The sequence below is a fragment of the Pseudoalteromonas sp. SANK 73390 genome (assembly GCF_054966645.1).
This window is the reverse complement of the sequence record NZ_ARPN01000188.1, coordinates 1-98,829: the sequence shown is the minus strand read 5'-3', so window position 1 is coordinate 98,829 and position 98,829 is coordinate 1. Positions and strand designations below refer to the sequence as shown.

Annotated in this window: 93 protein-coding genes and 2 tRNA genes; 53 read left to right on the top strand and 42 right to left on the bottom strand. The window is 42.3% G+C overall.

The window, feature by feature from the left end:
• Window positions 1-144: 144 nt before the first annotated feature.
• Window positions 145-726, top strand: a complete 582-nt coding sequence (locus SANK73390_RS20970) for a hypothetical protein (RefSeq protein WP_462768261.1) — start codon at window positions 145-147, stop codon at window positions 724-726.
• Here SANK73390_RS20970 and SANK73390_RS20965 read toward each other — a convergent pair.
• From SANK73390_RS20965 to SANK73390_RS20820, 30 genes are all read right to left on the bottom strand, one after another.
• Window positions 723-947, bottom strand: coding sequence for a hypothetical protein (locus SANK73390_RS20965; protein WP_462768260.1), 225 nt, complete (start codon window positions 945-947; stop codon window positions 723-725). The genes SANK73390_RS20970 and SANK73390_RS20965 overlap by 4 nt on opposite strands.
• Window positions 940-2,571, bottom strand: a complete 1,632-nt coding sequence (locus SANK73390_RS20960; protein ID WP_462768259.1) for a hypothetical protein — start codon at window positions 2,569-2,571, stop codon at window positions 940-942. The genes SANK73390_RS20965 and SANK73390_RS20960 overlap by 8 nt, the downstream gene beginning before the upstream one ends.
• The gene (locus tag SANK73390_RS20955) at window positions 2,568-2,861 is read right to left on the bottom strand and encodes a hypothetical protein (RefSeq protein WP_462768258.1); all 294 of its coding nucleotides are present in this window, start codon (window positions 2,859-2,861) and stop codon (window positions 2,568-2,570) included. The genes SANK73390_RS20960 and SANK73390_RS20955 overlap by 4 nt, the downstream gene beginning before the upstream one ends.
• 2 nt (window positions 2,862-2,863) lie before the next feature.
• A complete protein-coding gene (locus SANK73390_RS20950) occupies window positions 2,864-3,853 on the bottom strand; it encodes a hypothetical protein (RefSeq protein WP_462768257.1) in 990 nt (329 codons plus the stop codon).
• Complete coding sequence (locus tag SANK73390_RS20945) at window positions 3,853-5,916, bottom strand: hypothetical protein (protein WP_462768256.1); 2,064 nt, start codon at window positions 5,914-5,916, stop codon at window positions 3,853-3,855. Before SANK73390_RS20945 ends, SANK73390_RS20950 begins: the two co-directional genes overlap by 1 nt.
• Window positions 5,917-5,918: 2 nt before the next feature.
• Window positions 5,919-6,278 carry a hypothetical protein gene (locus SANK73390_RS20940; RefSeq protein WP_462768255.1) on the bottom strand — a complete coding sequence of 120 codons (360 nt, stop codon included), beginning with the start codon at window positions 6,276-6,278 and terminating at the stop codon, window positions 5,919-5,921.
• On the bottom strand, window positions 6,275-9,871 hold the full coding sequence (locus tag SANK73390_RS20935; RefSeq protein WP_462768254.1) for a tape measure protein: 3,597 nt from the start codon (window positions 9,869-9,871) through the stop codon (window positions 6,275-6,277). Before SANK73390_RS20935 ends, SANK73390_RS20940 begins: the two co-directional genes overlap by 4 nt.
• 65 nt (window positions 9,872-9,936) lie before the next feature.
• Entirely contained in the window at window positions 9,937-10,683 is a 747-nt protein-coding gene (locus SANK73390_RS20930; protein ID WP_462768253.1) for a phage tail tube protein, read from the bottom strand.
• Entirely contained in the window at window positions 10,683-11,099 is a 417-nt protein-coding gene (locus SANK73390_RS20925) for a phage tail terminator protein (protein WP_462768252.1), read from the bottom strand. Before SANK73390_RS20925 ends, SANK73390_RS20930 begins: the two co-directional genes overlap by 1 nt.
• A complete protein-coding gene (locus SANK73390_RS20920; RefSeq protein ID WP_462768251.1) occupies window positions 11,099-11,527 on the bottom strand; it encodes a gp436 family protein in 429 nt (142 codons plus the stop codon). The genes SANK73390_RS20925 and SANK73390_RS20920 overlap by 1 nt, the downstream gene beginning before the upstream one ends.
• A 2-nt stretch (window positions 11,528-11,529) precedes the next feature.
• Entirely contained in the window at window positions 11,530-11,958 is a 429-nt protein-coding gene (locus SANK73390_RS20915; protein ID WP_462768250.1) for an HI1506-related protein, read from the bottom strand.
• 47 nt (window positions 11,959-12,005) lie between these two features.
• Entirely contained in the window at window positions 12,006-12,920 is a 915-nt protein-coding gene (locus SANK73390_RS20910; RefSeq protein WP_462768249.1) for a Mu-like prophage major head subunit gpT family protein, read from the bottom strand.
• The gene (locus SANK73390_RS20905; protein WP_462768248.1) at window positions 12,920-14,029 is read right to left on the bottom strand and encodes a phage protease; all 1,110 of its coding nucleotides are present in this window, start codon (window positions 14,027-14,029) and stop codon (window positions 12,920-12,922) included. Before SANK73390_RS20905 ends, SANK73390_RS20910 begins: the two co-directional genes overlap by 1 nt.
• 84 nt (window positions 14,030-14,113) lie before the next feature.
• A complete protein-coding gene (locus SANK73390_RS20900) occupies window positions 14,114-15,049 on the bottom strand; it encodes a hypothetical protein (RefSeq protein ID WP_462768247.1) in 936 nt (311 codons plus the stop codon).
• Window positions 15,050-15,095: 46 nt separating this feature from the next.
• Window positions 15,096-15,551 carry a hypothetical protein gene (locus SANK73390_RS20895; RefSeq protein ID WP_462768246.1) on the bottom strand — a complete coding sequence of 152 codons (456 nt, stop codon included), beginning with the start codon at window positions 15,549-15,551 and terminating at the stop codon, window positions 15,096-15,098.
• Window positions 15,548-15,787: a hypothetical protein gene (locus SANK73390_RS20890; RefSeq protein ID WP_462768245.1), complete on the bottom strand. Its 240-nt coding sequence runs from the start codon at window positions 15,785-15,787 to the stop codon at window positions 15,548-15,550. Before SANK73390_RS20890 ends, SANK73390_RS20895 begins: the two co-directional genes overlap by 4 nt.
• A gap of 48 nt (window positions 15,788-15,835) precedes the next feature.
• Window positions 15,836-16,669, bottom strand: a complete 834-nt coding sequence (locus tag SANK73390_RS20885) for a hypothetical protein (protein WP_462768244.1) — start codon at window positions 16,667-16,669, stop codon at window positions 15,836-15,838.
• A 380-nt stretch (window positions 16,670-17,049) separates the two neighbouring features.
• Window positions 17,050-17,508, bottom strand: a complete 459-nt coding sequence (locus tag SANK73390_RS20880) for a phage virion morphogenesis protein (protein ID WP_462768243.1) — start codon at window positions 17,506-17,508, stop codon at window positions 17,050-17,052.
• A gap of 104 nt (window positions 17,509-17,612) precedes the next feature.
• Window positions 17,613-18,959, bottom strand: coding sequence for a phage head morphogenesis protein (locus SANK73390_RS20875; RefSeq protein WP_462768242.1), 1,347 nt, complete (start codon window positions 18,957-18,959; stop codon window positions 17,613-17,615).
• Window positions 18,952-20,505, bottom strand: a complete 1,554-nt coding sequence (locus tag SANK73390_RS20870) for a DUF935 domain-containing protein (RefSeq protein ID WP_462768241.1) — start codon at window positions 20,503-20,505, stop codon at window positions 18,952-18,954. The genes SANK73390_RS20875 and SANK73390_RS20870 overlap by 8 nt, the downstream gene beginning before the upstream one ends.
• A complete protein-coding gene (locus SANK73390_RS20865) occupies window positions 20,499-20,654 on the bottom strand; it encodes a hypothetical protein (protein ID WP_462768240.1) in 156 nt (51 codons plus the stop codon). Before SANK73390_RS20865 ends, SANK73390_RS20870 begins: the two co-directional genes overlap by 7 nt.
• A complete protein-coding gene (locus tag SANK73390_RS20860; RefSeq protein WP_462768239.1) occupies window positions 20,654-22,321 on the bottom strand; it encodes a terminase large subunit domain-containing protein in 1,668 nt (555 codons plus the stop codon). Before SANK73390_RS20860 ends, SANK73390_RS20865 begins: the two co-directional genes overlap by 1 nt.
• Window positions 22,321-22,902: a DUF3486 family protein gene (locus SANK73390_RS20855; protein ID WP_462768238.1), complete on the bottom strand. Its 582-nt coding sequence runs from the start codon at window positions 22,900-22,902 to the stop codon at window positions 22,321-22,323. Before SANK73390_RS20855 ends, SANK73390_RS20860 begins: the two co-directional genes overlap by 1 nt.
• The gene (locus SANK73390_RS20850) at window positions 22,902-23,204 is read right to left on the bottom strand and encodes a VpaChn25_0724 family phage protein (RefSeq protein WP_462768237.1); all 303 of its coding nucleotides are present in this window, start codon (window positions 23,202-23,204) and stop codon (window positions 22,902-22,904) included. Before SANK73390_RS20850 ends, SANK73390_RS20855 begins: the two co-directional genes overlap by 1 nt.
• Window positions 23,191-23,505 carry a DUF2730 family protein gene (locus tag SANK73390_RS20845; protein WP_462768236.1) on the bottom strand — a complete coding sequence of 105 codons (315 nt, stop codon included), beginning with the start codon at window positions 23,503-23,505 and terminating at the stop codon, window positions 23,191-23,193. The genes SANK73390_RS20850 and SANK73390_RS20845 overlap by 14 nt, the downstream gene beginning before the upstream one ends.
• The gene (locus SANK73390_RS20840) at window positions 23,505-23,729 is read right to left on the bottom strand and encodes a TraR/DksA C4-type zinc finger protein (protein WP_462768235.1); all 225 of its coding nucleotides are present in this window, start codon (window positions 23,727-23,729) and stop codon (window positions 23,505-23,507) included. Before SANK73390_RS20840 ends, SANK73390_RS20845 begins: the two co-directional genes overlap by 1 nt.
• Window positions 23,716-24,138, bottom strand: coding sequence for a 3TM-type holin (locus SANK73390_RS20835; RefSeq protein WP_462768234.1), 423 nt, complete (start codon window positions 24,136-24,138; stop codon window positions 23,716-23,718). The genes SANK73390_RS20840 and SANK73390_RS20835 overlap by 14 nt, the downstream gene beginning before the upstream one ends.
• Complete coding sequence (locus tag SANK73390_RS20830) at window positions 24,128-24,391, bottom strand: hypothetical protein (RefSeq protein WP_190367137.1); 264 nt, start codon at window positions 24,389-24,391, stop codon at window positions 24,128-24,130. The genes SANK73390_RS20835 and SANK73390_RS20830 overlap by 11 nt, the downstream gene beginning before the upstream one ends.
• Entirely contained in the window at window positions 24,384-24,971 is a 588-nt protein-coding gene (locus SANK73390_RS20825; protein WP_462768233.1) for a glycosyl hydrolase 108 family protein, read from the bottom strand. The genes SANK73390_RS20830 and SANK73390_RS20825 overlap by 8 nt, the downstream gene beginning before the upstream one ends.
• Window positions 24,972-25,055: 84 nt before the next feature.
• On the bottom strand, window positions 25,056-25,472 hold the full coding sequence (locus SANK73390_RS20820; RefSeq protein ID WP_462768232.1) for a DUF4124 domain-containing protein: 417 nt from the start codon (window positions 25,470-25,472) through the stop codon (window positions 25,056-25,058).
• Between the two features lie 323 nt (window positions 25,473-25,795).
• Here SANK73390_RS20820 and SANK73390_RS20815 point away from each other — a divergent pair, with 323 nt between their 5' ends.
• The 3 genes from SANK73390_RS20815 (at window position 25,796) to SANK73390_RS20805 (ending at window position 27,158) form a co-directional block, all read left to right on the top strand.
• Window positions 25,796-26,011, top strand: a complete 216-nt coding sequence (locus tag SANK73390_RS20815; RefSeq protein ID WP_462768231.1) for a hypothetical protein — start codon at window positions 25,796-25,798, stop codon at window positions 26,009-26,011.
• Between the two features lie 69 nt (window positions 26,012-26,080).
• The gene (locus tag SANK73390_RS20810) at window positions 26,081-26,248 is read left to right on the top strand and encodes a hypothetical protein (RefSeq protein WP_462768230.1); all 168 of its coding nucleotides are present in this window, start codon (window positions 26,081-26,083) and stop codon (window positions 26,246-26,248) included.
• 544 nt (window positions 26,249-26,792) lie between these two features.
• Window positions 26,793-27,158, top strand: a complete 366-nt coding sequence (locus tag SANK73390_RS20805) for a hypothetical protein (protein WP_462768229.1) — start codon at window positions 26,793-26,795, stop codon at window positions 27,156-27,158.
• Here SANK73390_RS20805 and SANK73390_RS20800 read toward each other — a convergent pair.
• Complete coding sequence (locus SANK73390_RS20800) at window positions 27,155-27,601, bottom strand: helix-turn-helix transcriptional regulator (RefSeq protein WP_462768228.1); 447 nt, start codon at window positions 27,599-27,601, stop codon at window positions 27,155-27,157. The genes SANK73390_RS20805 and SANK73390_RS20800 overlap by 4 nt on opposite strands.
• A 128-nt stretch (window positions 27,602-27,729) precedes the next feature.
• Here SANK73390_RS20800 and SANK73390_RS20795 point away from each other — a divergent pair, with 128 nt between their 5' ends.
• From SANK73390_RS20795 to SANK73390_RS20710, 18 genes are all read left to right on the top strand, one after another.
• Window positions 27,730-28,002: a helix-turn-helix domain-containing protein gene (locus SANK73390_RS20795; RefSeq protein WP_462768227.1), complete on the top strand. Its 273-nt coding sequence runs from the start codon at window positions 27,730-27,732 to the stop codon at window positions 28,000-28,002.
• Between the two features lie 56 nt (window positions 28,003-28,058).
• Window positions 28,059-28,436, top strand: coding sequence for a hypothetical protein (locus SANK73390_RS20790; RefSeq protein WP_462768226.1), 378 nt, complete (start codon window positions 28,059-28,061; stop codon window positions 28,434-28,436).
• Complete coding sequence (locus SANK73390_RS20785; protein ID WP_462768225.1) at window positions 28,429-28,905, top strand: hypothetical protein; 477 nt, start codon at window positions 28,429-28,431, stop codon at window positions 28,903-28,905. Before SANK73390_RS20790 ends, SANK73390_RS20785 begins: the two co-directional genes overlap by 8 nt.
• A gap of 11 nt (window positions 28,906-28,916) precedes the next feature.
• Window positions 28,917-29,054 (top strand): hypothetical protein, encoded by a 138-nt coding sequence (locus SANK73390_RS20780; RefSeq protein WP_462768224.1) that lies wholly within the window; start codon window positions 28,917-28,919, stop codon window positions 29,052-29,054.
• A complete protein-coding gene (locus tag SANK73390_RS20775) occupies window positions 29,051-29,320 on the top strand; it encodes a hypothetical protein (RefSeq protein ID WP_462768223.1) in 270 nt (89 codons plus the stop codon). The genes SANK73390_RS20780 and SANK73390_RS20775 overlap by 4 nt, the downstream gene beginning before the upstream one ends.
• On the top strand, window positions 29,317-29,547 hold the full coding sequence (locus tag SANK73390_RS20770) for a hypothetical protein (protein WP_462768222.1): 231 nt from the start codon (window positions 29,317-29,319) through the stop codon (window positions 29,545-29,547). The genes SANK73390_RS20775 and SANK73390_RS20770 overlap by 4 nt, the downstream gene beginning before the upstream one ends.
• A complete protein-coding gene (locus tag SANK73390_RS20765) occupies window positions 29,544-29,852 on the top strand; it encodes a MarR family transcriptional regulator (RefSeq protein ID WP_462768221.1) in 309 nt (102 codons plus the stop codon). The genes SANK73390_RS20770 and SANK73390_RS20765 overlap by 4 nt, the downstream gene beginning before the upstream one ends.
• A 2-nt stretch (window positions 29,853-29,854) precedes the next feature.
• Window positions 29,855-30,775, top strand: coding sequence for a hypothetical protein (locus SANK73390_RS20760; RefSeq protein WP_462768220.1), 921 nt, complete (start codon window positions 29,855-29,857; stop codon window positions 30,773-30,775).
• Window positions 30,772-32,553, top strand: coding sequence for an IS21 family transposase (locus SANK73390_RS20755; RefSeq protein WP_462768219.1), 1,782 nt, complete (start codon window positions 30,772-30,774; stop codon window positions 32,551-32,553). Before SANK73390_RS20760 ends, SANK73390_RS20755 begins: the two co-directional genes overlap by 4 nt.
• 4 nt (window positions 32,554-32,557) lie before the next feature.
• Window positions 32,558-33,703: an ExeA family protein gene (locus SANK73390_RS20750; RefSeq protein WP_462768218.1), complete on the top strand. Its 1,146-nt coding sequence runs from the start codon at window positions 32,558-32,560 to the stop codon at window positions 33,701-33,703.
• Window positions 33,704-33,706: 3 nt separating this feature from the next.
• Entirely contained in the window at window positions 33,707-34,024 is a 318-nt protein-coding gene (locus SANK73390_RS20745; protein WP_462768217.1) for a hypothetical protein, read from the top strand.
• A complete protein-coding gene (locus tag SANK73390_RS20740) occupies window positions 34,017-34,691 on the top strand; it encodes a DUF7168 domain-containing protein (RefSeq protein ID WP_190367086.1) in 675 nt (224 codons plus the stop codon). The genes SANK73390_RS20745 and SANK73390_RS20740 overlap by 8 nt, the downstream gene beginning before the upstream one ends.
• A gap of 9 nt (window positions 34,692-34,700) precedes the next feature.
• Entirely contained in the window at window positions 34,701-35,318 is a 618-nt protein-coding gene (locus SANK73390_RS20735) for a DUF3164 family protein (protein WP_190367085.1), read from the top strand.
• A gap of 9 nt (window positions 35,319-35,327) precedes the next feature.
• The gene (locus SANK73390_RS20730) at window positions 35,328-35,969 is read left to right on the top strand and encodes a gp16 family protein (RefSeq protein ID WP_462768216.1); all 642 of its coding nucleotides are present in this window, start codon (window positions 35,328-35,330) and stop codon (window positions 35,967-35,969) included.
• Complete coding sequence (locus SANK73390_RS20725) at window positions 35,962-36,357, top strand: Mor transcription activator family protein (protein WP_462768215.1); 396 nt, start codon at window positions 35,962-35,964, stop codon at window positions 36,355-36,357. Before SANK73390_RS20730 ends, SANK73390_RS20725 begins: the two co-directional genes overlap by 8 nt.
• A complete protein-coding gene (locus tag SANK73390_RS20720) occupies window positions 36,351-36,533 on the top strand; it encodes a hypothetical protein (RefSeq protein ID WP_462768214.1) in 183 nt (60 codons plus the stop codon). Before SANK73390_RS20725 ends, SANK73390_RS20720 begins: the two co-directional genes overlap by 7 nt.
• A 591-nt stretch (window positions 36,534-37,124) precedes the next feature.
• Window positions 37,125-38,411 (top strand): HD-GYP domain-containing protein, encoded by a 1,287-nt coding sequence (locus tag SANK73390_RS20715; RefSeq protein ID WP_462768263.1) that lies wholly within the window; start codon window positions 37,125-37,127, stop codon window positions 38,409-38,411.
• Between the two features lie 524 nt (window positions 38,412-38,935).
• Window positions 38,936-40,201, top strand: a complete 1,266-nt coding sequence (locus tag SANK73390_RS20710; protein WP_462768213.1) for an outer membrane protein transport protein — start codon at window positions 38,936-38,938, stop codon at window positions 40,199-40,201.
• Window positions 40,202-40,261: 60 nt separating this feature from the next.
• On the opposite strand, the gene SANK73390_RS20705 is transcribed toward SANK73390_RS20710, so the two are convergent.
• From SANK73390_RS20705 to pepA, 3 genes are all read right to left on the bottom strand, one after another.
• A complete protein-coding gene (locus SANK73390_RS20705) occupies window positions 40,262-43,108 on the bottom strand; it encodes a valine--tRNA ligase (protein WP_462768212.1) in 2,847 nt (948 codons plus the stop codon).
• A 23-nt stretch (window positions 43,109-43,131) separates the two neighbouring features.
• Window positions 43,132-43,578 (bottom strand): DNA polymerase III subunit chi, encoded by a 447-nt coding sequence (locus SANK73390_RS20700; RefSeq protein ID WP_261592657.1) that lies wholly within the window; start codon window positions 43,576-43,578, stop codon window positions 43,132-43,134.
• A 114-nt stretch (window positions 43,579-43,692) separates the two neighbouring features.
• On the bottom strand, window positions 43,693-45,201 hold the full coding sequence (gene pepA / locus SANK73390_RS20695) for a leucyl aminopeptidase (protein WP_462768211.1): 1,509 nt from the start codon (window positions 45,199-45,201) through the stop codon (window positions 43,693-43,695).
• A 196-nt stretch (window positions 45,202-45,397) separates the two neighbouring features.
• On the opposite strand from pepA, the gene lptF reads away from it, so the two are divergent.
• Together lptF and lptG are read left to right on the top strand one after the other, a co-directional pair.
• Window positions 45,398-46,510, top strand: coding sequence for an LPS export ABC transporter permease LptF (gene lptF / locus SANK73390_RS20690; protein ID WP_462768210.1), 1,113 nt, complete (start codon window positions 45,398-45,400; stop codon window positions 46,508-46,510).
• Window positions 46,507-47,574, top strand: a complete 1,068-nt coding sequence (gene lptG, locus SANK73390_RS20685) for an LPS export ABC transporter permease LptG (RefSeq protein WP_462768209.1) — start codon at window positions 46,507-46,509, stop codon at window positions 47,572-47,574. The genes lptF and lptG overlap by 4 nt, the downstream gene beginning before the upstream one ends.
• A gap of 38 nt (window positions 47,575-47,612) precedes the next feature.
• Here the strand turns inward: lptG and SANK73390_RS20680 are convergent, their stop codons facing one another.
• A complete protein-coding gene (locus tag SANK73390_RS20680; RefSeq protein WP_462768208.1) occupies window positions 47,613-48,110 on the bottom strand; it encodes an RDD family protein in 498 nt (165 codons plus the stop codon).
• A gap of 268 nt (window positions 48,111-48,378) precedes the next feature.
• Between SANK73390_RS20680 and SANK73390_RS20675 the strand changes: the two genes are divergently transcribed.
• The 3 genes from SANK73390_RS20675 to SANK73390_RS20665 all read left to right on the top strand — a co-directional run bounded on the left by SANK73390_RS20675 (window position 48,379) and on the right by SANK73390_RS20665 (window position 58,985).
• Window positions 48,379-48,463: transfer RNA gene (locus SANK73390_RS20675), tRNA-Leu, on the top strand.
• Window positions 48,464-49,560: 1,097 nt separating this feature from the next.
• The gene (locus SANK73390_RS20670; RefSeq protein WP_462768207.1) at window positions 49,561-57,960 is read left to right on the top strand and encodes an Ig-like domain-containing protein; all 8,400 of its coding nucleotides are present in this window, start codon (window positions 49,561-49,563) and stop codon (window positions 57,958-57,960) included.
• Window positions 57,961-58,424: 464 nt separating this feature from the next.
• Window positions 58,425-58,985, top strand: a complete 561-nt coding sequence (locus SANK73390_RS20665) for a phosphoribosyltransferase (protein WP_462768206.1) — start codon at window positions 58,425-58,427, stop codon at window positions 58,983-58,985.
• Between the two features lie 41 nt (window positions 58,986-59,026).
• Here SANK73390_RS20665 and SANK73390_RS20660 read toward each other — a convergent pair whose 3' ends face one another.
• Window positions 59,027-59,683 (bottom strand): Crp/Fnr family transcriptional regulator, encoded by a 657-nt coding sequence (locus SANK73390_RS20660; RefSeq protein ID WP_261592649.1) that lies wholly within the window; start codon window positions 59,681-59,683, stop codon window positions 59,027-59,029.
• Window positions 59,684-59,923: 240 nt separating this feature from the next.
• Between SANK73390_RS20660 and SANK73390_RS20655 the strand changes: the two genes are divergently transcribed.
• A complete protein-coding gene (locus SANK73390_RS20655; RefSeq protein WP_462768205.1) occupies window positions 59,924-60,139 on the top strand; it encodes a YgjV family protein in 216 nt (71 codons plus the stop codon).
• Window positions 60,140-60,159: 20 nt separating this feature from the next.
• Here the strand turns inward: SANK73390_RS20655 and SANK73390_RS20650 are convergent, their stop codons facing one another.
• The gene (locus SANK73390_RS20650; RefSeq protein ID WP_462768204.1) at window positions 60,160-61,800 is read right to left on the bottom strand and encodes an amidohydrolase; all 1,641 of its coding nucleotides are present in this window, start codon (window positions 61,798-61,800) and stop codon (window positions 60,160-60,162) included.
• A gap of 109 nt (window positions 61,801-61,909) precedes the next feature.
• Between SANK73390_RS20650 and SANK73390_RS20645 the strand changes: the two genes are divergently transcribed.
• Window positions 61,910-62,410, top strand: a complete 501-nt coding sequence (locus SANK73390_RS20645; protein ID WP_261626799.1) for a DUF1543 domain-containing protein — start codon at window positions 61,910-61,912, stop codon at window positions 62,408-62,410.
• A gap of 5 nt (window positions 62,411-62,415) precedes the next feature.
• Here the strand turns inward: SANK73390_RS20645 and SANK73390_RS20640 are convergent, their stop codons facing one another.
• Window positions 62,416-62,634 (bottom strand): hypothetical protein, encoded by a 219-nt coding sequence (locus SANK73390_RS20640; protein WP_462768203.1) that lies wholly within the window; start codon window positions 62,632-62,634, stop codon window positions 62,416-62,418.
• A gap of 240 nt (window positions 62,635-62,874) precedes the next feature.
• Between SANK73390_RS20640 and proB the strand changes: the two genes are divergently transcribed.
• The 7 genes from proB (at window position 62,875) to SANK73390_RS20605 (ending at window position 69,948) form a co-directional block, all read left to right on the top strand.
• Window positions 62,875-63,975: a glutamate 5-kinase gene (gene proB / locus SANK73390_RS20635; RefSeq protein WP_462768202.1), complete on the top strand. Its 1,101-nt coding sequence runs from the start codon at window positions 62,875-62,877 to the stop codon at window positions 63,973-63,975.
• An 84-nt stretch (window positions 63,976-64,059) separates the two neighbouring features.
• The gene (locus tag SANK73390_RS20630; protein WP_462768201.1) at window positions 64,060-65,064 is read left to right on the top strand and encodes a GGDEF domain-containing protein; all 1,005 of its coding nucleotides are present in this window, start codon (window positions 64,060-64,062) and stop codon (window positions 65,062-65,064) included.
• Window positions 65,065-65,109: 45 nt separating this feature from the next.
• Window positions 65,110-65,475, top strand: a complete 366-nt coding sequence (locus SANK73390_RS20625; RefSeq protein WP_462768200.1) for a glutaredoxin family protein — start codon at window positions 65,110-65,112, stop codon at window positions 65,473-65,475.
• A gap of 99 nt (window positions 65,476-65,574) precedes the next feature.
• On the top strand, window positions 65,575-67,059 hold the full coding sequence (gene gltX, locus SANK73390_RS20620) for a glutamate--tRNA ligase (RefSeq protein ID WP_462768199.1): 1,485 nt from the start codon (window positions 65,575-65,577) through the stop codon (window positions 67,057-67,059).
• Window positions 67,060-67,202: 143 nt separating this feature from the next.
• On the top strand, window positions 67,203-67,895 hold the full coding sequence (locus SANK73390_RS20615) for a DUF3581 family protein (protein ID WP_462768198.1): 693 nt from the start codon (window positions 67,203-67,205) through the stop codon (window positions 67,893-67,895).
• A gap of 82 nt (window positions 67,896-67,977) precedes the next feature.
• On the top strand, window positions 67,978-69,207 hold the full coding sequence (locus tag SANK73390_RS20610; protein WP_462768197.1) for a DEAD/DEAH box helicase: 1,230 nt from the start codon (window positions 67,978-67,980) through the stop codon (window positions 69,205-69,207).
• Window positions 69,208-69,684: 477 nt separating this feature from the next.
• Complete coding sequence (locus SANK73390_RS20605; RefSeq protein ID WP_462768196.1) at window positions 69,685-69,948, top strand: hypothetical protein; 264 nt, start codon at window positions 69,685-69,687, stop codon at window positions 69,946-69,948.
• 64 nt (window positions 69,949-70,012) lie between these two features.
• Here SANK73390_RS20605 and SANK73390_RS20600 read toward each other — a convergent pair whose 3' ends face one another.
• Window positions 70,013-70,969 carry a methylenetetrahydrofolate reductase gene (locus SANK73390_RS20600; RefSeq protein WP_462768195.1) on the bottom strand — a complete coding sequence of 319 codons (957 nt, stop codon included), beginning with the start codon at window positions 70,967-70,969 and terminating at the stop codon, window positions 70,013-70,015.
• A gap of 267 nt (window positions 70,970-71,236) precedes the next feature.
• On the opposite strand from SANK73390_RS20600, the gene SANK73390_RS20595 reads away from it, so the two are divergent.
• The 3 genes from SANK73390_RS20595 to SANK73390_RS20585 all read left to right on the top strand — a co-directional run bounded on the left by SANK73390_RS20595 (window position 71,237) and on the right by SANK73390_RS20585 (window position 75,780).
• The gene (locus SANK73390_RS20595) at window positions 71,237-74,104 is read left to right on the top strand and encodes a M16 family metallopeptidase (RefSeq protein WP_462768194.1); all 2,868 of its coding nucleotides are present in this window, start codon (window positions 71,237-71,239) and stop codon (window positions 74,102-74,104) included.
• 191 nt (window positions 74,105-74,295) lie between these two features.
• The gene (gene cysE / locus SANK73390_RS20590; RefSeq protein ID WP_462768193.1) at window positions 74,296-75,111 is read left to right on the top strand and encodes a serine O-acetyltransferase; all 816 of its coding nucleotides are present in this window, start codon (window positions 74,296-74,298) and stop codon (window positions 75,109-75,111) included.
• A gap of 9 nt (window positions 75,112-75,120) precedes the next feature.
• A complete protein-coding gene (locus SANK73390_RS20585; RefSeq protein WP_462768192.1) occupies window positions 75,121-75,780 on the top strand; it encodes a hypothetical protein in 660 nt (219 codons plus the stop codon).
• Here SANK73390_RS20585 and xseA read toward each other — a convergent pair.
• On the bottom strand, window positions 75,774-77,129 hold the full coding sequence (xseA, locus tag SANK73390_RS20580; RefSeq protein ID WP_462768191.1) for an exodeoxyribonuclease VII large subunit: 1,356 nt from the start codon (window positions 77,127-77,129) through the stop codon (window positions 75,774-75,776). The genes SANK73390_RS20585 and xseA overlap by 7 nt on opposite strands.
• A 132-nt stretch (window positions 77,130-77,261) precedes the next feature.
• Between xseA and guaB the strand changes: the two genes are divergently transcribed.
• The 5 genes from guaB to rimI all read left to right on the top strand — a co-directional run bounded on the left by guaB (window position 77,262) and on the right by rimI (window position 81,488).
• Entirely contained in the window at window positions 77,262-78,731 is a 1,470-nt protein-coding gene (gene guaB, locus SANK73390_RS20575; protein ID WP_261592632.1) for an IMP dehydrogenase, read from the top strand.
• Window positions 78,732-78,850: 119 nt separating this feature from the next.
• Window positions 78,851-80,425 carry a glutamine-hydrolyzing GMP synthase gene (gene guaA, locus SANK73390_RS20570; RefSeq protein ID WP_462768190.1) on the top strand — a complete coding sequence of 525 codons (1,575 nt, stop codon included), beginning with the start codon at window positions 78,851-78,853 and terminating at the stop codon, window positions 80,423-80,425.
• A gap of 142 nt (window positions 80,426-80,567) precedes the next feature.
• Window positions 80,568-80,644 (top strand) — tRNA-Trp (locus SANK73390_RS20565).
• A 75-nt stretch (window positions 80,645-80,719) separates the two neighbouring features.
• Window positions 80,720-81,016 (top strand): hypothetical protein, encoded by a 297-nt coding sequence (locus tag SANK73390_RS20560; protein WP_462768189.1) that lies wholly within the window; start codon window positions 80,720-80,722, stop codon window positions 81,014-81,016.
• 46 nt (window positions 81,017-81,062) lie between these two features.
• A complete protein-coding gene (gene rimI, locus SANK73390_RS20555; protein ID WP_462768262.1) occupies window positions 81,063-81,488 on the top strand; it encodes a ribosomal protein S18-alanine N-acetyltransferase in 426 nt (141 codons plus the stop codon).
• On the opposite strand, the gene SANK73390_RS20550 is transcribed toward rimI, so the two are convergent.
• Entirely contained in the window at window positions 81,454-84,135 is a 2,682-nt protein-coding gene (locus SANK73390_RS20550; protein ID WP_462768188.1) for an ATP-binding protein, read from the bottom strand. The genes rimI and SANK73390_RS20550 overlap by 35 nt on opposite strands.
• A gap of 375 nt (window positions 84,136-84,510) precedes the next feature.
• On the opposite strand from SANK73390_RS20550, the gene prfC reads away from it, so the two are divergent.
• The 4 genes from prfC (at window position 84,511) to SANK73390_RS20530 (ending at window position 89,457) form a co-directional block, all read left to right on the top strand.
• Complete coding sequence (gene prfC, locus SANK73390_RS20545; RefSeq protein WP_462768187.1) at window positions 84,511-86,094, top strand: peptide chain release factor 3; 1,584 nt, start codon at window positions 84,511-84,513, stop codon at window positions 86,092-86,094.
• 21 nt (window positions 86,095-86,115) lie between these two features.
• On the top strand, window positions 86,116-87,858 hold the full coding sequence (argS, locus tag SANK73390_RS20540) for an arginine--tRNA ligase (protein WP_462768186.1): 1,743 nt from the start codon (window positions 86,116-86,118) through the stop codon (window positions 87,856-87,858).
• Window positions 87,859-87,949: 91 nt separating this feature from the next.
• Window positions 87,950-88,591, top strand: a complete 642-nt coding sequence (gene pdxH / locus SANK73390_RS20535; RefSeq protein WP_261592669.1) for a pyridoxamine 5'-phosphate oxidase — start codon at window positions 87,950-87,952, stop codon at window positions 88,589-88,591.
• Between the two features lie 101 nt (window positions 88,592-88,692).
• Entirely contained in the window at window positions 88,693-89,457 is a 765-nt protein-coding gene (locus SANK73390_RS20530) for a TatD family hydrolase (protein WP_462768185.1), read from the top strand.
• On the opposite strand, the gene SANK73390_RS20525 is transcribed toward SANK73390_RS20530, so the two are convergent.
• A complete protein-coding gene (locus SANK73390_RS20525) occupies window positions 89,424-90,041 on the bottom strand; it encodes an AhpA/YtjB family protein (protein WP_462768184.1) in 618 nt (205 codons plus the stop codon). The genes SANK73390_RS20530 and SANK73390_RS20525 overlap by 34 nt on opposite strands.
• Before the next feature lie 75 nt (window positions 90,042-90,116).
• Between SANK73390_RS20525 and serB the strand changes: the two genes are divergently transcribed.
• The 5 genes from serB to lpdA all read left to right on the top strand — a co-directional run bounded on the left by serB (window position 90,117) and on the right by lpdA (window position 98,745).
• A complete protein-coding gene (gene serB, locus SANK73390_RS20520; RefSeq protein ID WP_462768183.1) occupies window positions 90,117-91,139 on the top strand; it encodes a phosphoserine phosphatase SerB in 1,023 nt (340 codons plus the stop codon).
• 613 nt (window positions 91,140-91,752) lie between these two features.
• Window positions 91,753-92,502, top strand: coding sequence for a pyruvate dehydrogenase complex transcriptional repressor PdhR (pdhR, locus tag SANK73390_RS20515; protein ID WP_261592623.1), 750 nt, complete (start codon window positions 91,753-91,755; stop codon window positions 92,500-92,502).
• 61 nt (window positions 92,503-92,563) lie between these two features.
• Window positions 92,564-95,230, top strand: a complete 2,667-nt coding sequence (gene aceE, locus SANK73390_RS20510; RefSeq protein ID WP_261592622.1) for a pyruvate dehydrogenase (acetyl-transferring), homodimeric type — start codon at window positions 92,564-92,566, stop codon at window positions 95,228-95,230.
• A 12-nt stretch (window positions 95,231-95,242) separates the two neighbouring features.
• Entirely contained in the window at window positions 95,243-97,147 is a 1,905-nt protein-coding gene (gene aceF, locus SANK73390_RS20505; RefSeq protein WP_261626791.1) for a pyruvate dehydrogenase complex dihydrolipoyllysine-residue acetyltransferase, read from the top strand.
• A gap of 173 nt (window positions 97,148-97,320) precedes the next feature.
• Complete coding sequence (gene lpdA / locus SANK73390_RS20500) at window positions 97,321-98,745, top strand: dihydrolipoyl dehydrogenase (RefSeq protein WP_261592620.1); 1,425 nt, start codon at window positions 97,321-97,323, stop codon at window positions 98,743-98,745.
• Window positions 98,746-98,829: the final 84 nt, after the last annotated feature.

Below are 98,829 nucleotides of genomic sequence, written 5' to 3'. Positions count from 1 at the left end.
CATGATGCCGCGCGCGAAAACTTAGCGCCAATTGTGCGAAAACTGCGAAAAATGAAAGTTTCACTATGTTAAACAGCTTTCCAAATTATTAAACCTCAACTATGCTGCAAACTTATTCAAAGGAAGTATACGAAGGAGCAAGTAATGTTGGCTGAGGCAAGCGCGTTTGCAACAATTGTGGGTTTGATATGTAATTTTAAATCCGAGTCGAGATCTTCATCACAAGATGACTATCAAGAGTTTACCGAGTGGCTCGGTACAAAACGACATGAAAAGGTTCTTGAAGAGCTTGAAGAAAATCAATTGTTGGCAGTCAGTATTAAAAACCTTTTAAGGCAAAATAATGAAGTTGTGCTCAATAAACTATCAAACCTCAATAGCATTCTATTAGACATATCATCTCAACTAGATAACTTTAAAGATATAGCCTCAGCGACTTCAAAAAGAGAAGGCCTTTCAGATCAAGCTGTTTCAATATTACGTCAACTTTATGAATCAGGAGGTAGTTCATTCCTTGAAAGTAAACACGGAAACGAAGTGAATCTTAATATATTGGATGTGCCTAATCCAAACTCATATATAAAGATTGAAGACTTTCGCTTTGTACATAGCGATCTAAATCAACTATCTTCTCTTGGCCTTTTGAGCCTAGATTACAATCCTCATGGGAAACGAAAATTTATAATTACAAGAGCTGCCGCTAAGCTTCTTGAGAATATTAACTAAACCTCAATCTCTGTATACGGTAGGTCTGGTGCTGGGCCTACTATGCGATCATTCTCTATATATGCACTGCCACTTTCTACGCTATCACCCAACACCGTGCTTTGTGTTTCGTCTGAATGTTGTACCAAGGTTGTACCGTTTTGATTCACCGTGATCACTTTCACAATGCTGCGCTGAGTTGTAGCCAGTACAGTGCCGAGTCGATTTAACGTATTAGACATTGCTGATCACCTTAATTGTTTGGTTTACAGTGATTGCACCTTGGCTGCTAATTGATGTGCTTAATGTAGTACTGTCACAGGTGGCTTTATAGAGTGCGTCTGAATACCTGATCCCAACAAGCATGCTTGGTCTGATTGGTGGCAAGGTTGAGAGTAGCTTAGTTCTAATTGTGGACTCTTGTTTGTTACCACTTCTTGCCAGTTCACATGTGCCACGTTGGCGAGCTGCTTGGTTGTCTGTGATTAGGCTGTCAACAATATCTCGGGCATACATATCGCCAGCGGTGCCACTGCGCTTGATTTTACACGCTACGCCTTGTTGCTCGCCGCGCACAAACACGGCATTGTATTCGGGTTGTGTTGTATCGCGGGTGTTATGTTCAAGTATTAATGACTCGTTGAGTATGACATCAGGGCTTGCTTGCTCGGTACTCCAAGGGTTGACGGGCCATTCAGGCACAACCGACACTGTTTTGTTTATATCGTCTATATCGAGTATCGCTCCTATGCTGCTGGCGATTTTTAATAGTGCGGCGGCGGGTGTTAACCCTCTATAGCTAAACGCGCCTTTTGGCACTGGGTAGTCAATCATTTGGTTGTCGAGCGTCCAGCCTGAGTTTTCTAATATATCATTCATGATACCAGCGGCAGTTTTATCAATGCTGTTGGTGTAGTTAGTTGCTCTTGCATATGGTGCTGAGAGTAACGCAAAGCGGCTGCGTATATTGGCTGAGTATGAGTTGTGTGCGAACTTACTACTTATAGATGCTTGCTCGCATATCACTATAAACTCATAGCCATTGACGGTGAGTTTTAGTTCTTTGCCTATTGCACGTTCCATATCGATGCGAGAGCAAAACTTAATATTGCCCGTTGCACTGAACTGACCGCGCGTTGACGTGTAACTAAATTGGCTGATTAATATTTGTTGAGCGTTATCAACTCGCTCACAGGTAATAGTCGGTTGCATGATATAAGCTCGTTGTAATTGTGGCTCTATTGGAATTTTTCTATCAATGGGTGGTATGTCGTCGTCAGATCGAATGAGTCCACCGGGTAAGCCCCAGTAACACACTTTATTTGGTACATTGAGGCTCAATTTGACTGGGTTAGTGTGAGTTACAGCGCGTTTATTAAATCTAATAATCACTTTCCCCGGGGATGGGTGTGCAACTCGATAACATATATACGCCCTATCTGTAGGGCCATAATGAACGGTAAAAGTGCGTGCTACTTTTATTGTCTGTTGCCAATTTTGAATAGTTTCAAACACGGAAAGTGGGTGTGTTTGCCAATTAACCATTGATTCGCTGAGTTCAATATCACTTCGCTGCCAACCTATCGTCGTTGCACTCTTCACACTTTGACTGTTTGACCAAGCATTAACTATGAGTGCGTTAATGTTGTTTTGGACCGCAAACGCTAAAGCGGTTTGTTGTGCCAATGATGCGCGAAGCGCATGGGCTAAGACGCGCACCACAGTTCTTAATTGCTCTGTGTTGTGTATCAGGGTGCTTTCAACCCCAACCAATTCAGGCTCATTAGGTGTTGGCGATTGACCAAACCGAATAACGATAGGCGATTTATATACTGCATAGGGTTTGCTAAACCTTATTTTTATCACTCAGCACTTCCCTGATCTTGAGACGGCAGTTTTGCTTGTACTCTATCTACCGTTTCAGCATTAAACTCACCGGTATCATCAAATATCGTAACCATTAAATTTGGCTCAACACCGTACTCTTCAGGAGTAACAATGCTTACTTGGCCACTTTCTGGAACGGGGCCATGCCAAATTGAATTAAGAGTTCTTCTATTCTGGACAACGACACGGGTTCCGTTGGTGTCAATATTTAACTGCAACTGAGCACGGGGGTTATTCACTTTATTTGGAGATATTTTAAGCTTGAACATAATTACCAACTCTCGATATTTATCCAGATCGAACTTTTATCAGACCCAGCGAAACGCAGACTCCAGTATTGCTGACCATCAATGGCTTTAATTGTCGGCCAGTAATGGCTACTACCTATCCCCATAATTGTTTGGATCATCCCCGGCATATACCCCCGCAAATTAGGTTTTTCTGGGGCTTCAGGATATTTAATTTGAGACATGAAAGTGCTCAGCAACGGGATAGGTGCATAGCCGAGTATGTCATCATCAATATCAGTCATCTCATGGGACGAACTAGAAATTGCTTTTCTCGGTGCATACGTTCTATACCCATCTGAATTATCAGCGTTATATATCTTTGGGTAACTAGTGCTAGTTCCAGAGTTTACAGATTCAATCATGTAATCCAAAGAGTCTTGCCAAGACGTTGATGTAGTGTCTCCTTTTCTTACCCCACAACACGCCATAAATTTACCAGCATCAACCTCTAGTCGTGAATGAATGTCACCACAAAACATAGAGAAGTTATACCAAGTGCCAGATTCGATTGTATACTGTTTACTCGACTTGCTTCTTGTTGTGTCAACGTGACCTAATATTAAATAAAACGCATAGCCAGTACCAATAATTGCCCATGCATTTTGCTCAGATCCTGCACTGACCGGGTGCTTAAATGCTTGTGTATAACCAGCGTGATAAGGGGTCTCAGTATCAATAAATGTTTTCGCCCCTTGAAACAACATAGGGTTTGAATTGAGTGACTGCTCCCAATCTAATCCTTTTGGCCAAAAGCGCACCATGCCGCCTGAGCCAATCTCAGTGTTGTTTTGATATACCACACCGTTAATGTTGTCGTGCACCTTGGACCAACCTAATGGTTGTTTTGTACCATAACCATCAACCAAACATGCATTTAGCACGGCTCTTATTTCACTGCCAGTGCCATATGCTTGGTTAATTTGTGGCGCACCTTCATCATCCCATCTATACACTGTTACTGGTGTTGTCATTAGTCTTTGTTTCCTCTGAATGCCAATGTTGAAGAATCGTATTTAATCTCTGAATGCCCGGGCGATACGGAGCGAGTTAGTGCGATAGGTTTGCTGGCTGTGGTGGTTTCAAATAAAAAGCACTCGCCGGGGTTTAATCCTGCGCCAAACGCTTCTTTGCGTATAAGCAAGTAAGGCGCGCCAGCAAACGGGTTTACTGGGGCGCAATCGGCACTTGTTGAGCCGTGATAAATTGTGCCCACATGCTCACCAATTAATTTATAATCAGTGGTGCTGGTAAACACGATGGCCCAGCGCTGAGCAATTGCGCCTATGTTGCTTAGTTCAATTGGGTATTGCGTGGTATTAATGGCACTAGAAGCGGGTGAACCTGTTGCACCAAAGTTGTTTTGCCAAGCGCTGAGCGTACGCTCGTCTTTGGTGGTAGCTTGTAAGTCACCCATTACATAGGCGCTTGATATTGTAGCCCCTGCGGGGTAAGTGCGTTTAAGTGGGGTTAAAATACGTAGCGTGCTACCTTGAATGTTGTCTACAGTCACAAGCTCTGACAATACCGCTGTTATGATGAACGGGCCAGTAAACGCGCTAATGCCCGCGTTAATAATTACACGGCCTAGGTCTTTGTCATAACTGTAATTATCATCGTTTGCGCTATACAAACTTAGCCCGTCATTATCGACAATATCCACCCAGTTCGCGCCCATTGTTACGCTAATACTCTGGCCATTACTTAAGCTCGTATGTACGGCTCTGCGTCTGTCTTGTACGCATATGATGTTGAATTCGTGAAATATCGGGACGTGTCCGCCCTCGGGTAATTTATTACGGTCGATGCCACCCGGAGGGCTGGGCACATTTATTTCAGTCACTTCATCGTAGTCATAGGTAATGCTGCTTGATTGCATTTCTATCGCAAAATTGAGCGTTACAACGCCTTCGTTAGTGACATTGCCCGATATATTTGTGCCAGAGATTGCACCTGTGCTGTTACTGGATGCACTAAAAAGTGAGCCGCTTAAACTTCTCGCTTTTATGTACACGCTATCACGCGCAAATTGCGACGGTATAACAAATTCTATATCTGTTACTGTATGAGGTTTGATTTTGATAAGTGCGCCAAGGTTTTCGGTCACTGTGCCTTCATAATTAACGGGTTCAACCTCGGTTATCACCCCTGTATTGTAATCAATGCTTGCAAATACATAGCCATTGGCAATAAAACGGCCTTGTCCATCGTCTTGATAGACGGTATTACTACCCACTTTTTTAAGGCGTGTATGATATGGTTCAACGGATTCACCCGCATTTAAATTTAATTGGCCATTGGCAAATACATGGTATCTAAAATCATTTTTAGATAAGTAGTACACAAAAAGAGTGCGCCCAGATACTAGCGGAGAAGAGAGCTTGCCAGAGACGGTTGTACCATTGATAAATGGCCCTTCGGCTAAGTAGTCGATTATGTATCTACTAGAGCGGTACTCTGTTTTAATGTTTGGATATTCAATTAGTAAATCAGGTATATCAAGACTGAACTCCCATATATTGCCGTAGCTGGTTATTGTTGCTGAACGAAACATCTCAGAAACTGGCGGCTTTAACCCCACTTTTGACGTGCGTCTTTGTACAGTTGGAGCAAGCGAGCGCGTTACTTGGTCAACTTGCAGTTCTAGTGTGTTTTGCGTTGTTGCTGTCGTTAAATATGTTGTGCCGTGAAATTTTGTATTGCTATATGTCATCATATCGAGCATATCTGGCAGCAAACTGTCATCACGCAGTAGCTGAGACTCAACAAGTAGCGTGCTCACCAACGGGTCTTCCGGTTGGTCGCTGATAAACACATGCGCATCTTGCAGTTTACTTGCGTCATTCGTTGATACGGCTGGGTAGAGTTTCACTAAATCAAATGCACTTCGTGCGTGGTCAACATCGCTGATAGAGCTAAAAACATCATTAAGCTTGCCACTTACAACTGCTTTGTTGGTGCGGTGCCCACCTGCGTTTGGTGCGCTGCCCAAGCGCTCAGGTTTGAATATTTTTAAGTGACTGCGGATAATACTCATCGTTATACAGTCCTAAGTTTTAATGTAATATTTTCAAAATGCGTCGGAGCTGAGTCACTGAAATATTGTAACGCTGAGCCAGTAACTGGCATTTGGCTGTGGTCCCACACAACTGTATATGTCGTGCCACGTATTGCGATGTCAAATGCCGCTAACTCAGTTTGACTGTGTTCAAATAGCGGGATGTAAAGCGCTGCTTGCTCCAGTACGCTTTCAATCGTAATGGGACGGCCCACAATCACCGTTTTTTCAATGTGCTGTGCGCCGTTGAGGGCATGTTCAGATTGCTCAGCAATTGCTTGATAGCTGTGTTCATCTGTCCAGATTGCATTGTCTAATTGAATGCTATTTATCTCTATCATTGCGCGCTACTCAGTTGCTCTAGTTCGTTTAATAACTCGTCTCGGATGTGGGCATATATTTCTTCCGTTTTTCCGTTTGGTAGGCTTAATTGCAATGTTATTGCTTTACCAGAATGTTGTCGCGAGAGTGTATCAATTAGTCTATTTACAGCGTCAATTAATGCGCTGTTAGTGGTGCTAACAACTGCACGGTTGCTTGATGGGGTTACATTTGTAGGCCAGCTTATTGCTGTGCTTGAGCTTTTAGGTGCTTTGCTAGATTGGGTTTTAAGCGCGGCTCTTTGTTTTTTAATCGCGTCAGCTAGCTCACTTCTCTTGTCCAAGCTTTGGTAGTTGAGTAGTTTAAATATTTTTTTATGTATCGCATCGAGTGCAGCTTTTGTTGTTGCGTTATTTATATCACGCTCAAACCGCTTGAATTGAGTCTCAGCCAGTTTTACGTGTGCGCGTCGCGCTCTTTCATTAAATATCTCAGTACTAGTAAATGAGTATGAAAAATCTTTTTCGTACTTCTCTTGATAATCAACAATTGTTTTAACTGACGGCCGCAGTCGTTTAGCTGAATTGTTAACTCTGGCTTGCGCTTGATCTACACGCTCCAGCTCATCTTTTTGCTGGCGCAAACTGACATAGTTGTCTTCAGCAGCCTTCGTTGCTTCCTTTGTCGCTTCAGTACCACGTTTTGTCGCGTCAGTCGCGTCATCTTGTGCGTTTTTAAAATCGCCCAATAGGTTGTTAACAACAGCTAATATTTGACTGATGCGCGCTTGTTTCTTCTGGTACTCATCAGCAGTGAGCGCCCCCGTTTTGTATTGTTGAGCTGCGTTAGCCAATTCTTGCTGCAACTTTTTTTGTTCGATTGATAGGTCTTTTAGGCTTTTTGTTTCAATCTCGCGCACTCTGGCTAAATCGGTTTCTTGCTCAATGACTAGCCCAGTCTGGTGATTGAGGGCTTTTTGTGCTTTGCTTTTTTGCTCTGCGGATGCGGTTGAACTTTCCAGTATTTTTTTATTGTCTTCCATCGCCACTTTTGTTTTAGCTAACGATTCTGCAAATTTGCGAGTGGCATCACTGTTTATGTCGGTGGCGGGCTTGAGTTTATTGGCTTTTTCAATGAGCTTATCTAGCTCTTCGGTTAACCCCAGTGCTGCGGCGGCCGCTTGCACTGACGCGGGCACCGTTTGGTCTGTAGCATCCGCAGCTTTCACGGCTGCATTGGCCCATTTTAAAAATGCCTGTTGTTGCATGGCAATCGGTTCGTTTTGCTGCTGAATTAGCTCAAACGCGCCTTGTAGTTTGGTGGCCGTTTCTTGCAGCGCCGCGCTACTGGTTAACCCTAACTCTTTATATGCTGCGCTCACATCACCTGCTAAGTAAGCTTGGCGCGCCAATGATTCATTATGCGCTTCAAACTTGGCTTTGAGTGAATCAAGCAGCACAACTTGTTGGCTGTACTCAGCGCCAGAGTTCACAAGGGCGGTGCGTGCTGAGTTTAGAGATTGTATAAAGCCGTCAACGCCTACGCGTACACCATTCAGGTTTTGTGCTTGTTGCTGTAGTGACTCAGTAACTTTGAGTGCGTCGGTCAGTGTTAGGGTTAAAAACGCTTGGCGCTCACGCTCGGCTTGCTCAGCACGTTTGGTTGCTTCTGCTAACTCTTGCTGTTTTTTGGCAACACCTTCAAAAGCGTATGCCCGCTCGTTCCACACAATCGTGCCTTGCTCAACGGCGGCGTCTAACTCATCAGTACTAGTGATTAATACGCCCGTATTTTCACTAACAATTTTGAGTTCTTCAGCAAGTTTGGCTGACGACACTTTTGCGTCACGTTGGCTTTGAGCTACTTGGTTCTCAAGGGTTATTAGCTTGTTGTACTCAACACCGACATTAAACACTTCGTTGATAAGTACTGTGTACAAACCGCCGCGCGCTATAAATCCTATGGCATTTTTCCACTTATTGGTAGCCAACGTAGCTGCATTTGTTGCAACGGTTGCTGACGTTATTGCGGTTTTATATGTGGTAAATGCACGGGTTGCGGCAACGGCACCGCTCACAACGCTACTAAAATACCCGCCAATCTTGAGCGCTAGCCATGCTTTTGCTACAAAGCCTATTTCTTCTCTGTACTCATATAATGTAGAAACCGCATCTTTAATAACTGTGCCTGTGTTTACAATGGTATCGCTGATTGCTTGCGCCCACTCCTGCAAACGGCCATCAGCGGCCATGGCTGCAAACTCGGTGTTGAGGGTGGTGAGCTGGTTCTTCAGCCAATCCATTGCGCCAGATTTTGCGATTAAATTATAAAACTGCTCTAGGTTGTCTTTGGCGTTAGACACTTGGCCACTGAATAGGGCCATTTGCGCCGCTGCTGAGCCTGTGCTTGTTCGGCCCATTTCATCAATCAACTGCTTAATTACATCACGACCCAGTTTGCCGGCAGTTGATAATTTTTGCAGCTCTTGAACATTTTTGCCCGTGGCATTTTCGAGTAGCTCCCACACAGGAATGCCACGCTCAACAAGCTGTAGAATTTCTTCGCCTTGGAGTTTTTGTTTTGCCCATGCTTGGCCAAGAGCCAGTGATACCCCTTGTACTTCTTCAAAGCCACCGCCCAACTTTAGTGCTTGGTCGGTGATCGCTTGTAATGTGCCATCCATCGGGTCAAGGCCAAACGCTTTGAGTTTTACAAACGCTTGGCTAACTTCGCCCAGTTGCAGCGGGGTGTTTTTAGTAAATTGCGTGACCCACTCAGTGGCCTTTGCACCACCTGCAATGCCGCCCATCAGCGCTTGCATTTGCACACCCAACTTTTCAAATTTATCGCCCGTTTCAAATACCGACTTAACAGCGCTGGCTACTCTGTCTAAACCAAAATAAGCTGCGGCCAGTGCGGCGACTTGGCCCGCAACTTTTTTTAAGCTGGTTGCATGGGCTTGCTGTGCTGCATTGCCTTGTTTTAAGTCATTGGTGAATTTATCAACGGACTTGCCTGCCTTATCAAACTGTGCGCCTAAATTGCGTTTTGATGCGCGTAAATTATTGGTATCAACGCCAGAGCGTTTAAGTTGCGCTTGCAGTGCAGCGTGTTTATTGGTGTTTTGCGTGAGTTCGTCACGCATTTGTTTTAAGTCGCGCTCTGCTCGCTCAGTTCCTTGCGCAAGCGCTGATAGTTGTTGATTGCTATCGTTCGCTTGGCGCTGTAATTCATCTAATGCATGGGTTGCGGCGGCCGTGGCTATCTCTTGTTGTTCTAGTTTTTGTTTTGATTGCTCAAAGCTACGGATAAGTTGTTGTTGGTTGCCCAAGCTATCTAGTTCGTTTGCAAGTTTGCCTGCTGTTTGAGCTGTATTTTTTGCGGTTTGTGTGGTGTCGTTTAGCACCGTGTTTAACTGCTCGGTTTTAGGCTCAGCGCTATTAGCACTTGTTGCTACACCATCAATTTGTTCACTGAGTTTTTGTGTCGCGGGGTTTGCAGCATCAGCGCTTTGCTCAACGTTGCGAAGCTCTGTAACGAGTTGCTCAATGTTTTGCTTACCTGTGGCTTCAGCCACAACTCTCAATGCTAATTCTAACGTTTTGTTTGCCATCGGAACTACTCAGTATTAAACAAGGTATAAAATCGTGAAAAAGGGGCCGAAGCCCCAACAGGGAATTAATCGTCTAACTCGGTGTAGATAAAGGGTGCAGGCTTACCATCCACAAGCTTTGCCGTGCCAGTTAAGCCACCGCTCACAAATTCGCTAGCGGCAAAGTCTATGCCTTTATCTGGCATTAATGATGCGCTGAATACTTCAAGCTCAATGGCTTTGCCATTAGCTAAGTTAGTACCTTCGCCAAATATGCGGGCACGTACTTGTGACTCCATGCCACCTTGAATACGCTTACCACTGCGCGCATTGTGCTGATAACTCGTAGTAATGCTGCCACCTGCATCTACTGCACCGCCTTTAACTGCGCGAAGTAAACCAAGGGCATAATTAATTTCGTAGTCAACACCAAGTGTTAATTCAGTGGATGCTTGTTTAATGCTCAAACCTGCTTCAGCAAGGTTTTTATGGCCCAACTCTAACCAGCCTTGGTTAGCGGGTAGTGTTTTAGCTACATCGGTTACGGTGCCGCTAGCATCATTTATTTCAACCACCTTACCCATCAGCGCAAGTGCCAAGAGGTCGGCGGGTTGGTCGTCAAATTCACAGGATATTTCTGTGGGTTTGGCAATTTTTACATCATCCAAAGCTTGGCCATAAGAAGCTTTTTTATTGGATGTGCGGGTTTTTGTGTCGGCATCAGTTTTTATCTCCAACTTGGTCATGTTGATAGGACCAAAAATGCCGATGCTTTGGTTTTGGTCGTTTAATCGGTCAATAAAGAAATTGCCCGCTACTAATAAGCCACTCATTACAGTGCTCCTTTAAACTTCATTTGACAGGTAAAGGCCAGCGGGTAAAACGCGTGGCCGCTTGTATATCTAGGTTTGATTGGGGTGTTAATGCGCTGCCAAGGGCCTGCATCGCCTGTTTTTTTGCCAGCTACTGCACGAATGGTTTTAGCAATGTTCAGGCCTGCATGTTTGCTGTTTTTACGCTCAGCAAGAATGACAAGCCACGTTTGCTTAATTTGCACATTGGCACCTGCTTGGGTGGGGCCATTTAGCTGCTCGCCGTAATATAAATAAAACAAACAAGGGGTGTGGTTGGTTTTATCTATTTCCGCTAAATCATCTAGTGCTTTAACGTGTCGAATGCCTGAAATATCGTTCAAAGCCTTTTCAAGTAACGGGCCAGCGGCTAAGTAGTCGTCTTTTATTTCAAACATCAAATAAACCCCTTAGACTTAGCGCGGGCAAATACGCTACCTGCGGACTCCATATAGGCCGTGTCGTTGGTTGCGGCTTTATCGCCTTGGCTATCGATACCTAGCGCCACCTTGCCTTGGTTGACCGCTTGTAAAAATTTCAGTGCATCCGTATAGCGGGTGTGTATGTGCTCTGGGGCGTTGTCGCTACTTAAAAAATAACGGGCAATGTCACAACAAATACGCACTAATGCAGTGGGTACGGTGCTTAATGGCAAGGTGTAACGGCCCGCTAAGTAGCCGTTAATTTCTGCTGTTGCATCAATGAGTGATTGCTCAAGCACAGGGATATTTATTTCACTGGGTGTGCTGCCTTCGCGCTCAGTGAGCAAAATTAAATCTTGCTCATTAAAGCGGGTTTGCATATCCGCTGTGCTGGCGTAACTCATGGTTATTGCTCCGCGTTAACAACGTTGCTCTGATACCAAGTCCAAGCATCGTCTCGTTGCGTGGCCGTTGGTTTTTGCTCACCTTCAACGCCATCCACTTCAAAAGCTAACTCATCCACAGTGGGCTTTTTGCTTGGCTTTAGCTCGTGCATTGCTGCAATGATGTGTGCAAGCTCTTCTGGTGCGTTACTTAGATCCAAAACTACATCGTTGCCCACACCTCGTGGCTCCATGTTTTGCGCCGTACTAGCAACTTCACTCGCTTTAAGCACTTGCACTTTAATGCGTGTGTCTTTTTTAAGTGCTTCAAGCTGCTGCTCAGACACTGGCACGTTATCGTTTTGCCCGTAATTAAGGGTAAGGCCCGCGCGGCGGTAGCCATTGGGTTGCTGACTGAAAATACATACTGTATGAGCTGTTTGATTAGCCATTTCATTGTCCATCCTATTTTTTGGCCCCAAATGATGGGGGCATTGGGTTAAGCGTCTAGGTAGTCAGCCACGCACAGCTTTAAGCGGCCTTTGAGTTCATTAGAGCTATTGTTTTCAATTTCGCGCTCAAGTAGCTTGGTTGCGACATCTTCAAGCTCTGGCGGTACAACTAATTTTCTAGGGCGAATACCTAATTTGCGGCCACCATCAGCCGTGAAGGTGCGCATTGATTTAATGCTGTGCCAAAGGTTGTCGGCATTGAGGGCGCGTTTATTGGCAAAGGCCAGTTGCCAAAAGCTAAAACCCGCTGCATCACGGCAATCCACGCCGTAGCGGAATAGTTTTTTAGTGAATACCGCTTCATCATCGACTTTGGTCATGCTGATAAAAACGGGCTTCTTACGCTCTTGAAAAATGATGGGTTTTAGTACTTTTGAGTCATCAATCACATACCAGATAGGTCCTGTGTAGGCACCGTCTTCAGCCATATTGGCTACGCTTTCAACTGCACCCGTGCCATCTGCTTTTTCATACACAAGATGGTCAGTATCAAAGTAGTTTTGGCCGTCATAGCAAAGAGTAGTAAAGCCTGCGCGCAGCAATGGCCAACATACTTCATCTGGGTGAATGCCTGCACTGCGGCCCAGCTCTTTCATAAGGGGGGCGTAGACGCCAATTTGGTCATCTTCTATATCATTACGCTCTACACTGACAGTGCCTTCAAAATCTTCATTCACAATGGTGTAGCCGTGGGCTTTCATTGACTCAAGCTGGCGTTCACCGACCCATTTTTTAAGTGAAGGGAATTTGCCAAGCCAGCCGTAAGTGTTGCTCTTGGTATTGGACTGGATCACCGTAGCAATTTCTGTGTATTGTGGTTCTGCTTCGCTTAAACCGTCTTGAAAGTTCTTTTTAAAGCCCGTTTGCAGGCTGGTTAATAATGCTGGGGTAACAATGGCCATTATTGGTTGTCCTCTTTAAGTAACGCGGCATAGTCGGTGTAACTAATACCTAATTGGTCGGCGGCGTATTTATGCTCTGTTGACAGCGCTGCGACACCTGTTTTCTGGCTGTCAGGTTTTGGTATATCCGGGGCTTGTTGAGCGGTTAAAGCCGCAATAGGACTGCGGCTATCAAGCACAGAGTTAAGTGCCGCTAAGCCGTTTTGCTTGCCCAGTTGTGTTAAATAGTCCACCTCAGAGGCGACCACTCGGCCATCTTGCTTGGCTTTATCTATGGTGCTTTCAATGGTCATGCCTTGGTGCTGGGTGTTCAATGCAGCGAGTTGGCCATAAAGCGCGTTGTAGGCTTCAACGGGTACAAATTTGCTGAGGTCTACTTGCTTGGAACCTTGCTCAACTTGTGCGGTGAGCACGGCAATTTGTGTGTCTTTGCTCTCGGTGGCTTTTACTTTTTGGTTAAGGTCGGCAATAGCGGCTTCACCTTGGCTAATATGCTCAGCGGTGACATCACCCGTTACGGTAATGCCAAGCGCCGCTAGTAGCTTTTGGGCTTCGTTCATGGGGCTTGTTCCTGTGGTTTGGGTAAAAAATTGGGCGTTTAGTACGGCGATTTCATCAAGGCCCGTTAATGCTGGGTCGTTGGTTAATGCAACGTGCAGTAATACAAGGGGGCGGCCTGTGTTCTTGTCGTATAAAAATACGGGGCTGACGTAGCGGTATTCTTTAGCAAGCAAGGCTTTGTGTGCGGCATCAGTCCATGCCACGTTTTTGGCATACACACCTTCACCGGGTACATACTCCAATGCATCGGGTTTAAACCAGCCAGAAGCGGGCGCAGGCTGGCCGTTTTTTTCTTTGTGTAGTGTTTGGTGCTCGTAATCAAACAAGAAGTCGTTTTTGCGGGTCGCTGCGCTGAGCTGCAAATTAGCAAAAGCTATGTCATCCATTAGCCATTTACGGCTAGGCACATCAAAAGGGCGGCCATCACGGCTGGCAAATTCACCATCGGGGATAATTAAAACGCGCTCACTAGTGCCGTGCTCGTTAGGTAGAGCTGTGACATTGCATATGGCTAAACCTAGACTTTGGGCAGTTGTGGTGTTTGGCATGTTCTGGCACTAAAATGTTTGTCTTGGTGCCAGTATGTGGATTTGGAGTGGAAGTGTATTTTAAACTGGGTTAATAAATACAGCTTATTCAAAAGGCGCTAAATGCTCTTTTTTCAGTCTGTTTAGTAACGTTGAGAGTTGCTGTTGTTCTGAACTATTAGGTTCAAGTTTGTCTATTATGATTTTGATGATGTCTGTTGCTTCATAAAATGCTTGGCTTTTTACAAAGAAGCCGTGCTCATCATACCCATTTTGTAATTTAGATAGATAAAGTAATGTTGTTATTCTTCCAAGATAGTCAAGATTGTGATTAGTTAAGATTTGCTCTATGACGTTAAGCTGTAAAAGGAGGCTCTGTTCAATTTCATAAAAAGCGGAATAAACTTCACCATGGCCCATTGCTTTTCTGGTAACTTTAAAAGTTCGGGCGCGAAGTCTAAGTTCTTTATTAGGAAATGGCTTGTTTAGAAGGCTTTGTATCTTTCCTTCCTCATTATGCAAGATTTCAACTAAGTAATTGACTCTTTCATATGAGGCGTTTTCTCTTTGTACGGATATTTGCTGCTCTATTATATTTGTTTGTGCTCGTGTAGCTTCAACAAGTTGTACATTTATGTTGGTTTGGTTTGACGCTTCAAGACTCATTGCCTCCTGTGATTCCCGTGTTCTTTTCAACTCTAATCGGCTAGCTTTAAGCTCCTTCATTTGTAGAAGCAAAGAGAATATAAGCATTAAGATGGTACAGAAGGTAAGTAAGGGGTTTAGCATCCCACCAAAGAAGTCACCAAGCGCACCAAATTGACCACGCAATGATTCCCAATTTTTGGCGTCATAGCGTACAGGAAATAGTTGTTCGAACCCTTGATAGTAGATAAGAACAAAGAACGAGGAAAAAATGAATGCGATTGAGGGAATCACCCACATTGCGTGTCTAACTACTTTAGAAAAGCTTTCGAGAGAGCTTTCTTCATTCTGCTCTTGCTGATTTGATATATGTAATTCTTTATGGGGCGTTGCCATTTTAGAATATTCCTATTAAAGGTGTGGTTATATTCGTGAGGGGCGGCTAGGTGTCTTCTTTTCTTACTTCAGGCTGTTTTAAATCAGGGTTGTCTTTGTAATCAGTACTCAATTGAGTTTTGAATGCTTCCCTAGCTGAAGATGTCATATCAGCAAAGTCTTGTGTGTCATCAGCACGGATCTTTATTTTCATATCTAATGCTTGTTCGTACATAGCTTGATATTCATTTTTTTTCTCATCGCTAACGAGAGGGTCGTTTAGTACTTCTCTAAAAAGTTCTAGTTGTTTGCTGTTTGATTTGTTGAACAAAAACTTGAATCCATTTAGAGTTCCTAAGTTACCAATCAATTTTAAACAGTGTGCTACGAATAGCGTGAAGGCGGGAATGAAGGTAATAACCACTTGCTGCACACTTTCATTAGGAATGTCTTGGGCTGCGTACAGTGCAACGCCACCAATGAGAGAAGCGCTTGTATTTGCGATAGATGACACTTTTTTCATCGACACTCTCTATCTTGCTTTTCAATTTTTTTATGTAGAGCAAGCAAATCCTCATACGGCGTTTTTTCGCTAACTCTGACTTTTCGTGTCTTTTCCACACCATTGACGTTTTCTTTGAATGTGACTACTACACCAAAGAATTTACATAGTAGTGTGTATACTATGATTTTCGCTCCCCAATAAATGAAAGGAGCTAATGCTACTACAAGCACTAATAGAGCTATTTTATCATGCATTTAACTCCCTCCTTTAATGTTCATGTTTCAGTTCTCTCATTAAGTAATTTACAAGTACACTTCTTCAATAAACCAGTTTTTCTCAGTGGTACTGTTTCGCTTGTATTGGGCAACAAGCTTGACTCTGTATGCATCGTCAAAAACGGCTTCGCCCATCCCGCCCTGAACATGTCTAATAAAGCTGGCATCTTGCATCGTGACAGTTAAATCTTGATCATCATAGTTAATACGCCAGTTTTTCTGTTTATCTTTATGCACTGATAAAAAGGTAACACGTACGTTGTCATGTATTTCGTCTTCCATCGTTTGCTCTTTTACAGGGTAGCGCTGTGCTCTAAAACTTGCAGAATCCTCTTTTTCTATATCGACGATTACTTCACGCGATTCAGAATCTCCACGAATGACCTCTAGGACCTGTATACCTTCTTTGTTAAGAGGTTTTTGAACAAACTTGTTGAATGCTGTTCTTATTGTAGGAGATGCTATTGCATTTCGTAAAAAACCATCGACCTGCAATGTTGAACCATCTTCTTTAGCTATGATGCAGTGGCCATCAGTGTGATGTGCAAGCCGATCAATAGTTTCACCTTGTAGCCACTTCAAAGCTCCAACAATACCTCCTGCAAGAGCAGGAGCGCCAAATCCGATAGCTGATAGTGTGCTAATATCAGTTGATTCTATGACGTTTAAAATAAATTCAAATGACCCTTCCTCAAACCCACCTTGGACTTGAATTTGTAAGTCATCATTTGAACCGTTTAGTGATTCGTGCACTTCTTTAATCAGTGCGTCTAATCCTGCTAATGATTCAGCTAAAACACCTAAATCCATTGAATGTTCTTCAAGTGCTTCACCGTCAAATCGTAATACAACTTTTTCCATATTGATTATCTTATTTTTTATATGTGAGCTTAAATTTTTGCATTGAGGTAGGCACAAACATTGAAGTTTAAAACGTACCGTCCTTAATACATTTTGCGCACACTTTATCGGAATATATGATAAAAGTCTCTAGCCCAAATTAGACATAGGCATAGGTTTTGGTTTAGTAAAAAGCTTGAGCGACCAAATTGTCTATTCAATTCATATGAATAGATTCATATTTAAATATTAAAAAAAATAATAAATTTCTTTGAGTAAATGCCCTTTTCATCATTTTAGAAACGTTTCTAAACGCCTTTAATGCTCATATCACCTACAACAACACCCATCGCTAGCACTTATACATCAGTAAACGCCTCAGAGGGCTTCTGAGGCGTTTTTTAGTTTTCGGTAAAATAGTTGCTGAGAGTGTCCAAAATATTAGTTTCCTCATCGGGGCTTACTCCCAGATATTGCCGCTGGTCTATCGCAGCAGGCCCAGGAGCCATTTCTGGCAAACCGCCAAAATTATGAATAGCGGCGTAAGGCTTATTGCTGCTTATCTGTGCCCATAACGCGCCGCTATCGGCAGCTATGCTGGCTGCTAAGCCGCCAGCGCTTAGCTGTAGCATTTGCCCGCCAACACGTTTGGGGTTTTGTTTTAGGTAGTTTTCGCTAAGTGCTGGCCATGCTTCGCCTGTAACAGGGCTGCGCTCTTGGGCAAAGGCGTCTTCTGTTGCGCCCTCTAAAATTGCGGCTATTTCGTTCATTGGCTCGCTGAGGTCGTTAAACTTTGCAGCTATCTCGTTGAGTACTTGGGTTGCATCGCCGTGCGTGAGTATGGCTATTTTGCTGGTCATATTGTAATCACTAGTTAGTTGAGTAATAATTGTTGGTGGTGGTAGTGTTTCCAACGGGTAACGGTTATATGCAACACATATATGATGTGAGTTCGAGTCTCACCCTATCGCCACCTTTCATACAAGCCCCCAATTTCACCTTGCTCAATTGCTGAGCTTTCAACTTTAAATACATTGATAACCGTATCTAACTGCGCGCCTTTATCTTCAAACCTTACAACCACTTTTATGGATTGTACGCCTTGATTGACGATGTATAGCACCTCGTTGCGTGCAGGCTCCCAAAGCACTTGTGCAGCGCTGGTGTTTATCCATGCACTTAAGCTGGCGTACTCGTTAATAGCAAGTGCTTGGCCGCTGGCTTGGTGTTTTTCACTGTGTGCATGGGCGAGTGCGCGCTCAGATAAAATAAGCGTTCGAACTGCATCAATGCCTTTATCTACAAGCTTTTGGTTTATCTCGTCATCAAGAAAGCTCACCACGGTTTTATGCTGTGGCCGTGGGCCAAATTCCCTAAGCCCTTGTTTGTCTTTAGCAAACTTTGCGGCTTGATAGCGCTCGATACGCTCAATGCTTTTACGGGTCCATAATTCAAAGGCTTTGGCTCGTTCATCGCTGTTGTTGAGTGCTTGAATAGTCTCAGCACGTAGCTGTACATCTTCAACTTTGCCGAGCTTTTGGGCCACGGCCATGTCTGTACCAAACGCTGATTGCCCCGGTGAATAAGCCCAGCCAATGTCTGGGGACATTACATCGCCACTGGGCAATTTTAATCGTGCATGGGGCACGGTTTTAACCTCGCCAGACTCACGGCTAACAATTTCAGCATCGAATTGTTGTACATAGTTTTCACCGTTTTCAACCGTTATGCCACGGGCTTTTACTTGTGCCGCTGTGAGCGCGCGAACGCGGCAACGACAGCCCCAGCCATTGGGTGGGAATATAGTTAGCCAAACAGGGTCGTCAAACCGAAATACCTTGCCATTTAATAGTCTGTGCTCTGGCCTTGTTTGCCCATCATCTATGGCAATGTACTGCCAGTAAGGGTGGGTTTTAGCGCGAGCGAGTAAGCGGCGGTAGCGCCCAGCCATATAAGCCGTTTGCATATTAGTACGGTAAATGGTGTTTAAGCGATACGGGCTGCCCAGTTGAATGGTATCGCCTTGCTCGTTTTTAACCTTGCCCCACCAACCGTGCTTTTGCAGCTCTGGGGTTAGGCCGTCATTAAACTGCTTTGCTGTTAAGCCCTCGGATAGGGCTTTGTCGGTGTATTTGCGTATGGTTTCGAGTACGTCCATGCGTTGCACTCGCGCAACGGTAAACGCCTTGCTGTGGGCAACGGTTAGCATATCGTGCCATTCATTGCTAATGGCGTAACCCTTAGCTCTAAAATAGGAGACTGCATCAACAGGGGCGCGCTCAAAAGCGGCACTAATATGGGCGCTATTCATTGATTGTGCCCCATAGTTCACTGACAAAGAACAAGCGGGTAAGCAGCTCGGTTAAAGCATCTTGGTCAAGCGTTGGGTAAAGCTCGGCAAGCTCAATTGCAGCTAAATCGCTGCTTTGGTTGAGCTTGTTTAGCAGCGGTTGCAGCGTGGCTTTATATTCGTCGCGCATGTCACCATTTGTAATGGCGTTTAATGCTTCATCTAGCGCGTTTTGATTATCACGGTTTTTGTATTCGGTGTTAAGCGCGGCAATGGCGGTATTAAGCGCGGCTGGGTTCTGTTGCTCATCATTGGTGAGCGAAAGTATTGCTTCGCCATCTTTGGCTTCAGGAATATTTAAGCGCTCATGTACCCAGCTCTGTGGCACTTTTAATCCAGTAGTTACTAAGTCTTTAAGTGGTGGTGCAAAGTCACGCATTTCATCACTGGTAGAGGTGTCAAACTCAAAACGGGGTAAGCGGCGGTTGCCGTTGTAACTTTTACCGTTGAGTGCGTACAGGGGTAAAATCAGGTCACGACTTATGGTTTGTTCAAGTTGGTGTAAGTCGCTTAGCGTAATGTCTTCTTTCACCTCTTGATGTACGTTACCAAGGGCATTGGTGCTGGTTTTGCCATCAGCTTGGCTAGTGAGTGTGCCGCCTAAGATCACTTTTGATTGCGTAAGCTCACACCAACGGATCATACTCTCGAATGGGTCGGCCTGACCATTCGCTGCACTTTGAAAATCAATCTCCATGCCTCTGGGAATAATCCCCCCGGCATTATGGCCAATGGCCATCACAGCTCTAAGTAACGTGGCCTTTTCTTCATCGCTGGCACCGCTTGGGTATTTACCCACGCGAACGGGCAAGCCGTAAATTTCTAAAAATTCGGCAAGGTCGCGCACACTGTAGTTTTTAAACAAAAACGGCCATGCCAAGACAGACAGTAAGCCCGTTCTATGCACATAACCCGACTTTGATTTATGAATATGTAACGCCCAGCCAAAGGGGTTTAAAGCTTCACCCTCATGGCTTTGGTCATTTAAAACAATGCGATTAAAGTTATCTGGATGGGTTTTAAATATGTTTTGGTCACGATAGGTATAGCCCGTAACTATTTGCTGTTTTTCAACATAGTCCCATTTCAGTTCGTTGGCACTAAACCCCTTGAGCATTGCATCGGTTAGATCAAACAAAAAGTCATAAAACCATGTGGCATCGTCTAACAGGTCGGCCAACATATCCGCATCACGTTGTTCATCTTTAGAGGCGTTACGCGGTGGCTTTATATTCCATTCAAAACCTAATATGGCGCGGCGGCGCTTGCCGAGTTCACAACTAATATGGCCGTCCTTGTCTTCAACATCCTTTGCTAAATCAGCCATGGCAGCCAAGCTGCCCTCTTCAGCCTCACGCAGTAGGCTTGCTAATTTAGCAGGCGTAAGCCCTTGTGTCGGGTGCTCAGCGAACTGCTTAAGTAGCATAGCTACTTGGCTGTTTTCTTCGGTCTGTGTTTGGTTTAGCTTTTCAGCGCGTAGTGGGTTGCCGTATATGTCTACTAGCATGGTTTTACTCTTAAAATGGGTTTAATGGATACAACGTACACATCAAGTGTCATTGCATACGCTTCAGCGGCTTTGCGGTTTTTGGCTTCGATATCTACATATTCGTCATATGCGGTAAAAATGTATTGGTAGTGAATACGAAAGCGCATTACCAACACCCCCCGCCTTGATAGGCCCCTAAATCGCTGTAGTTAAAATCAGAGTTGTTTTTAGCATCGTGTTTATTGGGAAGTGGGGTAAATTCAATGGCGCTGCCATCCATCCAAGCGGCGCGTACAGCCATTGCTAAGCCTACGGCAAAGTCGCCGTGACGTTGGCGACCATCAGAGCCTTTATCAGAGCCCTTATCTATTTTTGGGGTGCCATTGCGGACAGAGATCTTTTGTAAGTCACCTAAAATATCTTGGTGTTTAGGTACTTGAATGTTTTGGTCTTCAAACTCAGCCTTAAGCTTGGGCATCCACTCCCTATACCACGGATCGTTTAGCATGACTTGCTCGACCATTTCGGTGCCAAAGTGTAAAGCTGCGGCTTCTGCTAAGTACCCACCGTTACCCGTGGCATCAAAGGCCATACCTTGCAAACGGGGTAAGCGTGTGGCGATATGCAACATAATATGACGCTGCATATCATAGGTGAGGTTAGTTAGCTCAACCACAAAGGGCACACGCTTTGATAAGTCTTTGCCTATCTCTAGCGGCACAAATACGGTTAAATCGCCACGGCGGGCAAAGTCTTCCCCAAGGCTATGATTTAGCGTTGGGTTTAATTGCTTAAGCAGTGGATCGATATACTCTTTTAACCATGCGTCAATCTCGGTTTTGCGGTATTCATCGGTCCAGCTCATAAAGTCGCTGGGCGCTTCATACTGAACAATGGGGATGCCTTTGGTCATAGCCGCTTCAATTAATACGCGGGGTATATACGCGCCGCCGCCTTTTTTAGGTTCGCAAAAGTATTCTTCGCGAGCATCTTCTTCGCTTGCAGTGTCGTTTATAAGGTCATCAATCCATTTGCTCTGGGCTTCAACGGTCCATTGTTTACGTTGCCTTTGGCATATACGCTGGTACAAGCCCTCACGGCAAGCATCTTCTATAGTGATGGTGTGAACCGAATAGCGTTTTCTGCCTGCGCGGCTGTCTTGAATAAGCTCATTAAACTGATTGTCGATACCATTGTGCGTACTAATAAGCCTCACTTTTGCGCCCCACATAGTCAGTGCTAAGGCGGCTTTGAGTACTTCGGCTAAGCGCTCATGAAATGCCGCCTCATCAATGGTTACATTGCCTTGCATACCGCGCAGATTAGCGGGGTTAGAACTCAACGCTTGAATTTTAAAGCCGCTGGCAAAGTGAATAACAAACGTTAAAATCTCTTTGCCTTCTTGCCCATCATCAATGAATATTTCTTCATGAATATCACCCGCCGCTTTATTAAACGCCTTGGCCCACATGGCAGCGGCTTCAATAAATTCGCGGGCCATCTCTTTGTTCGAGCCTACGTAAAAGTGATTGGTGCCAAACGCATCTTTGTTTTTGCTGGCCTCTAATACCGCGTCAGCCGCTTCGGCCCATGTAATGCCTGTTCGGCGGCTTTTTTCTGCAACCTTTAGAGGCGATTGGTCAGCAATCCAACGTTTTTGATAGCCTAGTAGTAGTTCGCTGGGGTCAAATGGAATATAGGTAGGTAAGCCAAAACGTTGTTCAATTTTGTCGCATTTTTCAACCGTTTTTTGATACTCGGATAACGCAATCTCGGCAACAACTTCTTGTTGCTGAACCTTCGCTTGTGTTTTCTTATCTACCTTTGCAGCCATTACACAATGCCTAAAATCTGGTTTTTGATTTGTTGGGCACCTTCTGCGGTTAACCCTGCTTGAATTGCGCTTTCTTCCGCCTTAGCAGCGGCTTCTTCTGCAAACGCCTTACGTATGTCTTTCTCACGTTTATGTACGTGCATGGCGGTGGTTTCAAGGCGCTGAATACTGAGCATCACCTCTTTGATCATACCCACGTCTATCTCGGCGTTTTCGTCTGGGTTCATCAGTTGCTTTTGCATCGCTTTAAACAACTGAGTGCGGCCCATTTCAAGCACAAGCTTTGATGTTTCACCCATAGGTTTATCACCCAGTTCAGCAACGAGCGCAGAGGTAGCTGCGCGGGTTTCTCTTAGCTGGTTTGCTATGGCTTCGTGTTTTTGAGCATGGCGGGAAAGGCCAGAACGACTGATAGTTGCCTCTTCATCAAGCCCCGCATCAAGAACCAATTTATTAATTTCATCTAAAATATCTGCTTGTGAATTGCCTGAATCTCGTAGCATTTCATCAAGCATCTTTTTGATGTTGTCGGGCAACATGTCAATTTTACTGGGCTTAGAGCGCCGTACCTTGTCTGTCATTACAAACCTCTCGGCGCTGGGCGTTTTATGCCGGGTACTATGCTTTTACCTTCGGCCACATCAATGCCGTTTTGTGTAATGCGGGCAACCCATGTGTTGTCCGTCAGCCTATCGAGCGTTACATAGCTATTTTGCTCTAACCAATTGAGCTGGGTTTTTAGCTGGTCGCGGCTGCATCCAAGCGCATAACGGGCCAGTACATCGGCAAGCATACTGGTGTTAGCGCCATAATCTGCGGAGTCTTTAAGTGCGATCAATATTGTGATCCGTTGGTGTTCTGCTTGTACTTCATGCATCGCCATTGCGCGTACCTCTGAGTTCGTTTTCCATTAATAGGGAAGTTGTGTTTTGCAAGGTGGCTAACTGAGATGAGAGCGCATCTATTTTGCCTCCTACATCAACTAGTCGTTTGTCTAGGTCATGCATATCATCTGCACTGGGTAGGTCATTAACGGTTTGCTCAACATTGCTGACACGTAGCTCTAATGCATCATGTGCTTTTCTACTCACAAAGGTTGCCCGTAGCCATGCAATGGCCCCAGCGCTAACAATGACTACGCCAATGGCTAGCATTTGTTTCCACCATTCCAATATAAATTCCATCACGGCTTCCTATAGTGCCTTGCTGCACGCTCTAATAGCTCTTGGCAATCAACGCAGTATTTGCAGCTATGTATTGCGTCTCGCCGTGCTTTTGGGATTTCAACTTCGCATTCTAGACAATGCATAAAATCCACATCTTGCCCCACAAAATGGGCCTTGTTTTTGTTGAGCGCGCGCTCTAAATCTTGTTCAGCAATGCGCTGTGCATCGTCAACGATGTCCATTAGATTTACCTTTTACTTTGTCTACAACTTGACCCACAGCGGGGATGGCTTTTTCAACTGAGCGGCCAATAACATAGCCACCTAGTCCGAGTTTTAATAAATCCCATGCCTGCTCGCTTAAGCGATACTCAAGCCAGCCTAAGCAATCAGCAGTAATTAAAATTAAAAATGTGAGCATGGTGATTGGCCGCCAATTGCGCTGTAGCCAACTATGGCCTTGCGCTTCTGCGGTAATAATTTGGGTTTGAGCCGCTAATAATGCTTGCTGACTTTGTAGCAACTTACTGTTGTAGCTGTTTTCGATTTGTATCAGCTCGTTGTTTAATTTTTGGCGCTCTTCATCTGATGTATGTAAGTCGTCAATTAAGCCGCCAACAGTAGAGCCAAGGTTGAGCCAGTTAATAGCCATGACTTACCCCAAAGCGTTTTGCAACGCGTTTGCTTGTATATTGAAACGTGCGCACAGCATCAACACGTAAGCGTATGTCAATTTCTAAAACCGAATGCCAGCCTTCATTGAACATGCTTTGGTAGGTGCCATCATGGCTGTGTAGCGGCACGTTATTAACATCAAACGGTTGCTCGTTTAAACGTGCTTGTACTTCCGCTTCAAGGCGCTTAATTCGGCCTTGTTCGCGCGACCACTCCCAATTCTTACCCATGACTTACTCCCGCAATTGCGCGCTCAGTAATGTGCTCTATGCGGTTGTACCAGCCGTTTAAATTAGGGGTTTGGGTTGTGTCATTCGCACAAATACGGGCGTATTTACGGGCGCGCTTTAGGCTCAAGCCAACACATAGCTGCATTGGCAAAACACCATGGCAGGCTTTTAACGTAAGCGGGCCAAAGCGGCCATCAGGCTTAGCGCCAACATATCGCTGTACCAACATGGTCATACTCGACACACCGTGTTGTACTGCGCCATCAAGTAGCATTAAAGCAACACCCATATTTAGCTCGCTGCATTGCATGGGCCGCCAGTAATCGCGGTGATACAGGCGTACAGCCTGTGCAAGCGATAGGTTTGCAATATCAAGGTGCGGGTAGGCTCGCTGACTAATACCAAATTTAGTGAGTTCGCCACGGTCACTGGCTACATCATTTAAACCGCCGTCAGCATTTAAGCCGCCCTCTAAGTACAGAATTGGTAAAATGGCATCAGCAAATTGCAGCGAGTAAGTAGCAAGCGCGGTTTTAATCGCTGGCTTTTGTTTAAAGTAATTTAGATTGGGTAGTGTCATACGGCACCCGTAGCATTTGGTTTGCTATAGAGTGCCTAAATCGTGATGGGATGAATTTTAAACTGGGTTAATAAATGCAGAGGGCTAGTTAATATATCTCTGGACCGTGCTCAGGCCAGTACCATTGTGGTTTAAAAAGCATTTAACTAAGCTAGTACCATCGTAAGCGCCAAAGCTGTTTTTAGCTTTTACTTCAAGTGTCATAATTTGTCTTGCTCCACTTTTATCGTGCACCCAGCTTTTCCAATGTGAAACAACTTTAACCGAATCAGGGTCTTTCCACGGGTGGACATTTTTAATGTAGTCATGGCAAGAATTTAAAACGGCTTTATCGCTAGGTCTTGAACTGGCTGAGTTACTTCTAATTTTAACCTGTTCAGCTGCCCGTGAGCATGGTGTATCGCTATAGGTAGTTACTCCATCGATAGAGCATTTGTAAACTTCTAACCCATAAGAAGAAAAACTTATAAGCGTGATAAAAGTAGCAAGTATACATTTCATATTATTTCCTTATTTGAAAGCCTTTAGTAAGCATAAGCACTAATAAACCTAAACGTAGAAATGTTAATACAAAGTGTACCTTAAGCCGAGTGATTATAGCGAATTTACATAAGTAATTTAAGAAATCGAGGCAGCAGGTCTATATAAATCAGGGTGTAGAATGAATTTTTTCATAAAAACCTTGACCAAACACTATACTAAATATTTGGTATAGTGTTATAGTTTGGTTAATGGATTAGTAACCAATCTAGCAACAGGATGTTGTATCAACTTCCTTCTGCTGAGTTTGTAACTATCACAAATTTGATATTTGAGACGTTCAAATGAAAAAGCAACTACGTAATACCCTGCCTAAAAAAGCCATCAGCCATGTTTTTGGCGGTTCAAGTAGTGGTGGTGACGTTGGTGGCCCGCCAGTTCAGTTGCTGGGGAGTGGTGGGAGCGACGGCGGTGGCACTCTAACGTTTGCTTCGGGTGATGGGGTTTGGCCAACTACAAGAAGGGATGGTGGTGGTACAGGGCCATTTGCTGTTTATTAATCTAGTTTAAAAAGTACGACTTAGTATTAGTGTTATTCTATGCTCTCTTTTTGGAATGGAGTTGTAAAAGTGAACATAAGAAAGTTAGATGATAAACGCATAGAACATAGGATATTACATCTAGTTTATGGTGCCTCAGCAAGTGGTGGCGGTGGTGGCGGTGGGCCACCTCAAGTTCAACGAGCTGTGTTTATACAAGAGACACCAGAGCTAAAAAGTAAGGGTACTGGTGGATGACTGGCATAGTAAACTTTGCCGATATAAGCGTTATTACTAGTAAAGTAATAGCGCTTATTGCTCTGTTATTTTTTTCAAAAAATAGTGCATTGCAAATGTTCGTAGGGAGGCCAACCAGTGATAAGCGCGAGCAGTTGGAATATTCTTTATTCTATTTGGTTCTTACTTCTTCACTGTTTCATGCGTTTGGTTGGCACGCTGATAAAGTGATCATTAATGCGGGTCTAGATGTTATGAGTACTCGTATGCTGTACTACTTCTTTTTTGCATTTTATGAGTTCTTAGCAATTTTAGTTATTTTTCAAGTCCATAAGTGGAAATGTTGTCGGTTTTCTAAAGTAACTAGAGCAATATGCTACATGGGTGTTGTGTCTATAGCCTGTCAAATGATTAGGTATATAGATCATGTAATGTTTAATTCTGAGCTGTTGAGAGAAGCTTACAGTTTTACAATAGTTAGTTTGAATGTTTTATCAGCTTGTGCTTTAAGTCTGTACCCCGTTATGAGGTTGAAAGACTACATTCCAACTAGGAGGAGAGCGGAGTGAGTTTTATATTTGTACTTTCTATATTCTTATTTTTGTTAATGAGTATTTCATTTGTTATTTGCATGAACCAGAATTTACATTTGGCTACTCACGCTGGAATCAAGGTTGTTCATGCTAATGACAATGTAACGAGTATTGCTAGTTTTGCACAAAGATCAGCACTTCAAGAAAGCGCTAACCTACTTCTAAAGTCGCAAATACTTGAGCTTTTAATGGAGGACGCCAGTGACGATGAAGTGCAACTTTATAGTATTGAATTCATCTATGAACGAAGAAAGCTATTAAGACAACTTGAGCGATTAAATATTTTAAATATGGCTGAAGAAAAAGAAAAATTACTGAAAAAAATGAAACCACACTAAGAGCTTTCAGCTTTTGAAAGCTCTTCATGCAACAAATCTGTTTTCAATTCACCGGAAAGCTCAGCTTCAGCCAAGATCTTAACACTCTTTAAAATAAGTGTAAGGTTCTTTATGGCGTCTAGGCTACCAATATTATCTAGCTTCTTCTGTACTTTCTTAGCCTGATATACTGCCAAAATAGCATCTTCAGCCGCACATACCGCTACCTCTACCGCACGTTGGATACTTAATTCATTATCAACTATGCGTAAATCTTGTCTATTGCCAGTAACAATGAAAAGTATATCAAAACCAAGCGTGTTTAATTCCGCTAATTTATCTGATGGTACAGGGCTACCTTGCTCCCACCTTACATAGGTTGCTTTTCCTACTCCAATTTTTAACGCAACTTCGGCTTGAGTAAGTCCTAGCCTTTCTCGCTCTTGCTTTAGAAAAGTTATCATATGTGATAATTACCAATTGACAGTTATCAAATATGATAACTATACTGTACTCGAACTTTAACCAAACCCTTTTGTTTACCGTTCGCCAAAACATCACAAAAGGGTTCATTCAAAAAAGGTAGATTACTATGAAACCTCACGAAATTAAAGCAGCCATTACAGAGGAGGGTTATTCCTTGTCAATGATAGCTGAAGCGCTAGGCGTTAATTTAGCGTCTGTATCTGGCGTTGTTTGCGGCCATACGCAATCACGCCGTATTGCTAATGCAATTTGTAAAATCATCAAAAAGCCTATTGAGGTGGTGTTTCCTGACACCAAGGGCTATCACACCCCACTGGTATTAAAAGGTGATGACCGCAAGCATGGCGTTGCGATGCTACAACAACTTTTGGCCTCGTAAGGGCTGAGTAACCAACTAATCATCATTTGAGTTACAGAACTTACAGGAGCCAAACAATGGACAACATCTGCTTTTGCGTAGCACAACGCAATCAATGCAAACAAAGCCGCGTTTTGTTGTTTGTACAGTCTATCAACTACAACCCTACGCTCAATGTGAGAGTAGCAGCCCAGCTCAGTGAGCAATTGGCGCAGTTCAAATGCGTTTGTTTGAACATGTGTAACAGTATTAGGTTTATCGTCAATACACAGCCACTCAAGGCAATTATTAAACTGGTAACTAACATAGTTGGTTTGCATGGTTTGATCCCCCGTTTTCAAGATGATCAAATTCTAGCCAGTGCGATCAGCGTTTGTGAAGTTCCAAAAAAAGTTTGTTTTTGGAATGAGGTTTTTGCACCTCAACGCTTGCAAAATGGAGGTTGCCATGACTAAGCCAAAACGCCGTCAATGGGCACGTATTGTCACCCGTAGCTTGCCGGAGTCACTACAAATATGTAAAGAGCATGCACAAGCAACTCGTAACATGAGTGTGGCACGTATTGCAGACCGCACCGGGGTTAGCTCAGACTCACTCTATAAATACTTAGGCAATGGTGATATGCCAGCCAGCCTACTTATCCCTTTTATGGCGGCTACAGGCAAAGAATACCCATTGCAATATATGGCACACAGTTTAGACAAACTACTGATTGATATGCCAAAAGGTAAAAAGCCATCTATGCCTACGCTCAACCACCTAAACCAATTTGCTAATCAAGTAATTGGTATGGTGATGCAGCTTGAGGAAGGCGGTGGTAATGCCCAGCATGTGGCCGACCAACTTTTATTACTTATGCAAGATTTAGCTTATCACAAGCTCGAAGCTGAAAAGCTCGACGACCCTCAACAACCCCTTATTTAGGAGCTAATAGCATGACTATCAAAGACCAAGTTACGTCTAAAAAACACCCAAAAGGCTCTAAATGGCTAAATAAGCAGGGTAATAGAACAATTCATTTAATGAGTATGGAACAGCTAAAAGCATTGGCAAATCAAGGAGACAGATCATGAGTTTACTAACTAGCCCCATTAAATTTGAGCATATCACTAGAGCGTACGGTTTTGTACAAGTGCAATGCCAATGTTGCCAAGTTATTGAGCGCGCAACGCGCCTTGATACCCACCCAACAAGCTGGCTACACGCGGCAAACCATATTGGTTGGCGGCATGTGGCAAGTGAAGCGTTTGATATAGATGTGGTATGCCCAGATTGCGTGAGCCTGTTTAACAACCCAAGGCAAAAGCCGTATAAGCCAACGATGAGGAAAGCGGTATGAACTTATCAACATACAGATGGGCATATGTACATATTGAAGATAACAAACTGTCTGTTTGGGTATGCCCAGATAGCGCTGGCTTTGATAAAAGCGGCAATTGGGACAGCGATGTAATGGAACAAAACTCATTGTATTTAACTGCACCCGCAACACGCGTTGGTTGGACTGAACTACAGGCCAAGTTGCGCCATTGGTTTAGTCCTCTAACCGTGGAGTGTGGACAATGAATACTCAATACACCAGCGACCAAATACAGCGGCTTTTAAGGTTGGTTGAACTAATGGCAGGCCATGAGATTGAGGGGGTTGAACCCAATCAGTTGGCGAATGAGCTACAAACCAGTAAAGCCGATGTAACTAGGTTATTGGCAAACCTTGGGCAAGCTGGTTGGGCCGAGCGTTTGCCTGCGAATAACAAGCGCTGGCGGCTGCATAAAAAGCCTGTACAGCTTAGCAATACCGTTGATCACAATATGAAAACGGTACTACGCAATTTACAAATTGAACACAACAACTACGGCGTATTGAGTTAGTTATGACAAACGAAATTACACCACAAGCCGAAAAGGCCATAGTAGAAGGCAAAGACATACTTGCATCTAAGCAAGATGCACTTTTGCAACTTGGGCAAATTCAGGCGTTTAGTTTTATTGGAAAACTCGTAACTGTTACGGAATTGAAGTTAGTACAACAAATCAAGGAAACCAAGAGTTATAAGGGGTTGACCTACGTTAATGACTCGGGACAAGTCGTAACAGTTACGACTTGGGAGGAATGTTGCGAGCACATTATGAAGACTAACTGCCAAAACCTCGACAACAGACTTCGTAATTTACAGACATTCGGTGATGAGTTCTTTGAAGCTGCTCAGCAAATGAAATTGGGTTATCGAGACTTACGTGCTTTGCGTCAGTTACCAGAAGAAGAGCAACAACTCGTTATAGAGTCTGAAGCCGTTGAAACAGGTGATAAAGAAGCGGTTAAGGAGTTAATAGACGAGCTAAAAGCCAAACACGCCAAAGAGTCTGAGAAGTTAAAAACTGAACTTAATGCGACTGAAACACAGCTAAAAGCAAGCCGTGAGCAATCCAATAAAACCGCGATTGAGCTGCAAAACGTGCGAGAGCAATTAGAGGTTAAAAAGTTCTCTGTAGATAAATGGCAAGGTGATACCAAGCAGTTTTTTGAGGCGCTAACATCAATCCATAAGCAAGTACGTGAAGGGTTTAACCAGCTAACTTTATTGGGTGAACAATTAGAGACCCTCACTCATTTGGACGAAAAAACCTATGAAGCAGCTCGCTCAGCATTGTATGCCGATAGCAAGGCGATGATGAGCCAACTAGCCCATGTTTGGAATGAGCTATATAGAAGCTACGGCCATTTAGACGATGCAAAACCCTCTGGTGAGTGGTTAGAAGAGTTTGGTTTTGAAGGGATGGAGGTGATCGAATGACCTCACTATCTTTAGACTATTGGGGCGAGCAACTAAGCAACGCCAAGCACGGGCAAAAAGGCAGCATACTAAAACAAGCTTGCGACACACTAGGGCTGAGCAAAGATGCGCTGTACCGCCGCTTAAAGGCCAATGGCTGGACAAGTGGCAAAGCAAAGCGTGTTGATGCTGGCACAACTTCAATGGATGAAGAAGCCATAAATATGATGGTGGCTATTTTAAACCAAGGGGTTCGTGATAATGGTAAGCGGATCATGGACATTACCACGGCCAAATCTATATTAGTGGTTAATGGTTATAAGTGCCTGAGTACAAGCCAGATCAGCCGTGTACTAAGTACGCGTAATGCGGCTGTGAGCGCGTTGGATAGGGCCACACCTCATATACAAATGCGTAGCCTAGCCCCAAACCACGTACATCAAGTAGACCCAAGCTACTGCTTGCTTTATTACCCACCGGGCAGAAAAGGCAAAATTCAGCGTTATGCAAATGACTCTGAGTTTTATGCTAATAAACCTGAAAATATAGAACGCATAAAACACTTGAGAGTTTGGCGCTATGTGTTGATTGACCACAACAGTGGTGCGTTACGCGTAAAGTACTATGAGTCTGCGGGTGAAACTCAGGCCATTATGTTCGACTTTTTAATGTGGTGTTGGCAGCAACATGAAGGCTCGCCTTTTATGGGGGTGCCTCAAGTTTTGCTGTGGGATAAAGGCAGTGCCAATACAGCAAAAGCAATCACAAATGTTTTAACTGCATTAAAAGTTAAAAATATCCCTCACGAAGCTGGTAATCCAAGGGCTAAAGGCGCGGTTGAAGTAGCCAACAACATTGTTGAAAAGCAGTTTGAAAGCCGCATTTTATTTGAGCCAGTAAGTAGCGTTGAAGAGTTAAATCAATCAGTTTGGGCATGGCAAGAGGCGTTTAATGCCGACAAAGTGCCGGGTATGAACTGCAAGCACAACCGCCATAAAAAGCCACGCTTTGATGTGTGGCTTAATATTTATAAGCCTGAAAACCGTGATTACTTGCGCATGTTACCTGATGAGCAAGTATGTAGGTTGTTGCTGACTAAAACTAACGAGACTAGAAAGGTTTTAGGTGACTTAACGGTTAGCTATGCTCACCCCCGTACTAAAACGAAGTTGGTCTATGACCTGACAGAGTTGCAGCACATACGCAACGGGATAAACGTTACTGTAAGCCCTATTATTGTTGGTGATTCACCAGATTTGCTTGTTGGAATAACAACGCCACTTGATGAAATTGTTTATCACCAAGTACAGCCCATTCATTTTGATGAAAGCGGCTTTAGGGTCGATGCTCCTATTATTGGTGATGCCCATGAACGCCATGCTGACACCTCAGCTCAAATAGCCGCCAAAGAGGCAGACCGCCTTGCTTTTCCTGACATGGGTGACGATGAAATTAAGAAAGCGAAAAAGCAAAAAGCCGCACCATTTGAGGGCCGTTTGGTTGCACATTCGCATCTTAAAAACGTTGAGCATGAAACTAGGATCACCCCGAAAGGCGAAACAATTACCCCTGATAGCCCAATTGCAAAGCAGTTAAGCCAAGAATCTAAGCGAAAAGGTAAGGTTCTGGACTCAATTGACTTGCGCATGATGGTTGCCCAACGCTTAGGCCGACCATTACGAGTCAATGAGATTGATTGGTTGGCAGGTCAAGAAGTTGTAGAAACGGAAGTAAACAACGTTGTAGAGCAGTTGCATATGGGTGTAGCAGACACTCCAGTGCTAAAAATAGCGAGATAGCAGTTTGAAGATAACAAAGCTTAGCCATGTTTTAGATGTACTGGGAGTTAAGCAAGCCCATGTAGTAAAGGCGCTAAAGGCTAAAGGGCTGACCTTTAGCACGGCAAGTTTAAGCCGCATAAGCACTCATGCTGAGTGGCCTAAAACTTGTGATACCAACGCTGTTAAAGCAGTGATAACCGAGTACTTAGAAGGTGTTGGCGCATCAGAACAGCAATTAACAGATTTATTTTGCTGGTACGAGCCAAACCAAAAAGTACACCAAGAAGTAGATTATGAAGAGCCGGAGCCTGAAATGTTAACCGCCAATGCAAAGAAGTTTTTTAAGTTACGCCGCGACCCATTTGAAAATGAAATTGCGTGTGAAGACGATGTATTTTTAATTGAGTCGCACCGCATTATTTTAGAAGACATGCTCAGTGCTGCCAACGCTGGCAGCATGATAGCGCTGTATGGTGAATGTGGCAGTGGTAAAACTATTGTACGCCGTGCGTTTATCCACCAAGTACAACAAGACCATCCAGACGTAATACTAATACAACCTGCAAGATTAGACCGCCGCAAGATCACGGCTGAGTCTATATCAACTGCAATATGTAGAGCGCTACAAATTAAACATCGCCCCAGTGCAGAAGAGCGAGACGCAGCAATTGAAGAGGCATTAATAGAAAGTGCCAATAATGGGCACCTTCATTTAATGGTGATAGATGAAGCACATGATCTCAACTCAGATGTTATTAAGTTGCTTAAGCGAATTTGGGAGCTAACTCACGGGTTCCGCCGAGTAATGGGCATTGTATTAATTGGTCAAAATGAGCTGCAAAAAAAGCTAAGTGGTCAACATGTGCGTGAGTTTACGTGGCGCTGTAACCAAATAAAAATGCAGCCACTTGGTATGCAAGTACCTGCGTATATAAGACATAAGTTTAGCCGTGTTGGCATTGATGCTGACAAGATATTTACTGAAGACGCTATGAGTGCAATTAAGGGCAAGTGCTATGCCCGGATAAAGCATGGTATTGCGCTTGATGACGTAGATTTAGACCGTTCTTACCCCTTGAGCATCAATTCATGGCTTGCAAAAGCCATGAATATGGCTGCGCAAATAGGTGAAAAGCAAATTACTGAAAAATTAGTACAGAGGGTTTAAGCCATGGATCAAGTTCAAGTACAACTAACGGGCATGGCCCAAGTAAAAGTAAGCAAAACGGTGACTGTTTCTCTAGAACACGCCAAAACGTTACTGGCTGATGATGGCGCAATGCAAACGTTGCTAGCAAAAGCAGTAAATGCACCAGTTAAAACATGGGATAACGTTTTTGGTCAACGTGAAACGGTTGTGATCAAAGAGCCAAAAGGTTTGCGCTGTTTAACAAATGGCTGTGGCTGGGTTGGCGAAAGCGTAACGGTTTGCCCTAAGTGTCAGGGTGAAAAATTTCATAAGTTTCAAGAGGTAAGCCGCCGTGGATAAACGAATTTTAAGAAAAATTAAGCAATGTTTAGCTTTAGCTAAGTCAGCGACGAACGAAAACGAAGCGGCAGCAGCTATGCGAACAGCCCAAGCGCTCATGAATAAGCACCGTATTAGTGCTGAAGACATAGGTATGAGCAATATTGATGAGCAACGTTTTGCATTTGGTGTAAATCGCATCGTGAATTATCAAGCTGGTTTGCTCAATTTAATACAACGGGCGTTTGGCGTTGAAGTTGTTATAACGCGCAATTTTGTGAGTAGTGATGTTCGGTTTATTGGTGTTACGCCACAGCCTGAGTTAGCAGGTTACTGCTGGGAAGTATTGTTTTCAAAACTAAAAGTTGAACGCAGCAATTACGTTAAAAAGCAGCCTAAACAGTGTAAGAGAGCAACTAAAGTGGCAAGGGGTGACAAGTTTGCGCTGGGTTGGATTTATGGTGTTAGCCAGCAAGTTAAAGATTTTGCGCTGACTGAAACCGAATTAGCATTAGTTGAAACATACAAAGCAAAACATTACCCAGATTTGACCACAACGAAAGCAATGCAAAGAGGTAAAAAAGCGAATACAGGTAGCGCTGTAAGCGATGGCATGAGAGCTGGTAAAAAGCATTCAATCAACCGACCAATTAATGGCGAACCTCAACAAAAACTCATAGCGCAGTAAGGTGACATCATGGAACAAGAATTTTTAATTAATAGAAGCGGTTATAAAGTCCCAGCTAACAAAGTAAGCGACAACGATAAGGCACAAAATACGTTGGTGCTAGAGCTAGTTCAACGTGCTAAGCAGTTAAGCGCTGAGCATGAAGATTTTAAACGCGGTGTGTACTCGCAAGTAAACGATTTTATTGCTGATATGGCTCACAGTTACAACGTTGAGATAGGCGGAACTAAAGGTAACATTACTCTGACATCGTTCGACGGTAAAAGCCGCGTGAAAGTAGGCGTTGCTGATGACATAAGTTTTGGCCCTGAAATTTTAATAGCTAAAGAGCTGTTTTTAGGTGTGGTAAATGGGTTGCTGAATAAGCTAGACGATGAAGCGCAGCTAATAAAAGACATAGTAATGAACGCGTTTGAGACTGACAAAGAGGGCCAATATAGCAAAACTAAAATTATGGAGTTGCGTAGTAAATACCGATACAGCCATAAATCAGACGATTGGGCAGCAGGAATGGAAGCAATAGATGACGCATTTATTTTTGGTTCTACAAAAACATACGTGCGGTTTCATGAACGTAACGAGCTGGGCGCGTGGATTCAAATCCCCCTAGTTAGCAAATCTTTATAGGTGGCGGTTATGTACTTATCAAAATCACGTTACATTCAACTAATACACGTTGGCAAAGGCCAGTTAGGCTGGGATGAAGAGTTATATCGTCAGGTTCTTAAACAGTTGACCAAAAAAGACAGTTGCAGAGCCATGAATTTAGCCGAGTTAAAGCTCGTACTCGATCATATGAAAAGCAAGGGGTTTAAGGTCATTGCTAAAAAGCGCAGTGGCAAAAACTCACCAATTACGCGCGACAAAGAAGATAAAACCCAGCTCGACAAACTGCGACAACTTTGGATTGCGATGAAGTATCGCGGCTATATAAAGGAAGGGTCAGAACAAGCATTGCTGAACTGGTCCAAAAATCAGGCAAAGCGTTTGAATAAGAATGTGGCAATAGAGCGCTTGGAATGGCTACAGCCAAAAATGCTCAATGCACTAATTGAACAACTCAAAAGCTGGTATGTACGGGTAATGGCAAAAGACATGGCTGAACTTGCACCTGATTTAAAAGCGCTACCTTTATATAAGGAAGAACAAGTGGCAGCACAGCGATATGTGTATGACTATAGCGGCAAGTTTCAACGTTGTAATGTCGAACAGCTAGAGACGGCTTTGAACTTTACTGGCCAAATGTTGGGTAAATATAGCGAGGTGAGTAATGTCTAATTTAGATCATGTGGAATTGGGCAAAGCGTCTGAACGTGCAGAAGGTATGCTATTTACAATTTTAGAGCTGGTAGCCGAAGGAACTAAGGAAGCACTGGGTGAAGATGGTGCAACTAAACTGGGTTTAGATGTTATAGACACTGTTCGTACAACGTTTGGCGGTGAGTATGTTTATGTATGTAAAGGCCGCAAATTAGATGCAATGCTAAAGAGTAATCAAATGTGGGCTGAGTTTAGAGGCAATAACCACCGTGAACTTGCCAAAAAATTTGGCTGCTCTGTTCAGTGGGTTTATACGGTGGTCAGAACCAAGAACATGATCCTATATGGTGACGCACAACGGGATTTATTTGATGGACATAATAATGAAGGGCCAGCGACATGCTAATAAAGGAAGAACAAGAGCAAATAGCGCTACAATATATAGCTGGTTTTTTAAATTCATATGGCTGCAATTCGCTTGATGATGTTGACGGCGCTTTGCAACACTTGATAGATACCGCCAAAGTTACCCAATCTCAATACCGAAACGGCACAGCAGAAAAAGCCACATCTATTAACTAACCAAAAAAAGCGGCGCAAATTTTAAAGCGCCGCTGATTACATAATATTGAACGTAGTTTTAAATGTTGTCTCACTCAGTCCCGCACATTCTCGGATATTCCCAGAGTTATTGCACAATCCTATAGTTAGTTTTTGTACATTAGATCAATTTCACCTTGCGCAAATGGAATGTAAGCGCTACGCGCTTTGTCATTAGACATTTGCACTATATTCACCTTGCGCAAAGGAAACGCACTCACTGCGTTCGCTATCGTTAACCCTTTGCACGATAAGTCCCTCTGCGATTGTTAAAATAACTCATTTCACCTTGCGCAAATGAAACGTACTCACTACGTTCGCTATCGTTAACCCTTAGTGCTTTAGTGTGGCTTTACCATGTGCCTCTTGAATAGAACGGAACATCGCTAGGGCTTAATTAAGAGAAAGCTCGATTTGAATAGAGTTGGGCTTTTTTGTTGCGAAAAGATTACTTCCCTCTTTGAATCAGCTCTTTTATCTAATAGTTAATTATTATTTCATATCTCATATATAGACTATTAGGATCAAAAAGTGCTATTAAACGTACTTGTTGTCTTTTTATATGATCCTTCTATGCGAGTGACCCTTCCTATTGCTGAACTTAAGCCTGGTATGTTTGTAGACAGTGTTCACAAACAAAGAGCTGATACGGGTTTGAAAATCAAATCTCGGGGCATGGTTCGAGATCATAACATCATTAGCAAGTTATCAGCAGAAGGAGTATTAGAACTTAATATTGACTTTGGTTTGAGTGAAATAGCGATACCAGAAAAGTATCAAGCTAAGGAGTCAAAAGATAGTGAAAGGCCAGATACACTAAAGTTAGATGCTCGAACAAAACGAAGAAGAGCTGCACAGGCTGAGCAAAAATCGACAAAAGTTACTAAAAAAAAGAAAAAGAGCGCAACAGAGCCCAATACATTAGAAAAGGAATTTGAGCTTGCCAGCCAAGTTTTTGAGCAGCATAACCGAAAGGTGCAGGCTTTATACACGGATACAACCGCAGGCTTAAAAACAGATGTGGGTTTAATTAACGAAATCAGCAAAGAGATTGTTGAATCAGTGCTGCGTAATAGCAACGCAATGGCAATTTTAACACGTTTACAGGATAAAGATGGGTATAACTGGCGACATATGATTAATTGCGCCATTTTAGTTAGTGTATTCGCAAAATATCTAGGTTTATCTGAAGAGTTGATCAAGCAGCTTGCTATGGGGGCAATGTTACATGATGTAGGCCATGCACGTTTACCACAAGGTATAGTTAATAAGGATGATAAGCTTAACGATATAGAATACAAAGCGGTTCAAAAGCATGTCGTTCATTCTCTTGGATTAGTTAAAGGTGAGCAAGGCGTTACTCCAATGATGATGGATATGATAATCAACCATCATGAAAGAATTGACGGAAGCGGTTACCCTAGAGGTTTAAAAGGACTAAAAATTAGTAAAGCAGCAAGAATTATGGCGATTGTTGATGTATATGATGCAATGACGTCTGAGCGCCCCTATCAGCAAGGAGAAGAGCCTATACACGCTTTGCGCTATTTGCTGACGAATAAAGAACAGTTTGACCCAGTACTAGTGCAGCGCTTTATAAAATGCCTCGGTGTGCATCCAGTAGGGTCTATTGTTAAACTGACTAATGACAGGCTAGCTTTGGTATTAGCAGGTAATCAACATGCACCTACGGAGCCGAATGTGAGGGTGTTTTATAATACAAAACACATGCACCACATTACCGCCAAAGAACTTGATTTGAGTGAAACTGATCTTGATATCAAAGTAGTGGCAAGTATTCGTCCATTAGATTATCAAATTAATTTGTCTCGTTTGTTAAAAGAACATTTGTTGATTTAACAGTAATACACCGTTGTTGCTTATGTAATTTAGCAGATAATGTCGCGCCAGCTAAGCATGAAGTTGTTAACAGTAACCAAAGCAATGTGCCTAAATTAGCGTGTAGTGCAAAACAGCAAAAAGTTAATGATATAAGTGATGTAAAAATACATCCTAACCAATAGACACTAATCGGGTTATCGCATTGCCCAGCGTTGTGACATGCGCAATAAGTCGCTTTGCACCAGCAGTAGACGCTGGTCCCAGAAAATAGTAGAGCACTTAATACCAGCAGCAACATATTCCTTATTATCCAAGTAACTTCAGTCATACTTAGTCTAAATAACTTATGCTTTATCGTCAATGCTAATGAGAATTGATTTCATTAAGTTGTGTTTATAATCATATCACCAGTGTGACTTTTGTTCTTTGATGTAAAATTGTTCGTTTGATTAGGTTGTTAACTCTAAATTGAAGCTTTTTAATTCTGTTTTATGTAGTGTAGGCGTTTTCAAAAAGTGTGAATGTACACATGGGATTAAGAAATGTCTGTATTTAAAAAAACACTAGTGGCATCAAGCTTGATGTTAGTTTCTTCACACGCATTTGCTGCTGCATTTCAATTGGCTGAGCAAAGTGTGTCGGGTCTTGGGCGTGCCTATGCAGGTGAAGCATCAGTAGCTGATGACGCATCGGTGGTCGCGCGTAACCCTGCTCTAATGAGTCAGTTTGAGAGTGCCCAATTGAGTGTAGCGGCAATGTTTGTCGAACCTGATGTAAGCTTAAAAGGCACAACCACCAATAATGGTGTTGATGTAAGCGCGTTAGATGATAGTAGTATTGCACCAAGTGCTGTGGTGCCCGCAGCTTATTATACTCGACCGATGGGACAGGGTTGGTATTTTGGCGTGGGTGTATACTCTCAGTTTGGTTTAGCGACTGAGTTTGCCTCAGACTATGCCTCGGGCCAAATAGCTGGTGAAACTGAGATTGTAACTGTCAATACTAATGTCAGTGTTGCATATCAAATATCAGAAGAGTTTACTATTGCCCTTGGTATAAGCCACGTTTATGCTGATGCCAAAATTATTCGTAACTTTGGTCAATCGCCATTGCCAATTCCGGCACAAACAGAGGCTGTTCATCTTGAGGGTGACGACCAAGGTCATGGTTGGAATCTTGGTCTAAGTTATCAATTAGATAAAGGCAACCGTCTTGGGTTTAATTATCGTAGTGAGACAGATATCACCTTTGAAGGGGAGTTTGCTAATCAGTTACCTACTGGTGCGCCATTTTATGGCACTGCAAATGAAAGACTACCAGGAAGTGTCGCGATAACTTTACCTGCTATTGCTGAGTTTTCTGGGAGTCATCAGGTTAATGAGCAAAGTGCTTTGCATTTTAGCTTGCTATGGACTCAGTGGAGCAGCTTTAAAACGCTTGCTGCTAAGGTGGATGGACGTGGCACAGTATTTAGTAAAGATGAAAACTTCTCAAACTCTATGCGTTACGCGATTGGGGCAGATCATCAATATAGTGATGAGTTAAAACTGCGTTTTGGCATAGCTTATGACAAATCTCCAGCAGATCCATATCATATGTCTATTTCAATTCCAGATACTGACCGCATGTGGTATTCACTCGGTGCTGAGTATCAGGTGTCGAAACATAGTTCATTAGATGCAGGCGTGAGCTTTTTACGAGGTAAAACGCAGAACTTTGTTGAAGCTGACAACCTTAGGCAAGTATGGGGCTTTGAGTCAAACGGCCATGCTACTGTATTAGGCGTGCAGTATAATTTAGGCTTTTAATGTAGTACAAAGAGAAGGGCAGTTTAACTGCCCGATATTTAGCGGTTTCTCAAAGCCTATTTATAGGCTTTGTATTTTAGCTTTTTGTTCAAGCAGTTTAGTTCTAGCATCAGAGAACTCTGCAAGCTTCTCTTTTTCTTTTGCTAATACAGCTTCAGGTGCATTATTGACGAATTTGTCGTTTGCTAGCTTTTTCTCTACTTGAGCCAAGCCTTTTTCGGCTTTTTCAAGCTGTTTAGCGATACGTGCTAATTCAGCTTCAACATCAATGAGACCTGCCATGGGGATCAATATCTCAAGATTACCGACAAATGATGTTGCACAGGCTGGCGCGTCATCAATACTTTCTAAAACAGTAAAACTTTCTAGCTTAGCAAGTGCACTTAAAAAAGCTTTATTCTGCTCTAAACGACGCAAGTCTTGCTCACCTGCTTTAGCCAGTAATACATTTAGTGGTTTATTAGGACTAATGTCCATTTCACCGCGAATATTACGAATTGCTAAAATAAACTGTTTTACCCATTCCAGATCAGCCATTGCAGTTTCATCTACTTGGCTTTGATCAAATTCAGGATAGCTTTGTAACATGATGGTCGTTGTATCAATGCCTGCAAGTGGTGCAACGCGTTGCCAAATAGTCTCTGTAATATATGGCGTAAGAGGATGCATTAAGCGTAATAAACCCTCAAGTACTGTTATCAAAGTATGACGAGTGCCACGTTGTTGCGTTTCGTTACCTTTGAATAAGATTGGTTTAGTCAGCTCCAAGTACCAGTCACAGAATTGATTCCATGTGAACTCATAAATTGTATTGGCTGCAAGGTCAAAGCGGAAATTATCTAAATGTTCGGAAAATGTTTTTACTGTGCTTTGAAATTGCCCTAAGATCCAGCGATCGGCCAGTGAATGAACCATTTCACCACCATTGAAACCACAATCTTGCTCTTCTGTGTTCATCAACACATAGCGGCTGGCGTTCCACAGTTTGTTACAGAAATTACGATAACCTTCGAGGCGGTTCATATCCCAGTTTATATCACGACCTGTAGACGCCATTGCTGCAAGGGTAAAACGTAATGCGTCTGTGCCGTGAGGTTCAATGCCTTCAGCAAAGGTCTTACGTGTATTCTTTTCAATTTTTTTAGCCAGTTGTGGCTGCATCAAATTGCCAGTGCGCTTTGTTACTAGGCTTTCTAAGTCAATGCCATCAATCATGTCCAGAGGATCGAGTACATTACCTTTTGATTTTGACATCTTATCGCCATTTTCATCACGAATAAGGCCTGTTACATAAACCGTTTTAAATGGTACTTGTGGTTTACCATTTTCATCTTTTATGAAGTGCATGGTCATCATGATCATGCGGGCAACCCAGAAGAAAATAATGTCAAAACCGGTCACTAACGTATCTGATGGGTGGAATACTTTTAAGTCATTCGTATTTTGTGGCCAACCTTGTGTTGAAAAAGTCCACAATGCAGATGAGAACCAAGTATCTAATACATCTTCATCTTGGTTGAGTACGATATCGTCTGCAATATTGTTCTCACGGCGTACTTCAGCTTCATCGCGCCCTACATAAACATTGCCTTCTGCATCATACCATGCAGGGATACGGTGCCCCCACCACAGTTGACGAGAGATACACCAATCTTGTACATCATTCATCCATGAGAAATACATATTCTCATATTGTTTTGGTACAAACTGAATGTCGCCATTTTTAACTGCATCTTTAGCAGGCTCTGCAAGAGGCGCTACACGCACATACCATTGATCAGTTAAAAGTGGCTCAATGACAACACCAGAACGATCGCCATAAGGAACGGTTAGGCTGTGATCGTCAATTTTTTCGAGTAAGCCTGCGCTGTCAAACTCTTCAACAACGAGCTTACGCGCATCAAAACGGTCTAAACCGTGAAAGCGTTCAGGCAGCGGAGCATCAAGTTCAAGCGGTTTGCCATCGAACGAGTAACTTTCACCTACTGTTAGAATAGCTGCATCTTTATTAAATACATTGATCATTGGTAGCGCATGGCGTTTACCAACTTCATTATCGTTAAAGTCGTGAGCCGGTGTGATTTTTACACACCCAGTGCCTTTTTCCATATCAGCATGCTCATCTGCAACAATAGGAATTCGACGGTTAACGATTGGCAATAAAATCTCTTTGCCAATTAAATCTTGGTAGCGTTCATCTTCAGGGTTAACAGCAACACCGGTATCGCCAAGCATGGTTTCAGGACGAGTTGTTGCAACAACAATATAGTTTTTACCATCTTGTGTTTTTACGCCATCTGCCAGCGGATAGCGCAAGTTCCACATGTGGCCTTGTTTGTCTTTGTTTTCAACTTCCAAATCAGAAATAGCAGTGTGTAGTTTTGGATCCCAGTTTACTAGACGCTTACCTCGGTAAATAAGGTTTTCTTTGTGTAAACGAACGAACACTTCTTTTACTGCTTCAGAAAGGCCTTCATCCATGGTAAAACGTTCACGATCCCAATCAACTGAAGCGCCTAAACGGCGAAGCTGTTTAGTAATGGTGCCGCCAGATTGCTCTTTCCACTGCCAAATTTTGTCAATGAATGCATCACGACCTAAGTCATGACGTGTTTTACCTTCTTCAGCAGCTAACTTACGCTCTACTACCATTTGTGTTGCAATACCTGCGTGGTCAGTACCCACTTGCCATAAAGTATTATTGCCTTGCATCCGTTTATAACGGGTTAAGGTATCCATGATGGTGTCTTGGAAAGCATGCCCCATGTGTAAGCTACCAGTGACATTAGGTGGGGGGATCATAATTGAATACGCATCGCCTGTACCTGATGGCTTAAAATAGCCATTTTCTTCCCAGTCTTGGTATAAAGACTGTTCTATATCTTGTGGATTATAGGTTTTATCCATTTCACAGAACCTTAATAAATACTTTAATTTTCAATTTCTTTGGTTGAAATACTGGCGCCAAGTTGGCGTAGGTGCTTAAACCGCTCTCGTGCTGCTTGTGTCGCCTGAGGTTCATTTGGTACAAAGTCATAAACCTGCGTAAAGCGACGAATAAAGTCTGGAAGCTTAGTTGCTAAGTTGATAAGTACCGAGCGTCTACCTACCGGGGGCGTTTGCCCAATCTCTACAGGTGCACCGCCTTTAGGCCCTTCTCCTTGAAGATTATGAGGTACAAAGCTATCAGCTTCAAAACACCATAAATGTTCATCAATAGAGTGAGCATCATCAATGCAATCAACGTAGATAAATACTCGTTGACCAGATCTATATTGCTTTGCAGCTGCACGAGCGGCGAGATCAAAATGAGCCGGTAGTTTAGCGTCCGGCTCATTGTTATGTTTTAACACATAAAATTGTGCATTGATGGTCATGGTGTTGACTTCATTATGTGCGGTTACTCTGTATTTCTACAGGCAAAACTCAGCGTTCAAAATAAAGCTGCATTTTGACACAGAAACCTCATGCCATCAATCGTCCTTGCTGGGTTAATCTTGCTGTACGTCTGTAACGTTAACACGATTTAACAAGTACTGAGTTAACATTGGAACAGGGCGGCCTGTTGCGCCTTTATTTTTACCACTACGCCAAGCTGTGCCTGCGATATCTAAATGTGCCCAATTATACTTTTTGGTGAATTTAGATAAGAAGCATGCGGCAGTAATAGTGCCTGCTGCGCGACCACCTAAGTTTGTAAAGTCAGCAAATGGGCTTTCTAACTGTTCTTGATAGTCATCCCATAGCGGTAACTGCCATGCACGATCGCCACTTTGCTCACCGGCTTTAAGTAAGTCGTGTGCTAAAGGGTTGTGAGTAGATAGTAAACCTGTTGCATGTGCACCCAGTGCCACAATACACGCACCAGTCAATGTTGCAACATCGATAACTGTTTCAGGCTCAAACGCTTCGACATAGGTGAGCGCATCGCATAATACTAAACGGCCTTCTGCATCAGTGTTAAGTACTTCAACGGTCTGTCCCGACATAGTCGTTAAAATGTCACCAGGGCGGTAAGCATTTGAGCTTGGCATATTTTCACAACCTGCAAGTACGCCAATAACATTGATTGGCAGTTGCATTTCTACCAATGAGCGCATTAATCCCAATACCCCAGCTGCGCCCCCCATGTCGTATTTCATTTCATCCATTGCCTCGCCGGGTTTTAAAGAAATACCACCAGAGTCAAAAGTTAGCCCTTTGCCGACAAATACAATAGGGGCTTGCTCTTCATTAGCACCGTTATAATGGATCACCGACATAACAGATTCATTGGCACTACCTCGGCCAACGGCTAGGTATGAATGCATACCTAGCTCTTCCATTTCTTTTTCACCAACTAGGTTAACTGAAACATTGTTAAACTCTTCCAGTGCCTTTGCTTGTTCACCTAAATAGCGTGGATTACAAATATTAGGTGGCATGTTAGCGACGTCCTTACATAATTTAGCACCAGAGGCAATGGCTAAGCCATGTTCAATCGCCGACTCACCGATGGTTAATTCGCGCCGAGTTGGAACATTAAATACAATTTTACGAAGTGGACGGCGAGGGTCGATTTTTTTGCTTTTAAGATGATTAAACGTGTAAAGGCAATCTTGAGTCGTCTCAACAGCTTGGCGTACTTTCCAGTAAGTATCTCGACCCTTAACGTGTTGTTCAGTTAAGAAGCAGACGGCTTCCATTGAACCAGTGTCATTTAGGGTGTTAATGGTCTTAGAAATAATTTGTTTATACTGTTTGTCGTCTAATTCGCGTTCTTTACCACAGCCGACCAATAAAATGCGCTCACTGAGTACGTTTGGAACATGATGTAACAACAGTACTTGTCCTGGTTTTCCTTCAAGGTCACCACGACGTAATAAATTTGAGATGTAACCATCACTGATCTTATCCAGCTGTTCACCTATGGGAGATAATCGGCGAGGCTCATACACACCAACTACGATGCAGGCACTGCGCTGTTTCTCTGGGCTACCACTTTTTACGCTGAATTCCATTGCGACTCCTGAGTCTAAAGTTATGTCTTTTTGAACTTTATGCCGAAGTGACTATCAATACCATAAATGTTTGATTATATCTGGCTGTTGGTATGATAATTAAATTTGATGGCATATAATAAACTGACTAAAATAACCAGTTTACTCAAAATCTCCCACTATTCCAGTGAAAGACGAAGTTTTATAGGGGCACACATTGCTAATCTTTCGTTATTTAACTGCTGAGGTGCTAAAATCGCAGATCGCCGTGTTTCTAACGTTGATGACGATTTTTTTGTCACAAAAGTTTGTTCGGATCTTAAGTGATGCATCAGACGGTGACTTGCCAGCGAAACTTGTGGCATCAGTGTTGATGCTAAAATTACCACAATTGGCCGTATATATTCTGCCGCTAAGCCTGTTTTTAGGTATTATTTTGGCCTATAGCCGAGTGTATGCAGACAGTGAAATGACAGTGCTACGGGCTTGTGGTGTGAGTGAATGGTACGTGGTACGTGTGACTTTAGTTTCTAGTTTGGTATTTGCTCTGTTGGCTGGTGTTGTGAGTTTATATATCGCCCCTTGGGCATCTGAAAAAGAATACCAATTAAAAGAGCAAGCTGAAGCTGAGTCTGGTTTGGCGGCGCTCAGAGCTGGTCGTTTTCAGCAAACAGGCAATGAAAAAGCGGTGGTGTTTGTACATAATATTCTTGAGCAAGGCCGGGAGCTAAATAAAGTGTTTGTAGCGCAATTGCCAAATAAAGATTCAAATCAGGCTGCGCGCATTGTTTATGCTCAAAAAGGGCGAGTTATTGAACAAGAAAGCGGTGAACAACAGTTAGTACTTAATGATGGAAAGCGCTATGAAACTGACGGCCTGAGTCAAGCGATGAATAAAACCGAATTTGCCAGTTATCAAGTACAAATTCGAGAACAAATTATTGAACACCAAAGACGTAAATTAGAAGCAATTCCAACATTACAATTACTTGAAATGAATACGCCCCAAGCCGCAGCTCAGTTTCAATTGCGACTGTCAGTTCCCATTTCAATTATACTCCTAACGCTATTAGCCGTACCTTTAAGTGTGGTAAACCCTCGTCAAGGGAAATTTGCTAAATTAGTACCTGCAATTGGTCTATATCTCGGTTATTTTATTTTATTGAACGCTGGAAAGTTTTTGGTTGCTGAAGGTAAAATCCCGTCCGCGGTTGGCTTGTGGTGGATTCACCTATGCGTACTGTTTATTGGTACTTATTTAATCGCTAAAGGGCGGCCATTTGGCGTTTGGATACGCTCGGTACTAACAAAGCGGGCGCCATTAGCATGATGAAAACATTAGATTGGTATATCGGTCGAAGTATTTTGCAAACCACAGGGTTTGCCCTTTTAGTATTTGTAGGAATAAATACCTTAATTAAATATATAGAACAGTTAAAGTCAGTTGGTCGGGGTAGTTATGATATGGCAGACGCTATGCTTTATACATTTTATAGCATGCCTGCTGATATCGTGGTGTTTTTCCCAATGGCCGCTTTGATCGGTGGACTTACTGGACTTGGATCGCTTGCTTCAAGTAGTGAACTGGTGGTGATGCAAGCAGCTGGAATGTCACGCTTACAGATCATTGGCTCGGTAATGAAAACAGCTATAGTATTGGCGTTGTGTATGATGGCGCTGGGCGAGTGGGGTGTTCCACAGGCGGAAAAGGCCGCTAAACAGTTACGCAACAATGCTATTTTTGGTGGTGAAGTGTTTAATGCTCAAAAAGGCGTATGGGCTAAAGATGGCAGTAATTTTATCAATATTGGCAATATCGAAAAGTCAGGCGACCTAAAAAATGTCAGTATTTACTATTTTAATGATGATTTAGAGCTAAACAAAGTGATGCGTGTGGTGCACGCCAAGAGTGCGCCCCAAGGTTGGGTTTTTAACGGTGTTGAAGAAGTAATCTTGAGTAAAGATAGAATAACCACGCATTATCGTGAGTCGCAAATATACAATTCACAGCTTACTTCTGAAAAGTTAGATGTGGTGTCTGTTGACCCTGAGTCTCTTTCGTTTAGAGGTATTTGGTCATACCTATCTTACCTTGAGCAAAATGATCAAGATACAAGCAGCTATGACTTGGCTTTATGGAGAAAGGTTATGCAGCCTTTAACCATTGCGGTCATGCTGTTAGTGGCACTGTCATTTATTTTTGGCCCTTTGCGCTCAGTGAGTATGGGGGCTCGAATCATTATGGGTGTGATCACCGGACTGGCATTTCATTTAAGTAATGAAATATTTGGTCCGATTGTGATGGTTTACAATGTACCTGCGGTACTTGGGGCGATGATGCCCAGTGCTTTATTTGTGGTTATTGCCAGCTATTTACTTAAACGTAAACAATAGCTTTATTAAGCCCAGTGCTTTTTCTGGGCTTATCGGTTTTAATCTAAGTTGTTATACACTTTTTTATTTTCTTGCTTAGTTAATACAACAACCTCTGTTTTACAGAGTAAATCTTGTAAAGCGCGTTTTTGTTTATAATCTACTAATACGAGTAAGTTGCCTAAACCAAGCAGTGCGCAGATGCTGCGTAATAAAGCTGTACTCCATGGTAATAACTCACCTGATTGAGTCTGTACTTTTAATCGCCATGCCCTCATACCAATTGTTTGGCCGCTTTTAGTCCAAAAATAAGCAAAAAATAATGTGCTCACTAGAACTAAAAGAATAGCTCGAATACTATAAAGTACAGGAGATGCTTGAATATAAGCGGAGACATCTGGGTGCTCACCAAGTTGTAACACTTTAGCTGATATTAGGCCTTGCACAACTAATAGATAAGCAACGGTGGTTAACATTGCAAAAGCAATTACAACTAAGCCATCGTAGATAAGAGAGGCTAATCGTCGAAAAAAACCTGCATTAGGAAACTGTGACATATGCGTACTCTACTCAAACAAATATAATTAATTACATGGTATTTTACACAACAGAGCTAATAATGGCGAAAATCATTACAAATGGCCGTTTTATCGATACTTTGTACAAATACCAAGCAGTTAAGTAGGTTAAGTTAAAAAACTACTTGCCCAGTGAAGCGATGTTTGTATAATGCAAAGCATAGAGACGACGGCATTATAAACAAAGCCTAAGCTCAAAGTGGTTTTTCTTTATTTTCTCTTGTTTAGAAGATGAAAGAAAAATTATGCCAGTGTGATGGAATTGGTAGACATGACGGATTCAAAATCCGTTGCCTTCGGGCGTGGCGGTTCAAGTCCGCCCACTGGTACCACTTTTTATAACCCTAACCGTTTGGTTGGGGTTTTTTTATGTCTGAAATTTGAACATTGATTTATGGACTGGTCGGACTTGGCCGCCACGCTGGTGGCGCAAGTATCAGTTAAGAGTCCGCCCACTGGACCCACTTTTTATAACCCTAACCGTTTGGTTGGGGTTTTTTTATGTCTGAAATTTGAGTATCGATTTATGATTAGTCGACTTAGCCACCCCTGCAGGTGGCGCTTAAATACTTTAAGCGCTTGCATACAGAAATTAACTTTTATCACTATGTTTGCTAAATAGGCTGATTTTTCATCTCATACACAGTTTTGTTTAACTCAGGGGGCGTGGGTTAATTATTTGTAACTTTTTTTATCCTTTATTTTCAATCTTTTCCAGTTAGTACCAAAAAGAGGAATAACATTTTAACTTTTATATTTTAATATTTTACCTCTTAATTTCTCGCCACTTGGAATATCTTGCCTATACTAACCATGAAGACAACGTGTCAATGTATTACTCCTGTGCTTTTTAGCATCGTAGGAGTATAGCGTGCTAGCTTTATATAGTTAAGCTTGGTGGTCGCGCAATCGTGTTTTGATGATGGATCGCAAATAAAAACAGTTTGGTTTGTTGCGATTTTAGCAAATTATTATGGGCGGCTACTATGCAATTACCACTTCCTTATCAAGTTGATGGACTATCACCATTTAGTATCTCGAATGAAGCCTTTTTTACTTCTATATCTAATTTCACGTAACTAATTAACTTTATTTTTTGCCGTGTTGGCTTTCGCTTACGGCAAATTTTATTAGCTAACCAACTTTTAACTATATAAGCAACTTTTAACTATATAAGCAACTTTGGTAGGAACGTTGCGACTCACTTTGCTAAGCAAAGTAACTTTTCGTTTAAGCAGTATGTATTTTAGATTAATGAGGAAAGGCATATGTGTGGAATTAAAGTAAGCCGGCATGGCTTATTATTTACTTGGCTAATGTGTATGGGGTACTCTTCACCTCTGTACATTTGAAGGCTCATGAAAAGCCTTTATTACTTGTTGACAAGCAAGTTCAAACAGCGAGTGCATTTGATGCGCTCTCAGGTGATATGAACATACAACCATATCATCTGGATAGTTCATTGTTACCACAAAATATCAATCAACCAAAGTATTCAGAGCTTCATTTAATGTCTCATGGCGGGCCAGGTTGGTTGTTGGTTAATGGTCAAAAAATACATAATAACACGCATGAATATGAGCAGTTTATTGCCCATGTAGAATCGTTACTTTCACCTACAGGTAAATTATATTTATATGGGTGTGATGTGGCAAAAGGTGAACAGGGCAAATATTTTGTTGATAAGCTGCACAAGCGACTTAATAGGCCTGTATATGCTTCAATTAACAAAACCGGGAATGTTAAAAATGGCGGTGATTGGGTTTTAGAATACTCTTCAACTTCAACTTCAAATAAGTGGCAGTTAGCGCAAAATATGGCGGGTTTTGAAGGTGTATTAGCTCATCCAAGTGATGTAACGTTTCAAAACGGTGGACCTGCACTACTCAGTGATCCAGTTACTTTCAATGGAGTGACGTATTCTCATAACCTCCCTGCGACTGGTAAAATGGCCAGATATAATGACTCGGTGGATGGTCGAGATCGTCGATTTGGGATTACAGATGAGCTAAATGCAGATAACGCATTACTTTATCATATTTCTGATGGAGGGGTACTGACAAAAGCACCTGTAGGTGATGTTGATTACCGCTTTAAAAGTAGCAATGGTGATGAGTTTAGGCTGGTCTCAATGGAAGCAGGTTCAATCACAGATATCGACTCAGTCGAAAACACCGTCAATCACATAGTGACAATAACAGGGTATAAAAATGATGTAAGTGCAGTCTCAGAGACAGTAGACTTTACGCAGGCCATACCTGAGAGTGATCCCAGTTCTATAACGTACGTGCGTACAGTATTAACGGCAGAAAATCAATTAACGACTTTTAATGACGGTGTGTTGACGTTTGATGAAAGTTGGCAAGATATTGATGAGGTACGTTTTACCACAACAGGCCAAGCCAGCAAAGTGACTTTTGTGGTGATAGACACCATTGATTTTGAAGCTGCGGTATCTGATAACGCACCACCAGCGATGACGTCACTTAATTTATCTGGATCTCCAAGTGGCAATGATACTACGGTGACTTACACTGCTGTATTTGATGAATCAGCCACTAATGTTTCAACTGATGATTTCACTTTAAGTACGGTGACTGGAAACGCTTCGGGTACAATCGCCAGTGTGTCAGCATCATCTGGCTCATCTATTACTGTGACCGTAAATGGTATAAGTGGTACGGGAAGTATTCGGTTAGACTTAAATGCGAATACCAATATTGTTGATGGGTTAGGTAATGGTAATAACACCAATGGATATGTTGCCAGTTTTAATGGTGCTGTCCATGCGGTCGATACCGTTGCGCCTAGCGTAAGTAGCGTATCTGCATCCAGCAATGATGGCACATATAAAGTAGGAGATACGGTTACGGTAACAGTTGGCTTTAACGAAGCAATTACAGTAACTGGGTCACCCACAATAACACTTGAAACCGGTACAACCGATAGAACTGCAACCTATAGTAGTGGCTCGGGTAGTGATACGCTTAGTTTTACTTATACTGTTCAATCTGGTGACGTCAGCAGTGATTTAAGTTATACATCTACATCGGCACTAGCGCTTGCAGGAGGCACTTTAAATGATGCAGGAGGAAATGCAGCAACGTTAACGCTTGCAACGCCTGGAGCAACTAATTCATTGTCAGCAAATAAGGCGTTGGTGATTGATGGTGTAGCACCGGTGGTAAGTAGTGTTTCTTCAACCACGACGAATGGTTTATATAAAGTGGGCGACGCAATCGTAGTGACGGTCACATTTGATGATGCGGTTACGGTAACAGGCACGCCAACATTAACTCTTGAAACGGGTGCTAACGATAGAGCGGCTAGTTATGTCAGTGGTTCAGGGTCTACAACGTTAAACTTCTCTTACACGGTTCAGTCAAATGATGTGAGCAGTGATTTAGCTTATGTGAGTACATCTGCTTTGGCTTTAGCGGGTGGATCAATAAGTGATTCGGCTGGTAATAATGCATCTTTAACATTAGCAACGCCAGGCGCTACTAATTCATTGTCGGCCAGTAAAGCCCTTGTGATTGATGGTGTGGTGCCGACCGTAAGCAGCGTATCTTCTTTTACAGCTAACGGTACTTATAAAATTGGCGACTCACTTACAATAACTGTCACATTTAGTGAAAATGTAACGGTAACGGGCACGCCAACGTTGACCTTGGAAACGGGCACCAATGATAGAGTGGCAAGTTACATTTCAGGTTCAGGTGGTACGCTGTTAAGCTTCTCATATACAGTGCAATCAGGCGACCTTAGTAATGATTTAGCTTACACTACATCTTCAGCGCTAGCACTTAACGGAGGCTCAATTAATGACTCTTCGGGTAATACTGCCACGCTCACTTTACCAACTCCTAGTACAGCAAATTCACTCTCTGCAAATAAAGCATTTGTTATTGACGGCGCATTACCAACACTCGATGCGAGCCATTCAACGCCGGCGAATGGTAGCTATGGTTTGGCTGCTAACGGCAATTTGGTAATGAGCTTTTCTGAGGCTGTCGCTTTAGGTACAGGTAATATAACGCTGGTTAATGCGGCAAATTCTAGTGTGATCGAAACTTTTAACGTTGCGACTGGAACTGGCAGTAACGGTGGTACTGTGACTGTGAATGGCAATACGGTAATTATTAATCCAGGCACAGACTTATCGGCAGGTGTTGGTTATGCAGTACAGGTAGACACAACGGCTATAACAGATAGTGCTGGGAATACATTTGTAGGTATTACCAATAATACAACGTATGCAGTCACGGTTGCGGCTAATGTAGTATTAAGTGTTGATAATACGTCTATTTTAGAAAAATCAGGTCAAGCAACGGCTACCTTAACACTCAAAGATAGCGCAAGTAATGATTTTAATGCGCCTGCAAATGTGTCTGTCACTTTAAGTTTTGGCGGTACTGCAACAGGTTCTGGTACTGATTATTCTTTAGGCGGGTCTATTGCAGGTAATACAGTGACCATAAGTAGTGGTTCAGCATCGCAAACCTTTACGATTACAGGTATTGATGATGCCCCAACTTCAGATGATGGGGAAACAGTTATTGTAGATATTAATACTGTTACTACTGGTAATGCAGCTGAGTTGGGAACGCAGCAAGTTACAGTTACTTTAGACGAAAATAACCCTCCAGTATTTACTGGCTTAGATGCCACCCCTAACTTTACAGAGAATGGTGCGGCAGTCGTGTTTGATTTGAATGTCGCGGTCTCAGATACTGAACTTGATGCGTTAAGTGCCGGTAATGGTGACTACAATGGTGCAAGTCTTACAATCGCCCGTAACGGTGGAGCCAATGCCAGTGATACTTATGGAAATACAGGACAATTGGGTGCGCTTACACAAGGTCAAACGTTTGATTACAATAATACTTCTGTAGGTACTGTTACCACGAATAGTGCTGGTACTCTAACCTTAACCTTTAATAGCAATGCAACAACCGCTATTGTAGGAAATGTGTTACGAAATATTAGTTATTCCAATAGCTCTGAAGCCCCTGGCACATCGGCTACATTAAACTGGACTTTTAATGATGGTGTATCCAATAGTGAAGGTACAAATCAAATAGTGGTAAGCATCACAGAAGTTAATGACGCTCCAACGCTAGATAATTCGCAAACCCCAGTTTTAACTGCGATAAATGAAGATGTATCAGGAGCTAATAACCCCGGAGTGGAAATTGACACTTTGGTAGTTGATAATTCTATCGGTGATGTAGATGGAGGGGTTGTTGAAGCTATTGCAGTAACAATGGTTGATAATACTAATGGTAGTTGGCAGTACAGCACTGATAATGGCAGTAATTGGAGTGATTTCAGTGCAACTACCGGGCAAAGTGTTGATTTAACATCAACAGCTCGGTTGCTTGACGGGACATTGACTGTTGGCACGACTCAAAAAATCAGATTCGTACCAAATGAGCATTATAATGGCTCTGCAACCTTTACCTTTATTGCTTGGGATAAGTCATCAGGTACGGCTGGTGATACAGCTGATGCGACGAATAAAGGTGGTATAACGGCATTCTCAAATGTATCTGATACTGCATCTATCACGATAAATGCACAGCCAGATGCACCAACACTGTCTATGGCTTCGAGCCTTAATTACACCGAGAATGCTTCAGCAACTTCACTCGATAGCCAAGCATCTGCGACCGACCCTGACGGTGATGCTAGCTGGCAAGGTAATGGTGCTCAATTAGTCGCGTCAATTAGCAGTGGTGCTTTAGCAGAAGATAGCTTAAGTATTGCAACCAGTGGTGACTTTAGTATTAGTAATGCACAGCTAAGCTACCAAAATTCGGTGATAGGTACAATTAGCGAAACTAGTGGTACTGCCAATGATGGAATTGTCACGGCGGGAGATAGTTTAACGGTGAGTTTATCTGCCAGCACCAACGCAATTACGCAAGCATTGGTTAGAGCACTGAGTTACCAAAATAGTAGTGATAACCCCTCTACAGCGGCAAGAACTGTAACTGTTCAACTTACCGACAATGAAACCAGTTCGATATCTGATAACGTGACTGTTAATGTGAGTGCTGTAAATGATGCTCCAACAATTGCAGGTACACCAACTTCGACAGTTGCCCAAAATGAAGCTTATAACTTTTTACCAACGGGAAGTGATGTTGACTCAACGACATTGACTTACAGTGTACAAAATCTACCCAATTGGTTGAATTTTAACACTAATACTGGAGGGCTTTCAGGTATACCAGATAATAGCAATGTAGGTACTTCTGCAAGTATTGTGATAACCGTAACAGATGGAGCATTGAGTGCTAGCCTTGCTGGATTTATCATCTCAGTGTCAAATGTGAATGATGCGCCGACGATTACAGGTACACCCAGCTCGCAAATTGATCAAGGTGCCACTTATAGCTTTACACCTCAAGCCAATGATATTGATGGTGATAGTTTAACCTTTAGCGTTAGCAATGCGCCAAGTTGGCTTACTTTGGATACAAGTAGTGGCTTATTAAGTGGTGTGCCACAACAGCAAGATGTCGGCACAGCAACTGGCATTGTGGTTTCAGTATCCGATGGTAGCGTGTCGGTTAGCCTTCCTGCGTTTAGTATCGAAGTGGTAAATGTGAACGATGCGCCAACGATCTCAGGAGTACCACAAACATCAGTGATTGAAGGTGAGCAGTATGGCTTCACACCGAATTCGTCTGATTTAGATGGTGATGGTTTAACGTTTAGTGTTACTAACCTGCCTAGTTGGGCGCAATTTAGCACAACAACAGGTGCAATCACTGGGGTGCCAAGTGAAAATGATGTTGGCGAAACAACCGGTGTGGTACTTTCTGTATCTGATGGCAGTTTAACAGCAAGTCTTGCAGCCTTTAACTTAACAGTATTGAAGAAAAATACAGCGCCAGTGGTGATACCACAAGCACTGATTTTAGTTGAAGATACTCAGTTGAGCATCAAAGCTGCAGCTACGGATGCGCAAAATGATGTGCTGACTTATGCTATTGTATCTGCTCCGAGTAATGGTACTTTGACTCAATCAAGTGCTGGCTGGACTTATAAGCCATTGCAAAACTACAATGGTCAAGATAGCTTTAGCTATACAGCAAGTGACGCTGAGTTAACTTCAGAACCAGCGGTTGTATCACTTGAAATAACCCCCTTTAATGATGAACCTGTTGCACAAGATGATACCTTTACGCTGGTACAAAACAGTTCTAACACATATACATTGTCAGTATTAAATAACGACTCTGATGTGGATGAAGATACCTTAACAATTCAAGGTGCAAAAGCCAGTATAGGTAGCGTTAGTATTGCGCAGGGCGCATTACAGTATCAGGCACCAGATGGGTTTAGTGGGGAAGTTCAATTCAGCTATGTAGTATCAGATGGAAATGCAGGTAGAGATACAGCAGGTGTTGATTTGCAAATAACCGGTGCATCGGATGGGGAAAAACCCGTACTGACTGTACCCACTGATGTTACAGTGAATGCCACAGGCTTGTTTACAAAAGTTGACCTAGGTGTTGCGTCAGCAGTCGATAGCTTAGGTAACCCAGTACCAGTATCACTGGTTGATAGGACGACCACCTTTGCACCTGGGCTGCATAGTGTTTACTGGCAAGCTGTTGATGGTAATGACTTGAAAACGACTGCTAAGCAGCAAGTGACGGTAATGCCTTTAATATCTTTGAGTAAAGATCAAGTGGTAGCTGAAGGGAATAGTGTGTCAGTAGATGTCTTATTGAATGGTCCAGCACCAAGTTATCCTGTTACGGTCAACTACAGCGTCTCTGGTAGTGCTGATAGCACTGATCATGATGCGCAAAGTGGTGTTGTGACAATTTCGAGTGGCACACGAACGTCGATACAATTTAGTGTGTTCAGCGATAGTGTTGTTGAGCAAGCGGAGACAGTTGTGATTAGCTTGGATGCCGGAATTAATTTAGGCAATAAGAGTCAAACGACAGTTCGTATTTTGGAAGGCAATATAGCACCAGTTGTTAAACTTAATGTTGAGCAGTCTACTGAAACTCGGTTAACGGTCGCGCAAAATGGAGGCTTGGTTAATGTGCTCGCACAAGCAACAGATGCGAATCCACAAGATCAGCTGACCTTAAGCTGGAATTCATCTCTGACAAATCAAAGTGCGCAAAGTAACCTGTTTACCTTTGACCCAAGCGGTGTCACGCCAGGTGTGTATTCAGTTACTGTAACAGTAACCGACAGTGGTTCACCCGCGCTAAGTGGCAGTGAAACCGTGTACATTGATGTAACTGCAGAGTTGGCAGCTTTAAGTTCCGAAGACTCAGATGGGGATTTAATCCCTGATGATCAAGAAGGTTATGCCGATTCAGATGGTGATGGCATTGCGGATTTCTTAGATGCGATAGATGAATGTAATGTTGTGCCAGGACAAGTGACTAACCAGAATGCATTCTTAGCAGAAGGCGACCCAGGGGTTTGTTTGCGCAAGGGTGCTGTTGCAGCGCAAGATAGTCGCGGAGGGTTGGAGTTAAGCGATGATACTCAACAGGGTAATATCAGTGCCGACAGTGAAGTAACCAACGTTGGCGGGGTGTTTGATTATATTGCTTATGGCTTACCTGAAGTTGGGCAAACTTATCGCTTAGTACTGCCGCAAACTCTGCCAATTCCAGCAAATGCGGTATACCGTAAGTATACTGACGCGCAAGGTTGGAGAGATTTTGTTGAAAATGGCAGCAACCAAGTATTTAGTAGTGCGGGTGAGGCTGGGTACTGTCCACCTCCTGGTGATGCACTATGGCAAGCCGGGCTAACGGAAGGTCATTGGTGTGTTCAATTAGAAATTGAAGATGGGGGCCCTAATGATGCTGATGAAAAAGCCAACGGTACAATCGTTGACCCAAGCGGTGTTGGGGTGTTCTTGTCTAATAACCAAATGCCGGTGGCCAATGCTGATACATTTAGTATGCAGTGGAATAGCAGCGCAGTGATAGACGTATTAGTCAATGATACGGACGCAGACGGTGACATGTTAACAATTGCACAAGCAAGCGCCCAGTTTGGTGTAGTAGAAGTAACCACTGAGCAGCAATTACGGTTTACTCCTGCAGCCAATTTTGTAGGAGAAGACGTGATTAGCTATAGCATTACAGACTCTCAAGGTGGCACGAGCTTTAGTACTGTCACGGTTACTGTGGTCGGTAATCAAGCACCTGTAGCTCAAAATGACACTGCTCAAACTGCAAGTAGGAGTTTGGTTGTTATTGATGTCCTAGCTAATGATAGTGATGCAGAAGGTGATGAACTCACTATTACACAAGCGAGTGCCTCAAATGGCGATACATTTATCAATGAAGGTAAAAGTATTAGCTACGTACCGAACGCAGGTTTTGCGGGTGAAGATATGGTGATGTACCGCATTAGTGATGGAAAAGGAGGTGTAGGTGAAGCGATGGTGGTGATCACTGTAGCTGAGAATATGCCACCAGAAGTCAGCCCTAATCGCACGAGTGTGGATTATGAGTCTACAGTTTTGATAGATGTATTAAGCAATGACTCAGACCCTGAGTCAGACACTCTGACGTTAATACTCGCAACGGCTGATGTGGGCTCTGTTACTATCATGGATAATGGTCTACTGCGTTATACACCAAAATCAGGCTATGTAGGCATGGATACGATAACCTATACAGTGCAAGATGAATTTGGTGCACAGGCGATTGGTGTGGTTAGCGTACAAGTAACCAAACCGGTATCGGATAGCAGTGGTGGTAGCTTGTTATGGTTAATGTTATTGCTTGTTCCTTTTGGAGCCTCCAGGCGGTTAGCAATTAAACGTTAAAAAGGTAAGTTACAATAAAACGGCCTGAACTTTGTTCAGGCCGTTTTTTTATTCCTTGATTTATTTTTTCTGCGTTATCACCTAACTGATATAGAATAACTATGCGGCATAGGTTCTGCCTTGGGAAAACACTCGAATGACTGCTGCAAAAACACACAGTAAAGAACAATAGACCCGAAGTACTCTATTTTGAGGTAATGAAACTTTATTAATAATAAGGCGTAAATTTACTATCTATTTGTCCTAAAAGAAAAATTATAGCTCGGCTAGTGTCAGATTTAGCCCCTCAAAACGATTAAGTATTATTACGCATTAGTATAATAAGTATGAGCACAAGCATTTCTTCTTTAACTGCGCTAAAATAGTCGGTTACACCTTATGCTGCTTTATGTCATTTTTGAGTCATACACTCTATGTCTGAGTAGCTAACACACGACATTATCGCATTCTCACGGGGTTTTTGTATGTCAGATAAGAGCTATATCACCGCACAGCAATTGCTAGAAGATTCATTTCGTGTTGCCGCGCAAGTTTATGAAGACGACTTTCGTCCAGACTTTATCATTGGTATTTGGCGCGGAGGTGCGCCAATTGGTATCGCAGTGCAGGAATATTATGATTATAAAGGTATTGAAACCGACCATATTGCTGTACGTACTTCGTCATATTATGGCATTGGGAAACAGTCAAAAGAGATCAAGGTTCATGGTTTGCATTACATCATAGAAAATGCAAATGCAGGCGACTCTTTATTAATTGTTGATGATGTATTTGACTCTGGTCGCAGTATTTTTGCGTTAAAAGAAAAACTTGCTGAACTAATGCGCTTGAACTTGCCAAAAGATATTCGTGTGGCTTGCCCTTATTACAAGCCAAACAACACTAAAGTGCCAATGAAGCCAGATTACTATATTCATGAGTCTGATGAGTGGTTGGTATTTCCACATGAGCTTTCTGGACTTACGCCAGATGAGATCATCGCAGGTAAATCAGACTTGAGTAATATCAAGGCGTTATTTAAGTAAGACATAGCTCTAAGCTGGCCAATCTGAAGGCTAGCTTAGAGCTATATTTGTGCAAAACTATCTACAAAATCTTCTAGCGCATCTATATCTACAGGTTTTAAACCGTCACTACTTCTCACTATTAAGCCTTTGTCTACCAATTCAGTCACCACACGTCTGTAAGCTCGTTCAGTAGTAGCAAAACGCTCAGCTTCTGCATTTACTGTTGGGTAAGCGCGAAGTAATGTTGGATTATTGTTTTCAGCTCGTAATAAACAGTCTTTGGCGATGTTATAGCTCAGTGGTAATAATAACTTGTCGAGATTAATTTTTTGATTTTCAGCAAATTTAGCCGCAATAGTTTGCGCGGTATATAAGCTCAATTCTGGTTGGTCGAGCAACAATTGTCGCCAATGCTTTAATTCAATCAGGTTGTATTGAACGTTACTTAAGCAGGTGACGGTATAGATACATGGCTGATTATTCAGTGCTTCAATTTCGCCTATTAAGGTATTGTTGCAGTCAAGTTGTCCTAACAATAAACGTCTACCATTACCAACGTCATAACTAAAAGAAACCGTACCACTTCTTACCAGAATTAACTTTGTTAAAGGCTCATCTTGATGGATTAATACGTCTTTTTTACTGTGAACAAATGCGTTACCAGCAAAGCTCAGTAACTGCTCTACAAGATTAGTTGAAAAATGATATTGAAACATCTAGATGGCTCTTCGGACATTTGTCCTATTTATTAATATTGAATAAAGATAGCATGGCCGTAATGATTTTACGCTAACTCATACCTGCTATTGAGGTTTTTCTCGTTTAGCCCCCGTCCCGTGTTAGAGCTTACTAACTAATTCAAGGGGTTTGTGAGTTAGCTTTTTTCTTCTAGGCTTTATTACACACATCTTTACTACGCGGCCCTCTATGCTAACTCAACTAATAGGAGAGAACAAATGACTTGGGAATATTTAGGCTATATTGCCTCGGTTTTTTTGGTTATCTCTTTGATGATGAGCAACGTAACCAAACTACGGTGGTTTAACTTAACGGGCTGTATTTGTTTTACAGTGTATGGAGTAATGATACAAGCATGGCCAGTTGCTTTGACCAACGGCTTGTTGGCTTTCGTTAATTTATATCACTTATATAAGCTGCATCGATCTGATTAGCTTCAATGCAGCAGTGTTGCTTAACGTTGATAAACTAAGTTACCCGCAAGCCAAGTTTGTAGTACTTGAATATCAGCAATTTGCGCTGCATTTACTTTAAAATAGTCTTTGTCAACTAGAATAAAGTCTGCCCACTTACCTTGCTCTAAGCTGCCGAGTTTATATTCTTGAAACGCTGCATAAGCTGCATCGAGTGTAAATGCGCGCAATGCTTGCTCTCGATTAAGTGTCTCTTGTGTTCGCCAGCCATTTTTAGGTTGGCTATTACGAGACATACGGGTAACAGCAGCATGTAAACCATGGAACGGGTTAGCGAGCTCAACTGGAAAGTCAGAGCCCGCTGCAATTTTGCTCCCTTGAGTTAAAAATGTTTGCCAAGCGTAAGCACCACGTAGTTGCTCATTGTTTAAACGTTGCTCAGCCATGTGCATATCTGATGTCGCATGAATAGGCTGCATTGAAGGTATGATTGAAAGTGCTTTAAACCGCTTAATATCATTAGGGTGAACAATTTGCGCATGTTCAATGCGATTGCGAAGTAGCTTTCCCCCAACTTTGTTAAAGATATTTTCATAGCTATCGAGCACGATACGGTTAGCTTTATCGCCAATCGCGTGAGTATGAGCACTATAACCGTGAGAGAAACTTTGCTTAAGTAGCGTTTCAAGTTGAGATTGGGTTTCTAGCATCAAGCCTTGGTGGCCTTTTCTGTCATGATAATCCTCTAATAACGCAGCGCCACGGCTGCCCAATGCACCGTCCGCATAAATTTTTACGCTGCGAATGCTCAGGTAATCATTTTTTTCTTTTATTACCCCATGTTTCAGCATTTCCGACAAGTGTGAGTCACCTGCACTTAACATCCCATAAATGCGCAGGGGTAGTGTGTGTTGCTTTGCTCGTTGTTGATAAAGGTGCCAAGTTTCATACTCAATTCCCGCATCATGTGCTGAGGTAATGCCTAAGCTAAGTAAATGCTTACCAGCGGTGTTCAACGCGAGTTGTCTTTGCTCATCAGTTGCTGGTGGAATATGAGTAACAATAAGTTGTTCAGCTTTGTCGATAAATACACCACTAGGTTGACCATTCGTTAAGCGAATAACTTCACCACCTGGCGGTGTGTTACTATCTTTATTAATTCCGGCGAGCGCCATTGCCTTACTATTGGCCCATACTGCATGACCATCAACGCGAGTAAGTACCACTGGGCGATCGTTAATATATTCATCCAGCTGCTTTGCCGTTGGGAACTGTTTACCCGGCCATAATGTTTGATCCCAGCCTCGTCCAGTGATCCAGCCTTTTGGTGCCTGTGCTGTATACGCTTGAAGCTTCTTGCCAACTTCATTAACAGACTGACTGCCCCTTAAATCTAGTTGTAGTAGGTTGTTACCTAAACCAATAATATGGCCATGGGCATCTATTAAACCTGGTAGTAATGTACGTTCTTTTCCATCTATTTTATTAGCTTGAGGAAACTCATCTATGATGGAGTCATTACCTGTTTTTACTACTTTACCGTCTTTAAATACTAAAGTGGTAAAAGTCGTTAACTCTCCTTTTTGCGTAGGAGAGTAGCCATGAACGTTATGAATAAGGGTTGTTTGAGCATAAGTTGCGCTACTACATAGTAACAAAACGAGACGTACAAAAAGCTTCATAGGGTTAGCCTGTTTTAATTATTGTCTTTTGGTATTCACCATAGCGTAGTTTTAATGATGACTCAAAATAATGATATGATTGGACTTTGTTGTTGTATAAGGAACTGTGATGAAGCTGTTTATGGTTTATTTAGGGGGACGTGTGAGTGGTTGTCATATTGAAATGCACGACGTACGTTTTGTGATAGGAAAACAAATAGAAGACTGCTATCAAAAATTAAAAGCCCAATGGGTTGGCGATAGAGCAGCTGTGCATATGGACTCTTATGTTGAAATAAAACATGCAGATGGTTATGAAGTGAGCTTGGTCAAAGAGAAACCTGCGCATAACCATAAATTATTTTTTGTTAATTTGGGTGCTTATGTGCCTGAGCGCTTAGCTGAGCAGCATGACTTTGCTTTGTTTGTTGCAAAGGACGCATATGAAGCGAAAGAAAAAGCGAAATACAGTCTCCTCAATGGAATGACTCACCTTCACAAAGATAATTTACATGACGTGGATGATTGTTTTGCTATTGATTTACTTGATGAGCAATATTTTATAGCGCTAAAGCCAAGTGGTAAAAGTCAGCCTTTAACCCCTGATTGGTTTGGTTACCATATTCTCTAAATACTTTATTTAGAGGAATCTTGTTTGTCTGCTTTTATCGCAATTTTTATGGCAATAAGTACGATTGCAAACATTAAAAATGGTAACGCCGCCAAGGCATATTCAGCAACATTACTGTTTTGATAGCTAGGCTGCAAAATAAAGTGTCCGCCAATACACAGCGCGATTGTAACAAACAGTAGTGGCAACATAATCAGTTCTTTACGTTTTGAGTGTGTTTTCATGAATGATTCCTCTACCTAGCAGTGTGGCATTATTTTTAAAATTGAGTATTGACGTTGATCATAAAAGCGACAAGCGCACTAGCAAGGCCAACTGGTTTGAATACGTAAAGTTGCTGCTTTTATGCTTTTAAAGCGTAAATTCGGTGCAGATATTATCACTTTAACTTCATATGAACAAAATTAACTTGTGCCACATACAGGCTCTGATATAACTGATTTTTTAAGTGTTGGAATGAGGTTATGAAGCAGCAGATCATAGTGGTAAAATTGGGAACGAGCGTGCTTACAGCGGGAGGTATTCATTTGCATAAACCGCGTATGGTTGAGCTTGTTCGACAGTGTGCAGAACTTAAACAGCAAGGCCATCACATTGTACTGGTATCAAGTGGCGCTGTTGCCGCCGGTCGCTCTCAATTAAGCCAACCTTGTGGTGATTCTATCGCACAGAAACAAATGTTAGCAGCTATAGGACAGGGGCAGTTAATTCATTTATGGCAAACATTGTTTGCTTTGTACGATATTCCTGTTGCGCAAATGCTTCTAACACGCGCTGATGTGGAGCACCGTGAACGTTACCTAACGGCAAGAGATACCTTGACTCAGCTACTTAAACATCAAGTTGTGCCTATTATTAATGAAAATGATGCAGTGGCCACCAGTGAAATAAAAGTGGGCGACAACGACAATTTATCAGCTATGGTGGCTATTTTAGCTAACGCAAATAAGTTGATATTACTGACCGATCAGGCTGGGCTATTTACAGCTGATCCGCGTATAGACCCTGACGCTCAACTCATCGCTCAAGTTAACAAGATAGATGACGCGCTGCGTGCTTTAGCAGGTGACAGTGGCACATCTTTGGGCACAGGTGGTATGAATACTAAATTACAAGCTGCGGATATAGCTCAACGTGCAGGCATCGAAACAGTGATAGCGAAGGGGAGCGAAACGAACATCGTAGTAAAAGTCATGGAACAAGTCGCAACGAGCACAACCTTTATACGTTTTGATGCGCCCCTCGATGGCCGTAAAAAGTGGTTGCTCTGCGCGCCAAAATCAACGGGTACTATCACCATTGATATTGGTGCTTGCGAGGCGATATTGACGCAAGGCGCTAGTTTGTTAGCTAAAGGTGTTATGGCCGTTACTGGTCGTTTTACTCGAGGTGATTTAGTGACTATTACAAACCAGGGTGGGCAGCTTCTTGCTAGAGGGTTATGTGCTTTTTCTGAGCAAGAGCTAGGTATGATAAAAGGTTGTCATAGTTCAGACATTGCCAATTGCTTAGGGTATAAGGCATCTAATGTCATTGTACATAGAGATGATATGGTACTACTTTAAACTCTAATTACTGAATTGGCTTAGTGTGCAAAATTAATCACTTAGGCTAAAGTTAATGAAAGGATAATAATAGGCAGATTGGGAATGAACGAGCACACACCTTGTGGCTATGAATGGACAATTAAGCTTATTTCGCAAAATTGCGAAAATGCCTTAGATAAGTGTTTATTAGCTACATTAAATCAAGTGTTAGGGTACGGTAGTGCATTTGCTATGTATTTCAGTAAAAGCCTCTCCATTCGTCAGCACCCGTGTTTAATATTTAATTCAGGTTTATTAGCAAGTGACGATAAGTCGTTAAATGATGTCACTCAACTAGATATTCCTGAGTTAACTACCCGCTTAACAAAGCTTCGCCAAGATGTAACCGTACTTAATTTAGCGCAAGCACAGGTTTTACCTATTCGTTATCAAGGTTTAATGCTTGGTTTTTTAGTGATTGATACTCAGGCTAAACCGTCAATGACGAGCACTGAGTATGCTGTTGTTTCACATATTTTAAATGTGTATGTTCATCAATCGGCCACTTTGCATTATGCGCGCTTAGACCCACTTACACAGCTTTTAAACAGACAGACCTTTGATGAGAAAGTGGTTGATATTGTCTCGGGTAATGAGACATGGTTTATGCGTGACGGCTACGGTGAACGGCGCTGGTACATGGCAATTGTAGACATAGACCTATTCAAAAAAGTAAATGATACCTATGGGCATGTTATGGGTGATGAGGTCATTTTATTGGTGGCGCAATTATTAAAAAGTAACTTTCGCGTTGAAGACTATGTATTTCGTTATGGCGGTGAGGAGTTTGCTGTGGTTTTCCCGTGCGAGAATGAAGCACTAGCCATAGAAACACTTGATAGAGTTAGGCATAACATTGATCAAATGAAGTTTCCACAAGTTGGAAATGTGACTGTCAGCATGGGCTTTGTAGAGCTTAAAGGAGATATACAAGTAGCTGACTTTGTAAATCGTGCTGACAAAGCCTTGTATCAGTCAAAGCAAGATGGGAGAAACCGGGTGACCGCGTACTCAAGTTTAAAAGAGAAGGTAAATTCTCACCAAACTGGCGATATTGAATTATTTTAGCTTGTGTTAACATAGCGACCATTCATTTTACTTATGGGAGCGAACATGAAGTTTGTACGTTGGTTTTTAGGGCGCATTATTTTGTTGCTCGACTTTATATTTACGCCGCGCAGCAAAAAGCGACCTGTTGATGCACAGCAAAAGCTTGATACACATACGCAAACATTAAAGTTATACCAGTTCAAAGCCTGTCCGTTTTGTGTAAAGGTGCGCCGTGCGATTAAACGTGAAGGGCTCAATATTGAAACGCGTGATGCTAAAAATAATCCTCAGTTTCGTCAAGAACTCGCACAGCAAGGTGGCAAAGTAAAAGTGCCTTGTTTGCGTATCGAACAAGATAACAAAGTTACTTGGTTATACGAATCAAGTGACATCGTAAATTACCTAGAAAAACTAGAACGTGCAGCATAATTTAACGCACGCTTTGAAGTGTTGAATGTTTTAGTTACCAAGCGGTTATGCTAGCATAATCGCCCATCATCTATTGTTAGAAACTTAAAGAGAAACACCATGACTATCCGTACTCGTGTTGCCCCGTCACCGACGGGTGATCCGCATTTAGGTACCGCTTATATTGCCCTTTTTAACTACTGTTTTGCTAAGCAGCAAGGTGGTGAGTTTGTTTTACGTATTGAAGATACCGACCAAGTACGCAGCACACCAGAGTCAGAGCAAGCGATTATGGATAGCTTACGTTGGTTGGGCCTGAATTGGGATCATGGTCCTGATGTGGGTGGTGAGTTTGGCCCTTATCGCCAATCACAGCGTAGTGACTTATATAAAAAATATGCGCATCAACTGGTTGAACAGAGTAAGGCGTTTTACTGTTTTGCCAGCGCACAAGAGCTTGATGAAATGCGTGAACAGCAAATGGCAGAAGGTCTGCGTCCAAAATATGATGGACGCGGTTTGTTATTAAGCGAAGCACAAATAAAAGAAAACCTAGCAGCGGGTAAGCCTTATGTTATTCGTATGAACATACCTAGCGACGGTACTTTTAAATTTAACGATTATTTACGTGGTGAGATTGAGATCCCGTGGGAAAACGTAGATATGCAAGTATTGTTAAAAGCGGATGGCTTTCCAACATACTTCTTAGCTAACGTAGTCGATGATCATCATATGAAAATTAGCCATATTTTCCGTGGCGAAGAGTGGATCAACTCTGCACCTAAACTACTAAAATTGTACGAAGATTTTGGTTGGGAGGCCCCGGTGCTTGGCCATTTGCCATTACTGCGTAACCCTGACAAGTCAAAACTATCAAAGCGTAAAAACCCAACCTCTATTAATTACTACAAAGAAATGGGCTTTTTACCTGAAGCAGTATTGAACTACCTAGGTCGTATGGGTTGGTCTATGCCAGATGAGCGTGAAAAGTTTACGCTTGCTGAAATGATCGAACATTTTGATATGAAGCGGGTCTCATTAGGTGGTCCAGTATTTGATGTTGATAAATTAAGCTGGTTAAATGGCTTATGGATCCGTGAAAACTTAAGTGACGAAGAACTTATTCAACGCTTTGTTGATTGGAAGTTTAATGCACAAACATTAGCGCGTATTTTGCCTGAAGCTAAAGCACGTATTAATACGCTTTCTGATTTAGTTGATTTAGCAGGGCACTTTGTTTCTGGTCAGCCAGAATATGACCCAGCATTATTAACCGCTGGTAAGGCTGATGAAGAAGTGGTACGCCAAGCATTACAGTTCTTTATTTGGCAATTAGAAGGTGTACGTAGTTGGCAAAAATCTGAAATTTTTGCGATAGCGAAAGCCGTTGCGACTTTCCATGAGTTAAAAATTAAAGAGTTTTTAGAGCCTATCTTTGTTGCCATTACTGGAAAGCAATCTTCAACGTCTGTGATTGATGCGATGGAAGTACTTGGGTCTGATTTATCTCGTGCCCGTTTGCGTGTAGCACTTGCGCACATCGGTGTCTCTAAAAAACAAGCAAAGAAACTAGAAAAAGCGTATAGAGAGTTTCCACAAGCATAATCTATCTGCATGATAATTAAACGAAAAGCCGCTACATTCGTTGTGCGGCTTTTTTTATTATGCATAAAAGTGAACAGATATGACCTCTAAATCGTCTTATTCTGCTAACATAGCCCGGTTTTATAGTCATAAAGAACAGGTGTATGTTAAATCAATTTTACCAACAAGATGGTGAGCAGGTTGTGATCTCCCGCCAGCAGGCCAGTGAATTTGCCAAGCGTGTGGCCGATGATTTTAATCCTTTGCATGATGTTGATGCGAAAAAGTTTTGCGTACCGGGTGATTTATTATTTGCTTTGGTATTAGCGCGTTACGGTGTGAGTGAAAATATGCACTTTACCTTTGCTGGCATGGTTGATGAAACCTCTAAGCTAAATTTTCCTGCTGGTAGTGATGAGTTTGCGATTACCTCACAAGATAAGATAATGCTATCGGTAAAGCGAGACGGCGATAATAACTTATGTCAAAGCTTGGTAGAGAGTTTAACTAAAAACTATGTTGAGTTCTCAGGCACCACTTTTCCGCATGTTATTATTCCTTTAATGGCAAAGCAGGATGTGATGATAAACCCTGCTCGCCCGATGGTTATTTATGAATCAATGGCGATTCATTTGGATAAGCTAGACCTTAAAACGCTCGAACTAGAAGCAGATACGCCAGAATTTAATTATGAAGGCAAGCGCGGTAAAATTATTTTGCGTTTTAACTTGCTCAGTGAAGGTGAAAAGGTGGGCCGTGGTGAAAAACATATGCTGGTATCTGGTATTCGTGCTTATTGCCAAGAGACGGTAGATGGCCTAATTGATTATTATAATAACCGTAAAGCCACACTATAACGGATAAGAGCCTATCAAGCGCGCATCCAAAGCGCGCTTTTGCTATACTGCTCGCAACTTGCATTTATCATCAATTATACCCATGTCATTTCAAGCACTTTTGCTCGCCCAAGAATTAAACCAAGCGCTCGCACAACTTAATTTTGTTATTCCAACCCCAATACAAATGCAGAGTATCCCGTTGCTATTGGCAGGTCACGATTTGGTTGCGACTGCGCAAACAGGTACCGGTAAAACAGCAGCCTTTATGTTGCCCATTTTGCATCACTTGTTGGCAAAACCAGAGCAATTAGGGCAAGTAAGAGTGTTGGTAGTTACCCCAACAAGAGAGCTTGCACAGCAGGTGGCACAAAGCGCGCAAAGCTATGGGCAATGTACTTCGCTAAAAGTGGCTTGTTTATACGGTGGAGCTAATATTGGGCCACAAGAAAAAGCGCTTAAAGCAGGTGTTGATGTTGTGGTCGCAACCCCTGGGCGATTGCTGGATCATTTAATAAAAGGAACTTTATCGCTTAAGCAAGTATCGCATTTGGTGTTTGATGAAGCGGATAGAATTTTGGATATGGGCTTTATTGGCGAAATAAAGCGGGTAATGCGTCATTTACCAGCAAAGCGCCAAACCATGTTGTTTTCAGCCACGATAGATGAACAAGTGCAAACCTTAGTTAAGCAATGGCTTAACGAGCCAAAGCGTATTAGCGTGGACAAACAAAACAGTGCGGCACAAAAAGTAGAACAAGTGTTTTATGCTGTTGATGAAGATCGTAAGCGCGAATTAATGTCACACCTGATAGGTAAAAACAATTGGCAGCAAGTGCTGGTGTTTACCCGCACTAAAAATATGGCTGATGAACTGGCCAAAGAGCTAAATAAAGATGGCCTAGCTACATTGGCTATTCATGGTGATAAGTCTCAAGGAGCCAGGGATAAAGCGCTGAGCCAATTTAAAACAGGAAAAACTCGTGTATTGGTGGCAACAGATGTGGCAGCACGTGGTTTGGATATTGTTGATTTAGACTATGTAATTAACGCAGAGCTGCCATATATTGCTGAAGATTATGTACACCGCATCGGGCGCACAGGACGCGCTGGCAAAACTGGCTATGCACTGTCTTTGGTGAGTATTGATGAGCAGTGGTTACTTGAAGAAATTGAAGTGGTTTTGGATGAGCGCCTAACGCCTCAGTGGTTACCCGGCTACGAGCCAGATTTAAGCAAAGACCCCAAAGATAACCGCAAAAACAGTAATAAATCACGTAAACAAAGAGACAAAAAGCGTATTTTAAATAAGCGCTCAACACGTCGTCGTTGATCATCAACCCTTTATGTTAAAACTTTATAATCGTCTACCCCGCATACATCGGCGGGATGGAACGGCTTTATGTATTGTCTTGTTTTTAAATACCTTAACTTACTGAGAGTGTTAGGGTTTGGCTTGAAAAGTCTTTACTAAACACCAGTACCATTTCATATACTTGGGTGATGCTCATTACGGTTTTCAATCCTTTTTAGCGAATGGAAATCTTTTACAAAAAGAAAATATATTGTTAGCAACGAAGTGAAAATGAGAATGGCAATGGCAATGTCAGCGTTATCAATTTTTAAAAATAGTATTAAAGTCATAATAACACTGTTGTTTGAGGATATTTGAAGTGTATTGAATGTAAGTATTTTGTTTATATTTGTCGAGCTTTGTTGTTGGTATTTTGTACGCAAACATAGGTATGCTAATTTAACCGGCTCAGTTTTGAGCCGTTATTTGGGTAGCCATTAAATAAAGGAGTTATTAATGGGGTTTGCTACAGAAATGTCGCCGTATTATATCGTTGGTACCATTTTTATGGTGCTTGTTCAGTTGTTTTTAGCGTATGGGGTATATCACGAAGTTGAGCAATTAAAACAGCGGCAGCAAAAGCTGTGGTTTGTTTGCTCTTTCTTTTGGTTTTTACTGACTTTAAATATAGGTATTTTGGCCGCCGTGGCGTTTTGGCTAATACATTGCTCTAATCTTAAAGAAATGCCACCTAAGCCCCTGTTATACCCTTTTCGCTGATTGGCAAAAGCACGGCTGTTGCGTACTTTTTTAACCAAGCTGAGTTTACTTGACTGCGCGCGAATTAGGCAATTTGTTGTTCTGCTAATTTTAACTCCATGGTGGCTTTAAGCAATCGATATAAGTTGATTGACGCGTCAATTTCTTCTTTGCGGTTGGTTAAACTTTCAATATTTAAGCCCAGTGGTACATCTAAATGAGCACAGTTTTTTAGAATTTGGTCTAAGTTTTCACGGCAAACTCTAATTGATTCACTCAGTGAATTATCCGCATCTAAAATACGCCATTGTGTTGCTTCTGGTACTGATATGCCCAACCACTGCATAAACTCTAAGGTTTTTTGTCCGCCGCAGGGTGAAAACGTTAAAATAATACGCTGAGGTTTGAGCCCTTGCTGGCGACACGACCGTGCATAGCTGGTAATTAAGTCTACCGTTGCTTGGGCGTTATAAACGGCTTGAGAAATAAAAAACTCACAGCCTTGGTTGGTTTTTTCTAATAACCTATCATGTTCGTTGCGTTTGCTTGCATGGCGCTCCGCAATGGTCACTCCACCGAGAAAAAATTCATCTTGATGTGCCGCGAGGGCTTTATAAGCATCAGATAGACTGAGTTTAATATCACCACTAGCAGAGGGGCTGCCAACCAAAACTAAATTTTTCAAATTATATTGCTGCTTTGTATTACTCAGCCAATCACTGAATTCACTCGCCTCACGTTGTGCCACGCTTTTGTAGGTGATCACATCTAAATGTGAGAGTTTGCGAATTAGCTGAGAATACTCACATGGATCAACCGTGTGTTTAAACGGAAAAGGTCGTGGAGCTTGAGTTCGACTGCTTTCGTCTTGAATGTCATAAACAACCACACCATCGTACTCAATTTCATGTAAACGATTGAGCAGTTTGGTCGCAATACTTTCAAGTTTGCTTTCATCGGTACCCACTTTTGGTGGCGTTGTGCCAATGAGGTATACCCCTTGTTTAGGGTCTAATATTTTCTCTTGTAGTGATAACGCCATGACTCTCGTTTAAGCTCAGTTCATTTCAATAAGTTTAATATAGCAGCCATTTAGACGTCTAGATAGATTTTTTTAGTGAAAGATATTCAATAGGTATGAATTTTTTTCAAGTTGATATTGCTTTAAAATTGACGCTTAACATATTTGTTTACAGTTAATTTGGTTCAGAGGTGTCGCCGAGAATTAAAAATATTGCATAATGTAGATAATAAAAAACGCCTGTCAGTGGTAATGGCGTAATAATTGATAATAAATTCAGGGAATATTATGACATTTAAATTATTGGCAACGGGTCTTGCGGTCACTCTGGCCCTAACTGGTTGCGTTAGTAATAGTGCAAAGCAAACCAACAACTCAGTGCAAGCCCAAACGAGTAATAAAGTATTTTCTCAAGATTACTTACTTGAAGAGCTAGACAATGGCTTGCGTGTGATGGTAGTTAAAACAGATTACCCTGATGTTGTGTCTGTACAAATACCTGTATCTGTGGGCTCTAGAAATGAAGTGGAAGCCGGTCGAACAGGCTTTGCACACTTTTTTGAACATATGATGTTTAAGGGTTCTGAAAAGTATCCACAAGACGTATACGCAGATATTTTGAAAAACTCAGGCGTAGATAATCGTGCATACACAACAAATGACTATACCAACTATTATCTTAGCTTTTCTAAGCAGCATCTAGATAAAGTACTGGAAATTGAAGCTGATATTTTTCAAAACCTGAGCTATACCGAAGCACAATTTCGTACCGAAGCACTGACAGTAAAAGGGGAGTATTTAAAAAATAATGCTAACCCAATTCGACAAATGTTAAGTGCGGTACGCAATGAAGCCTTTGAAAAGCACACTTATAAACATACAACTATGGGCTTTTTTGAAGATATTGAAGCCATGCCTGAGCAAATGAGCTATGGGCAAACCTTCTTTGAGCGCTTTTATAATCCTGAGTATGTTTCTTTGGTGATTGTGGGTGATGTAGACCCAAAAACCACCATGGAAATGGTAAAAAAACATTGGGGTAACTGGGAAAAGGGCGACTATGTTGCGGATATTCCCCAAGAGCCAAAGCAAGCAGCTGCAAAGTATGTACATAAACAAAGTGAAGGTTTACCGGGTCATTGGTTGTTGGTTTCATACAAGGGCACAACATTTGAGCCAGAGAAAAAAGACCGCGCCGCGCTTGATTTGATTTCTGATTTGTACTTTTCACAAACCTCTGAGCTTTACCAGCAGCTAGTGGTAGAAAAACAAATTGCCAGTCAAATGTTTACTTATAATCCAGAAACAAAAGACCCTGGTTTATTACACGTATTTGTAAAAGTTGATGATGAGCAAGACCTTGCCACAGTGCGTGATGCGATTAACCAAACTTACGCACAAGCGCGCACACAATTGGTTGATAGTGACAAGCTTACAGCACTTAAGTCTAATCGCAAATATAGCTTTATTAATGGGTTAGATTCATCCCAAGCCATTGCATCAACACTGGCGCAATACATGCATTTTGAGCGAGACCCTGAAGTAGTTAACCAGCTGTATGCCTCGGCTGATGCAATTACTGCGCAAGATATTCAAAATGTTGCCAATCAATACTTTGTTGATTCAGGCCGTACAACGGTGACAATGTCTGCACTTGAGTCAGTACCAGGATTTGATGAAGAAGTCTCGTTGCAAGCTTTAGTTGATAAAGCTCAGCAACCTACAGAGCGCCATTTTAATGTATTAGATAAAAGTAATAGCTCACCGCTTGTAGATATAAATTTACTGTTTTATACCGGTGCTGCTGCAGACCCTGAAGGTAAAAAAGGATTGGCTGCGATGACTGCGGCGATGATAGCTAATGGTGGTTCACAAAATAAAGCGTATAAAGAAATTCAAAAAGCACTTTACCCAATTGCAGGTTCTTTTGATTATCAAATAGACAAAGAAATGTTGTCTTTGCGTGGCCGAGTACATAAAGATAATACTCAGCAGTGGTATGCTCTGTTAAGCGACCAGCTTTTGAATCCAGGATTTAGAGAAGATGACTTTAAACGCCTGAAAAAAGAAATGGTAGATAACATCAAATCAAGCCTAAAGGCTTCTAATGATGAAGAGCTAGGTAAAGAAGTGTTGTATCACAAGCTTTACCAAGGCCATCCATATGAAAGTTATAACCTAGGTGATTTGTCTGATCTTGAGTCTTTAACTCTTGAAGATGTAAAAGCATTTTATGCAACACACTTTACTCAAGCGAGATTAAATGTGGGTATAACAGGTGCAATACCTGAGAAGGTAAAAATGCAGCTATTGGCTGATTTAACTAAGCTACCAAAAGGTGACGAAGCACGCTTAACGATTCCAGATGCGCCTGAACTTGTGGGTCATCATGCCACAATCGTCGAAAAGAGTGCCAAATCAACAGCGGTATCGTTTGGTTTTCCAATCGACACGATTCGTAGTAGTAAAGATTGGACGGCATTGTGGTTGGTGCGCTCTTATTTTGGCGAGCACAGAAATTCGAATAGTTTCTTATATCAGCGAATTCGAGAAGTACGCGGTATGAACTATGGTGATTACGCTTACATTGAATATTTCCCACGTGGTATGTTCCAAACCAAACCAGATGCGAACTTAGGCCGTTCTGAACAAATATTCCAAGTATGGTTGCGTCCGCTGCGCTCTAACAATGACGCACACTTTGCCACCCGTGTTGCACTATTTGAACTTGATAAGCTGATAGAAAAAGGCATGAGTGAAGAGGATTTTAATGCAACTCGTAATTTCTTAAGTAATTATGTGGCGCAATTAGTTGCCAGCCAAGACCGTCAATTAGGGTACGCATTGGATAGTCAATTCTATGATATTGATAATTTTGTTGAGTATGTTCGCGCGCAACTTGGAAGTTTAAGTGTGCAAGACGTTAATCGCGTTATTCGTGAAAACTTGCAAACAGAAAATATCCAATATGTGTTTGTGACTGGCGATGGCAAAGACATGCAGCAACGCTTGAGCGAAGAGCGTCAATCTGCAATGAGTTATAATTCTGAAAAGCCTGAGCAGTTGCTAATTCAGGATAATAAGATATCAACCTATAAGCTCAATATACCAGCACAAAATATAGAAGTGCTTGATGTAAAATCAGTATTTGAGTAAGTACTTAATCACTTAATCAGAGCCGCACACTATAATGTGCGGCTTTTTCGTTTTAAGGCCTCGCAGAGTATACATTGCGCTTCAAATAGCACTTTGTTATAACTAATTACTATATAGTTTTCTATTACGGTAACACTACTTGAGGTTTTATCGATAGAATCAGAACAGTTTATGTGGATAAAGGTATCGCTATGCGTCATGAAATATGGCAACAACTTCGTACAGAAGCTAAAGAGCTTGTTAATCATGAGCCATTACTCGCCAGTCATGTGTATTCAAGTATATTAAATCATGAATGCTTAGGTTCGGCTTTGAGCTTTATTGTGGCCAATAAACTTGCAGATGCGGTGGTATCGGCGTTTACAATACGTGAGTTATTTGATCAGGCTTTTGTTGATTGCGATCATATGCTGACCCATGTTGCTCAGGATATCAAAGCAGTTAAAGATCGAGACCCAGCGGCCGATAGTTACTTAACTGTAATTTTAAATCTTAAAGGCTTCCATGCAATTCAAGCACACAGATTGGCACATTGCTTATGGCGACAAAATAGAAAAGAACTTGCTCGATTTATCCAAAGTAGAACATCTGAGGTCTTTGGTGTTGACATCCATCCTGCTTGTAAAGTCGGTCATGGTATTATGTTTGACCATGCTACAGGTATAGTTATTGGTGAAACGGCTGTTATTGAAGATAACGTGTCTATTTTACAATCTGTGACCTTAGGTGGAACAGGCAATGAGCAAGGTGATCGACACCCTAAAATTAGAGCTGGCGTGCTAATTGGTGCAGGCGCTAAAGTATTAGGGAATATTGAAGTGGGTGAGGGCGCACGCATTGGCGCGGGGTCTGTAGTACTCAGTGCCGTCGCTGCACACACGACTGTTGTCGGAATTCCAGCGAAAGTAGTGGGTAAGCCATGCAGTCCATGTCCAGCAAAAAGCATGAACCAAAACTTTCTTGAAGACGACCCCGAAAATAAGTCTCATACTAGTGCGATGATTTAGGTCTTTGATATGCGCGGAGTGGGTGTTTTGATTTTGATGATGCTGACCTTCGCTATGGGCATAATAACCGAGCGATTATGGCTAGCAGATAAGCCCTTTCTACACCCTGCTGTAGAGGCTAAAATACCAATTAAAAGCTCTGATTTACACGCTCAGAGCACCCCACAAGCTGAGGCTGAGCCTCGCGAAGTTAACCTATCTAAAGCGCTTAATCTAAGCACTGGCACACAACAAAATACTATTACTCGTTTACAAAATGAGAATGAGCAATTACGCCAACAGTTAAGTAATAGCACTGAACAAGCGATGTCTGCGCCAGTACGTGTGCCTAACAGCGATTTGAATACGTTATTAACACAGCAATATCAACAAGAAAGCCGCGACCCTTTGTGGGCTGATGAGCTTGAACTACAACTTAATGATTTTCTTTATCAAAACGACTTAAGCCATGTTGTTTCTTTGCAAGCGTATGGATGCAAATCAACTGTGTGCCAAATGAAACTGGCCCCCCATGGCAATGTGCAAGACTTTGATGAAGCGCAATGGCGGGTGGTCAGTGAAAGGTTGTTTGCACAAAGTTGGTTCAAGCGTTTCACCATGAGTACATCAACAAGTACGAAAGAACACATGGTGATCCATTTAAGTATACAGCAGGTGTATGATCAATGAGGTTTTACCTCTATGACTTGGGAATGAACCTCACCATTACTTAATTGTGTAACTAATGGCTGAGAGTGATTGACTTGAGATACTGATTTTATGACTTTTCCTCGTTGTTTGGTAATGCTGTAACCCCTTGCTAAAACATTTAATGGGCTAACGCTATTTAATCGTGCAGCATAAAGTGCTAATTGATTTTGTTGCGTATTTAAACTTGTTTGCATCTCTCGATTTAGTGCGTCTTTTAAGTGTTGAAGTTGTTTCTGTGCATCGCTAAGCTGCTTACTCGGGTGCTGGTGGCTTAACCTTTGTTTAGCCAGTGCAAGGGCATTGCTTCGTTTAGCCTGCGTCTGCATAAATGCTCGTGTTAAACGAGCGCTAAATTCATCCACTTTTTGTTGTTGCTGTAGCAATTGGTTTTCTGGATGTTGAAGTTGCAACCGCTGCTCAAGCCCTTTACAGTCTTGCTTTGCATGTTTTATTAATTGTAAAATTTGCGTGTGTAAGGCGCGTTTGTGTTGTTGTACTTGTTGTTGCAGTGCTTGTTGATCTGGGCTCACCAGTTCAGCGGCTGCAGAGGGGGTTGCAGCGCGTAAATCGGCAACGTAGTCAGAAATAGTGGTATCTATCTCATGCCCAACGGCACTGATCACGGGTAACTCACTGGCAAAAATGGCACGTGCCAAATGCTCCTCATTAAAACACCACAAATCTTCTAAAGAGCCGCCTCCGCGACCAATAATCAATACATCTACTTCTTTGCGTTGATTAGCCAGAGCTAGCTTTTCTATTAATTGTAAATGTGCTTCTTTACCTTGCACCTGTGCCGGGTAAATAACGACTTCTAATTGCGGTGCTCTACGTTTAAGTACGGTCAAAATATCTTTAATAGCAGCGCCTGTGGCTGAGGTGATAACGCCAACTTTATTAATATTATTCGGTAGCGACTTTTTATGTGTTGAACTAAATAGTCCCTCAGCAGCTAACTGCATTTTTAAAGCGTCAAATTGCTGTTTTAATAAGCCCTCACCAGCAGGCTCCATTTTTTCAACGATCAATTGATAATCGCCTCTGGGTTCATACACTGAAACGCGTGCTTGGACTTCAACTTGTGCACCATTGGTGGGTTTGTACTGACAATAGCGATTATTACCACGCCACATTGCGGCTTTTATTTGTGCTTTGTCATCTTTTAAGGAAAAATACCAATGACCAGAAGCGGGTGCCACAAAATTTGAGATTTCACCGCTTAGGTGAATAGAAGCAAAACCTTGCTCCAAAATGGCTCTAATTTCTTTGTTTAACCTCGAAACGGTGTAAGTTTTGGTGTTAATAGAGTGAAAACCTGATAATGACATAGGAAGCCCCATAAAAAATTCATGGCTACTTTATCATATTTTTTATCAAATTTTATTTACTCGCATAGGGAACACTGATAAAATTTGCACGCAATTCCTTATACTCAGTTCCACGTGAGAGAAACCGCAACCATGCTAAGAATTGCAAAAGAAGCCCTAACCTTTGATGATGTGTTATTAGTTCCTGCACATTCTACTGTTTTACCTCATACAGCAAATCTATCAACGCGATTAACGCGTGGTATTGAATTAAACTTGCCTTTAGTTTCTGCATCTATGGATACAGTCACCGAAGCTCGCCTCGCGATTGCTCTAGCGCAAGAAGGCGGGATTGGTTTTATTCACAAGAACATGACCCTAGAAGAGCAAGCGAATAACGTACGTAAAGTAAAAGCGTATGAAGCTGGCATCGTGTCTTTTCCGGTTACCGTGTCTGCTGATTTAACGATTGCACAAGCAAATTCATTAGCAGAAGAGAAAGGCTTTTCAGGCTTTCCTGTTACTGGCCCAGATAATCACTTAGAAGGGATTGTAACTAGCCGTGATATGCGCTTTGAAACTAAGTTAGATCAGCCTGTTTCAACAGTGATGACAACAAAAGAGAACTTAGTCACGGTGAAAGAGGGGGCTTCTCGTGAAGAGATTCTAGGCCTAATGCACGAGCACCGTATTGAGAAAATTTTAGTGGTTGATGATGCATTCAAGCTAAAAGGCATGATCACTGTAAAAGATTATCAAAAAGCGCAAGAGAAACCCAATGCTTGTAAAGATGAGCAAGGTCGTTTACGTGTAGGTGCTGCTGTAGGCGTTGGCGCTGGGACTGATGAGCGTATCGCAGCTTTAGTTGAAGCAGGCGTAGATGTGTTACTTATTGATACCTCACATGGCCATTCTCAAGGTGTTATTGACCGAGTTAAAGCAACCCGTGAAGCATACCCTAACTTGCAGATTGTAGCTGGCAATGTTGCTACTGCTGAAGGTGCCATTGCCCTTGCTGATGCAGGTGTTGATGCAGTTAAAGTAGGAATTGGCCCTGGATCAATTTGTACGACTCGTATTGTTACTGGCTGTGGTGTACCACAAATTACGGCAATTTCAGATGCGGTTGATGGCCTTAAAGGTCGAGATATCCCCGTAATTGCTGATGGTGGTATTCGCTTCTCAGGTGATATTGTTAAAGCATTAGTGGCTGGCGCATCTTGCGTGATGGTTGGCTCTATGCTCGCTGGTACTGAAGAATCTCCTGGTGAAGTTGAACTATATCAAGGCCGTTATTACAAGTCATACCGTGGTATGGGCTCACTTGGTGCGATGAATCAAAAAGAAGGTTCATCAGATCGTTACTTCCAAAAGTCTAATCAGGCAGACAAGCTGGTGCCAGAAGGTATTGAAGGGCGTGTTGCTTATAAAGGACCAATTGCCACGATTATTCACCAACAAGTTGGTGGTATTCGCAGTGCTATGGGCTTAACGGGCTGCGCAACCATTGAGCAACTAAATACAAAACCGCAGTTTGTACGTGTCACATCTGCAGGTATGGGTGAATCGCATGTGCATGACGTGCAGATCACCAAAGAAGCCCCTAACTACCGAATGGGCTAACACGCTGATTGTATGAGTGTGTAAAATGGGCTAGCGATTGCTAGCCCTTCTTAATTATAAGTAAAGCTGCATTATGTGCTTTACTACATTTAGTCGTTTCCTAACTTACGAGATTATCAATGAGCAAAGATATCCATGATTCCCGCATTTTGATCTTAGACTTTGGTTCACAGTACACACAGTTGATTGCACGTCGCGTACGTGAAATCGGTGTTTATTGTGAGCTTTGGGCTTGGGACGTTACCGAAGAGCAGATCCGTGAGTTTAACCCTCAAGGGATTATCCTTTCAGGTGGCCCTGAGTCTACAACGCTAGAGAATAGCCCAAAAGCGCCTGAATATGTGTTTAATGCGGGCGTGCCTGTTTTAGGTGTTTGCTATGGAATGCAAACGATGGCTGCACAGTTAGGCGGCTCAGTACATAGCTCAGACAAAAAAGAATTTGGTTATGCGCGTGTTGAAAAGGTGGGTAGCTGTCAATTGTTTGATCAAATTCAAGATCATATTGAAGACGGTGCAGACTTTTTAGATGTATGGATGAGTCATGGTGATAAAGTGGCACAGATCCCTAGTACTTTTGTGACTACAGCTAAAACTGAAACTTGTCCACATGCAGCGATGTCATGGGAAGAAAAGCATTTTTATGGTGTGCAATTTCACCCAGAAGTGACGCATACACAGCAAGGTCAGCGTTTGCTAGAGCGTTTTGTTGTTGATATTTGTGGTTGTGAAAAGTTATGGACATCGGCACAAATCATTGAAAATGCCATCGAGCGTATCAAAGAAAAAGTAGGTGGCGACGAAGTTATTTTAGGCCTATCTGGTGGTGTTGATTCATCCGTAGTTGCGATGCTTGTTCATCGTGCCATAGGTGACAAACTGACGTGTGTATTTGTTGATAATGGCTTGTTACGTCTTAATGAGGGTGAGCAAGTGATGGAGATGTTTGGTGATAAGTTCGGTTTGAACATCATCAAAGTAGATGCAGAAGAGCGATTCTTAAAAGCACTTGAAGGTATTGATGAGCCTGAAGCAAAGCGTAAGTCAATTGGTCATACTTTCATTGAAGTGTTTGATGAGCAAGCAAGCAAGCTTGAGAATGCTAAATGGCTAGCGCAAGGGACTATTTATCCTGATGTGATTGAATCTGCGGCTTCTGCAACAGGTAAAGCACATGTCATTAAGTCTCATCATAATGTGGGCGGCTTGCCAGATGATATGGAAATGGGCCTAGTTGAGCCATTACGTGAGTTATTTAAAGACGAAGTACGTAAAATAGGCTTAGAACTTGGTTTACCTTATGACATGCTTTATCGCCACCCATTTCCTGGTCCAGGTTTAGGTGTTCGTGTTTTGGGCGAAATCAAAAAAGAATATTGCGACTTGCTACGCCGTGCTGATGCTATCTTTATTGAAGAGTTGCACAAGGCTGATCTTTATCACAAAGTTTCTCAAGCCTTTACGGTATTTTTACCAGTACGCTCGGTAGGCGTCATGGGTGATGCGCGTAAATACGACTGGGTGGTATCGCTGCGTTGCGTAGAGACAATTGACTTTATGACTGCGCGTTGGTCACATCTGCCATATGAGTTCCTAGGGCAGGTGTCGAATAGAATTATCAATGAAATAGATGGTATTTCTCGTGTGGTTTACGATATTTCAGGTAAACCACCAGCAACGATTGAATGGGAATAAGCGATTAATCGCAACTCAACTTAAATTTTAAGAGCGAATCATTAAATATTCGCTCTTTTGTTTATTTAAGAAGCAGTTGAACGGTATTTTTGTAATTTCTCTTTACCTTTTTGAAAACCTCTTTATAATGCGTCGACATTGCAGGGGCGTAGTTCCAATTGGTAGAACAGCGGTCTCCAAAACCGATGGTTGCGGGTTCGAGTCCTGCCGCCCCTGCCACTTCTTTATTTTTGCTTTATATTCTATAACGCAGTATATTCCAAATAATCGTTGCACTCAGTACAGTAGGCTATTATGAATCCTTTGTATGCTGAAATTTTAGATATTACGCCTTTGCAATTAAACACTCAGTTTCGACCTACAAGTGCAATGGTTGATAAACCTTTGCAGCAGCGTAGTGAGATTAGCAGTGCACGGCTACTTAGTAAGCAGTCAATACTATTTTCGGATATCAATCAGGCAATGGAACAAAGTTTTGCCGACATTATGATTACAGATACAATGTGTGTACAAGATGGATGTGTGTATTTACCAACAGATAAATTAACCAGTGCGCAAAAGCGTAAACTATGGGTTCTACTTAGTGAATAAACTCGTACAACGTAATATATTATCTCGTGCTCCAATGAATAGCTTAATGTCGATAGAGGCCGCATGTCATGATTTTCCATGGTCAGAAAAAACCATGCAGTCATGTTTATCAGGGCGCTATTTCAATGGTGCTCTTTATTTGCAAGATGAATTAGTTGGTTTTTATATTGGCGAGGTTGCAGGCCCTGATCATACGTTAATGGATATTTGTGTGGCCCCAGCTTACCAAGGGCAAGGGTATGCTAAAGCTTTACTCTCGGACTTTATCGCAGTGAGTGAGCAAGCAGGTGCTGAAAACTTATTTTTAGAGGTCAGAGAATCTAATGTTAGTGCGATAGGCCTATATCAGTGGGCTGGGTTTACTGAGGCTGGCGTGCGAAAAAACTATTACCCCAGTGCAAATGGCAAAGAAGATGCTATTTTAATGGCATTAACGCTTAGCTTTGGCTCTGAGAGTACTCTTTTGAGCTAGCAGCCTGCTTTTTAAGTGTGTATTTTATTGCTTCACATAGTGACAGCATTGCGTAGTGCCAGTGACTTTGATCGTTAGTGCGTAAGCTTTCTTCTAGGGTATCAGCTGCACTGTGTATATTCATAAAACCAAAACATCCAGCACTGCCCTTTACACTGTGTGCCAATGCACGCAGCGCTTCCCAATCATGTGCTTCATAATGTTGCTCTAGCTCAGCAAGGTAAAGCGGTAGTTTTTGATGATAGTTGTGCGCTATTTGCGCGAACTTCTCACTTTTTAGTAAAGCATCCCATTTTGAGTCACTTTCAGCTTGAATGTGTAAATGCTGTAATAGCACTTTACCAAGTAGGCTCCTGTCTATCGGCTTACCAAGCGTTGTATCACATCCTGCTTTTAGGTATGCATCAATATCATGTTTCATGACATTGGCAGTTAAGGCAATGATCGGGCCATCATAAGCAGCGTGGCGAAGCATTTGGGTGGCTTCTAGCCCTCCCATTACTGGCATTTGCATGTCCATTAAGATGATTTGGTAGTCATTTACTAGCGCCTTCTCAACAGCTTGTGCGCCATTGCCTACTATGTCGGGCGTTATCCCCCAAGCATTAAGCATTAGACTAATCAGCTCTTGATTATCAGGATTATCTTCAGCAAGTAAAACGCGTGCATCAAACTGCATATCTGCAAATTCTTGTGAAATACTTTCTTTTGCCACACTTTTTTCAAGTGACGATATCATCTCAGGTTTTGTATCAAGGTAATTACCCGCTATGATGATAATAAATTGACTTCCTACGCCTTGTTGGCTTTTTACATCAACGTCTCCACCAAGCAATTTTGCTAGGCTTTTAGCAATGCATAGGCCCAATCCTGTGCCGCCAAAGCGGCGAGTGATGGAACTGTCAGCTTGTTCAAATGGTTGAAATATTCGGTTCATTTCTCCTTGTAACATGCCAATTCCAGTATCAGTGATAGCAAATTCAAATAGTGCGTTAGATTCAATAAACGAAATATCAATAGTGACACGGCCTTGATCCGTAAACTTAACGGCATTACTGCAAATATCAATCAATATTTGTTTTAGTCGGGTTGAGTCACTATTTAGAGTTCGCGGAATAGGGAACTGATAATTAACGGATAATGAGAGTTGTTTTTGCTCGCAAAGGGGCTCAATAATATTTACAACGTCATTTATGAGCTCCTGTAGATTAACTTTAGTGCACGCAACGGCGAGCTTTTCGGCTTCAATTTTTGATAAATCTAAAATGTTATTGATTAGCTCTAGCAGGTGCTTAGAGTTTCTCAGCATCGTTTCTAAGTGACGCTCAGTATAGTTTGTATCGTGCCCGTGTATGAGCTGCTCTGTAAAGCCAATAATTGCTGTCAAAGGGGTTCTAATCTCATGACTCATGTTAGCTAAAAAATGACTTTTCAATTCGTTCGCTTGCTCAGCTTGATTCAAGGCCGTTTCTAGTTGCTTATTCATGCGCTCAAGGGCAAAAGTTCGGTTATCTACTTTTTTTTCTAAGTGCAACTTATGATCTTCAAGCTCTCCTTGAAACTCTCTGATTTGATCAACCATATGGTTAAAATCTTGAAATAACTTACCTACTTCATCATTGTTTTTGTTCGCTAAATAAACACTTAAATCACCATTGCCTACTCTATGACTGGCTTTACCAAGCAACTCAATTGGGTCTATTAGTAGTCGTTTTACAACAAAAAACACTAAAATGGGTAATGCGATAATAGATAACAAAACGATGAGAGCGGTCAGGTTTTTGATGGCCTGTCCTGAACCATATAGTAAATGATTGGCAATGGTTGTTAGGTAGTAATAATCATCGCTCAGTTGTACGGCGTAGCCAATAACATTGTGTTGGTCAAGGCTGTGCAATTGAATGTCTTTTAATCCTTCATGATCAGACAATGCTTTAATTTGCTTAATCTCTTCATTATCTAAGCGTATAGAGTGTAGTGAAGCTGAGGAACTAAACAACACTTTACCCTCACCAGTTAGTAGGGCATTAAATGCATTATCATAAGGGGATTCAAAAATTGAATAATTGATAATAGAAGGGTCCACTTGCACAATTACATAGATAGGCTGTGTTGGTGTATAAGTGGCGTTAAATAATTGCTGTATAAAATATAAGTGAGTTGTACCGTTATCAGTGGGCACCATAAAGAATTGCTGAGAAAGGTTACTTAATAATACTTGTTGGAAAAAAGGGTAGTTTGATGGTGGCTTGCTAAGATTATTTGCTTGATACGCTAGGCTTTTACTTTGTTGATCAACTAAGTTAATGCTTAAAATGTCAGGATAGGCATGCTTATAGCTGGCAAATACGCTCTGTAAAGCACTAAAGCGTTGCTTTTTGTCTGCTGAGTCAATATTTAGTTTGCTAAGGTAATCGCTTAAAACGGGTGAGGTTGATAGCAACTTAGTGGTTGATTGATATATTTCAATGTAATTAAGTATTTTTTGCTGTTGTTGCTCAACAAAACGGCTAACGGTTAATTTTGCTTGTTTTTGTGTTGAGTTAGTAACATTCGTTAGAGTAAATCCACCCAAAAATAGCGAAGGTAAAACCACAAGAGGAATTATGTAACGTAGTAGTTTTATACTTAACTTGCTTATTTTCATATTATTTCAATGATTTCCCTATCTGGTTAAGTCTACTTATCAAGCCCAAACTACCCACTAATCTTATGTGTATATTGGGGTTTTCTCAAGGTAACAGAATAACTTAAAATATTTAATGCAACATGGTTGTTACTGTTTATTTATCCCTCAGTTTGCTTGCTAACAGAAGAAGGGAAGCAACATCGTCTGTTCTATAATGGTATTAGAGCCACTTAATTGAATCGAAAGTACATAGCTTAATTAATTGAGCTTAAATCAATGCTAATTACTCTGTCATGCGGCTTTTTTGCGCGCTGTAAAACAGGTATAATTAGCAAAATTTTAACTCCTTTCGCAAATTCCAGTTGCGACTAATTAGGTCAATAAGCTGCTTACATGTCTAATATTTCAAATGAAATCAATAAGCGACGCACATTCGCTATTATCTCTCACCCTGATGCGGGTAAAACCACCATCACCGAAAAAGTACTTTTATTCGGAAAGGCCCTGCAAAAAGCGGGAACGGTAAAAGGCCGAGGCTCGAATCAACATGCTAAGTCTGACTGGATGGAAATGGAAAAGGAGCGTGGTATCTCAGTAACAACGTCTGTGATGCAGTTTCCATATAACGATACACTAGTAAACTTATTAGACACCCCGGGGCATGAAGACTTCTCAGAAGATACTTATAGAACATTAACCGCCGTTGACTCATGTTTGATGGTAATTGATGCAGCAAAAGGGGTAGAGGACCGTACACGAAAGTTGATGGAAGTCACACGTTTACGGGATACTCCAATTGTTACTTTTATGAATAAGTTAGACCGTGATATTCGTGACCCAATGGAAGTGCTAGATGAGGTTGAGAGCGAATTAAACATTGCCTGCGCGCCAGTATCTTGGCCAATTGGTTGTGGTAAAGAGTTTAAAGGCGTCTATCACATTCACCGTGACGAGACAATTTTATATCAAACGGGCCAAGGCCACACGATTCAAGAAAAGCGCATTATTAAAGGGCTTGAAAGCCCTGAACTGGATGTCGCCATAGGCGATGAATTGGCAGCACAGCTGCGTGATGAGCTAGAGCTTGTTATTGGTGCATCTCACGAATTTGATCATGAGCTATTTTTAAGTGGCCAATTAACCCCCGTATTCTTCGGTACAGCATTAGGTAACTTTGGTGTTGATCATATGCTGGATGGTCTAACTGAGTGGGCACCAACGCCTATGCCGCGTCAAACTGATGAGCGTGAAGTAAAAGCTGAAGAAGAAAACTTCTCTGGCTTTGTATTTAAAATTCAAGCAAATATGGACCCTAAACACCGTGACCGTATTGCTTTTATGCGTATCGTGTCGGGTAAATACAGCCAAGGTATGAAAATGAATCATGTGCGTATTGGCAAGCAAGTAAGTATTTCTGATGCAGTCACATTTATGGCAGGTGATCGTGAGCGTGCTCAAGATGCATTTGCAGGTGACATTATAGGTTTGCATAATCACGGCACCATTCAAATTGGTGATACTTTTACGCAAGGTGAAAAGCTTAAGTTCAGTGGTATTCCAAACTTTGCACCGGAGTTATTCCGACGCATTCGTTTAAAAGACCCGTTAAAGCAAAAGCAGTTATTAAAAGGTTTAGTGCAGCTTTCTGAAGAAGGGGCTGTTCAGGTATTTAGACCATTGATCAACAATGATTTAATTGTTGGTGCTGTGGGTGTATTGCAGTTTGATGTGGTTGTAGCACGTTTAAAAGCAGAATATAACGTTGATGCGATTTATGAGAGTGTGAATGTGCAAACAGCGCGCTGGGTGAGTTGCTCCGATGAGAAGAAAATGGCTGAGTTTAGACGCAAATGTGAAGCGAACTTGGCATTAGATGGCGGTGATAACTTAACTTACGTCGCACCAAGTCGCGTTAACTTGAATTTATCTATGGAACGCTACCCAGACGTTGAGTTTCACCATACTCGTGAACACTAAACCGCATTTAAAGGATAACGAATGAACATTAAAACTATTTTAGTCGAAAAAGCCAATGCGGCGATGCTAGCAGCAGGTATTCCTGAAGGCTCGAACCCAGCCGTAACGCAAAGCACACGTCCACAGTTTGGTGATTATCAAATCAATGGCGCAATGGGCGCAGCTAAAGCGCTTAAAACTAACCCACGTGAGCTGGCTCAGAAAATTATAGATAATTTGGATGTGAGTGACATTGCTGCAAAAACAGAAATTGCAGGCCCAGGTTTCATCAATATTCACTTAAAGCCTGAGTTTTTATCAGCAAGTATTGAAGCCGCTAATCAAGATAATAAATTAGGGGTGGCTGAGCATGTGGCACCTCAGAAAGTTGTAGTAGACTATTCATCACCCAACCTTGCCAAAGAGATGCATGTTGGCCACTTGCGTTCGACCATTATAGGTGACTCTGTCGTACGCGCGCTCGAGTTTCGAGGCGATTCTGTGGTACGTCAAAACCATATGGGTGATTGGGGTACTCAGTTTGGTATGCTCATAGCACATCTTGAAGATTTACTTAATCAAGGTGTTGATTTAGAGTCGGTCGCTTTGGCTGATCTTGAGTCATTTTATCGTGATGCTAAAAAGCGTTTTGATGATGAAGAAGGCTTTGCAGATAAAGCGCGTAATTATGTAGTTAAACTACAAAGTGGCGATGCACACTGTGAAAAACTATGGCACTTATTTATAGATACTTCAGTTAAGCACTCTGAAGAGGTGTACAAGCGTCTTAATGTAACACTCACGCGTGATGACATTATGGCGGAAAGTGCTTATAACAATGAATTAAATAACATCATTACACTGTTAAAAGATAAAAACATTGCTGTTGAAGATCAAGGCGCACAAGTGGTATTTCTTGATGAGCTGGCTAATAAAGACGGTGAACCATCTGTATTCATTGTACAAAAATCAGGTGGTGGCTTTTTGTATGCAACCACTGACTTAGCTGCATGTGATTACCGTTCTAATAAGCTTGGAGCTGATCGCGTACTGATTTTTGTCGATGCGCGTCAAAGTTTACACTTTAATCAAGTTGAGCTAACTGCCCGTAAAGCCGGCTTGTTACGTGATGAAACAAGCTATGAATTTTGCCCATTTGGAACAATGATGGGTAATGATGGCAAGCCATTTAAAACGCGTACAGGTGGTACGGTAAAACTGGCTGATTTATTAGAAGAAGCAATTAGCCGAGCAAGCGATAAACTGGCTAACCGCGATTCTGGTATTTCAGATGCAGAGCGTAGCGAAATTGCTCGTAAAGTTGGCATTGGCGCCGTTAAATATGCTGATTTATCTAAGCACCGTACCAGTGATTATATTTTTAACTGGGATAGCATGCTGAGCTTTGAAGGGGCAACTGCACCTTATTTGCAGTATGCCTACACACGTGTACGCAGTATTTTCCGTAAATCAGGTATTGATAGTAACGCACTCAGTGCTTCTGTCAGTATTTTAGAGCCTCAAGAAAAAGCGTTAGCCATTAAGTTACTACAAATGGAAGAAGTGCTTGATCTGATGATCAATGAAGCAACGCCGCACGTATTGTGTGGCTACTTGTATGAATTGGCGAGTCTTTATATGACTTTTTATGAAGCTTGCCCGATTTTAAAAGATGATGTGACAAGTGATGTACGCGATAGTCGTCTGGTACTTTGTAACTTAGTCGCTAATACATTACGTACAGGCTTAGACTTATTAGGGATTGAAGTGATGGAGCAAATGTAATTTTGCATTTGCTCAATTGTACTCAGTACCAAATGTGTTAACTTAGAAGCCGCATCAAACGAAGTTTAATGCGGCTTTTTTGAAAGGAAAAATCATGAAACTTGAAGATATTCGTCGAGAATACACTAAAGGTGGGCTGCGTCGTGAGATGTTGGCCGATAACCCAATTTCACAATTTGAGACTTGGTTACAACAAGCGGTTGACGCTAAATTTACCGACCCAACAGCGATGGTTGTTGCGACTGTAGATGAGCATGGCCAACCGTCGCAGCGCATTGTGTTGTTAAAACATCTTGATGAGCAGGGGTTTGTGTTTTTTACCAACACAGGATCTCGAAAAGCGCAGGAACTAAAAAGTAATAATAAACTGTGTTTGCATTTTCCTTGGCATGAAATAGAACGCCAAGTAATTGTATATGGTGAGGCAAAGCCATTGTCTACGGCAGCCGTTGCTAAGTACTTTTTATCGCGTCCTGCTGAAAGCCAATTGGCAGCATGGGCATCAGCGCAATCTCGCCCGGTATCATCACGTAAAGTGCTAATGGAAACCTTTCACAATATGAAAGCAAAATTTTCAAAAGGTGAAATACCACTCCCTGACTTTTGGGGGGGATATTGTGTTGAGCCAACCAAAGTTGAATTTTGGCAAGGTGGAGAACACCGTTTGCATGACCGTTTTATGTACATTAAAAAGGCGGATGGGAACTGGGATGTTGATAGATTAAACCCATAAGCGAATAAATGTGAGTTTACACTTAGGTGGGGTTGTTATTTTGATTGGCATTACTGTGTTCTTTACATTACGTGATAATTTAACCACTGAATGTGTTGCACATGTATTTTGTTGATAGCCACTGCCACCTTGATTTTGCTGAGTTAAAAGAGGGCTTAGATCACCACCTTGCGCAAGCACATGATGTGGGTATTCGACATTTTATCGTGCCAGGGGTGAGTAGTGTTCAAAGTGCCTCTTTAATTGAGTTTGCAAAAAAATATCCCCAATGTCACATTGCCATAGGCCTGCACCCCTATTTTATCGAGCAACACAATGAGCAAGCATTTGCTGATATAAAAGCCCTAGCGCAACAATATCGCGATGATATTGTTGCCATTGGTGAATGTGGTATTGATGGAACATGCCTAAACCTTGACTACCAGCTTGAATTATTTGTTGAACACATACGCTTGAGTAACCAATTGACATTGCCGCTGATTGTTCATCATAGGCAAAGCCACCACCTAATTGCTCAGGCTTTTAAGCTTGTGCCACCAAAGCATGGCGGTGTTATTCACGCGTTTTCTGGGTCTATGCAACAAGCACAGTATTATATTAAGCAAGGGTTTAAGCTAGGAGTTGGAGGTACGATTAGCTATGAGCGAGCTAAAAAAACGCGACAAGTATTTGCTCAACTACCGCTGGAGAGTCTGTTGCTAGAAACCGATGCGCCCTCAATGCCTTTATCAGGCTATCAAGGGCAAGTTAACGTACCTAAAAGATTGGTTGAGGTGTTTAAGCACCTATGCCAGTTACGTAGCGAAAGCCCAGAGCACATCGCGCAGCAGCTTTATTCATCATCTTGTACACTTTTTCGTATTTGACGTTTTACTTCCCAGCCTTTGAGTGCACGACCTATTTGCCAAGTAAAAACGCAGGTGATAAGTAACATCACTAATACCATACGGCCCAACTCGTGAAAGTGGTAATGACTTTGGCTCATTGCTGACTTAGTTAAATACACCATACTGGCAAACCCAACGGGTTGGTTGTCATAAGTAATGGGCTCTACAATGGGTGTTTTTAGTTTGCTAATACCCGCTAAATCAATAGGCAGATTATAAAAGTTATCGTTTTCTTGAAAATTACTGCCACTTACAATTAACTCTCCCATTTGGTTGTAAATGGCGATGCTTAGCACATTGTTATCGCGTTCTAAATGTTCACTCAATGTTTTAAGTTGTGGCAAATTTTTGTCACCAAGAGGTTTTGCTGCATTTAAAGCAAATTGTTTAATTAGACTTCTTGCATTTAAGTCAGCCTGATTATGCAATAATTGATGAGATTGAAAGCTAGTATTTACGCCAAGCCATGCTATAGCAATAAAACAAGCTGCGGCGATGAGTAGCCGAACTAGGCGGCGACCGCGAGAAGACTTTAGTAACTCAATTGCATGTGTATTTTTCATATTACCCGTGTTGGTTGCTGACAGTATCCCTGATAGATGTTAAAAAGGACGAGTCTGTTATTTAGGAGCTTATATATGCTTACCTCTGGCCTTGTGCAATTACCTGATCATGATTTGTCGCATCTGTTCACTCTAGCAAAATGGTATCAAATTGAAAATGCACAATATCAGCTAATTGATGGCGCGCCAGATGTGCAAAAGGGCGTGTTTATTACCCTATTTGGTGAGCAGTTAACGACTGCCAAGTTACAGAACTTTTTGGCTTTTTTAGATGGCTCTGACTTACCTGTGAGTGGCCTATGTTATTACCACCCGCACCCAGCCTTGCCAGAGGCTATGGTAATGTATGTACCAAAGCAGTATGCACAAGAGGTGTCAAAACAACTAAAAAAAGAGTTAAGAGAAGCTGCTCACGCACTATTTTTACAAACTGCAATTTTGCTTAACCCGCCAACGACCACCAAGCCTGGTCTTTTGGTTATGGATATGGACTCAACCGCAATAAAAATTGAATGTATTGACGAAATTGCTCGCTTAGCAAATGTATATGAGGAAGTTGCGCAAGTTACTGCGCAAGCAATGGCTGGGCAACTGGCATTTAGCGACAGCTTGCATCAGCGGGTGAGCAAGCTTGCAGGTATTGAGCTTAGCTTAATTCAAACACTCAAGAATGACTTACCTTTGATGGATGGGATCAAACCTTTATGTGCCCATCTTAAACAACATCATTGGCATTTAGCCATCGCCTCAGGTGGTTTTACTTGGTTTGCTGAAGCTTTGCTTGAGCCGTTGCAACTTGATGGGTGTTATGCCAATGAGTTGCAAATTGAGAATAATCAATTAACCGGCAAGGTATTAGGTGAAGTGGTCGACGCGCAGAAAAAAGCTGACATACTCTGCATGTTGACCGAGCAGCTAAAGCTGGATAAAGCACAAACGGTAGCCATGGGTGATGGTGCCAATGACTTATTGATGATGGCTCAAGCGGGCACTGGCATTGCGGTACATGGCAAACCAAAAGTCGTTGAACAGGCAGATGCCGCTATTTGTAATGGCTCATTGCTACAAGTACTTTATTTGCTAGCTATTCCGACTTAGACGGGTAATTAGAAGGGCGGCAGAGCCTAAGCGTACACTTGTCGTCTTCCTGACGAAGGTCAGGATCTCTTTAACAATCTGCATTCTTGTATGAACATAGGCTATCAACCCCCTACTTAGCTATTTGGAGCTATATGCCATCTTTCTATTTATTAATAGTGTGTAATGGCTAAATTAGACTCAATTATGAGACAGGAGTACGGCAATGCCCAAGCGTACACTTGTCGTCTTCCTGACGAAGGTCAGGATCTCTTTAACAATCTGCATTCTTGTATAAACATAGGCTATCCACTGCTGGCCTAATTGCTCATAGTATGTAAATAGGCAAGTAAAGGTAAATCTAATAAATAAGTTGCGAGAGGTGCATATTTAAGAATTCTCGCAACTGGTCAGACCTTTTTGCTTTTCTCAATAAAGTAAGATGCTTTTGTATAAATATCAAACTTTGCCTGTACACTTAATTGTTATTACTACGCAGATTTTTGACACTCTGCATTGATTTTGATAACGTAATGCTTGAATTTGGTATGACCAATTTACCTTTTGGTTTTAATGGCACTGAAAATTACTGTTCTCAGTGATTTTTAGTACACTGAAATTTGGCGTTAGATCAATGTCTTTAAAGATAAAAGCAGCGAAGTTATCCGATGTTATTTTGGAGCAGCTCGAGAATATGATCCTTGAGGGCTCTTTAATGCCGGGTGAAAAGTTACCTCCTGAGAGGGAGTTGGCGAAGCAGTTTGAGGTTTCAAGACCTTCTTTGCGAGAAGCAATTCAAAAGCTTGAGGCGAAGGGGTTGGTAACGCGTCGTCAAGGCGGTGGTACATATGTAAAAAACCAGTTGGAAGAAGGGCTTACTGATCCATTGTTTGATTTGATCAGTAAGCATCCAGAATCGCAATTTGATTTATTGGAGTTTCGTCATGCGCTTGAGGGCATTGCTGCTTATTATGCCGCATTGCGCGGTACCGACACTGATTTTGAAAAGGTACAAAGCAGCTTTGATAAAATAGCCCAAGCACAAGGGGAGTTAACCCAAACTGCGGCGGCGATTAATGCATTTCATTTTACGGTGGCGGAAGCTTCACATAATGTAGTGTTATTGCACCTAATGCGTGGTATGCAGACGTTACTAGAACAAAACGTATTGCAAAACTTAACCGTTTTGGTGCAAAAGTCGGATGTCAGTGAACAGCTCGCTGAGCATCGCAAAGTGTTATTAGAGTCCGTGATTAACGGTAATCCAGAAAAAGCACGATTAGCGAGTAACGCGCACTTAGCGTTCATTGAAGAAGCATTACTTGAAGCTGGCAAAGAGCGTTCGCGCATCGAGCGCAGCTTAAGACGTACAAAACAGCAATAAGCGTGTTGGTACATTTAAACTAAATAATAAATTCGTATTTTAAACATAAGGAAAATTCCATATGTCTGAAGTCAATAAATTTGACGTAGACGCGTTAGAAACCCAAGAGTGGTTACAAGCGCTTGAGTCGGTAGTAAAAGAAGAAGGTGTAGAGCGCGCGCAGTTCTTGTTAGAGCAAGTACTTGAGCAAGCTCGCCTAGATGGCGTTGATATGCCAACGGGCATTACTACTAACTATGTGAATACTATTCCCGCAGACAAAGAACCTGCTTACCCAGGTGATGTAAACGTTGAACGTCGTATTCGTTCAATCGTGCGTTGGAATGCCATCATGATCGTGTTGCGTGCGTCAAAGAAAGACCTTGAACTTGGCGGACATATGGCGTCTTATCAGTCGTCAGCAGCATTTTACGAAATGTGTTTTAATCATTTCTTCCGTGCTCCTAACGAAGTAGATGGTGGCGATTTAGTCTATTACCAAGGCCACATTTCACCGGGTATTTATGCACGTGCGTTCATCGAAGGCCGTTTAACAGAGCAGCAGCTTGATAACTTCCGTCAAGAAGTAGATGGTAACGGTATTTCTTCATACCCACACCCTAAATTGATGCCTGAGTTTTGGCAGTTCCCAACCGTATCTATGGGCTTAGGTCCGATTGCATCTATTTATCAAGCGCGTTTTTTAAAGTACCTTGATGGTCGTGGCATGAAAGATACCTCGGCACAACGTGTTTATGCGTTTTTGGGTGACGGTGAAATGGATGAGCCGGAATCTCGTGGCGCTATTTCATTTGCAGCACGTGAAAAGCTAGACAACTTGTGTTACCTCATTAACTGTAATTTGCAGCGCCTTGATGGGCCTGTAATGGGTAACGGTAAAATTATTCAAGAGCTTGAAGGCCTATTTAAAGGTGCTGGCTGGAATGTAATTAAAGTAGTTTGGGGCTCTGGCTGGGACAAGTTGTTAGCCAAAGACACAACCGGTAAGTTACTTGAGTTGATGAACGAAACTATCGATGGTGACTATCAAACTTATAAAGCAAAGAATGGCGCGTATGTACGTGAGCATTTCTTTGGTCGTTACCCAGAAACAGCCGCATTAGTTGCTGATATGACCGATGACGAAATCTTTGCCCTGAAACGTGGTGGACACGAACCGTCAAAATTGTTTGCTGCATTTAAAGCGGCGCAAGACGAAAAAGGTCGTCCAACTGTGATCCTTGCTAAAACCGTAAAAGGGTATGGCATGGGGGAAGCGGCAGAAGGTAAAAATATAGCGCACCAAGTTAAGAAAATGGACCTAACACACGTTGAGCATTTACGCTCTCGTTTAGGCTTAGAAGACTTGGTAACTGACGAACAGCTTAAAGATTTACCATACTTAACGGTAGAAGAAGGCTCAGCAGAATATGAATACCTTCATGCTCGCCGTAAAGCGCTACACGGTTATACGCCACAACGCTTACCTAACTTTACCCAAGCACTGACGTTACCTGAAGTGGATGCGTTTGCGCCATTATTGCAAGAGCAAAAGCGTGATATTTCAACGACCATGGCTTTTGTGCGTGCGCTTAATGTGTTGTTAAAAGACAAAGGTATTGGTAAAAACATCGTGCCAATCATTGCAGATGAAGCACGTACCTTTGGTATGGAAGGTTTATTCCGTCAAATCGGTATTTACAACCCGCATGGTCAAAACTATACACCGCAAGACCGTGATATTGTTTCTTATTATAAAGAAGAGACCTCAGGCCAAGTATTACAAGAAGGTATCAACGAGCTAGGTGCGATGTCTTCATGGGTTGCAGCAGCCACGTCATACAGCACGAATGACTTACCAATGATCCCATTTTACATTTACTACTCTATGTTTGGTTTCCAACGTGTTGGCGACATGGCATGGATGGCAGGGGATCAACAAGCACGTGGTTTCTTATTAGGTGCAACGGCGGGTCGTACGACGCTAAACGGCGAAGGCTTACAACACGAAGATGGTCATTCACATATTCAAGCAGCAACAGTGCCTAACTGTATTTCATATGACCCAACATTTGGTTATGAAGTTGCGGTGATCATGCAAGACGGTATTCGTCGCATGTACGGCCCTGAACAAGAGAATGTGTTCTACTACCTAACACTAATGAACGAAAACTATCATCAGCCAGCAATGCCTGAAGGTGCTGAAGAAGGTATCCGCAAGGGTATTTATAAGCTTGAAAGTAATACGGGTGACAAAGCGCATGTTCAGTTACTAGGCTCAGGTACTATCTTAAACGAAGTACGCAAAGCGGCTGTTATCTTAAGTGAAGAGTATGGTGTTGCATCTGATGTATTCTCGGTAACCTCATTTAACGAGCTAACGCGTGATGGACAAGATGCTGAGCGTTTCAACATGCTAAACCCAGACGCAGATGCAAAAGTTGCATATATCACATCGGTGCTAGGTGATTCGCCAGCCATTGCTGCTACTGATTATATGAAAAACTATGCTGAGCAAGTACGTGCCTTTATGCCTAGTGCGTCTTACAAGGTGCTAGGTACTGACGGTTATGGACGTTCAGATAGCCGCGAAAACTTGCGCCGTCATTTTGAAGTAAATGCAGGGTATGTTGTTGTTGCTGCATTAACTGAACTTGTTAAGCAAGGCAAAGTTGAAAAGTCAGTAGTCAGTGACGCTATCAAAAAGTTTGATATCGACACCACTAAAACTAACCCACTTTACGCGTAAGAGGCTTTGAAAATGGCAATCGAAATTCACGTTCCAGATATTGGTGCCGATGAGGTTGAAGTTACTGAAATTCTAGTTAAAGTTGGAGATTCAGTGAGTGAAGAACAATCACTAATTACCGTCGAAGGTGATAAAGCATCAATGGAAGTACCCGCAACTCAAGCGGGTACAGTAAAAGAAATTAAAATTAGTGAAGGCGACAATGTCTCTACTGGTTCTTTAATTATGGTTTTTGATGCTCAACACAGTGCGGCGCAACAAGATGCACCAGCTGAAAAAGCAGAGGCTTCGCCAGCAACTTCTGGCGCGACAGAGTCTAAAGAAGTACACGTACCTGATATTGGTGGCGATGAAGTTGAAGTGACTGAAATTTTGGTTGCAGTTGGTGACAAAGTAGCCGCTGATCAGTCAATTTTAAACGTGGAAGGCGATAAGGCGGCGATGGAAGTCCCAGCCCCTTTTGCTGGTACAGTTAAAGAAATTAAAGTGGCTGTAGGTGATAGCGTATCAACTGGTTCACTGGTATTTGTATTTGAAGCGGGTGCTACTAATGCGGCTGAAGAGTCGTCTGAAAACGCACAGTCTCAACCTCAAACTCAAACTGCAAGTCCAGCTGCCAATGAGCTCAAAGAAGTACATGTACCAGATATCGGTGGTGATGAAGTTGAAGTTACCGAGATTATGGCCGCTGTTGGTGACAGCATCAAAGCCGACCAATCTATCTTAAATGTAGAGGGTGACAAGGCGGCGATGGAAGTACCGGCTCCATTTGCGGGTACTATTAAAGAAATCAAAGTTGCGGTTGGCGATAAAGTATCAACTGGCTCATTGGTATTTGTTTTTGAAGTGGCGGGCAGTGCACCTGCAAGTGCTCCAGCTCAATCAAACAAGCCAGCAACAAGTGCAAGCCCTGCGGCACCTGCTTCAAAACCTACTGAGAATAAACCGCCACAATCAAGCGTAAAAGAAGAGTTTGAAGCAAACTCATCGTATGCGCATGCATCTCCTGTGGTACGTCGTTTAGCGCGCGAATTTGGTGTTAATCTTGCGCGTGTTAAAGGCACAGGTCGTAAAGGCCGTGTGATCAAAGAAGATGTACAAAATTATGTCAAAGAGTTGGTTAAGCAGGTTGAATCAGGTAAAGCAACGGGCACTAACACAGGCGGTGGTGAGCTGGGTCTTATTCCATGGCCAAAAGTTGACTTTAGCAAGTTTGGAGAAGTAGAAGAGAAGAAGCTGTCTCGCATTCAAAAGCTTTCTGGTGCCAACCTTCATCGTAACTGGGTTCAAATTCCACATGTTACACAGTTTGACGAAGCAGATATCACTGCGCTTGAGGTATTTCGTAAAGAGCAGAATGTTCTCGCCGAGAAGAAGAAAATGGGTGTGAAGATCACGCCATTAGTATTCGTAATGAAAGCAGCAGCTAAAGCGCTAGAAGACTTCCCGACCTTTAACTCGTCGTTATCAGAAGACGGTGAAAGCTTAATTCTGAAAAAATACGTACACATCGGTATTGCGGTAGACACACCAAATGGCTTAGTTGTGCCAGTTGTTCGAGATGTGAATAAAAAAGGCATTGTTGAGCTATCTCGCGAATTGATGGAAATTTCTAAAAAGGCCCGTGAAGGTAAATTAACATCTGCGGATATGCAGGGCGGTTGCTTTACTATTTCAAGCTTGGGTGGTATTGGCGGTACAGCCTTTACGCCAATCGTGAATGCGCCAGAAGTGGCTATTTTAGGTGTTTCTAAGTCTGATATGAAACCGAAGTGGAATGGTAAAGAGTTTGAGCCGCGCTTGATGGTGCCGCTAAGCTGCTCTTATGATCACCGAGTGATTGACGGTGCATTGGCCGCGAAATTTACGGCTACATTGGCTAGCTACTTGAGCGATATTCGCCAATTAGTAATGTAATTTATTGTCCCGCTTAGTATTTAGGCGGGACATCTTTTTGTGCGGATGATACACTTTCGCACACTTAAAAAACTCTCTCTGCCTTGTACTGGTGTTTTTGTATGTGGCAGGCATTTTGGGTGCGGATACTCAAAAGAGTACAGTCCCGTTCGAATAATAGTTAAGGTAATAACATGAGCAACGAAATCAAAACTCAAGTTGTTGTACTAGGCGGTGGTCCTGGTGGTTACTCAGCAGCATTCCGTGCTGCGGATTTAGGTTTAGAAGTTACACTTATCGAGTCTCGCAATACCCTAGGTGGTGTGTGCTTGAACGTAGGGTGTATTCCTTCAAAAGCACTGTTACATGTTGCTAAAGTAATTGATGATGCAGCAGATATGGCATCTCATGGTGTCACATTTGGCGCGCCTCAAATTGACTTAGACAAAATCCGTTCTTGGAAAGAGTCTGTGATTGGTCAATTAACGGGTGGCTTAGACGGCATGGCTAAAATGCGTAAAGTAAAAGTAGTTAATGGTTACGGTAAATTTACAGGCGCTAATACCATTGCAGTGGAAGACGGTTCAACTACGACAACCGTTACTTTTGATAACGCAATTATTGCAGCCGGCTCTCAGCCAGTTAACTTACCTTTTATCCCAGAAGATGATCGTGTAATCGACTCTACAGGTGCACTTGAACTTAAAGATGTACCTGAAAAACTGCTTGTATTAGGTGGTGGTATCATCGGTCTTGAAATGGGTACGGTTTACCGTGCGCTAGGGTCACAAATTGACGTTGTTGAGTTTGCTGATCAACTAGTACCTGCTGCTGATAAAGACGTTATCAAAATTTACCAACGCTATGTAAAAGACAAGTTCAACGTTATGCTTTCTACTAAAGTGACTGCGGTAGAGGCAAAAGACGATGGCTTATACGTTACTTTTGAAGGTAAGAAAGCACCAGCAGAGCCAGTACGTTACGACAAAGTATTAGTGGCTGTTGGCCGTACACCAAACGGTAAGTTATTAGATGCAGATAAAGCGGGCATTAATGTTGATGAGCGCGGCTTTATTAACACTGATAAGCAAATGAAAACGAACGTTGGCCACATTTATGCGATTGGTGACGTTGTTGGTCAACCAATGCTTGCGCACAAAGCCGTTCACGAAGGTCATGTTGCGGCAGAGGTTATCTCTGGTCAGAAGCATTACTTTGACCCTAAATGCATTCCTTCAATTGCCTACACAGACCCTGAGATTGCATGGGTAGGTGTAACTGAGAAAGAAGCAAAAGAGCAAGGCCTTGCTATTGAAACTGCGGTATTCCCATGGGCAGCTTCTGGTCGCGCAATTGCATCTTCACGTACCGAAGGTCAAACAAAGCTTATCTTTGATAAAGACTCAGGCCGTGTAATTGGTGGTGCAATGATTGGTATCAATGCTGGTGAAATGCTGGGTGAAATTGGCCTTGCTGTTGAAATGGGCGCAGACGGTGAAGACCTAGCGTTAACTATTCATGCTCACCCAACATTGAACGAGTCAATTGGCCTTGCGGCTGAAATATTTGAAGGTTCAATCACTGACCTACCAAACAAAAAAGCAGTTAAGAAAAAGTAATCAACTACTTTGACTTAATACTTAAAAACCCAGCGCTTGCTGGGTTTTTGTGCTTTAAAGAGCCGGAACTTATTTTGTCATTCT

Excerpts from the sequence above, each read along its gene's own strand:
- SANK73390_RS20705 (WP_462768212.1), bottom strand. The coding sequence starts at position 43,108 with ATGGATAAAACCTATAATCCACAAGATATAGAACAGTCTTTATACCAA.
- prfC (WP_462768187.1), top strand. The coding sequence starts at position 84,511 with ATGTCTAATATTTCAAATGAAATCAATAAGCGACGCACATTCGCTATT.
- SANK73390_RS20825 (WP_462768233.1), bottom strand. The coding sequence starts at position 24,971 with ATGACACTACCCAATCTAAATTACTTTAAACAAAAGCCAGCGATTAAA.
- SANK73390_RS20920 (WP_462768251.1), bottom strand. The coding sequence starts at position 11,527 with ATGAGTTACGCCAGCACAGCGGATATGCAAACCCGCTTTAATGAGCAA.
- gltX (WP_462768199.1), top strand. The coding sequence starts at position 65,575 with ATGACTATCCGTACTCGTGTTGCCCCGTCACCGACGGGTGATCCGCAT.
- SANK73390_RS20940 (WP_462768255.1), bottom strand. The coding sequence starts at position 6,278 with ATGATAGAGATAAATAGCATTCAATTAGACAATGCAATCTGGACAGAT.
- SANK73390_RS20815 (WP_462768231.1), top strand. The coding sequence starts at position 25,796 with ATGAAAAAGCAACTACGTAATACCCTGCCTAAAAAAGCCATCAGCCAT.
- SANK73390_RS20585 (WP_462768192.1), top strand. The coding sequence starts at position 75,121 with ATGCGCGGAGTGGGTGTTTTGATTTTGATGATGCTGACCTTCGCTATG.
- SANK73390_RS20780 (WP_462768224.1), top strand. The coding sequence starts at position 28,917 with ATGACTATCAAAGACCAAGTTACGTCTAAAAAACACCCAAAAGGCTCT.
- SANK73390_RS20655 (WP_462768205.1), top strand. The coding sequence starts at position 59,924 with ATGACTTGGGAATATTTAGGCTATATTGCCTCGGTTTTTTTGGTTATC.
- SANK73390_RS20965 (WP_462768260.1), bottom strand. The coding sequence starts at position 947 with ATGTCTAATACGTTAAATCGACTCGGCACTGTACTGGCTACAACTCAG.
- proB (WP_462768202.1), top strand. The coding sequence starts at position 62,875 with ATGAAGCAGCAGATCATAGTGGTAAAATTGGGAACGAGCGTGCTTACA.
- SANK73390_RS20950 (WP_462768257.1), bottom strand. The coding sequence starts at position 3,853 with ATGACAACACCAGTAACAGTGTATAGATGGGATGATGAAGGTGCGCCA.
- SANK73390_RS20525 (WP_462768184.1), bottom strand. The coding sequence starts at position 90,041 with ATGAAAAATACACATGCAATTGAGTTACTAAAGTCTTCTCGCGGTCGC.
- SANK73390_RS20895 (WP_462768246.1), bottom strand. The coding sequence starts at position 15,551 with ATGAAAAAAGTGTCATCTATCGCAAATACAAGCGCTTCTCTCATTGGT.
- SANK73390_RS20680 (WP_462768208.1), bottom strand. The coding sequence starts at position 48,110 with ATGTCACAGTTTCCTAATGCAGGTTTTTTTCGACGATTAGCCTCTCTT.
- guaA (WP_462768190.1), top strand. The coding sequence starts at position 78,851 with ATGAGCAAAGATATCCATGATTCCCGCATTTTGATCTTAGACTTTGGT.
- SANK73390_RS20550 (WP_462768188.1), bottom strand. The coding sequence starts at position 84,135 with ATGAAAATAAGCAAGTTAAGTATAAAACTACTACGTTACATAATTCCT.
- SANK73390_RS20910 (WP_462768249.1), bottom strand. The coding sequence starts at position 12,920 with ATGGCCATTGTTACCCCAGCATTATTAACCAGCCTGCAAACGGGCTTT.
- SANK73390_RS20865 (WP_462768240.1), bottom strand. The coding sequence starts at position 20,654 with ATGCGCTTTCGTATTCACTACCAATACATTTTTACCGCATATGACGAA.
- SANK73390_RS20945 (WP_462768256.1), bottom strand. The coding sequence starts at position 5,916 with ATGAGTATTATCCGCAGTCACTTAAAAATATTCAAACCTGAGCGCTTG.
- SANK73390_RS20755 (WP_462768219.1), top strand. The coding sequence starts at position 30,772 with ATGACCTCACTATCTTTAGACTATTGGGGCGAGCAACTAAGCAACGCC.
- SANK73390_RS20820 (WP_462768232.1), bottom strand. The coding sequence starts at position 25,472 with ATGAAATGTATACTTGCTACTTTTATCACGCTTATAAGTTTTTCTTCT.
- SANK73390_RS20710 (WP_462768213.1), top strand. The coding sequence starts at position 38,936 with ATGTCTGTATTTAAAAAAACACTAGTGGCATCAAGCTTGATGTTAGTT.
- SANK73390_RS20530 (WP_462768185.1), top strand. The coding sequence starts at position 88,693 with ATGTATTTTGTTGATAGCCACTGCCACCTTGATTTTGCTGAGTTAAAA.
- SANK73390_RS20605 (WP_462768196.1), top strand. The coding sequence starts at position 69,685 with ATGGGGTTTGCTACAGAAATGTCGCCGTATTATATCGTTGGTACCATT.
- pdhR (WP_261592623.1), top strand. The coding sequence starts at position 91,753 with ATGTCTTTAAAGATAAAAGCAGCGAAGTTATCCGATGTTATTTTGGAG.
- SANK73390_RS20840 (WP_462768235.1), bottom strand. The coding sequence starts at position 23,729 with ATGGACATCGTTGACGATGCACAGCGCATTGCTGAACAAGATTTAGAG.
- SANK73390_RS20715 (WP_462768263.1), top strand. The coding sequence starts at position 37,125 with ATGCGAGTGACCCTTCCTATTGCTGAACTTAAGCCTGGTATGTTTGTA.
- SANK73390_RS20885 (WP_462768244.1), bottom strand. The coding sequence starts at position 16,669 with ATGGAAAAAGTTGTATTACGATTTGACGGTGAAGCACTTGAAGAACAT.
- SANK73390_RS20800 (WP_462768228.1), bottom strand. The coding sequence starts at position 27,601 with ATGATAACTTTTCTAAAGCAAGAGCGAGAAAGGCTAGGACTTACTCAA.
- SANK73390_RS20900 (WP_462768247.1), bottom strand. The coding sequence starts at position 15,049 with ATGGCAACGCCCCATAAAGAATTACATATATCAAATCAGCAAGAGCAG.
- SANK73390_RS20930 (WP_462768253.1), bottom strand. The coding sequence starts at position 10,683 with ATGAGTGGCTTATTAGTAGCGGGCAATTTCTTTATTGACCGATTAAAC.
- SANK73390_RS20795 (WP_462768227.1), top strand. The coding sequence starts at position 27,730 with ATGAAACCTCACGAAATTAAAGCAGCCATTACAGAGGAGGGTTATTCC.
- SANK73390_RS20770 (WP_462768222.1), top strand. The coding sequence starts at position 29,317 with ATGAACTTATCAACATACAGATGGGCATATGTACATATTGAAGATAAC.
- guaB (WP_261592632.1), top strand. The coding sequence starts at position 77,262 with ATGCTAAGAATTGCAAAAGAAGCCCTAACCTTTGATGATGTGTTATTA.
- SANK73390_RS20890 (WP_462768245.1), bottom strand. The coding sequence starts at position 15,787 with ATGCATGATAAAATAGCTCTATTAGTGCTTGTAGTAGCATTAGCTCCT.
- SANK73390_RS20730 (WP_462768216.1), top strand. The coding sequence starts at position 35,328 with ATGTACTTATCAAAATCACGTTACATTCAACTAATACACGTTGGCAAA.
- SANK73390_RS20850 (WP_462768237.1), bottom strand. The coding sequence starts at position 23,204 with ATGGCGATGCATGAAGTACAAGCAGAACACCAACGGATCACAATATTG.
- SANK73390_RS20925 (WP_462768252.1), bottom strand. The coding sequence starts at position 11,099 with ATGTTTGAAATAAAAGACGACTACTTAGCCGCTGGCCCGTTACTTGAA.
- xseA (WP_462768191.1), bottom strand. The coding sequence starts at position 77,129 with ATGTCATTATCAGGTTTTCACTCTATTAACACCAAAACTTACACCGTT.
- aceF (WP_261626791.1), top strand. The coding sequence starts at position 95,243 with ATGGCAATCGAAATTCACGTTCCAGATATTGGTGCCGATGAGGTTGAA.
- SANK73390_RS20915 (WP_462768250.1), bottom strand. The coding sequence starts at position 11,958 with ATGGCTAATCAAACAGCTCATACAGTATGTATTTTCAGTCAGCAACCC.
- SANK73390_RS20615 (WP_462768198.1), top strand. The coding sequence starts at position 67,203 with ATGTTAAATCAATTTTACCAACAAGATGGTGAGCAGGTTGTGATCTCC.
- SANK73390_RS20935 (WP_462768254.1), bottom strand. The coding sequence starts at position 9,871 with ATGGCAAACAAAACGTTAGAATTAGCATTGAGAGTTGTGGCTGAAGCC.
- SANK73390_RS20880 (WP_462768243.1), bottom strand. The coding sequence starts at position 17,508 with ATGACCAGCAAAATAGCCATACTCACGCACGGCGATGCAACCCAAGTA.
- SANK73390_RS20610 (WP_462768197.1), top strand. The coding sequence starts at position 67,978 with ATGTCATTTCAAGCACTTTTGCTCGCCCAAGAATTAAACCAAGCGCTC.
- SANK73390_RS20760 (WP_462768220.1), top strand. The coding sequence starts at position 29,855 with ATGACAAACGAAATTACACCACAAGCCGAAAAGGCCATAGTAGAAGGC.
- SANK73390_RS20735 (WP_190367085.1), top strand. The coding sequence starts at position 34,701 with ATGGAACAAGAATTTTTAATTAATAGAAGCGGTTATAAAGTCCCAGCT.
- SANK73390_RS20870 (WP_462768241.1), bottom strand. The coding sequence starts at position 20,505 with ATGCTAGTAGACATATACGGCAACCCACTACGCGCTGAAAAGCTAAAC.
- SANK73390_RS20775 (WP_462768223.1), top strand. The coding sequence starts at position 29,051 with ATGAGTTTACTAACTAGCCCCATTAAATTTGAGCATATCACTAGAGCG.
- argS (WP_462768186.1), top strand. The coding sequence starts at position 86,116 with ATGAACATTAAAACTATTTTAGTCGAAAAAGCCAATGCGGCGATGCTA.
- SANK73390_RS20765 (WP_462768221.1), top strand. The coding sequence starts at position 29,544 with ATGAATACTCAATACACCAGCGACCAAATACAGCGGCTTTTAAGGTTG.
- SANK73390_RS20720 (WP_462768214.1), top strand. The coding sequence starts at position 36,351 with ATGCTAATAAAGGAAGAACAAGAGCAAATAGCGCTACAATATATAGCT.
- SANK73390_RS20670 (WP_462768207.1), top strand. The coding sequence starts at position 49,561 with ATGAACATACAACCATATCATCTGGATAGTTCATTGTTACCACAAAAT.
- SANK73390_RS20660 (WP_261592649.1), bottom strand. The coding sequence starts at position 59,683 with ATGTTTCAATATCATTTTTCAACTAATCTTGTAGAGCAGTTACTGAGC.
- rimI (WP_462768262.1), top strand. The coding sequence starts at position 81,063 with ATGTCGATAGAGGCCGCATGTCATGATTTTCCATGGTCAGAAAAAACC.
- SANK73390_RS20970 (WP_462768261.1), top strand. The coding sequence starts at position 145 with ATGTTGGCTGAGGCAAGCGCGTTTGCAACAATTGTGGGTTTGATATGT.
- SANK73390_RS20630 (WP_462768201.1), top strand. The coding sequence starts at position 64,060 with ATGAACGAGCACACACCTTGTGGCTATGAATGGACAATTAAGCTTATT.
- lptG (WP_462768209.1), top strand. The coding sequence starts at position 46,507 with ATGATGAAAACATTAGATTGGTATATCGGTCGAAGTATTTTGCAAACC.
- SANK73390_RS20665 (WP_462768206.1), top strand. The coding sequence starts at position 58,425 with ATGTCAGATAAGAGCTATATCACCGCACAGCAATTGCTAGAAGATTCA.
- SANK73390_RS20645 (WP_261626799.1), top strand. The coding sequence starts at position 61,910 with ATGAAGCTGTTTATGGTTTATTTAGGGGGACGTGTGAGTGGTTGTCAT.
- SANK73390_RS20700 (WP_261592657.1), bottom strand. The coding sequence starts at position 43,578 with ATGACCATCAATGCACAATTTTATGTGTTAAAACATAACAATGAGCCG.
- SANK73390_RS20790 (WP_462768226.1), top strand. The coding sequence starts at position 28,059 with ATGGACAACATCTGCTTTTGCGTAGCACAACGCAATCAATGCAAACAA.
- SANK73390_RS20905 (WP_462768248.1), bottom strand. The coding sequence starts at position 14,029 with ATGCCAAACACCACAACTGCCCAAAGTCTAGGTTTAGCCATATGCAAT.
- SANK73390_RS20830 (WP_190367137.1), bottom strand. The coding sequence starts at position 24,391 with ATGGGTAAGAATTGGGAGTGGTCGCGCGAACAAGGCCGAATTAAGCGC.
- SANK73390_RS20785 (WP_462768225.1), top strand. The coding sequence starts at position 28,429 with ATGACTAAGCCAAAACGCCGTCAATGGGCACGTATTGTCACCCGTAGC.
- SANK73390_RS20745 (WP_462768217.1), top strand. The coding sequence starts at position 33,707 with ATGGATCAAGTTCAAGTACAACTAACGGGCATGGCCCAAGTAAAAGTA.
- SANK73390_RS20860 (WP_462768239.1), bottom strand. The coding sequence starts at position 22,321 with ATGGCTGCAAAGGTAGATAAGAAAACACAAGCGAAGGTTCAGCAACAA.
- lpdA (WP_261592620.1), top strand. The coding sequence starts at position 97,321 with ATGAGCAACGAAATCAAAACTCAAGTTGTTGTACTAGGCGGTGGTCCT.
- SANK73390_RS20845 (WP_462768236.1), bottom strand. The coding sequence starts at position 23,505 with ATGGAATTTATATTGGAATGGTGGAAACAAATGCTAGCCATTGGCGTA.
- SANK73390_RS20600 (WP_462768195.1), bottom strand. The coding sequence starts at position 70,969 with ATGGCGTTATCACTACAAGAGAAAATATTAGACCCTAAACAAGGGGTA.
- SANK73390_RS20875 (WP_462768242.1), bottom strand. The coding sequence starts at position 18,959 with ATGAATAGCGCCCATATTAGTGCCGCTTTTGAGCGCGCCCCTGTTGAT.
- SANK73390_RS20835 (WP_462768234.1), bottom strand. The coding sequence starts at position 24,138 with ATGGCTATTAACTGGCTCAACCTTGGCTCTACTGTTGGCGGCTTAATT.
- SANK73390_RS20955 (WP_462768258.1), bottom strand. The coding sequence starts at position 2,861 with ATGTTCAAGCTTAAAATATCTCCAAATAAAGTGAATAACCCCCGTGCT.
- cysE (WP_462768193.1), top strand. The coding sequence starts at position 74,296 with ATGCGTCATGAAATATGGCAACAACTTCGTACAGAAGCTAAAGAGCTT.
- SANK73390_RS20595 (WP_462768194.1), top strand. The coding sequence starts at position 71,237 with ATGACATTTAAATTATTGGCAACGGGTCTTGCGGTCACTCTGGCCCTA.
- serB (WP_462768183.1), top strand. The coding sequence starts at position 90,117 with ATGCTTACCTCTGGCCTTGTGCAATTACCTGATCATGATTTGTCGCAT.
- pepA (WP_462768211.1), bottom strand. The coding sequence starts at position 45,201 with ATGGAATTCAGCGTAAAAAGTGGTAGCCCAGAGAAACAGCGCAGTGCC.
- SANK73390_RS20650 (WP_462768204.1), bottom strand. The coding sequence starts at position 61,800 with ATGAAGCTTTTTGTACGTCTCGTTTTGTTACTATGTAGTAGCGCAACT.
- aceE (WP_261592622.1), top strand. The coding sequence starts at position 92,564 with ATGTCTGAAGTCAATAAATTTGACGTAGACGCGTTAGAAACCCAAGAG.
- SANK73390_RS20625 (WP_462768200.1), top strand. The coding sequence starts at position 65,110 with ATGAAGTTTGTACGTTGGTTTTTAGGGCGCATTATTTTGTTGCTCGAC.
- SANK73390_RS20725 (WP_462768215.1), top strand. The coding sequence starts at position 35,962 with ATGTCTAATTTAGATCATGTGGAATTGGGCAAAGCGTCTGAACGTGCA.
- SANK73390_RS20640 (WP_462768203.1), bottom strand. The coding sequence starts at position 62,634 with ATGAAAACACACTCAAAACGTAAAGAACTGATTATGTTGCCACTACTG.
- SANK73390_RS20855 (WP_462768238.1), bottom strand. The coding sequence starts at position 22,902 with ATGACAGACAAGGTACGGCGCTCTAAGCCCAGTAAAATTGACATGTTG.
- SANK73390_RS20560 (WP_462768189.1), top strand. The coding sequence starts at position 80,720 with ATGAATCCTTTGTATGCTGAAATTTTAGATATTACGCCTTTGCAATTA.